The organism is Pseudoalteromonas sp. APC 3355 (genome assembly GCF_030407615.1).
GTDB lineage: Bacteria > Pseudomonadota > Gammaproteobacteria > Enterobacterales > Alteromonadaceae > Pseudoalteromonas > Pseudoalteromonas distincta.
Genome location: NZ_JASDDB010000017.1, coordinates 1 through 102,947, shown reverse-complemented (window position 1 = coordinate 102,947; position 102,947 = coordinate 1). Strand labels below are relative to the sequence as shown.

Annotated in this window: 76 protein-coding genes and 1 pseudogene; 19 read left to right on the top strand and 58 right to left on the bottom strand. The window is 37.9% G+C overall.

Annotation, left to right across the window (positions count from 1 at the left end; all coding sequences use genetic code 11):
• Positions 1-103 precede the first annotated feature (103 nt).
• Positions 104-772: a DUF2987 domain-containing protein gene (locus QMA08_RS18210; protein WP_290175175.1), complete on the bottom strand. Its 669-nt coding sequence runs from the start codon at positions 770-772 to the stop codon at positions 104-106.
• Positions 765-1,571 carry a glucosaminidase domain-containing protein gene (locus QMA08_RS18205; protein WP_039488203.1) on the bottom strand — a complete coding sequence of 269 codons (807 nt, stop codon included), beginning with the start codon at positions 1,569-1,571 and terminating at the stop codon, positions 765-767. The genes QMA08_RS18210 and QMA08_RS18205 overlap by 8 nt, the downstream gene beginning before the upstream one ends.
• Positions 1,572-1,819: 248 nt before the next feature.
• Between QMA08_RS18205 and QMA08_RS18200 the strand changes: the two genes are divergently transcribed.
• On the top strand, positions 1,820-3,112 hold the full coding sequence (locus QMA08_RS18200) for an anti-phage deoxyguanosine triphosphatase (protein ID WP_290175174.1): 1,293 nt from the start codon (positions 1,820-1,822) through the stop codon (positions 3,110-3,112).
• Between the two features lie 87 nt (positions 3,113-3,199).
• Here the strand turns inward: QMA08_RS18200 and QMA08_RS18195 are convergent, their stop codons facing one another.
• The gene (locus QMA08_RS18195) at positions 3,200-5,356 is read right to left on the bottom strand and encodes a prolyl oligopeptidase family serine peptidase (protein WP_290175173.1); all 2,157 of its coding nucleotides are present in this window, start codon (positions 5,354-5,356) and stop codon (positions 3,200-3,202) included.
• A 164-nt stretch (positions 5,357-5,520) separates the two neighbouring features.
• On the opposite strand from QMA08_RS18195, the gene QMA08_RS18190 reads away from it, so the two are divergent.
• Complete coding sequence (locus tag QMA08_RS18190) at positions 5,521-5,835, top strand: DUF962 domain-containing protein (RefSeq protein WP_039488198.1); 315 nt, start codon at positions 5,521-5,523, stop codon at positions 5,833-5,835.
• 669 nt (positions 5,836-6,504) lie between these two features.
• Complete coding sequence (locus tag QMA08_RS18185) at positions 6,505-9,075, top strand: TonB-dependent receptor (RefSeq protein WP_290175172.1); 2,571 nt, start codon at positions 6,505-6,507, stop codon at positions 9,073-9,075.
• An 81-nt stretch (positions 9,076-9,156) separates the two neighbouring features.
• On the opposite strand, the gene QMA08_RS18180 is transcribed toward QMA08_RS18185, so the two are convergent.
• The 3 genes from QMA08_RS18180 to QMA08_RS18170 all read right to left on the bottom strand — a co-directional run bounded on the left by QMA08_RS18180 (position 9,157) and on the right by QMA08_RS18170 (position 12,443).
• Positions 9,157-10,158, bottom strand: coding sequence for a branched-chain amino acid aminotransferase (locus QMA08_RS18180; RefSeq protein WP_257983256.1), 1,002 nt, complete (start codon positions 10,156-10,158; stop codon positions 9,157-9,159).
• Positions 10,159-10,350: 192 nt separating this feature from the next.
• Positions 10,351-11,403, bottom strand: a complete 1,053-nt coding sequence (locus QMA08_RS18175; RefSeq protein ID WP_290175171.1) for an acyl-CoA desaturase — start codon at positions 11,401-11,403, stop codon at positions 10,351-10,353.
• Positions 11,400-12,443 (bottom strand): iron-sulfur cluster-binding domain-containing protein, encoded by a 1,044-nt coding sequence (locus QMA08_RS18170; RefSeq protein ID WP_007375467.1) that lies wholly within the window; start codon positions 12,441-12,443, stop codon positions 11,400-11,402. The genes QMA08_RS18175 and QMA08_RS18170 overlap by 4 nt, the downstream gene beginning before the upstream one ends.
• A gap of 266 nt (positions 12,444-12,709) precedes the next feature.
• Here QMA08_RS18170 and QMA08_RS18165 point away from each other — a divergent pair, with 266 nt between their 5' ends.
• From QMA08_RS18165 to QMA08_RS18150, 4 genes are all read left to right on the top strand, one after another.
• The gene (locus QMA08_RS18165; RefSeq protein ID WP_290175170.1) at positions 12,710-13,885 is read left to right on the top strand and encodes a PQQ-dependent sugar dehydrogenase; all 1,176 of its coding nucleotides are present in this window, start codon (positions 12,710-12,712) and stop codon (positions 13,883-13,885) included.
• A gap of 114 nt (positions 13,886-13,999) precedes the next feature.
• The gene (locus QMA08_RS18160) at positions 14,000-14,179 is read left to right on the top strand and encodes a DUF6435 family protein (protein ID WP_007375469.1); all 180 of its coding nucleotides are present in this window, start codon (positions 14,000-14,002) and stop codon (positions 14,177-14,179) included.
• Between the two features lie 604 nt (positions 14,180-14,783).
• Positions 14,784-15,332 (top strand): hypothetical protein, encoded by a 549-nt coding sequence (locus QMA08_RS18155; RefSeq protein WP_290175169.1) that lies wholly within the window; start codon positions 14,784-14,786, stop codon positions 15,330-15,332.
• Positions 15,333-15,582: 250 nt separating this feature from the next.
• Complete coding sequence (locus tag QMA08_RS18150) at positions 15,583-15,945, top strand: hypothetical protein (protein WP_024590892.1); 363 nt, start codon at positions 15,583-15,585, stop codon at positions 15,943-15,945.
• A 39-nt stretch (positions 15,946-15,984) separates the two neighbouring features.
• Here QMA08_RS18150 and QMA08_RS18145 read toward each other — a convergent pair whose 3' ends face one another.
• From QMA08_RS18145 to QMA08_RS18115, 7 genes are all read right to left on the bottom strand, one after another.
• Positions 15,985-16,437: a GNAT family N-acetyltransferase gene (locus tag QMA08_RS18145; protein ID WP_290175168.1), complete on the bottom strand. Its 453-nt coding sequence runs from the start codon at positions 16,435-16,437 to the stop codon at positions 15,985-15,987.
• 52 nt (positions 16,438-16,489) lie between these two features.
• On the bottom strand, positions 16,490-17,083 hold the full coding sequence (locus QMA08_RS18140) for a DUF2238 domain-containing protein (RefSeq protein ID WP_007375475.1): 594 nt from the start codon (positions 17,081-17,083) through the stop codon (positions 16,490-16,492).
• 61 nt (positions 17,084-17,144) lie between these two features.
• Positions 17,145-17,936 (bottom strand): SDR family oxidoreductase, encoded by a 792-nt coding sequence (locus tag QMA08_RS18135; RefSeq protein ID WP_290175167.1) that lies wholly within the window; start codon positions 17,934-17,936, stop codon positions 17,145-17,147.
• A 60-nt stretch (positions 17,937-17,996) separates the two neighbouring features.
• A complete protein-coding gene (locus tag QMA08_RS18130) occupies positions 17,997-18,500 on the bottom strand; it encodes an Mpo1-like protein (RefSeq protein WP_010553511.1) in 504 nt (167 codons plus the stop codon).
• An 84-nt stretch (positions 18,501-18,584) separates the two neighbouring features.
• Entirely contained in the window at positions 18,585-18,992 is a 408-nt protein-coding gene (locus tag QMA08_RS18125; protein ID WP_290175166.1) for a hypothetical protein, read from the bottom strand.
• A gap of 71 nt (positions 18,993-19,063) precedes the next feature.
• Complete coding sequence (locus QMA08_RS18120) at positions 19,064-19,738, bottom strand: Crp/Fnr family transcriptional regulator (RefSeq protein ID WP_002961843.1); 675 nt, start codon at positions 19,736-19,738, stop codon at positions 19,064-19,066.
• Positions 19,739-19,741: 3 nt separating this feature from the next.
• On the bottom strand, positions 19,742-20,401 hold the full coding sequence (locus QMA08_RS18115) for a hypothetical protein (protein WP_238719431.1): 660 nt from the start codon (positions 20,399-20,401) through the stop codon (positions 19,742-19,744).
• Between the two features lie 688 nt (positions 20,402-21,089).
• On the opposite strand from QMA08_RS18115, the gene QMA08_RS18110 reads away from it, so the two are divergent.
• From QMA08_RS18110 to QMA08_RS18100, 3 genes are all read left to right on the top strand, one after another.
• Positions 21,090-24,056, top strand: a complete 2,967-nt coding sequence (locus tag QMA08_RS18110) for a TonB-dependent receptor (protein WP_290175165.1) — start codon at positions 21,090-21,092, stop codon at positions 24,054-24,056.
• A 102-nt stretch (positions 24,057-24,158) separates the two neighbouring features.
• The gene (locus tag QMA08_RS18105) at positions 24,159-25,709 is read left to right on the top strand and encodes a tryptophan halogenase family protein (RefSeq protein ID WP_290175164.1); all 1,551 of its coding nucleotides are present in this window, start codon (positions 24,159-24,161) and stop codon (positions 25,707-25,709) included.
• Positions 25,702-27,189 (top strand): tryptophan halogenase family protein, encoded by a 1,488-nt coding sequence (locus QMA08_RS18100; protein ID WP_290175163.1) that lies wholly within the window; start codon positions 25,702-25,704, stop codon positions 27,187-27,189. Before QMA08_RS18105 ends, QMA08_RS18100 begins: the two co-directional genes overlap by 8 nt.
• 327 nt (positions 27,190-27,516) lie before the next feature.
• Here the strand turns inward: QMA08_RS18100 and QMA08_RS18095 are convergent, their stop codons facing one another.
• Entirely contained in the window at positions 27,517-30,093 is a 2,577-nt protein-coding gene (locus QMA08_RS18095) for a glycoside hydrolase family 3 N-terminal domain-containing protein (RefSeq protein WP_290175162.1), read from the bottom strand.
• Positions 30,094-30,331: 238 nt separating this feature from the next.
• Between QMA08_RS18095 and QMA08_RS18090 the strand changes: the two genes are divergently transcribed.
• From QMA08_RS18090 to QMA08_RS18080, 3 genes are all read left to right on the top strand, one after another.
• The gene (locus QMA08_RS18090) at positions 30,332-31,660 is read left to right on the top strand and encodes a GH1 family beta-glucosidase (protein WP_290175161.1); all 1,329 of its coding nucleotides are present in this window, start codon (positions 30,332-30,334) and stop codon (positions 31,658-31,660) included.
• Positions 31,661-31,692: 32 nt separating this feature from the next.
• Entirely contained in the window at positions 31,693-33,219 is a 1,527-nt protein-coding gene (locus QMA08_RS18085) for an MFS transporter (RefSeq protein WP_290175160.1), read from the top strand.
• 76 nt (positions 33,220-33,295) lie between these two features.
• Entirely contained in the window at positions 33,296-34,297 is a 1,002-nt protein-coding gene (locus QMA08_RS18080) for a LacI family DNA-binding transcriptional regulator (RefSeq protein ID WP_007583313.1), read from the top strand.
• 19 nt (positions 34,298-34,316) lie between these two features.
• On the opposite strand, the pseudogene QMA08_RS18075 reads toward QMA08_RS18080, so the two are convergent.
• Positions 34,317-34,451 (bottom strand): annotated as a pseudogene (locus tag QMA08_RS18075) (LysR family transcriptional regulator); the annotation flags it as partial.
• Between the two features lie 243 nt (positions 34,452-34,694).
• Here QMA08_RS18075 and QMA08_RS18070 point away from each other — a divergent pair.
• Positions 34,695-35,864, top strand: a complete 1,170-nt coding sequence (locus QMA08_RS18070) for an MFS transporter (protein WP_290175159.1) — start codon at positions 34,695-34,697, stop codon at positions 35,862-35,864.
• Between the two features lie 74 nt (positions 35,865-35,938).
• On the opposite strand, the gene QMA08_RS18065 is transcribed toward QMA08_RS18070, so the two are convergent.
• The 8 genes from QMA08_RS18065 to QMA08_RS18030 all read right to left on the bottom strand — a co-directional run bounded on the left by QMA08_RS18065 (position 35,939) and on the right by QMA08_RS18030 (position 45,921).
• A complete protein-coding gene (locus QMA08_RS18065; protein WP_290175158.1) occupies positions 35,939-36,454 on the bottom strand; it encodes a M23 family metallopeptidase in 516 nt (171 codons plus the stop codon).
• Positions 36,455-36,543: 89 nt separating this feature from the next.
• Positions 36,544-36,810 carry a YrhK family protein gene (locus QMA08_RS18060; RefSeq protein ID WP_002961829.1) on the bottom strand — a complete coding sequence of 89 codons (267 nt, stop codon included), beginning with the start codon at positions 36,808-36,810 and terminating at the stop codon, positions 36,544-36,546.
• A 152-nt stretch (positions 36,811-36,962) separates the two neighbouring features.
• Positions 36,963-38,303 (bottom strand): SPFH domain-containing protein, encoded by a 1,341-nt coding sequence (locus QMA08_RS18055; RefSeq protein ID WP_002961828.1) that lies wholly within the window; start codon positions 38,301-38,303, stop codon positions 36,963-36,965.
• Positions 38,296-38,634 carry a hypothetical protein gene (locus QMA08_RS18050; RefSeq protein WP_024595217.1) on the bottom strand — a complete coding sequence of 113 codons (339 nt, stop codon included), beginning with the start codon at positions 38,632-38,634 and terminating at the stop codon, positions 38,296-38,298. The genes QMA08_RS18055 and QMA08_RS18050 overlap by 8 nt, the downstream gene beginning before the upstream one ends.
• A gap of 235 nt (positions 38,635-38,869) precedes the next feature.
• Positions 38,870-40,360, bottom strand: a complete 1,491-nt coding sequence (locus QMA08_RS18045) for a hypothetical protein (RefSeq protein WP_290175157.1) — start codon at positions 40,358-40,360, stop codon at positions 38,870-38,872.
• A gap of 581 nt (positions 40,361-40,941) precedes the next feature.
• Positions 40,942-44,034, bottom strand: coding sequence for a PilC/PilY family type IV pilus protein (locus QMA08_RS18040; RefSeq protein ID WP_290175156.1), 3,093 nt, complete (start codon positions 44,032-44,034; stop codon positions 40,942-40,944).
• 555 nt (positions 44,035-44,589) lie between these two features.
• A complete protein-coding gene (locus QMA08_RS18035) occupies positions 44,590-45,000 on the bottom strand; it encodes a hypothetical protein (RefSeq protein ID WP_004336087.1) in 411 nt (136 codons plus the stop codon).
• A 513-nt stretch (positions 45,001-45,513) separates the two neighbouring features.
• A complete protein-coding gene (locus QMA08_RS18030; RefSeq protein WP_024609350.1) occupies positions 45,514-45,921 on the bottom strand; it encodes a hypothetical protein in 408 nt (135 codons plus the stop codon).
• Positions 45,922-46,298: 377 nt separating this feature from the next.
• Here QMA08_RS18030 and QMA08_RS18025 point away from each other — a divergent pair, with 377 nt between their 5' ends.
• Entirely contained in the window at positions 46,299-46,847 is a 549-nt protein-coding gene (locus QMA08_RS18025) for a hypothetical protein (RefSeq protein ID WP_182724636.1), read from the top strand.
• Between the two features lie 75 nt (positions 46,848-46,922).
• On the opposite strand, the gene QMA08_RS18020 is transcribed toward QMA08_RS18025, so the two are convergent.
• From QMA08_RS18020 to QMA08_RS17910, 23 genes are all read right to left on the bottom strand, one after another.
• A complete protein-coding gene (locus QMA08_RS18020) occupies positions 46,923-48,173 on the bottom strand; it encodes a sodium:proton antiporter (protein WP_182724637.1) in 1,251 nt (416 codons plus the stop codon).
• Between the two features lie 281 nt (positions 48,174-48,454).
• Positions 48,455-48,862 carry a hypothetical protein gene (locus QMA08_RS18015; protein WP_290175155.1) on the bottom strand — a complete coding sequence of 136 codons (408 nt, stop codon included), beginning with the start codon at positions 48,860-48,862 and terminating at the stop codon, positions 48,455-48,457.
• A gap of 139 nt (positions 48,863-49,001) precedes the next feature.
• Positions 49,002-49,739 carry a hypothetical protein gene (locus tag QMA08_RS18010; protein WP_165734933.1) on the bottom strand — a complete coding sequence of 246 codons (738 nt, stop codon included), beginning with the start codon at positions 49,737-49,739 and terminating at the stop codon, positions 49,002-49,004.
• Positions 49,740-50,188: 449 nt separating this feature from the next.
• Positions 50,189-51,280, bottom strand: coding sequence for a cell division protein FtsZ (locus QMA08_RS18005; RefSeq protein ID WP_290175154.1), 1,092 nt, complete (start codon positions 51,278-51,280; stop codon positions 50,189-50,191).
• Positions 51,281-51,354: 74 nt separating this feature from the next.
• Positions 51,355-52,266, bottom strand: coding sequence for a WYL domain-containing protein (locus QMA08_RS18000; RefSeq protein WP_290175153.1), 912 nt, complete (start codon positions 52,264-52,266; stop codon positions 51,355-51,357).
• Between the two features lie 214 nt (positions 52,267-52,480).
• Positions 52,481-54,295, bottom strand: coding sequence for an EH signature domain-containing protein (locus QMA08_RS17995; RefSeq protein ID WP_290175152.1), 1,815 nt, complete (start codon positions 54,293-54,295; stop codon positions 52,481-52,483).
• A complete protein-coding gene (locus tag QMA08_RS17990) occupies positions 54,285-54,947 on the bottom strand; it encodes an OmpA family protein (protein WP_290175151.1) in 663 nt (220 codons plus the stop codon). Before QMA08_RS17990 ends, QMA08_RS17995 begins: the two co-directional genes overlap by 11 nt.
• A 1-nt stretch (position 54,948) precedes the next feature.
• Positions 54,949-57,225 carry a hypothetical protein gene (locus tag QMA08_RS17985; protein WP_290175150.1) on the bottom strand — a complete coding sequence of 759 codons (2,277 nt, stop codon included), beginning with the start codon at positions 57,223-57,225 and terminating at the stop codon, positions 54,949-54,951.
• Between the two features lie 3 nt (positions 57,226-57,228).
• Complete coding sequence (locus QMA08_RS17980) at positions 57,229-57,567, bottom strand: hypothetical protein (protein ID WP_290175149.1); 339 nt, start codon at positions 57,565-57,567, stop codon at positions 57,229-57,231.
• A 150-nt stretch (positions 57,568-57,717) separates the two neighbouring features.
• Positions 57,718-63,993 carry a DEAD/DEAH box helicase gene (locus QMA08_RS17975; RefSeq protein WP_290175148.1) on the bottom strand — a complete coding sequence of 2,092 codons (6,276 nt, stop codon included), beginning with the start codon at positions 63,991-63,993 and terminating at the stop codon, positions 57,718-57,720.
• Complete coding sequence (locus QMA08_RS17970) at positions 63,986-67,492, bottom strand: STY4851/ECs_5259 family protein (protein ID WP_290175147.1); 3,507 nt, start codon at positions 67,490-67,492, stop codon at positions 63,986-63,988. The genes QMA08_RS17975 and QMA08_RS17970 overlap by 8 nt, the downstream gene beginning before the upstream one ends.
• A 369-nt stretch (positions 67,493-67,861) precedes the next feature.
• Positions 67,862-69,124 carry a DUF2130 domain-containing protein gene (locus QMA08_RS17965; RefSeq protein WP_290175146.1) on the bottom strand — a complete coding sequence of 421 codons (1,263 nt, stop codon included), beginning with the start codon at positions 69,122-69,124 and terminating at the stop codon, positions 67,862-67,864.
• 156 nt (positions 69,125-69,280) lie between these two features.
• On the bottom strand, positions 69,281-70,687 hold the full coding sequence (locus tag QMA08_RS17960) for a zincin-like metallopeptidase domain-containing protein (RefSeq protein WP_290175145.1): 1,407 nt from the start codon (positions 70,685-70,687) through the stop codon (positions 69,281-69,283).
• 129 nt (positions 70,688-70,816) lie between these two features.
• Positions 70,817-72,133: an McrC family protein gene (locus QMA08_RS17955; RefSeq protein ID WP_290175144.1), complete on the bottom strand. Its 1,317-nt coding sequence runs from the start codon at positions 72,131-72,133 to the stop codon at positions 70,817-70,819.
• A complete protein-coding gene (locus QMA08_RS17950; RefSeq protein ID WP_290175143.1) occupies positions 72,133-74,340 on the bottom strand; it encodes an AAA family ATPase in 2,208 nt (735 codons plus the stop codon). The genes QMA08_RS17955 and QMA08_RS17950 overlap by 1 nt, the downstream gene beginning before the upstream one ends.
• Positions 74,341-74,470: 130 nt before the next feature.
• Entirely contained in the window at positions 74,471-74,737 is a 267-nt protein-coding gene (locus QMA08_RS17945; protein ID WP_290175142.1) for a hypothetical protein, read from the bottom strand.
• A gap of 153 nt (positions 74,738-74,890) precedes the next feature.
• Positions 74,891-75,022, bottom strand: a complete 132-nt coding sequence (locus QMA08_RS17940; RefSeq protein ID WP_290175141.1) for a hypothetical protein — start codon at positions 75,020-75,022, stop codon at positions 74,891-74,893.
• Positions 75,023-75,089: 67 nt separating this feature from the next.
• Positions 75,090-75,977 carry a hypothetical protein gene (locus QMA08_RS17935; protein ID WP_290175140.1) on the bottom strand — a complete coding sequence of 296 codons (888 nt, stop codon included), beginning with the start codon at positions 75,975-75,977 and terminating at the stop codon, positions 75,090-75,092.
• Positions 75,978-76,712 carry a DUF3944 domain-containing protein gene (locus tag QMA08_RS17930; protein ID WP_290175139.1) on the bottom strand — a complete coding sequence of 245 codons (735 nt, stop codon included), beginning with the start codon at positions 76,710-76,712 and terminating at the stop codon, positions 75,978-75,980.
• A 187-nt stretch (positions 76,713-76,899) separates the two neighbouring features.
• A complete protein-coding gene (locus QMA08_RS17925) occupies positions 76,900-78,249 on the bottom strand; it encodes a restriction endonuclease subunit S (protein WP_290175138.1) in 1,350 nt (449 codons plus the stop codon).
• The gene (locus tag QMA08_RS17920; RefSeq protein ID WP_290175137.1) at positions 78,249-79,868 is read right to left on the bottom strand and encodes an N-6 DNA methylase; all 1,620 of its coding nucleotides are present in this window, start codon (positions 79,866-79,868) and stop codon (positions 78,249-78,251) included. The genes QMA08_RS17925 and QMA08_RS17920 overlap by 1 nt, the downstream gene beginning before the upstream one ends.
• Positions 79,869-79,957: 89 nt before the next feature.
• The gene (gene hsdR / locus QMA08_RS17915) at positions 79,958-83,494 is read right to left on the bottom strand and encodes a type I restriction-modification system endonuclease (RefSeq protein ID WP_290175136.1); all 3,537 of its coding nucleotides are present in this window, start codon (positions 83,492-83,494) and stop codon (positions 79,958-79,960) included.
• Positions 83,495-83,556: 62 nt separating this feature from the next.
• Positions 83,557-85,077, bottom strand: a complete 1,521-nt coding sequence (locus tag QMA08_RS17910; protein ID WP_290175135.1) for a sigma-54 dependent transcriptional regulator — start codon at positions 85,075-85,077, stop codon at positions 83,557-83,559.
• 346 nt (positions 85,078-85,423) lie between these two features.
• Between QMA08_RS17910 and QMA08_RS17905 the strand changes: the two genes are divergently transcribed.
• Positions 85,424-86,215, top strand: a complete 792-nt coding sequence (locus tag QMA08_RS17905) for a hypothetical protein (protein WP_290175134.1) — start codon at positions 85,424-85,426, stop codon at positions 86,213-86,215.
• Between the two features lie 1,240 nt (positions 86,216-87,455).
• Here the strand turns inward: QMA08_RS17905 and QMA08_RS17900 are convergent.
• Positions 87,456-87,665, bottom strand: a complete 210-nt coding sequence (locus QMA08_RS17900; protein ID WP_290175133.1) for a hypothetical protein — start codon at positions 87,663-87,665, stop codon at positions 87,456-87,458.
• Between the two features lie 807 nt (positions 87,666-88,472).
• Here QMA08_RS17900 and QMA08_RS17895 point away from each other — a divergent pair.
• A complete protein-coding gene (locus tag QMA08_RS17895) occupies positions 88,473-89,354 on the top strand; it encodes a hypothetical protein (protein ID WP_290175132.1) in 882 nt (293 codons plus the stop codon).
• A 291-nt stretch (positions 89,355-89,645) separates the two neighbouring features.
• Here the strand turns inward: QMA08_RS17895 and QMA08_RS17890 are convergent, their stop codons facing one another.
• The 10 genes from QMA08_RS17890 to QMA08_RS17845 all read right to left on the bottom strand — a co-directional run bounded on the left by QMA08_RS17890 (position 89,646) and on the right by QMA08_RS17845 (position 98,841).
• Entirely contained in the window at positions 89,646-90,113 is a 468-nt protein-coding gene (locus tag QMA08_RS17890) for a hypothetical protein (protein ID WP_290175131.1), read from the bottom strand.
• Positions 90,114-90,312: 199 nt separating this feature from the next.
• Positions 90,313-90,705, bottom strand: coding sequence for a hypothetical protein (locus tag QMA08_RS17885; RefSeq protein WP_290175129.1), 393 nt, complete (start codon positions 90,703-90,705; stop codon positions 90,313-90,315).
• 352 nt (positions 90,706-91,057) lie between these two features.
• Positions 91,058-92,320 carry a hypothetical protein gene (locus QMA08_RS17880; protein WP_290175128.1) on the bottom strand — a complete coding sequence of 421 codons (1,263 nt, stop codon included), beginning with the start codon at positions 92,318-92,320 and terminating at the stop codon, positions 91,058-91,060.
• Positions 92,295-93,137, bottom strand: coding sequence for a M20/M25/M40 family metallo-hydrolase (locus QMA08_RS17875; RefSeq protein ID WP_290175127.1), 843 nt, complete (start codon positions 93,135-93,137; stop codon positions 92,295-92,297). The genes QMA08_RS17880 and QMA08_RS17875 overlap by 26 nt, the downstream gene beginning before the upstream one ends.
• Positions 93,134-94,384, bottom strand: coding sequence for a nucleotide sugar dehydrogenase (locus QMA08_RS17870; RefSeq protein WP_290175126.1), 1,251 nt, complete (start codon positions 94,382-94,384; stop codon positions 93,134-93,136). Before QMA08_RS17870 ends, QMA08_RS17875 begins: the two co-directional genes overlap by 4 nt.
• Complete coding sequence (locus QMA08_RS17865) at positions 94,381-95,865, bottom strand: asparagine synthase-related protein (protein ID WP_290175125.1); 1,485 nt, start codon at positions 95,863-95,865, stop codon at positions 94,381-94,383. Before QMA08_RS17865 ends, QMA08_RS17870 begins: the two co-directional genes overlap by 4 nt.
• Positions 95,865-96,545 carry an arylamine N-acetyltransferase gene (locus QMA08_RS17860; RefSeq protein ID WP_290175124.1) on the bottom strand — a complete coding sequence of 227 codons (681 nt, stop codon included), beginning with the start codon at positions 96,543-96,545 and terminating at the stop codon, positions 95,865-95,867. The genes QMA08_RS17865 and QMA08_RS17860 overlap by 1 nt, the downstream gene beginning before the upstream one ends.
• Positions 96,538-97,311, bottom strand: coding sequence for a polysaccharide deacetylase family protein (locus QMA08_RS17855; protein ID WP_290175123.1), 774 nt, complete (start codon positions 97,309-97,311; stop codon positions 96,538-96,540). Before QMA08_RS17855 ends, QMA08_RS17860 begins: the two co-directional genes overlap by 8 nt.
• A gap of 16 nt (positions 97,312-97,327) precedes the next feature.
• The gene (locus tag QMA08_RS17850) at positions 97,328-98,296 is read right to left on the bottom strand and encodes a hypothetical protein (protein ID WP_290175122.1); all 969 of its coding nucleotides are present in this window, start codon (positions 98,294-98,296) and stop codon (positions 97,328-97,330) included.
• A complete protein-coding gene (locus tag QMA08_RS17845) occupies positions 98,293-98,841 on the bottom strand; it encodes a TIGR00725 family protein (protein WP_138585429.1) in 549 nt (182 codons plus the stop codon). Before QMA08_RS17845 ends, QMA08_RS17850 begins: the two co-directional genes overlap by 4 nt.
• A gap of 512 nt (positions 98,842-99,353) precedes the next feature.
• Here QMA08_RS17845 and QMA08_RS17840 point away from each other — a divergent pair.
• A complete protein-coding gene (locus QMA08_RS17840) occupies positions 99,354-99,566 on the top strand; it encodes a hypothetical protein (protein ID WP_290175121.1) in 213 nt (70 codons plus the stop codon).
• 93 nt (positions 99,567-99,659) lie between these two features.
• On the opposite strand, the gene QMA08_RS17835 is transcribed toward QMA08_RS17840, so the two are convergent.
• Entirely contained in the window at positions 99,660-100,961 is a 1,302-nt protein-coding gene (locus QMA08_RS17835; RefSeq protein WP_290175120.1) for an integrase family protein, read from the bottom strand.
• 156 nt (positions 100,962-101,117) lie between these two features.
• Here QMA08_RS17835 and sbcB point away from each other — a divergent pair, with 156 nt between their 5' ends.
• Positions 101,118-102,557 (top strand): exodeoxyribonuclease I, encoded by a 1,440-nt coding sequence (sbcB, locus tag QMA08_RS17830; protein ID WP_290175119.1) that lies wholly within the window; start codon positions 101,118-101,120, stop codon positions 102,555-102,557.
• The last annotated feature ends 390 nt before the right edge of the window (positions 102,558-102,947 follow it).

The following is a 102,947-nucleotide window of genomic DNA, read 5'->3' as shown; positions in this document are numbered from 1 at the left end:
GTTAGTTTCCTAACTACGGATTTTGCATGATCGTTTGGATCGGTCAACCGGTCATTTTCTTAACTGATCGGCATTAGGCTAAATGCCGCTTTTTATATGTGGGCTACTTAACAATCCAAGGCGTTACTTTAATAACCTGCGATATATCGCCAAGTGACGCGGTATCATCTTCCCAGTTATCTTCAACCGCAAAATAACACACAGACTTTTCGCACGTTATGCTCTTATCATCAAATTGCATTGGGCTTTTAAATGTAACCGCTACGCCCTTTTGCTCTGGTAATAAAAACCACATTAATTTACTTACAAAAAAGCCCGATAAATCAGTTAACAGCTCATCAAGTTCTTCGTTAATGGTATATAACGACTGCTTTGAAAACGTTAAATCTTCAAGTTCGTTTGCTTCTATTTGAAGTTTTAATTGGCAATCATGATCTGGATTTTGTGGCTGCACCACAATAACAGCTTTATCTGTATCAAGTTGCTTATCGAACGGTAATAGTAGCTGTGCTTTATCGGTAAAGTTAAGTGGGTACTCGTTTCTTTCAGTTAAAATAGTGCCGCTTTTAATGGCACACGCTTCGTTAGTTGCTATATCACTTATATAAAAATTAACTCGCGCATATTGAAAGTCACCTTTGTTAACAACTTTTAATCGGTCATAAAAACCGTCATACGACATAACAAATTCTCTTGCATTAACATTAAATGCACTCATGCCCAGCAGCACTAACGCAATGGCGTTGGTGCAATTAAAAATGTATTTATTCATCAAAGTAGGCTCTATTTTGGCTAATCATCGTGTTTAGCTCTTCTATATACGCTTCACCGCGCTCAGAGTAAGACATTAAACCATGTGTAAGTTCAGTCGCTAAAATTGGTTTTTGCTCAAGACGTAAGTTTTCACGTATTGCGCGCAAATCTTTATAAGCAGGATGCGTATTTATGTTTTTAAAGTAAGAGTTTATAGCAGCTCTAACCGATTTAAACGCAGCAACTTCGTGTGCAGCTCCAGTATTACGGCGTTTTGGTACCATGCCACAACCTTTTGTGTAACACCACTGACCAAAAAAGTTAAGGCCAATACGTGCAAAACGCGATGTGCCCCACGCAGATTCATTTGCAGCTTGCATAAGCGCTAATTCTTTAGGAATTATATCAACACGGCGTAGTGCTTGCGTAAGTATTAGCGTATCAATGGTGGTTGGTAAGCCGTACGACTTTAATATTGCTGCAATATCTTTGCTTTGCTTTTTTTCTAAAGGTAATTCGTTTTGTAGCATCATGCGTGCTATTTCAAGCTTAGCGCGTTGCTGTAATATTTTTTTGTTTTCGGCTTCAACGTGCGGACGAATAAAGCTAAAAAATGCATGTTTTTTTTCTTTAACATCACTAAATTCTGAAAACTTTGGCAGTTTTACATTATGTAATGGTTTTTCTTTTTTCTTCACTTTTTTTGGTTGTTCTGACGTTTGTTCATCTAGTTCAACATCGTCACTTTGTATAAACGGGTAAGCAAGCGCCCATACAAAAAACACGGTTAGTAAAAGCTTAAAAATCGTTTTTAACATGTATTCTCTCTTTGAAACAACAACTATGCATGGTTAATACACAAGCATACGAAGGCGCATTATACCTAAGCCACTTTATAAACGCGAATAACTGGGGTTTGATGACCTTTTACGGTTGAATTTTCAGCAATGTATTTGGGTTTTAGATAAAACAGAGCCTATGTAGTGCATTTGTTCATTCGCAATTTATAAGTCCATGGGTATACTGAGCAAAGTTTAATAATATTAACTATGTGTGAGTAAGCAGTATGGATAAACAATGGCAAAGCCGAATAATAGAGCAATATAAACATCGTCCTAACGATAATCGCTCGCCGTGGCAGGTCGATCGTTCGCGTATTATTCATGCAGCTGCATTTAGGCGTTTGCAAGCTAAAACCCAAATTATGGGCATTGGCCTAAACGACTTTTACCGCACTCGCCTTACCCACTCTTTAGAAGTATCGCAAATTGGTACTGGCATATTGCGCCATTTAAAAGCGCAACATAGCGACTTTACGCACTTTCCATCAACCGGACTGCTCGAAACATTGTGTTTGGCGCACGATATTGGCCATCCGCCTTTTGGTCATGGTGGTGAAATAGCGCTAAATTACATGATGCGCGATCACGGTGGTTTTGAAGGTAACGCACAAACACTGCGCATAGTTGCAAAACTTGAGCCCTACAGTAATGGGCACGGTATGAACCTAACTCGTCGTACTTTATTAGGTTTTATAAAATACCCCGCGTTTATTAATACGCTTTGGCATACCATTCCCGATGCCACAACCGGTCGTGCATTTATAAAAGCGGATGATTGGCGCCCTGCCAAAGGGTTATACAACGACGATGCAGCCATATTCAATTGGATAGTAGAACCACTGAGTCAAAACGATAAAACATTGCTAGGTAACCATGCCGCTATTGATAAGTACCGCGCTAAAACAACGTATAAATCGCTCGATAGCGCCATAATGGAGCATGCCGACGATATAGCATACGCCGTACACGACTTAGAAGATGCCATTGCAACCCACGTACTCACATTAGACGATTGGCAAACCCATGCTCTGCCCCATTTAAAAGCACTAAACTTTGACTGGCTAAACGCCATGCTTGAATCGCTGACCCAGCGCTTGTTTTCAAAAAATGATTATGAGCGAAAAGATGCCATAGGTGAGCTGGTTAATACCTTTATTATTCATATACATTTGGATATTCAAAACGATGACTTTGAATGCCCTATTTTAAAGTACACCGCTAAATTAGATGCCCAATACGACAGTGTATTGCAAATACTTAAGCATTTTGTGTTTCAACGTTTAATACGCGACCCCGAAATGCAACAAATAGAGTTCAAAGGTCAAAACTTACTCATAGAGTTATTTACCGCGTTTGCTAGCGATCCGCTGCGCTTATTGCCCGAAACAACACAAGCACAATACATAGAAGCACAAAAGCAAAACCAAGGGATGCGTATAATTTGCGATTATTTGAGCGGAATGACCGACGAATACGCTTATAAAACGTATCAACGATTGTTTTCACCTATGCAATAGCTAACTGCTAACTACTAACAAACACTAAAAGGCCGAGTAAATTTAATTTACTCGGCCTTTTTAGTTTTTATATTTAGTTGGAACGTTTTATAAAGATTTTACGCCCATGTTATATAACGTAAAACCAAATATATCAGCGTACTGCTCAATTGTTTTACTCGTTGGTGTACCTGCACCATGCCCCGCATTTGTTTCTATGCGAATAAGCGTTGGATTATTACCCGTTTGCTTTGCTTGAAGCTCAGCGGCAAACTTAAACGAATGCGAAGGGACAACGCGGTCATCATGATCGCCAGTTGTGATCATAGTCGCTGGATACTCAACACCTGCTTTTACATTATGAAGTGGTGAATAACCTTTAATGTATTCAAACATTTCTTTGCTTTGCTCACTGGTACCGTAGTCGTATGCCCAACCAGCGCCCGCAGTAAATGTATGGTAGCGCAGCATATCAAGTACACCTACAGCAGGTAGTGCCACCTGAAATAAGTCAGGGCGCTGCGTCATCACTGCACCAACTAACAAGCCACCGTTAGAACCACCACGAAGTGCTAAGCGCTTTTTAGATGTGTACTTTTTATCTTTTAAGTACTCAGCTGCGGCAATAAAATCGTCAAACACATTTTGCTTTTGCAATTTAGTGCCTGCATTGTGCCAGTCTTTACCGTACTCACCACCACCGCGAATATTAGCGACGGCGTATACACCACCTTGCTCAAGCCATACTGCATTAACGGGGCTGAAGCTTGGCGTTAAACTAATATTAAAACCACCGTAACCGTATAAAATTGTAGGGTTTGAACCATCAAGCTTAATGCCTGTTTTATAGGTAATTACCATCGGTATTTTAGTACCGTCTTTAGATGTGTAAAACACCTGCTCAGACGTGTAATCATCACTATTAAAATCAATAGCCGACTTACGATAAACACCCGATTCACCCGTAGCTACATCAAACGTATAAGTAGTACCTGGTGTTTTGTAGTTAGTGAACGAATAATAAAGCGTTGTTTGATCTTTTTTACCGCCAAAACCGCGTGCTGTACCCACGCCTGGTAATGTAATTTCGCGAATTAGCTCGCCTTTTTTGTTGTACTGTTTTACCTGCGAAATCGCATCAACCATATAGTTGGCAAAAAAGGTATCGCCACCTTTTGTAAGATTTAGTACGTTTTTGGTTTCAGGAATTAAATCAACCCAATTTTCTGGGCTTGGGTTGCTTGCATCAACCGTCACTACTTTTTTGTTTGGTGCATTAAGGTTAGTAACTAAAAACAGTTTGCTGCCTTCGTTATCAATAACTGATGTATCTGAATCAGTATTTCCTACAACCGTTACAAACTCACTGTTTTGCTTTGTTAAATCTTTTATAAACAGTTTATTGCCTGAGGTAGACGTACTTGCCGAAATAAGTAGGTAGCGGCCGTCATGGGTTACATCAGCGCCAACATAGCGATGTTTTTGCGCATCAGTTTCACCAAATACAACTTGGTCAGCAGATTGAGCTGTGCTTAACTTATGGTAATACACTTTATGTTGATCTGTTTTAGCCGAAAGCTCACTACCTTTAGGTTTTTCATAGCTTGAATAATAAAAACCTTCGTTGCCTAACCAATCAATGCCACTAAATTTAACATCAACAAGTGCTTCTTCAACTTGCTCTTTAGTTTTTGTATCAATAACTATAATTTTACGCCAATCGCTACCACCTTCAGATATTTGATACGCGAGCAATGATCCATCTTTTGAAAACGATAAACCCGACATAGACGTCGTACCATCTTCACTAAACTTGTTTGGATCTAAAAATACTTCAACGTCGCCGCCATCTTTACTGCGATATAAAACATATTGATTTTGCAGACCATCGTTTTTATAAAAATAGGTGTAATCGCCTTCAGTAAAAGGAGCGCCTACTTTTTCGTAATTCATTAGTTTTTCAAGGCGCTGTTTTAACTTATCGCGATAAGGAATTTGTTCTAAATAAGAAAACGTTAAATTGTTTTGCGTTTTAACCCAATCGGCAGTTTCTCTGCTCATATCATCTTCAAGCCAACGATATGGGTCACTAACGGTTTCTTCAAAGTAAGTGTCAACCACATCGCCTTTTTTTGTTTCTGGGTATATAACTGCGTTAACTTGCTTCATAGGTGCTTTTACTTCTTCTTGAGTTACCGTATTAGTTGGCTCTGAACAGCCGCTAAGCGCTACAATTACAGCACACGCTAGAGTATGTTTAAACATCCTGAGTTCCATTCTTATTTATTAATAGTGCGCCTAAGTTATTAACTTTTAGCCCTTTTGTCTATTTAGATGCGTTAAGCGCCATTTATCGCTGTAAACAAATGTAAACTTACGCTTTAATAGCACGACCCTCATTAAAATAAAAAACAATAAAAGAGCACACTATGCAAAGTACAAACCCCACGTTTAAAAGCTTTAAAGCTTTCTATCCTTATTATTTAAAAGAGCACAGCAACGTGACTTGCCGCCGCTTACATTTTATAGGAAGCACCCTCGTTCTTGCTGTAATCGCAATAGCATTATTAAAACAACACTACAGTTTATTGTGGCTATTACCTGTTATTGGATATGGGTTTGCGTGGGTCGGACATTTCTTTTTTGAAAAAAACCGCCCTGCTACTTTTAAACACCCTTTTTACAGTTTGTGGGGAGATTGGGTAATGTTTAAAGATATGCTTGTTGGAAAAATTAAATTTTAACACTATTTTTAGCATTCTTTTTTATACCAATTACTTATAAAAACAAAATTGCTTCATGCTTTAAAGTATAGGTTCTAATAAGTAGTACATAATTTATAACACACCCATTAAATGTTAATTCAGTTAACATTTAATGGGTGTGTTTTTGTTTTATATTTTCAAAAATATTTATAGCTCAACAGTTGTTTATTGCCAGCCCAATAAAAACGGCTTCCTACAAATAATTAGTTAAATCTACCAACCTCATCTTACCAGTTAATTAAACGTTAAATTTAATTTTTAAATATAATTCATTATCCATCAATTACTTAGCAATCACCTTCGCTATATAACTAAAACAATGGTCATTATAAAAAACAACCAAATGTAATTATAAAAAACCTTAAATTAATTGAATGTTATTCAATTGACTGACTTTGTTAATTAAGTATATGTTCAAGGTAACAAAAAAGTTTATACCAATCCGCTTAATTAAGTGATCTATTTTGAGGATGGAAAAACGTGTTGATAGCTAGGCAAAAAATTCGCTATTTAGTTGCTCTAAATGAGAATTTTTTAACGCAGGTAACGGCACGTTTAGCCCCTAAAAATGATTAAGTATTATTGCGGGTTGGTATTAATCTTTTTGTTCAAAACTAAAATAATTCAATGGGTATGGGGAAATACAGCATGAATAGAAAACCGTTATTTAAATTACAGCAGTCGGTACCACAAATATTACTCGCCATGAGTGCATCAGCTGCGCTACTTGGTTCGCTCTGCGTAAATGCTGCAGAGCAAGACACCAAAGCAGAAGAAAACATCGAACAAATAAGCGTAATTGGCTCTCGCCGATTAGGCCGTACAGTAGAAGACAGCGCAGTACCCATCGATATAATTGGCGCAGATGCACTTAAAAATTCAGGCTTTACTGAAACGAATGCCCTACTTAGCAATTTATTACCCAGCTTTAACTTCCCGCAAGCATCACTTACTGATGGTAGTGACCATGTACGCCCTGCTCAACTTCGTGGCTTAGCCCCCGATCACACTTTAGTGCTTGTTAATGGTAAGCGCCGCCATAGCAACGCATTACTTAACTTAAATGGCTCAACGGGTCGTGGTTCATCATCTGTTGATTTAAATGCGATACCTGCAAATGCTATCGACCGCATTGAAGTATTACGTGATGGCGCAGCAGCCCAATATGGCTCTGATGCTATAGCCGGTGTTATTAATATTGTGCTTAAAAGTGCCAGCAGCGGTGGTTCAGTTGCGGCTATATATGGTGCTAACGTAACCGAAATGGACGGTGTACCACAGCTTGAGTCTGTATCTGAAGGCAGTGATGGTAATTTAGCCTTTACCGAAGGGGGCGATCGTTCTTTAACCGACGGCCAAACACTAACGCTGCAAGGTAATATGGGTTTTGAACTTGGCGATAATGGCTTTTTAAACATTTCAACAGAATACCGCGACCGCCATTCAACAAACCGCTCTGACTACGATAACCGTGAAAACTACGCACGATTAGATGATGGCTCTCTCGACCCACGTGAACTTACCGTAAATCGATATAACCATAACTTTGGTAATGGCGATGTAGAAGACTTTTCAGTGTTTTATAACGCGGGGTATCAATTAACAAACGAAGTAGATTTATATTCGTTTGGCTCTTACAGCAAACGCGAAGGCGAAGGCGGTGGTTTTTATCGCCGTGCAAGCGATAGCCGTAATATAGAAGAAGTTTACCCTGATGGCTTTTTACCTGTTATCACCTCAGACATAGATGACTTTTCACTGGCACTTGGCGCTAAAGGTTTTGTAAGTGAATGGAATTACGATGTATCGGCTGTATATGGTCAAGATGCATTTGAGTTTGGTGTTATAAATAGCTTAAATACCTCATACGGCCCTACTAGCCAAACAAGCTTTGATGCAGGAACACTTACCTACGATCAACTTACTTTAAACGTTGATTTTAGCCGCGAAGTAGACGTCAGCTTTTTAGAAAGCTCGGTAAGTGTAGCTGTAGGTGCTGAGTATCGCCGCGAAGGATACCAAATAGATGCAGGCGAAGAAGCTTCATATGCACAAGGCACATTTGGCCCAGGAGGCGCAGTAACCGACCCTGTTGATGGCCCATTTGGCGCAGCGGGCGCACAAGTATTCCCAGGGTTTACACCCGAGTCTGAGGGCGATAATAGCCGCCATAACGTGAGCTTGTATATAGACCTTGAAACCTACCTAACCGACGATTGGAATTTAGCGGTTGCCGCCCGTTATGAAGATTACTCAGACTTTGGCGATACACTTAACGGTAAAGTTGCGACTCGTTATTCATTAACTGAAGACTTAGCGCTGCGCGCCTCTGTATCAACTGGTTTTAGAGCACCTTCTTTGCAGCAACAATACTTTACCTCAGTAGCCACTGTATTTGTTGATGGCGAACCAACCGAAACAGGTACGTTCGCACCAAGCAGCGATGTAGCAAAAGCACTGGGCTCACCGGGTCTTGATGCTGAAGAAGCAACAAACTACGGCGTAGGTTTTACATGGTCTACCGACTTTAATTTCAGCTTATCGGTTGATTACTACCAAATATTAATTGATGACCGCATTGTGTTATCAAACAACTTATCGGGCGATGCTATTGCCGATTTACTTCAAGGCACAGGTGCTAACCAAGGTCGTTTCTTCTTAAATGCAATTGACAGTAAAACCCGTGGTGTGGATGTGGTTGCCTCTTATAATGTAGCAACTGATGGTTATGGCGATTTAGCCTTTAACCTAGGTTACAACTACGGTAAAAATGAAGTAACAAATATTATCGACCCACCAGCAGAGCTGCAAGGTGCAGGGTTTGATCAAGACAACTTGTTCTCAGGCACTGAACTGCGTCGTTTTGAAGTAAGCACACCGCGTAATAAGTACAACTTAAGCGCAACGTGGACTAACGACGACATACGTACAACGCTTAGAACAACACGTTACGGTGAAACTCAAGACCCTTCAGATATCCCAGAACGTAACGAAGTGCTTAAGCCTAAATGGATAACCGACTTAGATGTCGCCTACTCGCTTAGTGAAAACTTATCGCTGAGCTTAGGGGCTAATAACATTTTTGATGTTTACCCAGATGCAACCCGTGAAAATGTTGACGATGTAACCACCTTCTCTCGTTTATTTGCTTACTCTAGCTTCTCGCCGTATGGATTTAACGGACGCTACGTGTACGGCAAAATAGAAATGAAGTTCTAATAAGCGCAGCTTAAAGTAACCAAACACACAAAAGCCACCGATTAGGTGGCTTTTTAATGCAAGTTGATATTAAATCTATAATTAGATTTTAGTTAACCAGCCGTGTTTGTCTTCACTTTTACCCCATTGAATATCGTTCAATGCTTGGCGAAGGCGCGCAGTAGTTGGGCCTGGCTCGCCAGTACCTACTTTGTATTCTTTATCGTTATGAATAAACGTACCCACAGCCGTTAGTACAGCTGCAGTGCCCGAAAGCGCCGCTTCAGTACCTGGTTTAGCAGCACGCTCTAATAACTCAGTAACGCTAAAGTTACGCTCGCTTACCGTCATACCTAAATCTTTGGCTATGGTTAAAATACTATTACGCGTTACACCATGTAAAAACGTGCTATCGAGCGCTTTAGTAATAATTTCGTTGCCATCAATAAGTATAAAGTTAGCAGCACCGGTTTCTTGTACGTCGCCACCTGGGCAAAATAAAATTTGATCTGCTTGATACTTAGTTCGTGCAGCACTAATAGGTGCTAGAGCACTGGCGTAGTTACCACCACTTTTTACCATTCCCATGTGCGGGGCGCAGCGCATGCCATCTTCTTCAAGCAGTACACGCAGTGCAGTTGCACCACCGGCAAAGTAATCTCCTACTGGCGATAGTAACGTGTACAAAAGCGAGCTCATTGATGGCGCTGCCGCTTTACCAATTGCAGCTTCAGTACCAATGTGCGTTGGACGAATATACATAGAGCCCGGCGGTAATGGCGTTTCATCTGCGTATTCGCGCATAATATCGATAATCATCGTTTTTAGCATATCGCTGTCAAAACTCGGTAAGCTTAATAGCGCTGAGCTTTGTTGCATGCGTGCAATATTTGCATCCATTCTAAAAAGGTAAACAGAACCATCTTCATGGCGAAAGGCTTTTAAGCCTTCAAAACATGTACTTGAATAATGAAGAACGTGCGCACCAGCATGAAGTTCAAGTTTATCGGAAGGGACAATTGAGCTTTCGCTCCATTTATTATCAGAAAAACGAGCTTGAATCATCTGCGGCATAAACACGGTACCAAATGCGGCCATTTTAATCTCTCTTGTGTGGTCTATTTTCCTCCATTGTATGACAATCACACGCTATTTAACCATAGCTAAAGCAAGGCTTTTTTAATTAACTATGAGAAATTTTTGCAAGTGCTGTTTACTAATCAACCGCATTGGGTGCTATAAACAAAAAAATCGGCTAATGCAGTTGCACTAGCCGATTTTTTAGAAGTAAATAATTTACTTGAACGAATATCTAATAATACGTTTTAGCACCGAGGTATACTGTTTAAAAAAGCTACCTGTATGGTAATCAATACCGTGTTTTTTCAAAACTGCTTGTACTTGAGGTGCAACTTCTTGATAGCGCGAAGACGGCATATCAGGAAATAAGTGATGCTCTATTTGGCAGCTCAAATGCCCCGTTAAAACATGAAACCAATGCGACCCTTTAATATTAGACGAGCCCAGTACTTGGCGATAATACCACTGCCCTTGCGTTTCGTTTACGCAGTCTTCTTGTTTAAATGTTTGCGTTTCTTCAGTAAAGTGACCACAAAATATTATGGTCGACGTCCATAAATTACGGATTAAGTTTGCCACTAAATTACCCGCCAATACCCATAAAAATAAAGGCCCTGCAAGTAACGGAAATATCGCATAATCTTTAATTAACTGGCGAGCGCCTTTACTAAAAAAGCGATGCTTTAATGTAGAGTGTGAAACAAGCCCTTCGCGGTTTTCTTTCTTTTTACCAATAAAAACACGCTCTGCAGCCAATTCGTGATACGACACGCCCCACTGAAATAACACACTTAAATTAATATACGTAAAAAACTGCCATACATTTTTAAAACGCCACTTAAAATCATCGCTTAAACGCAACAAGCCATAACCAAAGTCTCTGTCTTTGCCAATAATATTAGTATAAGTATGGTGCTCAAAGTTATGAACGCGGTGCCAACTTTGCCCGTCGCACGCTATGTCCCACTCATAATGTTGTGAGTTAAGTTGCTTGTCGTTCATCCAATCGTATTGACCATGCATTACATTGTGGCCAATTTCCATATTGTCTAAAATTTTAGCAAGCGCTAATAGCAACACACCTGCAACCCACAATAGTGGCTGAATAAAACCAAGCATTAGCAAAATTCGCCCGCTCCATTCACACACTCGCTGTTTGCGCACAACAGAGCGAATATAGTCAGCATCTTGTTGGCCAACTTTGCCAAGGGTGTCCATTTTAATGGCATCTAGCTCGCTTGCGAACATGTCATAGTTAATGTTTTTCATAATTGTAACTCCAAATCACTAACAGGTTGGCTTACGCAAAGTTGTATTAATTGCTCGCCGTTGTCACTCAATTCACCTGTTTTTAAATTACGTACCACGCCTGACTTTTTAATACATTGGCATTGATGGCAAATACCAATACCGCAACCGCGTTTAACGGGGAGCTTTTTTTCTTCAAACTGAGTCAGTAAAACATCGTTGCCCGATACAACATGGGCACTGGCGTTAATTTTTACATTAAATTGGCTGTCGTCGTTTAAGGTAGGCAGCGCCAAACCAAAGGCCTCTTGGTAGTAATTTAGCTTATGCGTTTTAGCAAAATCGCTCACCGTTTGCATAAATGCTGCAGGGCCACAGCAGTAAATGTCTGGGTTTTCCCACGGCTTAATATTGCTGGTTATATCGCTTGATTGCTCACGCGTTAATAATAAAAACGAAAAATGCTCAAATTGCGCTGCCAACTCACTTAGCTCATCAACACATTGATGCTCAGTGGCTTTTGCGTAATACACTAACGACACTTTTTGCGTAGTTTGGCTTAAGTAATCATCAAGCATAGCCAGCATAGGTGTTATACCCGAGCCGCCTGCAATAAAAGTGGCTGGCGTGTGTGTGTTTTTAAAAACAAAGTCGCCGCTTGGCGCAGAAATATTGCACCACAACCCCGCTTTTAATGCACTGCTGAGTAAGCCTGTAAAGCGCCCTTGCGCATTTGTTTTGATTAGTAAGCGCACCAAACCTGTATTTTTAAATTGCTGAGCGCTTGAGGCCACGGTAAAAACGCGTGTTAGTAATCGCCCATTAATTTCAACCGTTAAACTTATATGCTGCCCTGACGTATGTGCCTGCCATTGTTTGCTTGGCTTAAGTTGCACACTTAAAAAACCGCCATCAAGCACAGCGGTACTAACTACTTGCGCTCTAAACTGCCCTGCACGCCACGCAGGTTTAAACACCTGCATTATTGGCTCTATGTAGCCTGCAAAACTTTGATGGTGTAAAAACCATTTTGAAAATTGGTTTAATACTTGAGTCATCATGGTTAAATCTCTATCAAATCTTAATTACTTTGAACTTACACGTGTACGCCCAAACTTCAGCGCACAAGTGTACGCTCAAATTTTAAGTTTTCAACCCCAATAGAGTAATTATTCAATTTTTATTAGCGCAATTTGCTAAAACAATTTCCTGTGATGAGGTAATTTTAAAACATATAAGTGTGCATTTTTCATTCAACTCAACACTTAACAAATTTATTTATGCCATGATAAGGTTATGTAAGATTGGATTAATTTTGGAAGCCATAATGATAAATTTAAGGTCACATAACACTCACCCTAAACTAATAAGTGCAGGCTTAGCCGTTGCTATATTTGCTACTAACGCACCCGCGCATGCAAAAAGCGATTACGTAAAAAACTATAAGCAGCTAGATACTTTATCGCTTAGCGTTAACGCAATAACAGCGGCAGAAGGTGTGGTTATACCTTGGGCTATTGAGCCTTTAGCTAATGGTGATTTACTAATATCTGAGCGCAGTGGAACGTTATTTTTATTACCTAAAAATACCACTAAATTAACTAAGGTTTCAGGGCTTCCCGACATTGATGCTAATGGCCAAGGTGGATTGCTTGATTTATCACTACACACCGATAGTAAGCAAAACCAATGGCTGTACTTTAGTTACTCAAGTAGTAAGGGCAAAGGAAGCGGAAGTAACACCGCCTTAATGCGCGCCAAGCTAAATAGCGATCATACGCAGCTGTCTAATCAGCAATTGCTATACAAAGGCGAGCATAATAGTACCAAAGGCCAGCACTACGGCAGCCGCATTGTGTTTGATGATAAAGGTTATGTTTATTTTTCAATTGGCGATCGCGGCTCGCGCGACATAAACCCGCAAGATCTCACTCGCGATGGCGGTAAAATTTATCGCTTACACGATGATGGCCGTATCCCAAGCGACAATCCGTTTGTTAAACAAAAAGATGCAAAACATGCAGCATGGTCTTATGGGCACCGTAATCCACAGGGCATGTGGTTTGATAATCAAAATAATATTTTATGGTCCCACGAACACGGGCCACGCGGCGGCGATGAGCTTAATATAATAAAAAAAGGCGCTAACTACGGATGGCCTTTAGTAAGCTATGGCGTTAACTACAGCGGTACCAAGTTTACCGACCTTAAAGAAAAAGACGGCATGCAATCGCCCGTATTACATTGGACTCCTTCAATTGCGCCATCCGATATGTTGTATGTAACGAGTGATAAATACCCAAAACTTAAAGGTAAGCTATTACTAGCATCAATGAAATTTGCATTTATTAGTGCACTGGAACTATCAAAAGGTAAGGTTGTTAAGCAATATAAAATACTCGATGGAATTGGCAGAGTACGCAGCCTAGCCCAAGGCAGCGATGGTTTTATTTATTTAGGTATTGATGGTCAAGGTATTAAACGCCTAGAGCCAGAAACGTAAACACTAGAACTAGCACACAGTACGCAAAGTAAACATTTTCACCAAACAAAGAACTATTAAGCCCATTAATGCGTACACTAATTACATATAATTTAATAAATTAAGAGAATACTAATGTTTTCATTTTTAAAGCCTGATCCCGTAAAAAAACTGCGTAAAGAATACGACGTAAAACTAGAGCAAGGCATGCAGGCACAAAGAAAAGGCGACATTAAAAGCTTCGCCATGTTAAGTGCAGAAGCCGAAAAAATCTGGAGTGAAATAGAAACTCTAGAGGCTAAAAAAGCCAAATAATACCAATCGTGTTAAGTTATTAGACATTTATAGCGACGGATAAATAAAGTGATAACAAGACATAAATTTCGTCATGCAGTTGTTCTACATGAGAAATTTATAACGCCGTTAACGCTTTATTTAGCACGCTAGAAAGGCTAAATATTTAAGTCGATTGGTATCAGTATACTTAAACGTGTCTGCCCTGTTTTAAAAGTAGGTAGACACGTTTAGTAAATAATTCATGACCTCGCTTTACAGCTTCCACCAACCCTAAACCACCTTTTATAATACGCCTACACAAACAAGTGTACTTAAGGCGGTTACTTGCATTATCGCCACCGTTTTTTAGTGAATATTAAATGACGCGGATTTAAAATCGGGTTTGTTTTTCATTTTAAATATTCAATTGCTGCATTTACATACAGCGCTGGCGTTTTTCCTCCTAAGTCAAAAAATGAGGACGTTTTCCTCTTTTCTGCATATTATTAAAAGAACAGCCCGACTCAAAGTTTAATACTCGCAATGTGTTACAGGATTTGTTATTAATATTAAAAATAATTAAGAGGACATACTTTGCTCATAAAAAGAGGGAAGTGTCCTCGATAAAGCTGTTAGAAAGCCTATGAAGAATTTGAGTTACCTTTTAACTTTGTTGTTTTTATTTGGTTGTGGAAAGAAAGAGCCTGACATTGTTTGGGATTGGGGGTATTTACCTTCATCAGAAATATCTAACTCTAAACGGAAACAATGTGCTCACGAGTATTACCAGTCTTTTCCAATTTCGACAGATAGTGGAGAAAGCCTTAGGATTGGACATAGTTCTATTTCCGGCCGTTCTCATAAATACTATATTGGTTCTGGTTGTATGGTTGCTACTGTAAGCACAAGAGTCTATTTAGATGCTGACAAACAAGCTAATAATTTTTACTCGGTTTCTGTCTTAATGCCAACTTTAGATGATAGGTGCAGGAGTAACTCTTATATACCAGCATGTAAGGAAAGCTTAGTTAGTCACACTGTCTTATTTTCTAGAGATATTTCAGCTAGTGAGATTGGTGACTATTTTAAAAGTAAGACTATGAATCAAATCGTAAGTTACGACGAACACAGTCGTGTTGTATCTTTTCAACTCAGAAATAAAAGCCTTGAGTATGGGATGCAGGCTTTCTAACAAAACAAATTAAAAGTGCGGACAAAAAACAGTTGGCTTTGTTCGTTCCTCACAAATTTTAGCTAACTATTTTTTGCCGTTTATTTGCGGCGTTGAGGCTGTAGAATTACTCTTTTTTAAGAAAAGCAGCCTCTTTTATGGGTTCCAAGTGCATTACCTAATGCTTTAAAACGCTTAGAGTTAATTACAGGAACTCGTTTTTTATTCAATTTGGCTGTTGGAGTTATTCTACAGTTTCATTAGGTATTACATGAAGTTTGGAATCACGCTACTAGTTTTAATTTTTTCATCACAATCGTATGCGTGTTTTAATGGTGTTGGTTATGAGCAAAATTGGAATGACTCAATTAACTTACTTTCTATTTCTCTAATCATTGGTATTCTTGCAACGTTAACTAGGTATTTGCAAAAAGTTAAGCGGTTATATCTTCCCATAACAATACTGGTGATTGCATGTATTCCTTCTGGATTAGAAATGTTGCGTTATGGTAATGGAGATTGTGGATCTAGTTTAATGCAAGTTGCTATCTTGCCAGTTTATACAATGTCACTTGTTCTGCTATATGAGACCGTTAAGTTAGTAAAAATGAGGTTTGGCGTAAGTAATACCTAACAAGAACACTAGACGGAATTTGTTCTTCGCCCTCGTTTATTAGCTCTTACGATTGTTTTGATTATACATATCCTCAGGATTAATTTGCATTAGTAGTGCAGGGTTATCTATTGGTTTAAACCCGTATTGCGCATAAAGGCCATGCGCATCAGAAGTTGCTAATAAAAAGCGCCTGAGCCCTTGTAGCTCAGGGTGCTCTACTATCGTTTTAATAAGTAACTTACTCAGCCCATTACCTTGCAAGTGCGGGGTAATAAATACATCGGCTAAATAGGCAAAGGTTGCTTTATCGGTCACTACCCTAGCAAAGCCAACTTGTTCGTTATGAGCGCTGTAAACACCAAAGCACATTGAGTCATCAATAGCCGATTGCATCACGCTTTTAGGAATGCCTTTGGCCCAATAGCTATTAGCAATAAAGTTATAAATAACGTTAAAGTTAAGTTTGCTTTTGTCTGTGCTTATTGAGTAGTTACTAATGTTTGCTGTCATACGTTAGTAGTCTTTTTTATCAATGTTTTTATAAGCGTTTCTATAATTTTTTCTATAAATAATCTTTAACGTTTTTTAGCTGTTTGTCGTGTACTCTTGAAAGTACTAATAGCGAGCAAATAGCCCCAAATAACGCCAGTCCCATATCTGATTGGGTATCCCACACGTAACCTTGCGTGCCTAAAAATGCTTCTGCGTTTTCGCCGCTTAACACTGCAACCCACCACTCTATTAATTCGTAAAAGGCGCTAAATGCTAAACATACCGAAATAACAAAGGTGATTAACCAGCCTCGACCATTTACTACTTTTTTGCGCAGTAAAATTTCGCGTGCTAGTAGTGCAGGTACAAACCCTTGAAAAAAGTGCCCTACTTTGTCGTAGTTATTACGCTCGCTACCAAATAGGTTATCGAAAAAAGGGACTTCGGCGTAGGTGTAATGCCCGCCAATCATCAGCACAATGCAATGCGCTAAAATAAATGTATATAAAATAGGGGTAAGTTTAAAGTGGCTATAGGTACTTGCTAGCAGCACTAAACCAATAATTGCGGGGATAACTTCAAGCAGCCATGTAAATTGATCTTTTGGGTTAATACCAGACCAAATTAATACAATAAAAAACAGGCTCAGCCATAAATACTTCATTTAGAATCCTTTTCTAAATTGATCAAATTTACGGCATTTTACGCCTTTGAAATAAACGACGCTACCTATAGTTTGTTTTTGCGGTAATGCGATTAAACAAAGTAGGGAAAAAGCGCTTAATTGTAGGCGCCCAACCACTTAAACCTTTGCCAATAATCACTTCGTCTTTTTTATTACTAATGGCACGAATCATTTTTGAAGCCGCTACGCTTACATCCATCCCATTTTCTATCGACTCTTCTGGTTTATTTTGCGCTATGCCTTGCTCGTTTAGTGAGTTATGCGCAATTGCTGTTTTAATAGAGCCTGGGCAAATTGTTAAACAATGAATATTATGTTGTGCTACTTCTGCACGTAGGCAATCCATAAAACCAACAACCGCATATTTAGAACCCGAATAACCTGTTCTAAATTTTGAACCAACTTTACCCGCCACACTACTAATAGACACAATTGAGCCACTGCGCTTTGCCACCATAGTAGGTAATACAGCTTTAGTAAGTGCAATTAAGCCAAAGTAATTAACCTCCATTAATTGGCGATACACGTTAAAGTCGTTTTCTAAAAATAAGCTACGCTGCGATACGCCGCCGTTATTAATTAAAATATCTATTGCAGGAAGCTCGCTCATTTTTGCTGTTATTGTACTCAGTACATGCTCTGGCTGTGCTAAGTCCAGTGGCACAACTAAGTGCCCTTCGCCTTTAAGCGTTGCTTTTAAATCGTTTAGTTTATCTACATTGCGCGCCGATAAAATAACGCGCGCGCCAAGCTCGGCAAATTGTATAGCAAACTCTTTACCAATACCTGATGATGCGCCGGTGATCCACACGGTTTTATTATTATATTGCATGCGTTATTTGCCCTTTTATTGTTATTTATTAGGTTTTATAAAGGTACTTAGTAAAGTATTTTACGCCTTTGTAGGACCTGCTATTGCGTTTACTTCATCTTCTAATGTTTTGTAAAAACCCATTAAAAATAGTAGTTCAACAGTTACGTACAAAGGGCCAATAATTAAACCAATTAGGTCATCTACAAACGCTGGTTTTTTACCTTCGTAATAGTGCCCAATAAACTGTAATACCCAGCCAAATACAAACACACCTACGCCAATACTCAACCACGGCCAAAACGCCATTGCCGCAATAGGCTGAGCACCAACAAGGAGTAAAGTGAATATCACGGCCATAATAAAGCCAAGCGAAAAGCTCAGCATAAAATAATAAACAACCGACGCTAATACAAAAAGTTGTGCACCATCAATTACTACACTACCAAGGGGTATTTGAATGCGCGCTAGTAAACACAACGCCGCAAATACAATGAGCGGAATACCAATAAAGTGCGTTAGTACATTACGCTTAGAACGATGATACAAACCATATTTACCAAGTTGCTGTTGAAGTGTTTTCATTGTTTTGCCTTTATTTTTATCTATAAAACTTACTTTAACAAAAGTAAGTACAGCAACAATGTCAGGTATCCGACACTTTGTAAATTAAACAAATGCAGAAATTATTTTACCCGGCTCATGCTCACCTTGCATATCCGTTCGCTCGCGCCCTTTTTGATACTCTTGCTCAAGCATTTTTTGAAGTTCCTCTATTTTATCAGCAATTGTGCTAGGGTCTGCGCCCTGACCTTGTAGCTCTTTAGTGAGCTCTTCTATTGTCGCTTTTAGCTCGTCTATCTTGTTTTTGTTTACGCCTAAGCGCTGATAAACCAGTGCTTCTTGGGCACTTTCTAAAAACGTTGGTTCTTTAGGGGCTGAACTAATGCCTTTAGCATCACTTGTTTTTTCATTAGGGAGGGTATTAGTTGCCGCAACATCGCTTGGACCTGCCGCTTTATTTACTGTAGGAGAGTTATAATTACTATATTGATTTTTAAAGGTTATTGTAGTCATTAGCTCAAATCCATTGTTGCGTTACATTATCTGTAGCAATTTTGGTTCCAACTAAATAAAGCGGTCTCTATTTAAGCTTGTGTTGCACGCGCCTGTAACTTTTGTTTATCTAAAACAGTTATGCGTTGATACCCTAAACTAATAGCTTGTAAGCTAACAAGCTGTTGCAGTATTTGATTGATAGTTTGGCGCGTTAGGTAGGTCATATCAGCAAGTTGCTGCTGAGATAAAACAAGCGGTGTTAAATGCTCTGTATGCTCGCTGAGCATTAAAAGTCGATTGCATACTTTTTGCTCAGCACTAAGTAATGCGTGATCTTCCATTGAGGTAAACATTAGGCGTAACTTTTGTGCCAACAATAAACCAAACTCTTGCCAATATTGTGGCTGCTTGTTTAATAGCTGTTCAAGCTCGCGTTGAGGCACGTAAAAAAGCACAACATCAGTTTGTGCATATACATCATGAGTGCGCAGGCCACCATCAAACAAGGTAACTTCGCCAAACCACAGTGATGAATCAATAAAGCTCAATACGGCTTCTTTGCCTTCGTTACTTACGCCACTAATACGCACCACGCCGCTAAGCACTGCATAAATTCCATCGTGCTTATCACCTCGCAAAAATAATGATTGCTGAGCTTTTAGCGAGAGCGTTTTGCCCTGCGTTAATAAAAAGCTTTTTAAATAAGCGCTACGGTTTTTAAACCAATGCCCTTGCTCTATAACGTTTTGCTGCTGTGGAGTCATTATTTACTGCATTTGCTTATTAAATGGCTGTTTTTCGCTAACCAATTTTTTAGGGAAATTTAAATCGGTTGCTATAACAAAATCATCGTAAGGATCATTACCCGAAAACAACTCAGTTATAAGCGTGTCATTTTTATAAACATTAACGGTTACACCACTGCCCATACCGCCTGAGTTAATAATATAATAATGATATTCGCCGTTACTAAAAAATAAAATACTCTCGCCAATACGCCCTACTTGCCTGTAGTAACTACCAAATGGTGCATCTGGTGTTGCTTCTTTTTCAAGCCCTATGTCATTAACTCTACCAAATCGATAACTAAGCGATGAGTCATCTTTTGCAACGCAAATAGAAAGCACTTTATCGGTAGGCTCTAACTTGTAGGCTGTATTTTCATCTGGGTTACGCACAACTTTATGCATTTTTGCGTTAATGTAGGCTGCTTCATTACTTTTACAATGTGTTGCTAGCATACCGACCACTAAAGCGGGTTCGTGTGTTTGAGCTGCTGAAGGCGTGTTTACTTTGAGATTAGAGGGTGAGTTACTTACATTATTATTTAGCTGAGGACTACCTTGAATTGCCATACTTTGATCGTCACAACCAAACAGAGCAAACAAGAAGAAAGAATAAAAGCTCGCTAAAAATTTAATGCGCATAATAAAATCCATCTATGAGAGAGCCTTTAAAATAGCGATAAAACTAGCGACTCGCAACACCTTATGCGCAATACTTTATAAGTTTATTTTTAAACCATCTTCTGCAAAAACTACGTTACTTTTTAGTGATTTAATTAACGATTTTTTAAACAACTACTGGTTTTTAATGACCGATTCATAAACTGAGATAGAACCGCCGCTTGATGCGTTTTCATCAATTGCGTTGTACATAATCACTACATCGGCATTTTCGCTAAGTTAGCAAATGTACCTATTTTTTGTTGAGTGACCAACGGCCGATTTATTAATTTTAGCTAGTATTAAAAGCTGATTTAAACACCTTATAAAAGTGTGTAAATAACTAAATTAATCAATAATTGGTTTTCTTATAATAAAATGTTGTTACCGCACTATTTCAAACGGTTTTTTATAACCAATTGTAATTTATAATTTAAATAAAATTAAATCCAAAAAACATACATTTTAAAAACAATTTAGTCTCATTTTATTAAAACAACAGTTGACCCTATTCAAAATATAAACTAGCATTTCTGGAAGCGCTTCCACAAATTCTAGTTAATCAGATCTTTCTGGAAGCGCTTCCACACATTTGACAATGTTTATAACTACACAATAACAGCCCCATACAAGCTGTTAATAATAATGATAAAAGCGCGAGGGAAACCGAATGTCCAACCATATTGTAAGAAAAACAAAGATAGCGACCAGCCTATCTCTGATTTTAGGCGCATCAATCTCTTTGCCTGTATATGCACAAGAAGCAAATACAGATGTTGAAGTAATCCAAGTTACTGGTTTTAAAAGCAGTATTAAAGAGTCGACTCGTTTAAAACGCGACGCCGCCGGTGTTGTAGATGCTATATCAGCTGAAGATATTGGTAAATTCCCAGATACCAACTTAGCCGAGTCGCTACAGCGTATTACGGGTGTGTCGATTGATCGCTCAAATGGTGAAGGCTCTAAAGTAACGGTTCGTGGTTTTGGCCCCGACTACAATATGGTAACCCTAAACGGGCGTACAATGCCGGCGGCATCTTTGCCTGCAGGCGGTGGTACACCCAGCTCTCGTGCTTTTGACTTTGCAAACTTAGCGTCTGATAGCGTTAAATCGGTTGAAGTATATAAAACTGGTAAAGCAAGCATTGCATCAGGTGGTATTGGCGCAACAATTAATATTAATACCGCTCGCCCACTCGACAACCCAGGCTTTGTTTCAAGCATTGGCGTAAAAGCATTACACGACTCAACAAACCGCGTTGGTGATGACATAACACCTGAGCTTTCGGGTTTAATTAGCTGGACCGACAGTGAAGCTAAATTTGGTGCCTCGTTAACTGCAAGCATGCAACAGCGCGATAGCTCATCAACAGGTGCGTTTGTAAATCAATGGAATACATCTGCTTTTGACGGCACAATCCCACAAGCTGCAGACGATATTGTTTTAACTAATGCACCCGCCGTTGGCCAGCTTTATTCAATGCCATCAGATTTGCGCTACACCATTGCCGACAGAGAACGTACTCGTACAAACGCGCAATTAACGCTGCAATACAGCCCAATTGATGATTTAACAGCCACGCTTGATTACACGTATTCTAAACAAGATTTATTCGAAGCCCGTGCTGAGCAATCAATATGGATGGATAACTACAAAAGCGCGCTAACATTTGACGACAACACGGTAAAAACCCCTATTTATTACCGAGAAGAACGTCGCGATCAGCAAACGCGCGATTTAGGTTTAGCGTTTCAAGAGTTAAACCAAGTTAATCAAAACGATTCTATTGGTTTAAACGTTGAATACTATTTTAATTCAGAATTGAGCTTTATGTTTGATGCGCACAATTCAAAAGCCACTAGCAAACCAGATGCACCTTACGGCAGCTGGGTAAACGCAGGCTTAGGCGCAAACGTAGTTAACGCACAAGAAGTTGATTTTAGCCGCGAACTTCCATCAATGAGTATCGATTTTGATGATTGCCGCCGAGACAACCTAAATTGTAATAACACATTAGATGCCTCTGATGTGGGTACGTCTATTTTAGATTCTAACTTTGCTCGCCAAGAGTCTGAAATAACAGAATTTAGAATCCATGGTAAATACGAAATTGAAAACAGCGCAATTGACTTTGGTATAGAGTCTCGCTCTATGGAAAGCCATTCACTGCAATCACTTACACGTAATACAATGGGTAACTGGGGTATAGAAAACCCAGGCGAACTACCTGATGGCTACTTAAACCCAACAAACTTTTTAGCTGAGTTTGACGACTACGATACATCAGGCTCGTTCAACCAAGGTTACACCGGGAGCGCATCGCAAATTGGTTACTGGGCAGGTGAAGAATACGGCTTTAACTTTGCAGCCGATGGCGCATTTGCAACAAACCGCACCATTGAAGAAGACATAACCGCAGCGTTTGTGCAATTTACTTACAACGGTTACATTGGCGATATGCCATACAACATTGTTATTGGCGCGCGCCAAGAGTCTACCGACATTACCTCAACGGCTAATATCGACTTACCTAACGCAGTAGCATGGGAAGGTAATAACGACTTTAATGTTCGTTTTGGCTCGGCTAAAGAAGATTTCACGCTTAAATCTAGCTACGATCACTTTTTACCAAGCTTTGACTTTGATATAGAAGTAATCGAAAACGTAAAAGCGCGCTTTTCTTACAGCACAACAATTGCTCGCCCAACTTACGATAACTTAAGTTCAGCAGCGACTGTTGGTGTACCAGGTGCCCCTACTCTTTTAGCGGGTTCTTCACCGGCTACAGCGTCAACGGGTAATCCTGGTTTAGTGCCGCTAGAATCTGATAATATTGATGTATCGGCTGAGTGGTACTTTGCAGAAACAAGTTATGTGTCGGTAGGTTATTACACTAAAGACATTGAAAACTTTATTGGTTTAACACCAATGACGCAAAACTACTACGGATTACGCGATGCAACAGCGGGTCCTCGCGCACAAGCTGCCATTGCTGAGCTAGAATCTCGCGGACTTGCTCTAACCGATTCAAACTTATTTCAAATGGTTGCCGCAACAGAAAATGGCGTTGATTTTGACTCTATGACCTACGAAGAGTTTGAAGCCGCTTACGATGTAATTGCTAACAGCGATGACCCATTACTAGAATTTACAGCGCAAGTACCTACCAATAATAAAAATGCCACCATTGATGGTTTTGAAATTGCCTTTCAGCACTTTTTTGGTGAAAGCGGTTTTGGTGTGCAAGCAAACTACACCACAGTTAATGGCGACATAGACTTTGATGTAAACGCTGACCCTACTACAACACAATTTGCACTAGTGGGTTTAAGCGATACAGCTAACTTTATTGCAATGTACGAAAACGATGATTTTCAAGCACGTATTGCTTACAACTGGCGTGATAAGTTTTTAAATAGCGCAGCTCGATACGTAAACGAGCCAGGCTTTACTGAAGAATATTATCAAATCGACTTTAATGTTGCGTACAACTACAGCGAACAACTATCGTTTTTTGTTGAAGGCCTTAACATTACTGAACAAAACAGCCGCGAACATGGCCGTACGTCAGCACAATTGTGGAACCTACAACAGCTAGGTGCACGTTACAATATTGGTATGCGTTACAACTTCTAAAGGTAATACAAAGTAAAGCCGTTAGTTTTTACTAGCGGCTTTTTTGTATTTAAAACAGTATTAATGCTAGTTTAATTGTTATCAACTTTAGGGTGTTAACTCATGACCAAACCAATAACAAAAATAGTCGTTTTAGGTGGTGGTACTGCCGGCTGGCTAAGCGCAGGCTTATTAGCCGCCGAACACCCGCACCTTAATGTAACGTTAGTGGAGTCGGCAAACGTGCCTATATTGGGTGTGGGCGAAGGCACATGGCCGTCAATGCGCAACACCCTACAGCGCATTGGCATTAAAGAAATTGATTTTATAACCCAGTGCGACGCGTCATTTAAACAAGGTTCTAAATTTATAAATTGGCGCAACCTCAGCGAGGGAGAAAACTATTACCACCCTTTTATGAATCCACACGGCTACGAGCACACTAATTTACACGCCAGCTGGCAACGTATTGCACCTGATCAAAAATTTGCCGACGTTGTTAATATGCAAAGCTTTGTATGCCAAGCAGCACTTGCACCAAAGCAATTACAAACACCCGAATATGCAGCGGTCACCAACTATGGCTATCATTTAGATGCGGGTAAATTTGCTGAGTTTTTAAAAAATCACTGTGTTAAAAATCTAAACGTTACACATATTATTGACGATGTAACCGAGGTTATTAACGACGAACATGGCTATATTGCTTCATTAAAAACAAATAATAATGGCGATATAACAGGTGATTTATTTATAGATTGCTCAGGCTCTCGTGCTCGTTTAATTGGTGAGCATTTTAATAGTGAGTTTATAGCGCAAGATCATATTTTATTTAATAACAGCGCTGTTGCGGCGCAAATACCTAATGCACACATCGATCAGCCAATTGCCTCTGCTACGCTATCTACAGCGCAGAGCTACGGCTGGATTTGGGATATAGCCCTACCAACGCGCCGTGGTACAGGTTATGTATTTAGTAGTAAATATCAAAGTGATGAAAGCGCAACAAATACACTAAAAAGCTACATAGCCAAAAGTACTAGCGAGCAACAAGCTGAGCAACTTACCTACCGTGTATTAAAATTCAGCCCTGGTTACAGGCAAAAATTTTGGATTAAAAACTGTGTTGCCGTGGGTATGTCAGCTGGCTTTTTAGAGCCGCTTGAAGCGTCAGCTCTTGCTATGGTTGAGCTTTCAATTAGCATGATAAGCGAGCAACTACCGCAAAACCGCACCCACATGAGCCAGCTTAAAACGCGTTTTAATGACCGTTTTAGTACTCGTTGGCAGCGCGTTATTGAGTTTTTAAAACTTCATTATGTGCTAAGCGAGCGCGACGACACTCCTTATTGGCAAGATATTAGTAATTTAAATACCGCGCCCGAGCGCCTGCAAAACTTACTTAAACTTTGGCAATTTCAGCCCCCTAGCCGCTTTGATTTTATTGAAAACGAAGAAGTGTTTTCATCAAGCAGTTACCAATACGTTTTATATGGCATGGGCTTTAATACACAAACAGTATCTGCTCAAAATACATTTAACGACCCACGTGCTGGGGATTACTATTATCAGCAAAATCGCGAAAAAATAGCGCAGTGTTTAAATGGACTGCCAAGTAATCGCGCGCTTTTAAATCATCTTTTATTAAATAATGGGCAGCCACATAATGACTAAAACAAACGCTGTTAAAAACGTAGTAATTGCTGGAGGCGGCACTGCAGGTTGGATGGCCGCAGCGGCACTTGCTAAACTAATTGGTAACAATATAAACATAACCCTTGTTGAATCTGACGATATTGGCACTGTAGGTGTTGGTGAGGCAACAATTCCGCCTATTCGTACATTTCATAAATTGCTGGGTATAAACGAGCAAGCATTTATGAAAGCCACTCAAGCCAGTTTTAAATTAGGTATTAGCTTTGAAAACTGGGGCGATGAAAACACGCATTATATTCACTCATTTGGCGCAACGGGCAAAGAATGTTGGGCGGGTGAATTTCATCACTTTTGGCTACAAGGCAAAGCTTTAGGAATAAACAACCCATTTGGCGATTACTGCTACGAGCTGCAAGCGGCTAAAGCCGGTAAGTTTGCGTTTAATCAGCAAAACCCTATTAACTATGCCTACCATATGGATGCCACGCGTTACGCGCAGTTTTTACGTGAATTTTCAGAGCCATTAGGTGTAAAACGCATTGAAGGTAAAATACAAAAAGTAGTAAAAAACACTAAAACGGGCCATATAGAATCATTGATTTTAAATAATGGCGAGCACATTAACGGCGACTTTTTTATTGATTGCACCGGCTTTAGAGGCTTATTAATAGAGCAAGCATTGCATACTGGCTACGAAGACTGGTCGCATTTACTACCGTGTAATAGCGCCATTGCGGTGCAAACAAAATCAACCAGCGAGACCGTATTGCCACTTACCCGATCTATTGCCCACAAAAGCGGCTGGCAATGGCGTATACCGCTGCAAAACCGTGTAGGCAACGGATTAGTTTATTGCAGCCAATATATGGATGACGAACAAGCCAAAGCGCTATTATTAAGTAACATTGAGGGCGAGCCGCTTACAGAGCCACGTATTATTAAATTTAAAACAGGGCGCCGCTTAAAAGGCTGGAACAAAAACTGCTTAGCGCTTGGCCTTGCTAGCGGTTTTGTAGAGCCACTTGAGTCCACCAGCATTCACTTAATTATGTCGGGTATTATCCGCTTTATGCGTTTATTTCCGTTTAATGGCATTACCAATCACGCCATTGACGAATACAACAAACAACTTAAAAGCGAAATTGAAAATATTCGCGACTTTATTGTGCTGCACTACAAAGTAACTAATCGCGATGACAGTGAGTTTTGGCAACATTGTAGCGCCATGGAAGTGCCAAAAACACTTCAGCATAAAATTGATTTGTTTAAACAAACCGGCCGTGTATTTTTAGATGATGGCGACATTTTTAGAGTCGATTCGTGGGTACAAGTTATGCTTGGCCAAGGTATCGAGCCTAATCAACATCACTTAATAGCCAGCATGATGAGCGATGAAGAACTCACCCGTTTTTTACACGGTATTAAACAACAAATAGAGCAACGCGTCAGCCAATTACCACCCCACCATGAGTTTTTAAAGCAGTATTGCCCAGCATAAAAAAAGCCCTTATTAGGGCGTGTTGTTCTTTGGTGGTTGAATTTGCAGCAGTATGTTTGGTTTTTAGGCAAGGCAGAGCCTATGTAGTGTGGTTATTCCCCATAAATAGGCGATAACGTAGCATAAATGCCAAACATGCGCTGCCCGTAGGGTTCTGCCTAGGGGCAATTTACTCTTTGTTGCTCGGTTTTTACTTAGCCCACTAGGTTACAAACCTCGCGCCGCGATTAAATTGCCCCTAGATTGAACAAATTTCAATCCACAAAGATCAACACGCCCTTAGGGCTTTGAGACAACACACAATAAACTTAACTTATAAGCACTCTACTACTCACACTTTATTTTTGCTGTTTCAGCGCCTTGTGGTTCAAAACTAATATCTGCAACTGAAACGTTAAGCTCTCCTGCTGTTTTAATAATAAAAGGGCTGGTTACTCTGGCAAAATCAACGCCCTTTTTAGTAAAGCACGTTAAATCTATACTCATGGTTTGCCATGTATTTAAATCAGCATTTTCAAGATCACGGGTAATATCAAGCTCGCCACCACAGCCTTGTTCGCATTTCATTGCAAGGTATGTCTGTGAGCTAGGTATTTGGTTTACTTTATAGCTAAATCTAAGGGCTGAATTTGCTTCAATGTAGGCCACTTTGTCTTCGGTAAAGTTACTATTAATTTCGATATAGCTGGCTGCAGTGCCATCAAAATTAAATTGCATCGCATCTTCTTGAATCGCTTTGTCTTCAGTGCGATAAGTAATGCCGCCGAGCTTTACACTGTTACTTGCTACTTGGTGCTGCTCGCTGTTTGAATTTAAAAACAAACGCCACGGTGTTTTAAAACTGCCATTAAATATAGATAACGGCGCAAGGTTACTAATATCAACACCTGAGTCTTCATTTAGATTATTGCCAAGCGTACTTTCATCTTTATACGTTAAGCCAAAGCCATAGGGTAATAATGGCGAGTAATCAGCATCGCCCTTATTTACTGCGGTTTGTAGTGGCGATTTAGGCCACGAGAACGACAATTTACCTTTAAAGTCATACTGCACCTTCCCATTTTTATCCGCTAATAAAACATCAGCAATACCCTGCCCTTCAGTGCCAGGAAGCCATGCTGCTACAAATGCATCTGACGCGTTTAGCTCGCTGTTAACCCACATTGGTCTGCCCGATATAAACACCGATACCACCGCAATACCTTGCTGCTTTAATGCTTTTAATATTTTAAGAGAACGTTTATTGTTACGTTCAAACTCAAGGTTGTCTTTATCACCATGCCCCTCTGCGTATGGTTCTTCACCAAATACAACAATGGCTACATCGGGTTTGGTATTAAATTCACCCGTTGGGCTTAAAATAGCGTTACCGCCAGCAGCCTCAATTTGCGTTTTTAGCCCCGCATAAATAGACGTTGCCCCAGGAAAATCTGCATTTTGATTATTAGTTCCCTGCCACGTAATACTCCAACCACCCGATTGCTTGCCTATGTTATCGGCCGCATCGCCCGCTATAAGTATGTTGCTTGATGGGTTAAGCGGTAATAAATGGTTGTTGTTTTTAAGCAGTACTAGCGACTCTTGTACCGCTTGGCGGGCAATATCGCGATGTGCTGGCGCACCTATTAGTTTTAATTTACCTGAATATTTTCGATTTGCGGGGCTCGGTTTATCAAATAAACCCGCACGTAATTTAACGCGTAAAATACGTGCTACGGCGTCATCTATTCGCGCCATTGTTATTGTGCCCGCTTTTACTTGTTTAATTGTATTTTCATAAAGTGGCTTCCAAGCACCCGTTGGCACCATAAAAATATCAAGCCCCGCATTAACAGCCTGTGGGCAACTTTCATTTGTACAGCCTGCAACTTGTCCGTGTCCGTTCCAATCTCCTACAACAAAGCCATCAAAACCCATTTTTGTTTTTAATACATCGGTAAGTAAGTATTTGTTGCCGTGATTTTTTTTACCATTCCAGCTATTAAACGATGCCATAACCGACTGACTACCTGCGGTTAAGCCACCTATATAACCTTGCGCATGAATGTTATATAACACCTCTTCGCTATCAATGTTATCGCCTTGATCGTCACCATCTAATGTGCCGCCATCGCCTAAAAAGTGCTTAACGGTACTAATTACGCGTTTATCACTTAAAAAGTCTTCATCGGCTCTGCCTTGCAATCCGTTTACAATTGCGGCTGAATACTCACGTACAATTGCAGGGTCTTCTGAGTAGCCTTCGTACGTTCTGCCCCATCGGTCGTCGCGCACAACCGCAACAGTTGGTGCAAACACCCAATCTATGCCTGTTGCCATTACTTCTATTGCCGTAGCTGCTGCAATTTGCTCAATTAATGCAGGATTATTTGCTGCACCTAAACCAATATTGTGCGGAAATAACGTCGCCCCAATCACATTATTATGGCCATGTACGGCATCGGTGCCCCACATGGTCGGAATTTTACTGCCATCAATTGAGTCATCAACCGAGGCTTGGTACATGCTCTCAGCAAGTGTTATCCAATCTGCAGGCGTTGCATGCTTATTAGCATTCGGGAACGAGCCACCGCCATTTAAATACGAACCAAAACCGTATTTGCGCATATCTTCAACACTAATATCGCGAATTTCAGGTTGGATCATCTGCGCTACTTTTTGCTCAAGCGTCATTGTTTTTAAATACTGTGCAATTGTATTTTCAATTTCAGGGGTTTTAACTACCTTACTTTTAAGGGTTGGCCAAAGTGATAAATCACCTTGCTCATGCTCAGTCTTTTTGACTACGGCGCTTTGGCTATTATTTGCGTTAATCTCTTGTTTATTACACCCACTTAAAACGCACAATCCTCCTATTAAAATGGGAAGCATGTGTAACCTGTTAGTGTTTAAGCTTTTTTTCATTTTTATAGCCCTGTGTTGTGTCAGTGTGATTTTGTGAGCGCCTATTTGTTATTTAAATTTAACTATTGACCTGTTTAACAATAGCCACTAACCTAAATATGGAAGCGCTTCCTTAAAGTTATTAAATACCATACTTAGTGATTAATCAAATTAAATATGGAAGCGCTTCCAATAATGAATTTAATATACGCTCTATACAAAGCAAACTTTACCAAAAAGAAGCAGAGGTTTTCTCTTAATGAAACAATTATCTTTACCTAGTGGCTCACCACTTTTAGCCAAAAATTTTACTTATGGTGTAGCTACGGCCTCATTTCAAATTGAAGGCGGCGCAGCTGATCGCTTGCCATGTATTTGGGATACCTTTTGCAGTAAAGAAGGCAAAATAGTCGATAATTCAAATGGCGACGTAGCCTGCGAGCACTACACTCGCTGGAAAGACGATATAAACTTAATTGAATCATTAGGTGTAGACGCTTACAGACTTTCGATTTCGTGGCCGCGCATAATGACTAAAAGTGGTCACTTAAACCCGACAGGCGTTAAGTTTTACACCGATATTTTAGATGAATTAAAACGCCGTAACATTAAAGCTTTTGTAACGCTATACCACTGGGATTTACCACAACATATTGAAGATGAAGGCGGTTGGCTAAACCGTAACACCGCTTACGAATTTGCACATTACACAGATTTAATTACCAAAGCATTTGGGGAACGTGTGCACTCTTACGCTACCTTAAACGAGCCGTTTTGCAGCTCTTACTTAGGTTACGAAATTGGCGTACATGCGCCTGGCATTGTAGGCCGCGAATTTGGTCGTAAAGCCGCGCACCACTTATTATTAGGTCACGGTTTAGCTATGCAAGTACTTGCTAAAAATAGCCCAAATACGCTAAACGGTATTGTACTTAACTTTACGCCTTGTTACTCCGTTACCCAAAGTGAAGAAGATTTAAAAGCCACTGCATTTGCTGATGACTATATAAACCAATGGTACATGCAGCCTGTAATGCAAGGTAAATACCCTGATATTATTAAGCAATTACCTAAAGCCCATCGCCCTGATATTTTAGATGGCGACATGGAAATAATTGCTCAACCGCTGGATTATTTAGGGGTTAACTTTTATACCCGCATGCATTATCAAGCAAGCGAAACCGACTTTTACCATGAGCTGCCACATAAAGCGCCAATGACCGATATTGGCTGGGAAATTTACCCTAAAGCGCTTACAGAATTACTTGTATCGTTAAACGAAAAATACACCCTACCGCCTATTTATATTACCGAAAACGGCGCAGCCATGGCTGACGAATTTAAAGACGGTGAAATCAAAGACAACGACCGTATTGAATATTACCACGAGCATTTAAATGCCCTACATAACGCAACTGAGCAAGGCGTAAAAGTACATGGTTACTTTGCGTGGAGCCTAATGGATAACTTTGAATGGGCAGAGGGATATTTAAAGCGCTTTGGAATAGTACACATAGACTACAACACACAAAAACGAACTGTTAAAGCCAGCGGTAAAGCGTACAGTAACCTAATAACTAGCCGATAATTTATCGGCTTATAACAATAAGAACACACACTGTGAACAAACTCCCTTTATACGAAAAAGTCGGTTACGCCATGGGCGATGCCGGCGCTAACTTAGTATGGCGCGGCGCGCTTGCTTATTTAGCGGTGTTTTACACCGATACATTTGGCATATCGGCAGCCGCCGCTGCCATGTTGTTTTTGGTGGTAAGGCTATCTGATGGCGTAACCGATATTATTATGGGTATGATTGCCGACAGAACGCAGTCGCGCTTTGGTAAATTTCGCCCGTGGATACTTTATTCGGCACCGTTTTTGGGCTTGTTTATGGTGTTGTGTTTTACTACACCCGACTTTAGCACCACCAATAAACTTATTTATGCTTACGTAACTTACATAGGTTTAACGCTTGCTTACACCGTAAGTAACGTGCCCTACTCGGCACTTATGGGCGTAATGACACCAGACGATACAGAGCGCACAAAGCTCTCTGGTTTTAGGTTTGCAGGTGCGTTTACTGGTGGCTTATTGGTTATGGGTTTTTTACCTGAGCTAGTGGCATTTTTTGGTGGCGGCGACAACGCCAAAGGCTATCAGCTTACTATGTACTTATTTGCCAGCTTACTTATTATTTTAATGATTATAACGTTTGCGACCACTAAAGAGCGTGTAACACCGCACACCTCAAATGAAGGGAATTTAAAATCAGAGTTGTTTGATTTAACCAAAAGCCTGCCATTTATAATCCTACCTTTGCTTGCTACTACCTTGTTTTTTTATTACCGCGATTTATACAGCGGCGTATTTTTTGCCCTTGTTATGGCCGCAATGACATTCGTTATTAAAAAATTGCTCAATAAAGATAAGCAAAGCTTAACGGGCTCACAGCGCGATATGGTTGATCTTCTGACCAACAAACCTTGGTTGGTGTTACTCGGCATTGGTTTTTTAACCATGATGTTTAATGGCATAAAATACGGTGTAATTGCGTACTACTTTAAGTACCACGTAGCTAATGAACTTATGGCTGGGCAATACTTTATTGCTTTGTTGGTTGTATCTATATTTGGCGCACTTGCCACAGGTAAACTGGCCGAAATTATGGGTAAACGAAACCTATTTATTGCATCATTAATGCTAAGCGGCATACTCACTACTGCATTTTACTGGGTACCTAGTGATAACCTGGTTGCTGTATTTACCTTTGGTTGCGCTGCTGAATTTTTTGCCGCGATGATGCCAACATTATTTTTTAGTATGCTTGGTGATTCAGCCGATTATTCAGAGTGGAAAAACAAACGCCGCGCTACAGGCCTTATTTATTCTGCGGGTACATTTGTACAAAAAACCGGTGGTGGATTTGCCGGTGCATTAGTATTGGTGGTACTTGCAGGCTACGGCTATAACGGTATGGATGAGCTAACAATTACACAAGCCTTACCTGGTATGCAGCTACTTATGAGCTGGATACCTGCCGCATTTGCTTTTTTAGGCGCCGCATTGATGCTTATTTATCCGCTTACCTCAGCGATGACGCAAAAAATAACAGAAGACTTAGCAATTAGACGCAGTAATGTGTAAATTAACTTTTAATGACCCTTCGCACTTTATATTTTTTATAAAGTGCGAGTAAAAATACATATAAGCTAGGACATCAATGGCGACAATTTATCAAGTATCAGAAATGGCAGGTGTGTCTTTATCAACTGTTTCAAGGGTACTTAACGACAACGACTACGTAAGCAAAAAAACTAAAAAAAAGGTATTAGAAGCAATGAAAGAGCTAGGCTATCAGCCAAGTTCTATTGCTCGCTCTTTGGCGTCAAGCACTACAAACAGCGTCGGTATTTTAGTTTCTGAGTTGGATGGTCCGTTTTTTGGTCAAATGATGTCAGCCATTGAAGAGCACCTTCGTATTGCGGGTAAACACGTTATTATTACCCCTGGGCACAGTGACGAGAAAAAAGAAAAAAGCGGCTTTGAATTTTTAATAGGCCGTAATTGCGACGCTATTATTGCCCACGTAGAAGCGGTATCAAACGAGTACCTAATTGAGTTAAGTAAAGGCAAAACCCCTATTTACTTAATGAGCCGCTACGTTAAAGAAATTGAAGAAAACTGCATTAGCCTCGATAACGTAATGGGCGGCTACTTAGCCACTAAAGCCATGATCAACAAAGGTCATAAAAACATTGCTTACATAGCAGGCCCGCAGTTTAAAGAAGACGCGTCAAATCGTTTAAAAGGTCACAAACAAGCCCTAGCAGAGTACAACCTAACCTTTGACGAAAACTTATTTTACATAGGCGACTTTAAAGAAACTGGCGGCAGCGACGGCTTAAGGCATTTTATTCAAAATAAAGCGCAAATAACCGCCCTTGTATGTGCCAATGACGAAATGGCATCGGGTGCTATGAAATACGCCCGCGAACACGGTTTTAACCTACCAAAAGATTTAGCCATTATTGGGTTCGATAACGTAATTTTTACCAATTACCTCTACCCAACACTGACTACTATAGATAACCCAGTTCCCGAAATGGGCCGAGCTGCGGCTAACTTAGTACTTAAAGACATTTATAAAAAAAGCGGCATAACAGTAAAGCACGTGTTTCAGCCAAAGCTTATTTTAAGAGACTCAACACCGGATATTAATTAACTTTGAACCGAATTTAAATCTAGTTTAAATCTAAATTATGTAACTCGTTACGCACCCACTGCGTATCCAAATATTGCTCTACGTGCTGCTGCGAAAACTTTAAAAAGTGACGTGCAGCATGCGAGATGCGCCTATCTGCTTGCATTACAAAAAACTCTATTCAGACATAAATGCTCACAAATATAAAACAATATCTACATGAAAAAACTACAATAAAAAGCATAATAGATCCGATAATTTACCAAAGTGATCGTTTTAAAGTTTATTTATATTGTTTAATAAAAAATCACTTTACTTATTTTTAATTTGGCTCTAAATTCGCGCAAATTTTATTATTAAAGTAACCTCTAAAACTCTAAAACAGTGGTTATTTACCTTGATGAGTCGATAAACACACATGGCCGAATCAGCCGCCACAAGCACCTCTAACAACCCTTTAGCACCCGTTATCGGGCTGTCATTTTTTGCTATTGCATCAGGCTTTTTAATGAGCCTTATTCCGCTGTCGTTACCTGCATTTAAACTTGATGAAAACCTAGCGCCTTGGCTTGCGAGCATTTTTTACTTTGGCTTACTTATTGGCGCCACCACAATAGAGCGCATTGTGGTAAAAATGGGTCATCGCTTGGCCTTTATATTATTTTTAAGCTTATTAATAGTAAGTGTGCTTGCACAACTTGCACTACCAAATACCGTTAACTGGTTAATTGCACGATTTGTAGCAGGTGTTGCTGTTGCCGGTGTGTTTGTCGTTGTTGAGTCTTGGTTATTAATGACCAACACAGCAAAGTCGCGTGCTAAACGTTTGGGTTTATACATGACCTCACTTTATGGGGGCAGCGCGGTTGGTCAACTTGCTATAGGGCCGCTTGGCACCGAAGGTTCAACGCCTTATTTATTTGTAGCCTCGTTATTATTTTTAGCTATTTTGGCGCCTTTATTAATAACTAAAGGTCAGCCCGAAAAACAGCACCTTGAAAAACTACCACTAAAAGAAATAAAAACATTAAGCCACCCAGCTATGCTCGGATGCTTAGCATCGGGCTTATTACTGGGCCCTATTTACGGCTTAATGCCGGTGTATATTTCAGCACAAGCTGATCAAGCTCAGTACACAGGGACACTTATGGCGGTTATTATTTTAGGCGGCATGGTCGTGCAGCCGCTTGTGAGTTACTTATCTACTCGGCTTGAAAAAAGCTTATTGATGGGTATGTTTTGTTTAGTAGGCGCAGCCGGTGCTGTGGGTATACTACAAGCAAACACTTTAGCAGGATTAATAGTAAGCTACTTAATACTAGGCGCATGCAGCTTTGCACTTTACCCGATTGCTATAACACTTGCGTGCGACTCATTACCAATGGCAAAAATAGTATCTGCAACTGAGGTAATGCTTTTGAGTTACAGTATTGGTTCGGTATTTGGCCCTATGCTTGCTGCAAATTTATCTGATGCACCCAATGGTATTGTGTTTTATTTAGCAGGCTGTTTAATCACTACCTGTATTTATATGTTTATTAAAAGCATTAAAAATATTCGCGCGGGTAAAACCCCAGTTGCAGGCTAATTTTTAACTTAAATACACGCTTGCTTATTAACGGATTTTAGCTGTTAAACACCTTGTTTTAACAGCTAAAACTATTATTTAGCAGTGAGTTTTTTATGTGGGCTCAAAAAAAACATCTTTTTCCACCCTTGGTTTTGCGTTGTAAAAAGCCACGGCATAGGCACTAACGATAAAATAGAATAATGCACATGAGGCTGTTTTCCTGCGGCATTTCCGGTATCGCCCAGTAAGCCAATTTGACTGTTTATGCTTACTACATCACCTGTACTTACCGAGTAGTCATTTAAATGTGCAAAATAATGCACGCGCCATTTAGGCCCAAGCACCGCAACCACTTTACCACCTCGGCTTAACTCACCTGCAAATATAACAACACCATTTGTTGAGGCAACTACAGGAGTGTTCTTTATGCCAAAAATATCAATTCCTTTGTGCACACCCGACCTACCCCAAGGCTCGTACCAAAACGTGTTATGGTTCCAATCTTTACTTGTGGCACCTTGTACCGGAATCATTATTTTTTCGGGAATTAGTAAGCCTATAATTAGTAAAGTAGCTATTCCAATTGAAATCCACTTAAGTACTTTCACTTTTCTATCCTTGATATTTAAATAACTTATACTGGTAAATTATTAGCCATAATAACTGAACTCATCATGAGTCGTATTTATGGTTTTATTTATGAAGTTTTATTTGAATGAAATACCCGACTAACATGTACTAAGCTGATCAATTTCAAAACAGGTTTTATAAGTAATTGAGCACTGCCCGCTATAAACAACCATGTGCCACTTTCTATTAGTGAGTCATTTAAAAAGAAAAAACTGCCAATTAAAAACCACACAGCAATCAAAAAATCGTTAAACGCTCCCAGCGCTTCATATCGCCGCTGAATGGTAATATGCTCTTGTCCTAAATCTAAAATAAACTGATTACTGGGGTCCATAAGTACTGCTCACTCTTTTATTTAATAATTTAAAAAGCTTGTTTTCACAAGCTAAGCCGCACCATACAATAACAAAATTTACGCAATAAAAAACGCTGGCCAATGCGAATCAGCCAACGTTTTTATTGTTTGTGCAATACTTAACTAATCGTTTATTTTTTCTCTTTTTCTAAACGCTTTTTAAGACTCAATGCTGCATCAGCGGCTAATAAACGCATAAATTCAGAGCCATTACTTTGCTCGCCTTGGCCTGCGCCTATTACAATTTCAGGCACTAAACGGCTATTACCTAAGCTTGTAAATAAAGCGGTTTGAATTTTAACTTCTGCTTTTAGTGTTTCATCAAATACATACTTTGGATCAAGTGCAGCAGACTTAGCTCTTAAACGAGCCTCAGCTAAAACGTCCATACCTAATGCTTCTAAACGTTGTTGCTTTAGAATCTCTTCTTGCTCTTTCGCAAGCTCCGCTTTTACAGCCACTCGTTGCTGCGCAGAAATAATGGCATTTGCCTTAATTCGTTCAGCATCAATTTGCTCTTTTATTTTTAGCTTTTCAGATTCAGCACGTTGCTTAGCAATTGCTTGCTCACCTAAAGCCACTTCAGTACGCGCTTGTTGCTCTGCTTTTTTAAGGTTTTGACGCGCTAGCGCTTCATCAGCAGCAGCCTGCTTTTGGGCTTCAAGGCGAGCATTTACTTTGCTTTCGTAGTCAATATCAATAATGCTGGCATCAACTACTGTAATACCGTAAGCGCCTAAAATGGGTGCGTTACGCAGTGTATTACCCTCATCATCCATTTTAATATTAATAGTGACACGTTGCTGTTTACTTAAATTACCTAAGTCGTCAGATTTATCGCGCTCACCTGTACTAATAATTTGCTCAGTAACAAAAATACCGTTGGTTAATTGATCTGCAAAATCTTGGCTTAATTGACCATTACCACCAGAGTAATGTTGCTCTACCGACATCATTCGCGCCGACGCTTTTACATTTTCGGTGGTTGCACGCATTAATAAATTAGATATTAATGTTTCTTGTGAACCAAACTCTTCGTGTATTTTAAGTAAACCACGTAGAGCACCCGACTCTGCTGCTGGTACATTGCCTGGTAATCTAAAACGAGAGACACCTCGTGCGCCACCTGTTGTGGTATCTAAAAATCGAATTGGTATTAGCGGTACAATTGCGCTTGCTGTTGCACCGGCATCGCCCGTAAAGTTAATCGAAATTACTTTTTTATAAGCAGATGTACTACCAAACGCTTTTAAGTAAGGGCCGGCTTGATTTATTACGGTTAAGTTACCTGTAAAAGCCGATTGATGTACTAAACGCTCATCTGCTTCATTCCACGAAACAACTTGCGATGTAAGGGTTGCTATCACTACCAATACAACAACAATTGATGACACTATAATTACATTACGACGACCAAATCGACTCATAAATGAGTCACTTTTTACTGCTGGGACTGCTTTTTCGCTATCCATTTTTATTACTCTCCATGTTTAATTTCTTTTTAACAAAGTAAATAATTTCCTGTTCACTCAAATGTGCGCAAAAGCTACCAGAGCGATGTAACTCAACAAATGTTGCAAGGATTTCTTCTTTACCTTTAGCTGTTTTATCTTGGTTTTCTTGTGTTTGATTTTTTTCTGTTAGTTGAGTGATTAGTTCATCAACTATCGTGTCTTTATCAAACAGTACGTTGTATTCCTTGGATTTTCTTACCCGACTTTTATGTACGTTGCTGTAAATTACATAAAGTGCAACGCATAAAATAATAACAAGTAAACTTAACCCTATAATATAAAAAATCATAAGCTCTACTTAAATTAGTTTAAATACTTAACGAGCAATAACAATTGTAAGCATCACTTAATAAATGTTAACCCGGTAATTTTACAGTAAACCCGAGTAAAAAACAGATTAAAAATAAAGTTCATCAGGTATACAGTTATAACCGCACATAAAAGTAAGCTTTTTCAAACAAAAAAATGCCAGTCAGTTATTAACTGACTGGCACTAAGTCAATATTAATTAAGGTGTTTTTACATTATTCGCATGGCCCCCAATCAACACCGTTTTCACCGCATTCATACAGCGTTGTTCCATCTTCTCGGCGAGTCTCTCTAAACCATTGCCCTTCAATTGTTTTTATAATACGTACGTTGTCTGTGGTTTTGTATTTACGCCAAAAGCTAGCATCAATAGATGTTTCGTCATCAAACTTATAAGGCATAGCAGCGAGTACGGTAACTAAATCTTGAGTTTCTAAGTCAGTAGCTTTGTCTTTAACATTTACCCAATCAGATAATGTTTGAAAGTCGGCATTTTCTTCTCTAAAGGCAAAGTCAGTTTGGTAAAACGATCCTGATTCAGTATAGCTAATGCTAAAACCTCGCTCGAACGGTGTATCTAAATTAGCACTAACGCATTCATCTGCTGTTGGGAAGTTAACCGATGGGCTAGTATTAGTAACGCCATAAAGCACATTGCTTTGCTCAAAACTAACGTTCTCAATGCTAGAGCATCGGTAAGTACGATCGGTGTTAATGTAAACATCGTCTCTAACTGTTAATTTTCCATTTAATGATTCTTCGCCCCAAGGCGTATCTATTGAATCCAATCGAGACAAAATAACGTCAATTTTGTCGAGTTCGTCTGTATTTTGAAGCTTTACTTGCTCATAAATAAGTTCAGCGCCTGCAAAAATAACTTTGTCGCGGTACCATGCATTTTCAAACCCATACTCTGCATCTTTTGCTGTGTCTTGATAAATCACTGCTCTTACTTCTTCTGCATCAGGATACTGAGCATCTAGCTCTTGCTTGAATTTATAGGCCGCTTTTAGTCCCTTAACAATTGCTTGTGCTCTGTCGTAAGCGTCGCTGTCGTTAGTAGCGATAAAATCTGAGTAAATTTGCTCTGTCGACAAATTATAATGCGCAACCAAGTTTTGCATAACATTTGTTATTTCGCTTTGAAGGTTTGCAAGTAACTCAGTATTTTCTTTAAGTGCATCACAACTTAAATTATTGTTACCACTTTTTTGTAATTGAAGGCTCAACTGCTCCCAAATAACGGTTGTTAAAGGTGATATATTTCGAATATCTTCATCAGTCAAAGCCTCAATTGAGGGTGGAAATGACATTTGATACGCTTGTGTTACCTCGCCTAAGTCCTCGTCAATTGCGCCAACCGGTACATCAACGTACATAGTTGAATACGGCACACACAGCGCCTGCTCTTCTGTAAAATTAAAACTATAATTACCCGATTCTTCAGAGACTACAGAAGGTTCTGATTGCTCGTCAAAAGTACCATCGCCATCAATATCCAGCCATACTATTGCACCAGATACATAACCATCAATAACCTTTCCTGTAAGAGAGATAGTGTTAACTTCTACGGGATCTACTTTTATAGGGTCAGGCTTAGCTACAACTGGCTCTACAACGACTACTTTATTATCATCGCCACCACATCCAACAAGGCCTAGCGTAAACGCTAATGAAATAGCTAACTGACTTTTTTTAAAAAACATACAAAGACTTCCTTTTTTGCACTTTAATTATTATTAAAAATCATATTGTTATAAGTTACTTTAATACAAAATAAGTAATGCCAATCTGCTTATATATGGGATCTAGTTAACGTTAAGAAAATTATGCTAGAACGAGGCAAAAATTTTTGTATCTAGTTGTTCTAAATAAAATTTTAACGACGTTATAGTGCAATTTAATTTGTTAAATTACTCAAAGATTTATGCAGGTTGGTATAAATTTAAACAACAGAAATTTATTGAATTTTTATGGGGGGATGGCAACAAGTTAACATGCCCTGTACCTATATAGTGACACAGCATGTTAAATTTAGCTCTTACATTTGTTAATTAAATATAACTAACACCAGTTATTATTGACTAATATGGACTGCAAGTGCCTAGAGTAAAGGGCTCAAGTGATGACCGAGTTTTGTAAACGAATGTATATTACACATAGGTTGGTTTAGAGCCCTTCGAAAACTCTAAACCAATTATATAAGCAAACCATCAGCATTTTTGATTCGCTCTTAAAATTAAAAAGCCACCTAATTAAGGTGGCTTATGTTTATTGCATTGTGTTTCTAAAGTGCCTGAGTATCGTTTTCTTCGCGTTTATAAATATAGGTTTGTTGGGTTTTAAAGCCAAAACCAATTGGTTCAGCGCCATTTACTAGCTTAATTTTTCCACCTTCAACATTTAAATTTGGTCCAAGTATTTCAATAGCTTTTATCGGCTTATCAGAACCTTTAACCCCAGGGCCTATTAAATAAAACTGACTAACTTGCGTTACATCCGTTGCATCATCCCAATCGCACTTACCATCCGCATCATTATCTGCACACGACGGGCCTTCCCCAAAAAATAGTTTCGGTGTATCTGGTACATCATTACTTGTTGCAAATTTCACATCGTCATAAACCTTCGTTCCATAATGCAAATGAAAGGCATAAAGCGAACCACCGCCACCCGTTAACGAACATTGGTTTTGTGTTGATGATGAAGATGCAGGCGTAAAGGAAGTAAAGTAAGCAACCCCACCAACGACCGTTGCTGCAGCAAGGGACTTTTCGCCTGTCCCTAATTCGTATCGCCACCCTTTAAATTCGGCTAACTTAACTTCAAGGTTAACAAATTTATCAACTTCATCAAGTGCATTACCAAATGGGTCTTCATTCATTTTCATTAAATCATCTGGCATTATTGGGGCTGGAAATTCAGTAAATATTTTTGTTAGGGTGTTTTCATCACGGATCATATACAACTGATCTTGCTCATTAGTAGCAAGTGGGTTTGAACGATTTCCGCTACCTATAACTATTGCGTCGTACGGGGTATCTAAACGGGTGGTGATCATTTCACCACCATAATTGGTTTTAGTAACTTTACTAAACAGCGTTCTAGCAACTAATGGTTTGTAAAAAAAACGTCTGTCTTGCGACGCTAATGTACTGCCAAGCTCTGCAAGTTTAAAATGGGTAATATCACCTTCATCTTCACTAGGAATATCTACTCGCCAAATATTACCGCCAGTATCTGTTGCATAAATTCGGTCGATATACCCGTCGTAATCTGAGTCAAGCGTAGTTACATCCGCTGCAATACTGTGCTCTCCGGTAAAACCATGTTCATCTGGAGTCAGCGCCCATACCTTTTCGCCAGTTTTAGCATTAACAATGTAGATACCTAGTCCGGTTTCATCTGTTGTTCTAATCGCATTATCTTTGTTTGTATCGTAGCCTGCGCCAAATATTAGCAATGGATCCTCACCAAAGGCTTTAATGTATGCAATTTGAGGCTTAGACCATGTTTGCGCTAAATATTTAAATTCTTCTGAGCCACCAACAATAGGCTTATTCCATAATTTTTTAGGTTCGTTAGGATCACTTATATCAAGCGCGTAGTAATTTTTACCGCCTCTGCGCATACCTGCAAATGCCCACACTTCATCACCATCACTTGCTCTAATAACACCATCGTTTAACCCTTCGCTATTTGAGCCTTTATTATTAAAGAACACACTTATAGGCCCATCCATGCCATACACTTTTGTATTTGCAAGATTACTACGCAAAGCAGGAATGTTTTTTAATAAGGCTGCAGGTGTAAAAGCCCACTTTTCTTCAACAGTATCGCCTTTGTCTTCAAACATATGTAAAAAGCCGGCATTAGTACCAACTAGTATGTGAATACTTCCATCGCCGTAATCTATAGATACCGGCTTTGAATGCAAAGGGTCGCCAAAAATATTGATTCGCTGATCTACTGATGAGTTATCACCATCTTCATTGTCAACATCAACCCCTCGTGCCCAGCTAATATCACTCTCCTGTAAAGTTAGCCCGATATTAGGAATCAAATCAGGGGCAAGATCGGTAACTGTACCTGTCGCTAAATTTAAAATGGTTTGTACTTTATCAAAAGTAAAATCAATAATACTGCCCGTTTTATCTATGTAGATTTTACGGCTATCAGGGTCTAAAGTTGATAAAAGTAAATTTACGCCACCCTGGGCTACTAAATTCCCATCTGCAGGCTTATTAGTTGGCAGCCAAAATGTTCGCGCTTTCTCATCAATTAACCCATTTTCATCAAGGGCTATTTGATCAGTTGAATCGACTATATTTGCGCCTGACACTTTTAGCTTTTTTAAATTCCCGCTCCAACGTGCGCCTGTTTCTGGGTAAAACATCGCAAAGTAAATTGACTCTCGGCTACGTGTTTGGTCAACATTATTACTTGCTACCGTAGGTGATGAAAAACTATCGTTAACTTCGCGTATTTTCGATATTGTATTATTAAGCGCTTCAGAAAGTTCAGTTGATGTGTCTGCATGTAAGTACTCGCCGCCGCCCAATAAAGCGGTTTTTTCTAATAACTTTTTACCATTTGTACTCATGCCACTACCAAAACCGATAGTAAAAACGCGTCCGGTATCAGCAACCTCTGGCGTAGTATCGTACAAGTCAACTTCAACATCTCTTGTACCATGTATTATCTGAGCTAAAGCGGCTAGATAACTATTACTTGTTTTAGAAGGATTTGAGCCAAAAGTAGATTTGTATAATGATTTGATATCATCGTTTCGGTTAGTATCACTTTGAGGATCACCGTCAGTCATCAAAATTAAATTGATTGAATTATCACAACGTACATCGGCACCAACTGCTTGGGTAAATGGTGATATGTATCGAGAGTTATTGTCGTAATATAGCGAACCAGTTTCAGCAGAAAAATCCCGCTCATTTGAGTTTTGTCCGTAGTACACTTTCTGACCTGTTAGATACAAGTAGGCTTCCCATAGGGTTTCTGTAACTGGGGTACTACCAGCCGCTGGTAAACTGTGAATTTGGCTTAAAATTGTAGAATGGGGAGATCCAAGACCTGCCATAATATAGCCGCCATTATCATTTTTAAAACGCATCAAACCAAAATCGATAGAGCTATTATCAGTAACCAACTGACTCATTGCACTGATGCCGGCATCTACTTTTCTAATACCGTTGGGTAAAAAGTTTTTCATACTTCCAGATGTATCAAAAACAATGATTACACGTGGTTTTTCGTCGGTTTCAACATTATGGTTTACGTATAGCTCTATATCTTCGGCAAATACAGAAAGGCTAATACCCACCCCGAATAACAAGGCAGCTATTTTTTTTAGTTTAAATTGCATTTTTAAATCCCTTTATTTGCGCTTTTTATTTTTATTGCGCAAGTTAATAACTACTCTATTCCCTGTTTAATTTTTAGTAAGATTGAGGTGGGACTAAAAATAAAACAAAAGTCATATCTAGCTATTCATCACAAAACAGTGATTAACATTCACATCTCGTTAATACTATAAAATATATATCATTTCGATTTTTAAATAAAAACAGACTAAAGTCAAAGACATTAGGTTTTATTATCAATTAAAAACAACAGCTTAAATAAAACAATCCCGTTTTACTGCACAGTTAAATCGTGCTAAAAAACTATATTTTTACCTATGTTTCTATATTTATAGATCTATGTTTTAGGTAACAAGTACTTACCAATATAAATTAGTAACGTAAGACTCTAAAAATCACCTTTAAAAACACTATTATTCAGTAAAACTGTTTTATTAAAAGAAGTGTGTTTATAGGTAACTACGGTTATTCAAACATACAAAAAAGCCCATATTAGGTGCTACCTAATATGGGCTTTTATACTCTCGCTAAATTATAAGCGCTTTATGCAAGCATTCTTATAAAGATAACTCTTTTTTAGCGCGAGTTAAGTTATGTGTTACAAGTGAGTTTTTAGAAATTTGAACTGCTTCATATAAATCAGAAATACCAGCAGTGTCTTTTTGAGCCTTAATACGTGCTACACCACGGTTACTTAATGCAAACGATGTAAGTTCACGTACTTTTAAACGCGGACCATGGCTTTGCTTAAGCAATGCAATTGCTTGTGTACAAATAGCTTCTGCTTCTTCGTAGTTTCTTGCTTCAACATTTAAAGCACAGCTATTAAATGACTTTTCAAATGCGGGTGCTGCAGTTACAGAGTCTTCAATAACCATTAATTTATAATCACCTTGATTAGCCATTGCAGCAGCTGAGCAAGTTAATAATGAGCCAAGAGCGATGGTTTTTAAAAGTGTAAATTTCATGATTATATTCCTAATTAATTAAGTCGTACTTGTTGCCGACAACTAAACTTTAGAGTGTTAGCTCAATTACCACAAACGATAAAAACAAACCTAATAAGTGAATAAATCTAACCTATAGACTTTAGTCTAACACTTGTAAAAATACTTAGTAATTACAATTAGTTAAAAACCATGAAAATCACTAAACAATAAATAGCAAAATACATTTTTTTATTTTTTAATAATACCAATTCGCTTAATTAAGTGATCTATTTTGAGGATGGAAAAACGTGTTGATAGCTAGGCAAAAAATTCGCTATTTGGTTGTTCTAAATGAGAATTTTTTAACGCAGGTAGCGACACGTTTAGCCCCGCAAAATGATTATGTATTATTGCGAATTGGTATAACACAATACAAAGTTAATAAGCACGAAAAAGCCGATGTTGGGGTTTAACCCAACATCGGCTTTTTTACTCTCGCTATTTTATATTATGCTTTAGTAAGCACTTTATAAAACACGTTATAAAGGTTTTTTATAACGATAATTCTTCTTTAGCGCGAGATAAGTTGTGCGATACCATTGAGCTGTTAGACAATTTTGATGCCTCGTATAAATCAGCAAGTGCAGCTGTATCGTTATGCGCTTTTAAACGTGCAACACCACGGTTGCTTAATGCGAATGACGTAAGTTGGCGTACTTTAAATTTAGGGCCATCTGCGTCTTTTAAAAGTGCGATTGCTTTAGTACAAATTGCTTCCGCCTCAGCGTAATTTTTTGACTTAACATTTAGTGCGCAGCTATTAAATGATTGCTCAAGTGGCTGTGGCGCTGTTGCAGTTTCAATAACCATTAATTTGTAATCACTTTGATCAGCCATTGCAGCAGCTGAACATGTTAATAGTGAGCTAAGAGCGATAGTTTTGATAAGTGTAAATTTCATGATTAATTTCCTGTAAGTTAAGTCGTACTTGTTGCCGACAACTGAACTTTAGAGAATTAACACAACCCCGACAAACGATTAAAACAAACCTAATAAGTGAAGAAAATTAACCTATAGACCTTAGTCTAATACGTTAAACTTTTTCTATATATTTAAACAACTTACGCACCATCAATCGTGCCTAAAATCGCTACTTTACGTTTTAAAATGTATATAATTATTTATGCTTTTTTTTAGTTGGTTTTATTTTAAACACCTTACTTTGGCATAGCTGAGTAACTATCAAACAAATTTATACATTTAATTACATGCAATACTAAGTCATGTATTTATAATTACAGCTCTGGTAACTTTTCATCATTAATGGGTTAACTTTTTTGAAACACATACTTCCTCTTTTTGTTTTATTAAGCACGCTTTTATTATTTAGCCAAAATGCTAACGCAAGGCTTTTGCTCGGTAATGACATGCCTAACACCGGTATGTTTATAAAATCAGAATTTAATGGCGATAGCAGCATTACATCTGCAGGTGTAGAAATGATGGTTAAGCAAAATTACAGTAACTTTGGTGTTGTTTTTACAAGCGCAATTGGCGCGGCAGTAATCGATAATAAACAAGGCGAGCAAGAAGAATTTATAACGTGGGACAATGGCATGAAGCTTGGTTATTTTAATGACTTTTTTATATACGCCGAGCTTGGCTTAGATCTGTTCGAACTCGCCTTTAAAAACGATAGAGGCGATAACACCTACCAAATAGAAAAATCGAACAACGACATAGATGGCTACGCAGGTATAGGTGCGGGTTATCACTTTAAGCCATTTAAAATAGAAGTATTTACCCGTGCGCGCCAAATAGATGGCGACTACTGGGAAGCACAAGAACATATTTACAGCGGTGTGCAGCTCAGCTTTACGTTTTAATTGCCCTTTTTTTTATAAGAAAAATAAAAAGCGTGTGAAATACAGCTATTTCACACGCTTTTTAAAAAATTATATTTAACGGATAGTTTTGGCTACTTTACCAATACTCAAACCCTGAATTAAAATAGAAAACACCACAACCGCATAAGTGAGAGCCAATAAAATATCGCGCTCGTTCCCATCAGGTAGTTGCAATACCAGTGCAACCGAAATACCACCACGCAAGCCACCCCAGGTTAAAACTTTCCACGCACCAGTTGGCAACTCTAATTGCTTATTAAATGTAGTGGTTGTTATACCCACAACAATTAAACGTGCCATTAACGCTATTAAAATTGTTAAGCCACCAGCAATAAACAAATTACTCGAAAATGCAATCATGACGACTTCAAGCCCTATGAGTACAAATAAAATGGCATTTAAAATTTCGTCAATCAGCTCCCAAAATAAATCAACGTAATGGCGTGTTTTGTCGCTCATAGCCATACTGCGACCATGATTACCCACCATTAACCCCATCATTACCATTGCAAGTGGGCCCGACAAATGCCAATGGCTAGCCAATGCATAACCACCAATAACGCCTGCTAAAGTAAGTAGTACTTCTTCTTGGTAACTATCAATACTTTTAAGTAAGTAATATAAAATACCACCTAGTACCAAACCAAAAACAATACCGCCACCGGCTTCAACCGCCAGCGTGTGTGCCACATAATAGGTTGTAGGAATATCACCACTTGATAAAACACCCAATAAAAGCACAAAAATAACCACGCCTATACCATCGTTAAACAACGATTCACCCGCAATCACGGTTTCAATACTTTTAGGCGCACCCGCAGATTGTAAAATTCCCATTACCGCAATCGGATCGGTTGGCGAAATTAATGCGCCAAACAGTAAACACCAAATAAACGCTAAATCAAAACCGAGCAAAGGAAGCACTAAATAAAGCGCACCAGCAATAATAACCGTAGATAGCAACGTACCAACACAGGCCAAAATACCTATTGGCAATTTATAGCGCCTTAAATCGCTAACATTTACATGTAGCGCCCCAGCAAAAAGTAGCATAGAGAGCATGCCATCGAGCAAAACTTCAGTAAAATCTAACTGATCTAGCAAGCTCACTTCGTAATCTATAAGATCATCAAACCCTAAAAAGCCCAAAAATATAGCGCCGATAGATAAAAGCATCGAAATAACCATAACGCCAATGGTTGTTGGCAAGCCAATAAAGCGATGGTTTACATAGGTGAGTAACGCGGTAATTGATAAAAATATCGCACTTATTTCAAGTACGCTTAGGCTGGTTCCTGGTGCCATGGTTTAAATCTCAATATTTATTTAATGATACCTTGCTCAAAACAAGCAAAGCAGAAGGGTTATTATTTTTTATACGGTTATCTCGCATTATATTCGCGTAGCCTAAACAAGCATACCCAAAATATTAATTATAAATACACACCCTACTCTATTAACGTATTTAAAGTATTAACTCACGCGTTAAATAAAACAAAAAAGCCCATGTTAGGAATTAACCTAACATGGGCTTTTTTACTCTCGCTATTTTATAACATGCTTTTGGTAAGCACTTTATAAAGTGTTTATAAAGAAAGCTCTTCTTTAGCGCGAGTTAAGTTGTGCGATACCATTGTACTTGTAGACATTTGGTTTGCTTCGTATAAATCAGCAAGGCCAGCAGTGTCGTTATTCGCTTTTAAACGTGCAACACCACGGTTGCTTAATGCAAACGATGTAAGTTGGCGTACTTTAAATTTAGGGCCATCTGCGTCTTTTAAAAGCGCAATTGCTTTAGTACAAATTGCTTCGGCTTGAGCATAATTTTTTGACTTAACATTCAGTGCACAGCTATTAAATGATTGCTCAAGTGGCTGTGGCGCTGTTGCAGTTTCAATAACCATTAATTTGTAATCACTTTGCTCAGCCATTGCAGCAGCTGAACATGTAAGTAGTGAGCTAAGAGCGATAGTTTTGATAAGAGTAAGTTTCATGGTCGTAGTCCTGTTGGTTAAGCCGTGCTTGTTGCCGACAACTGAACTTTAGAGAATTAACACAAAACCTACAAACGATTAAAACAAACCTAATAAGTGAAGAAAATTAACTTATAGACTTTAGTCTAATGCCCGCTTATTAATTAACTTGGAATGGATCTAAGTCAAGATTACATTTGTTCTTTAAATTACTACTCCAAAGTTTTTGTTCAAGTATGCTTTTTTCTGTCAGCAATGATTTTACGTTGTTATTCAGGGATGGCTTTGCTATGTCGGATTTATAAGAAAATTCAGGTTTCGATGCTAATCGTTTTTTCACCGTCATCACATTATTTATATTTACGGCTAAAAATTTATCGTCTGTATGCTCCCATAGAAGCATAAATTTATCTGTAGATGATAATATTGACACGCACTTTAAGTCAGTTGACCACTTATTTTTTATATCATATCTAGCGAAGTTCTTTCTTTGCTCATGCAAGTCAATAACTTTAATGATCGGTAACATATAAATGATAAAAAGCATCATAGAGATAGCTATACCAAAATAATTAATTTTCTTATTGTGAAACATTAAAAATGCAAAGTAGCATTGTATAAGCAAAAAAAATGTAGCAATTAAAACAGTAGTAATATCTCCATTTGCACTTAACCTATAAATCTCCGTTATATCGGAGAATTCAAATATATTAATACCAAAGCCTCTATAAAATATAACCGTATATGAATAGCATATAAGCGTAAAAATTAATCCTCCGATACTAGTTACTAGCAAGTAATGATTTTTGATGATTTTCTTCAAGTTTAAAAAATCTCTATTCAACTGCTCTGAGATGAAGGAACTCACCTCTTTTAATTTCCTAAATATTAGATCCATTTTAAACCTCTATGTCCTTAAATAATATCAAAGTAATTTAATTACGAAGAATAAAGCAATATATATTTAATAAAATTCATTCTGGTTGTTAAATTAGTCTTGTAATAAATACTAATGCCGTTAAACACAATATTTCTCTTTCTTTTAAATCCTCACCCAAACCTATAAACTCCCTCGCCCATATGCCATAATCTAAATAATTCATAATTTTAGTAACTTGGCGCGTATTTAGGCGCTTTAAAGTTAACTACTCAGGGTTTTCAGCATGGCATATCAAGAGCAAAATCAAGCAACAATCTATTGGCACGATTATGAGACCCCCAATAAAAATAAGCACTTCAAGGGTCACAATTGATTTCTGCACACATTTCTGTACGCAGAATTATTTTTAACAATTTTAGAGCTACTTAGAGCTGTAAACTTTATAAAATAAGAGTTATAAGAAAATTTTATAACTCTTTTTGTGGGGCTGGCGATTTAGTCCTGATGTATGCAGGGATGTCAAAAATATCAGATGGCTTTGGCCTAGCCTTGTTAGCTTTTTCCTCAGGCTTTTTGTCTTTACTAAGGTCATCAGTAACCATTTTAGTACTGGCTCCCGTAGCAATTACCAGTAACTCATAGTTAGTCGCTAAGCTTTCTATTCTTGAAACACCACAAATAACTAACGCATTAGGGCTTACCTGCTGGCGCACTGTATCGGTAATGAGGTTATAACTACCTAGTGAAATTTCATCTTTGCAATTTACTTGTATGATTACACCGGTACTTGATGACATATCAACTTGATTAACCAATGGATTATTAAGTGCCCCATCAAGTGCTGTAGTAAGCTCGCTTTCTTCATCGCATTTACCAACACCTAGTACAGCATCACCCTGGCAATCCATAATTTTAGCAAAATCGTTTAAATCAACGTTTATTAGGCCTTGAAAGCACAGCATATCGATGAGTGATTTTATCAGTGAGTGGAGTATTTGGTTACTATGTTTAAACGCATCAAATAACCCTATATCGTTGCCTAGCACTTCAATAAGTTGATCGTTTGGGAGTGTAATAACCGCGTTAGCATGTTCTTTTAGATCATTTAGGCCGGTTTTCGCTATATTACTTCTGAACTGCCCTTCACTACTAAATGGCAATGTAGCAACAAATATTATGGGCTTACCTAGCTCACTAGCAAGCTCTGCTATGTAAGGGCTAGCGCCAGTCCCAGTACCACCACCCAACCCTGTTGCACACAGAATTATATCGCAGCCATTAATAAGCGTTAAAAGCTGCTCTTTACTTTCTTCCGCTGCTTGCAGTCCAACTTTGGGATCGGCCCCTGCACCATACCCATGAGTGAGCTCTGCACCTATCAGTACTGCTTCATCACTCTGTGTATGTTCAAGTACCACTTTGTCGGTATTAACGCTATACAAGTGCGCCTGCTCAGACTCGCGCTGTTCAAAAATACTGTTAAGCGTATTACAGCCACACCCACCAATGCCAAATACACCGATTGATAAACCATCATTTTGTTGAATTAATTGAAACATAATCACTCCTTAACTTTTAAAGGAGCATAACAAATAGGTGCGTCAATTTTTGACGCACCTAAACTTTAAATTAATCAAAGGTAGTTTGCAGTAGCCGCTTTAAGCTTATGAACAATTCTTTGCCGCAGCTTTTCAGGTTTAATAACCTCAAGCCAATGAGCACATTTAAATAGCTCATCGGTTAGTTGTTCTGTATCAATAGTTTGGTAGGTAAGTAATACATTTTTTTCATCAATATGTTGCTTTTCAATCAGCTCGCCAAGTTCAATAAAGCCTTGATTAACCGTTGAATGAATAGGTACTTTTACAACTAACTCGATCGTTTCTTGCTTCATACCTTTATTGATCGCACTGCGCAGCGACTTTAACTGCTCAGAGCTTGGCTCTCGTCGTGTTTTTTGCAAAATGTGTACATTGCGAATGCGGTAAACCGGCATTTGATAACACTTGTCGTGAAGCTCACCCACCATAAACTGCGCCATTAACACACCGCCTTGCTCAACTAAGTTGTAGAAACTTAACTCCGCAAATTTTAGCCAATGCGCCTCATCGTAAAGCACTCTATAAAGCTCAGCGCTCACAGCTCGATTGTGCTTAATTGCATGCTCAATTTGCGCAACCAGATGAGTATCAATATTCACTTTTAAGGAGGGCTTTGCCAGGGTTGCAAGCCAATCAGGCACATGCCCATTAAAACGTTTAAGCGCCTGCTCGGCTTTAATATAAACTGAGCGTTTAACATCACTAGGAACTGATTTCGGTAGTAACTGCTCCAGCAGCAAGTAATGTTCAGCCACTTCACTGCTCATTACTTTTGAGTTACCACCTCTCCACTGCGCATTGATAAACCAGCCATAGGGTTTACTGCGCATGTCTTTTTCAAGACCGAAGCACCCTTGCTCGTATAGTGATTGAAGGTCACGCTGCAACATACGGCTGGAAAGATCCAACCCACTCTTCGATAAAGCAATTTGTAGTTCACTCACTGAAGTACTTTTAGGACTTGAAGGTATAAAATCTAAAATTGAATTATGTCGGGCAGTCTTCATAGTTTACATTTCATGTAGCTTTGATAAAAAGTATAAAGCCTTGGATTAACTTTGATTATTTAAACAACAAGACTGTTTGCAGCAATATGAAACCAACTAAGAACAATTACAAGCTCCATAGTTGAAAGCTAAGCCTTTTGAAGTATATTTGTCACAGTTTCCTTTTTCGACTCGAGTTTATAGCTTTAACCAAGTTTTTACCTGGTACCACGCGCGCTTTATATTCCTTTTCCTTAGGCAATGCTAGACCATATTTAGTTGCTAAATTAATAGCTAACTCATAACCACAATCTGCAGACTTAATAACCCACCCCTCTCCATCACGCTTTAAAGTAGGAGAGTTTTTAGGGTTATTAATAATATTCATCCCTAAGAGATACATTGCTTCTGGATTTCCTTTATTAGCGGATTTATGTAAATAAGTTTCATATACGTGCTTATTTCCGTCCAATAAAGCATTTTTAGCTATAGCTAAATCACGATAGCTCTTTTTAACTAAAGGTGATACCCCTGAGTATTTTTCAGTTTTCTCCTCTTCATTCCAGAACCTTTCATTCCACTCAATTAAGCGACTTTGTCGCTTCATCAAGCTTTCTTCAGATGGTTTTGCCATACCGTATTGATGATCGTATTTACCAATACTCTTTGGTAATCCTAAGAAGTGAGTAATATTTGAATTAGGAGTTATATTTAGTTTGGTCCTGAGAAGCTTTTCAAATGCGTATTGCCATAAGTACTCATGATCATGTACAAATCCATAAGTCATGTTTCGAATATCTTTTAAAGATAAGTTTTTATTTTCTAATAACCTTGTAATATTTCGCTGAGAGCGCTCAAAAACTCTAATTTCACTCGCTTGTCCTCTCAAAATTTCTACAATAATGTGCTCACCAATTTCAAATATGCATGCTTCCGAATTTTCATTCGGCTCATCAGGTAGTATTATCAAATTTCGAGAATTAACAACCAACCCCACACTAATTACTTGATATGTATGCTTCGGCAGAAGTATTTTTATTTGATTAAATTTTTGACTGTAATTTTTCCAAAATACAGAGCGAGCTCTTAATTGATTGCTTTGGGTATCATCAATATTAAGAGCTGAGCTATTAATATCCTTGCTCAGTAACTTAACCAGTAATTCAAACAAGAAATAATTACTTATTTCATATTTTTCCTCTAACGCTTTTCGCGAAGCAGGTTCTAATTCATACCAGAGGCTTTGATCTTCACTTGGTAAGCAATTTTCTTTTAACCATGTATCTAATATATGAGAAAAATGAATGTCGCTTTGGACCAGCTCATTAGTTACAGATAACAGTTCAAATCGGGTCAGTGGCGAAAATGAAGAAATTAACCATTCAGAACTAATAGTATCGAGCGTTTTAGGTAAACTATGAATAAGATTATTAATTAAACCTTTTCTTGTTGCGTTCGGTTTTGCAAGTTTAAGTTTATTAATAAAACTCAACGTTTGACTATTATTAGCCAACGCAAGTTTATTGCACGAAATATAGTCTGCTTTATAAATATTTGTAAGCCACTCAACTCTCCGGTGATGCCTTTCATGTAGAAATGGCTTCACGATCGATAAAGTATCTAGTAATAATACAGGGTAAGATTTACGTTCTTTTTCAATAAACTGACTGGCTAAAAAGAAAGCCATATTTGCTACTGCATCATAGTTATTTATACACTTCCAAAGTAGTATGCTTATTTCTTGCTTTTCCAGTTCATCATCAATATAAATATCATTACAAAAAAGCATTAACCATTCGCTTAATGTAATAGCATCTGCCATATCATTTTTGATAACGTTTATTATTTGAGTATACGTTAAAGGTGGAAAGTTAGGCTCTATATTTGATACATCACTGTTTTCAAGGTTTGAACTAGTAGGTACATTTTTTAAGCTATTTTTATTAGGTATGATAGGTGCCCTAAATTTAATACCGCTACTCAACATTTTTTAGACCACCCTGTTCAAATGACCCTAATAACTCCTGACCTTTAAATTGGAACCTAAACATTACTTTTCTATCAGCAGCATTATCAGAGTTTTTATCTGCATCAAGCGGCCCTCTGCCAGCTAGTAATGTTTTGTCAAAAAACTCCTGTTTCTTATCAAAATCCATATTATAAATATAATATGAAACACTATTTGCCCTCTTTACACTCAACTCCATGTTGTAGCTAAAGCCACCTTCACGGCTTGAGTGGCCCTCCACAATAATGCGTGAAACTTCATCAGCTATATCTTCACTTTGAAAAATAACATTACTGTATATAGGAATAAATTTATCTAAAAACGTTTTGCCACTCCCCTTTAACGTAAAGTCGCCTTGCTCAAAAAGTACGGAGTCTAATATTGAAATATCACCGGTTACAGGGTCTGCTTCTACCTCGATGTTTGCTTCACTAAGTGCTTTATTAATCCCTTGAATAATTAGGATTCGTTTATTCTTGCTACTTTCTTGAGACTCTGATATTTGCACAAGTGCGCTTATTAATAATAGTGCAAATATCATCAACAAAGCAGACATTAAATCACCTATAGATAGCCATGCACCACTGTCATCAACTTCATCAACTTGTTGGGTACGCATAGTAGAAAGCATATTAAGCCTCACTCTCTACAACTGACTTTTCTAGTGCTTTAGCCTCAATTAAAAAGTCTGCAGCCTGAGCTAATCTGTTGTGTATTTTACTAGCAGCTTCATCAAACCCTTTAAAGTAAAGCTCTGTACTTTGGTTAGCTTGCTCATAATATTGATGCATAGCTTTTGGCAAACCTTCAGTTATTTCTTTAAACACAGCACTTGCTTCTGTGTATTGCTTTTTAAGCTCACCCACTTGAATACCCGTGTTTCTAGCTATATCTTCAAGCTGAGAGAATGTAGATGATTCGGTCAGTCCAATAGCCTTAACCAGCCTTTCAATCGTTACAACGCTACTTTGTAGATGTTGATATTGTGCAGTAAGTTCTTGTAGTAAATCGTGACGGGTTTGATACTCTTGCTCAAACACACCTTTAAACCTATCTACCACCTCTATTAAGTTGTTACGTTGCTTACCGAGTGTATCCTCTAACAAGTTATTTTGTTGATTAAAGAAATCATTTAAGTTTTCTTGATACTGAGATCTAAATGTCTCAAGTTCACTTTGAACTGTTCTAGACATATTGGTAACTTTTGTATCTATATCACCCAAACCGATTTCTAATTGCTCTCGAGCGTTATTCATTAGTAGGCTAGCACTTTCACCTGTTTGACTAATAACCTTTGTTTGTTCTTCAAACGAAGCATTTGTTTTATCTAATAATGCCCCTAATCTATTTTCAACTTCTAAATATAGTTTAGCTTCCTGCTCTGCTCTAGAATCTAATGTTGCTTCTAAATTTTCACCCATTTTTTCAAACGCATCTGCTGCTTTTTCAGTGCTACTATCAAATGCAGCCCTTTGCTCTTGCATACCAGTAACCGCAATTTGGAGAACTGAATCTATTTGCTGAGTAACTTCAGACACTGCTTTTGACTGAGCTGCAAAAGAATCACTTGTTTTATCTAATAAACTTTCTAATCTAAGCTCAAAATTTTGGTATAAGCTACTTTCCTTTTCAGCTCTTGTATCCAATGCATTTTCCAAGTCAACGCTCATTTTCTCAAAAGCCATAGCCGCTTTTTCACTGCTACTATTGAAAGCAGATCTTTGTTCCTCCATACCTTTAACCGCAACAGATAATATTGAATCAACTTGGGTCGTTATTTCTGTCATAGCAACTTGAGTTTCAGATTTAAATGATGACAAAACATCTTTTAGAGACAGTGCAAATTGTTGAAGCTTCTCCATTGTATTCTGATTAAAAGTATCAATTGTGGAAACAGTATTTGCTACTTCTGCTAAGGTTTTTTCAACATTTGTATTTAGTTGCTGATTAATTTCATTGCTCTGTTTAACAGTATTAGCCGTATCGCTAAGTTGCTCTGTAACTGGCTTAATAAGCTTCGTTTCCATTTCATTCATCAAAGACTCGACTAACTGCTTATGATTTAATTCATTGTCAGTTTTCAAAGTTTTCAATTCTGTAGTTAAATCGTTAAATACCGGAGCTATATTTTCGGTCAATGAGTTATTAACTGCAGAAGATATTTTTTCAGAAATGACATTTCCATTAAACGAGTCAGCTAATTGATTAAACTGCGCTAATTGCATGGACATATTTTCATTTAACTTATTAAAAGCACTACTTAAATCAACTTGTCCGCCAGTATTAGTATTGCTTGCAATCTCATGTAAAACATCTAAAGGAGTAACTTCTAAGCAACTTTTAGAAAGGAAGTGAGCTACATTTTTACGAGCTTTATTAGTACTTGAAATACGCCATTTAAGTATTACGATCATGAAAGCTGATGTAACAAGGCCAGCTAACGAAGTCGCAAAAGCAGTTTTCATACCTGTAAGTAAAACAGCAGCAGAATGGAGTAAGGCTGTAGAGTCATTGCCTACATTTCCTAAATCAAAGTCTGAAAGACCTAAGGTAATACCTAAAAAAGTACCTGCAACACCTATGCTTGTTAGGAGTGCTGGTATTGTTTTATTAGACGAGTCATATAAGTCACCTGCAATATGGTTTAGTGGTACATTTGTAACCAATAAATTATTGCGTTCTAACAATTTCCCATTGTCATGTACAAAGCAGTTCTTTAACCATGACTCATTATCAAAGCTTTTTGAGTTTACTAATCCTCTCAACTCTTCAAGCTTACTATTTTGGTTCTTAATGTAGTTATTACTTTTAAGTACTTCGGATACGGCTACATAAAGAAAAAGAAAAACTATGCATGCACTAAAAATAGCTGTTAGAGGGTCTTGAATAAAGAGCGACAAAAAGCTCATATTTTATACATCCTTATTAAAATATTTGTTTAACTCTTGGTTTGTAAATAATGATTCAGCCAATCTTTTAGGGATATGCTCTGCATCATTTTTAAGGCCAATACTTGTTTTAACTGGCTTACTAAGCCTGACACTATATAGGTCCTCATCGTGTGAATCAGAATCTGTTGCAAGAGCTAAATAGCTAACCTCGGGATAAAACCTGAGTAAGTTAGCTTGCCAAGATGATTTTTGCTCTCTTAGCGATATAGTAATCGGGCTATTTTTACCAAAATCATCTCGAGCCAGTTTCCATGCGTGATTAATAGAAATAATACGCTCAATAATTTGTTCGAACTTCATAACTCACCCCCCTTTTTTATCCAAAGGGGCTCCAATTTAAAATACCAGATAATAATTTTAAAATTGCTATTCAAATAATTATTAGCTCAATAAAATAGATATATTTAGCAATTTTATTATCATGATTGTTACTCAATAGATTTAAAAACTTTACTCATACTTAACTGCAATATACGAATCATGACTTGCAGCTTCTAAGTTAAATGACCACTGTGTGGAGGCTTCTACTTGCTCGAATTCATCTTTTGTAAAATCAAATGAATTATATCGATAAGGGTATCGACTGCTCCAATAGCCCATCCCTTGATCAAAAATTATTTTCACCTCGCTTTTATCTTTCAGTTTTAAAAGTAAAAAGCGGCCATGTGGTAACTCTTTTGGCTCAGTTAATTCAGGATATACATTTAATCCATATTTTTTACTTAGTTGGCTGTAATAATAAAGCTGATCATCATGGTTCTCCCAATTGTCTGCCACGCAGACTGGAGGGCGATTATGCAGAGCCTTTTTCGGATATGCCGAATAAAGTTCAAGATCAAACTCATTCATATTTTCTTTTATCGCAGCAACAAAGTTAATTATTAAAAAGGAACTGAGGGGGGACACTAAGTATTTGTCATAATAGGCAGCACTTGATATTCCGCATGAAATTTTCTGTAAGAATTGCTCATCACTCTCTGATATAAATTCAAATAAGTTTTCTCCGAAAGACTGAACATTACAATTCAAATTATTGCTAACATTGTCTATAACTACTGCTGAAGTTAAGTTAGATTTACTAGATATTTTGTCTAAATTTATTAGCTCAGAAATGACAATGCTATCAACTGTAGGTTTTGATTTTACAATAAGTGTATCTAGAGGCTCACCCCATGCTATACTAGGCAAACTTGCGCTTTTATCTAGTGTTCCCCAAGACTGAGAATTGTTACCTTTAATAACATCAAACAACATATATCCACTTTTATTAGGAAGTGCATTATAGTCACAAGTATGCCAGCTAATACCCGGAACAAGGTCCTCTTGAATACTCCATGCGATATCTGGCTGGAGGCTTTTGATATACTTGCTGTCTATATAGATAGAAACGTCTATATTAGATGTAGCAAGTTGATTAACCCAATTTCTGTACTTCCACTCAGACCAATTCCATTCTGTTATATCCTCTCCTAAATAGAGGCGAATACCCGTTACATCTGTATCAATGACTTTCGTCATTAACAAAGACATACTGTCCATCTCTGCAAGGGAATCATTACCGAAAATCCTTAATTCTTTAGGTAGCCTTAACTTTTCAACGAATTGTGAAGCTGCCAAAAAATTACTTGCATGAATCCTATCTAAGTTATCAACTTCATGCTGTGTATCATAGTCCAAAAGACAGGCATGACATGCACCTTCACATTCTCTATTAGTACATGTATCAAGATATGTTCTTGCCTCGGTTACAATGTCAGTAAAGTTATTTAATATCGATGTTGAAAAACCTGCGCCTTGTGAAGCAATATCGTACACAAATAAGCTTGTAACTTTTAAGCCTCCTTTTTGTGTTACATCACGAACTGCAACACCTAACTCATCAGTTGTAATACCAGCTTTCTGAGCCAACATTATCCTTATGGCGACCCCAAGGGTATACATTAATTTGGAATCAAAAATGGCGCTACCTGTAATCGGGTTATTTATTTGTATTTCGAAAATACTAGTTTGAACGTCGTGCCCCAGCAAAAAGGGATGTGTCACTTTGTTATCAATACCAAATTTACTTTGTTTTATGGCCCACGAGTTTTCTGAACCTTGGCAATAAATACTGTTATCGATACTAGTACCTTGCAGCCTTTTGTGCTGTTTGGTTAATTTAGAAACACCACCATTGTTATCCAAAGCTTCAGCTCTGCCACAACACAAACACAGTGCGTAACCTGCGCCACTTCCCTCATTAAAATGGAATAACTTTCCGTTATCATTGGTTCTATAGCGACCAAGTTCAGGGTTAGGTAATGGTTGCCACATAGCATCTTCTAAAGATATTTTAGGCTCTTTGAATGGTAGGTATTTAGGTTGTGTATAATCATTATGTAGTGGCGTACTATAATCAACGGTGAAACCCGATGGAACTATATATTCTTGCCACCTAATATTACTTGAACAACATTCCATATTAGTACAGTGTTCAGGCTTGATTACAGAAGTACTAGTAGTGTGGCATTCATTACATTCCCATGAAACTCTAAATAGTTGCTGTTCGCTAATCTCATTTTCACTAAACGGCATTTTCCAATTTAATTGTAAGCCTTGTGATTGGTAAACCACACTGTCTAATACAATTTCTGCACCTGGTGCATATTCCCTTAAGGCTACATCCAAACTTCTACTAGGGTAACCTCTGCGCTGAAATTTATTTTGCTTGCTATCAACAGGCTTTCTGTTTTCTTTACTATCCTTACTGTTTGTTATAAGAGCTACAACACCAGTTGGAAAACCATAACCTGGTAAAAAACCACTTCCAGATAGCTCTGCTAATAAATAATTTTCCTTTAAACGCTTTAGTTGCCCTGATAACTTTCTTAGCGCTGGTCCAGCGGCACCAGTAGTATCACAACGACTTAGTTGAAAGTTTAATGAATCGTATTCCTTCATCCACTTTTTGCAAGAACCGCTCATTTCGTCTTGTACCATTGAAACTAATAGTTTCCAGTCATAAAGTGAGAATACGGTTTCAAATTGCAGTTGGGTGATGCCAGCTTCTAAACGCGCATTAGTGAGTGCTTCAGTTGAACACCAATCTTGAAATTGTTGTACTACTGATTTACCGCCTGATTCTGGTTCGAGAAAAAATGTCCCAGCATGCATTTTTAAAATGCTCTCATCTCTTTGATAAATTGACATTAAAAAAGTCGAAAGTATTAGTGAGTTTATATGTCTCAACACTAGAGGTTTACTATTTAGTGAAACCAGAGGCACGTTAATTGGGGTCTCAAAAGGCCATTTGGGGTGTGAGAATACACGCTCACCATGAGGAGTAGATTTACAAAATGTTAATGCCATAGCTGTAGACTCTTGCCTTCGACCAGCACGACCCGCTCGTTGTAAGTAGTTAGCTGGACCTGGAGGAACATTATTCATGACAACCATTGAAAGAGAGCCTATATCAACGCCCATTTCCATTGTTGTTGAACAACTTAAAATCTGTAAATTCCCTGACTTAAATGCATTTTCTAATCCAGCTAAACGCTGACTTTCTTGTTGTGCTGAGTGCTCTGCCGCACGTATTAAATTAACGCCCTCAATAATGCGGTCATTTAAATCACTCCAGTAGCCTTGCTCCCTGCCTTCTTGAATAAACTCTTCTGATTTTAAATCCTCTATTTTTGTACAGTATTCAAATCGCTCATCTTCATTTGGTAAATAAGGGGATATCCCTTTCAAAGTGGTATCTAAAATACGAGTAGTATAAGGACACAACCAACCACTAGTCATCAACTGCGGTGCAGCTACCTTTTCAAAATTTAAACGATAGCCTCTATCGTTATTATCTTTAATTAAAATATGTTGCTCGAGTAACTTTTTCCAAGCGTCGCCTAGCACATCATTAAATAATAAACAGTTTTCTTTCGGATTTAACCCTGTTGCTTTTGCCAACATTCGAACAAGTCGATGCATACTTCCTGTAGGCTTTGCCGTTGGCCATTTACGTAGCGCTTTCTTTTCTATTTCATCTCTTGGTGCGTCGTCAGAACGAATTAAACTACGAGGCATAATTCGTGCCCCCATCCAGTTCAAATAGTACTTAGGGATATCAACAAAAGTATTCTCACGAACCCAAAAATCGATGCATATTTTTAAAAAGTCTTTCCAATCATCTACGTTATTTAACCCTATGCTTCGCCATGATTGAGGTTCTTCCTTAATAGCATCAATTGCAGGATAAGTTAATGCAACAAGGCCCATTGTTTCCAAACTGTTTTGTGTCTTTGGTCTACGGGCAAACTCTCGATACAAAAATAGACTTGCCAATTTTTTGGGATCTAAAAGCTGAGGTTCTTTATCAGCATATTCACCTATTTGTAATTGTTCTTTTTGCTCTTCACTTAGCCCTTTTATAGAACCCGAAAGTAACTGAATTTGATCCGTGCTTGAAAGTTGTTCAACTAAATCAAACCAAGAAATGGAAGCTGATGCTGAGATAAAGTTCCTATATGCTGGCACCTGAGCAGCAATAACCTCATCACTGAAGCCATTACTCTTTAATAAATCAACCGTTTGTTTAGCTACTGGTTCAAGTGAACTTTGAGACTTAATTGAAGACAAACGATGATAAACATAACTACGAACAAAATTACGCTCTGAATCAAGTTGCATCTTTGCAGAAAAACGAGCAGTACCTTGTCGGCTATCAGTAAAAGTTATCATTCGTTTACCACGGAGATCTTTTACATCGTCACTTTTCCCTGGCGCATGTTCTAACATAGTAGGTACAACAGTCCCCATTAAAAATGGCGCACCAAGTATTGCTCGTTTAAAGTTAGTACCGGTTTGTTTTTCAACTTTCTCACAGCAAGCACAGCGTAAACCATCATGGTCATCATTAGTAATAACACTGATTGCATGGCTTTCTTCTTCATAAGAGTGTGACAGTGCCATAGTTTTGAAGTTTAAGTATCTAATTCCTTTCTCTGATTTTAAAGGTGAAAAAATTTGAGCATGTTTGGTCAACTCTACTTCATCTTCTACCCATTCTTGCTCTGAATCATCTGGCTGCTGCTCTACTTCATCAGCATAATCGTCAAGTAACTCACCAATCCTTACACTTAATTGCCTCTTACCCCCAGATACAACTAACTCTTCAGCATTTAAAGAACTTGTTCCACATCCTGAACAATGAGCTAACTCAAATACTGGTGCACCACAATCACAATGCCGCTTCTCTTCGAGGTAAACTTTGCCAAATTCCCAGCCACTTTCTAACAAAGTACCTTCTTTTTTAGAGCAGTTAATATCAATACAACTCCAAATTCCTTTTTGTGCTCTATGAAAAAAGTGCGCTCTGACGGGCAAAAATGCTTGGGGATCACTAGATTGATTTGAATATGCTTTCGCCATTAAATCAATTAGTAGAAGTGACTTCTTCTTTTGATTAGTCGTTATCTTATTATTCAATGGCCAAAGAACCTTAGCTATATCAGCCAAACTCATAGGCATTTTAGTTAATTTTTCTCTTAAACTTTTAGCAACAGCTGATCTAGATAAATAAGCGAATAACTCATTACTTGATAATGTAGCTGCATAATCAATATCGATCTTCTCATTGGAATCATTCTCTTTTATCGATGGTATTAAGCGTTCGCCATTTACTACATGGACTTGTGATGTCTCAATACCTGCTAACTTCGCTAAATAAGCCTTCAGCTGTTTATTTGTTTTTTCTTGATTATTTTTATCACCTATTGTGGCTGAAGTTGCAACAAAGCGAACGTTTTTTGGACTGACTTTAAAGGCGTGCATCACACGAGTTAATAATAAAGAAATTTCTGCGGCTTGAGACCCTACATAAGTATGAGCTTCATCTAACACAATCCATTTGAGCTGACCTTCAGATTGCTGAATTATTGGTTGGTCTTCCTGCCTGACCAGCATGTATTCAAGCATTGTTGCGTTAGTTAATAGTATTGGTGGGGGCGTATCTCTAATAATTTTTCTATATCTTACCCTTTCAGGCGTGTCTGCTTGTTCTTTTCTTAATATATCTTGTTTGGGAGGGTTATTTTCAGTGTCGCCATTATAAAGGCTATATTTTATCTTACCTTCAAAGCCTCTCGTCCAGGCACTTAATCGCTCACGTTGAGAGTTAATCAATGCGTTTAATGGATATAGAAAAAGTGCTTGCACCCCTACTAAATCGCCTTTAGATGCTTCAGCTTGCTTTGCTAAATCATTTAACAATGGGACGAGAAAACATTCTGTTTTACCTGAGCCCGTGCCACTAGTCACAACAACTGACTTAACATCATCATCCATTAAATGCTTCCATGCGTCTAATTGGTGCCGGTAAGGGGCCCTAGCTTCTGGCCATGAATAATCTTCTTTAATGTCATTACAATATCGATGTGAAACACTATCATTATAGTCTTCTTCGTCAATTGGTTTTGGCAAAGGGGGAGTTGTTAAGTTATTAAATAAAGAGGTGGATAATTCTTTAGCCTGTACCAAGCTCAGCAGAGATGATTTAGAAGGATTCCAACCAAACATTGCCTCAAAGATAGGATCAGCTAAAAGACTATTCTCTTCACCAAATCTTGCAGATAACTCTTGGTGAATGTAGTTACGGAGCGATGGGTTACGTAACCTCATTCTGCTTAATATTGCTTGAGAACTTCGCTCACAAATGTCTTCATATAATTTTGTAAATGAAATATTTTTAGTCATGAGCATTGTCCTTGGAAATTAAAAAACTAGCTTGAAGAGCTAAACTGTAAGAGCTGTGAATCCACTCTCTATCTTCAGAAAGTAATCTTGATATAGCGACTTGTAAAAAGCGAGAAAATGGTTTGTAATTAACAGGAAAATCATCTACCGAGTCTAAATGTCCTGCAGCCCAATAAGCCGTAAGTACAGGTAATTCAAGCATAAAGAATTGGCTTTTATAAACATGATCGGAAAGGTTCGGCTTTATAAGTAAACAATGAAGCTTTTGAGGTAATACAGCCCTCATCAAGTTAGGTTTTAATTCGTGTCTAAACTCTTCATCTTTTCTAGCTGATTGAAGTCTGCAGATAAATTTACCACCTTGCCGCTCAAACAACTCTTTTTTTCTTTTATGGAATAAATCGAATTGGTTTAACTTCCAATCGTCATTATGGCTATTTATCCACTCACAAGTTTTACCTATTTTCTTGTATCTGAGAATATCTGCAATTGTCGCGAAACCCTCCCCCCTAGAAGATAGCCTTTCAAGAAAGTCTTCAACCTGCATCATCTTTAGTTGCATTGTCATTTCTTCATTTAAGCTTAAATTAGAGACTTCACGATCGATTCTAGCGATAAGGCTATCCATAGCAAAAAGCCAATGTTCTAAAGTTAAACATAACCAGCTAAAAGGAAGTTGGTTTTGTAGCTTCCAAACAGATTCAAACCACGCTTGATCTGATTTTCTAAACAAGAGTAATGCTAAGGATTGAGGGTAATCTAGCATATGTGTAAATATGTTAAATGTATTTGCTCGAACCAAATCCAAAGCATTTACAAATAGCTCTACCTCACTCCAAGCTTTGTAATTTGGATCTTTTACCATTAACTGTAATACATCATGAAACCATCGAACGTTATTACTTTTTACTGCACAAGTTAAGGTTCCATCAAAACTTACATTTTCACCAAAAATTGACACCACTGTTGGTTGAACTTTATGTTCAGGGTCTGCAAAAACAAGCCAGGGGCCCGTCTTTAAGTCATTTGGAACAACAAAAGCCTTTCTGTTCAGCTCGTCATAGTCAACATCCATGACAACTTCACTTTCTGTAAGTTTCCACATAGGCCGTAACTTTAATTTGACCAATTCTGGATGTTTATGAGCATCAATATTACTAATGAAGAACTTTTCTTTAACTCTTCTTTCATTATTAATAGGTATAGCTAAATGCCTGTCAGGGTAAACTTTGCCTAAATCAGAACGATAATCCAAAAATTTATTTTCTACTCTAAAACTAATGTAATCCCATGTATTGTCTGATTGAGCATATAAGATGTTGGCTAATTTAATTAAAACCTGACAATCGATTAGCATTTCAGAAGATATTTCTTCATTTCCAAAGCGTAAATGCTCGTTTAAAGAAACCTTGACTTCATCACGCTGCTCTCTTTTATTTTCTTTAATCAGAACAGCATTAATTTTAAATCCCCATATTGCTTTTTCGTTATCACAAACTACTTTTAATGAGCACCGATATAGATCATCAATACAAATTCGTTGATACTTTGTTATTGGCCGCCCTGTATGTGAAATTAAGCAGAGTCCATTTTGCCCCGTGGGGATTTCGAATGATAATGAGCCAGCATATGGCCAACGAAGATCAGCGCTGACAGAAGCTGAAATACTACTAGGTAATTGAATGTTTAGTCTTTGCCCAAAAATAGCCGGTTCAACACTCTTAAGCCAACGCTCCTGGGAGTGACATAAAGCAACGCCATCATTTTTAAAATTTATAACATTAACTTCGAGCCTTCCTGCGTCATTTAAATTATGGGTAAAGTTAGAGCTTTGAGGAATTACATTAAGATTTGACTGCCAAGCAACATCACCATCCTTAACCCATAAAATATTACCTCGACCAAATACATTATCAGCATGCCAAGCACATACTTTGTCACTTTCTTTACTTTTCCAGAAGATCTCCTCTACTGAAATCTCGCTCGTACTACCATCTATATTTGAAACAAGTGTTGGTAATCCTTTATACACTTTCTCATCAACAGCTAATGGCTCTAAGGCCCCCACTATCTGACAAGTAACAGTATTAGTGCTAACGCAATCGGTAATAACCTTAAATGAACCGTATATGGTGGATATTTTGGCAACTCCATATACCTCATAAACAGCCCGCGCCTCGCCAGGTATTTTAGCAATATACTCAACCGTCGATAACAAATTCGCAGGAAGGGGCTCTACTGAAGAAACTATGTATACTTTCTCGCAATGGCTTTTTACAGAGCCCTCACCGATGAACATCAAGCCTTTGGATGCTGGAGCAAAAACCCAAGGCATTACATCTGATAATGCTTCGCCGCGGAAATATATGTTTGAAGTTAGCTTTTTATCTTCACTCCATAATTCAAAACTAAGTTCATTCCGTGCCGTTCCCCCAAAGTAACTAATCGCCTTACGAGATACTTGCCAACGTTCTGCCCCATCTGCTTTTAAATTAAATGACGCAGATAGTTTTCTTCCAAGCGCAGAACTTATAGAATACATATCGAAAAAATTAGGGAGATTTACATTTCCTAATTGATCATTGAGATCATCAGGGTTAATTGTTGCGTTCAAATGTACGAGCGCTTCTAAGTACCACCCTTCATGACCTTCTCTTAAAAATCGCGTTATTCTTACAGGATGTTTTTCTCTTTTTACAATACTCGCTGCCCGTCTGAGCAATACTCGCATTAATTCAGTAGCTTCATTGTCATTTAAAAGAAACTTTAAACCTTTCTTCCATTTTGGATTTTTAGCTTCTAGTTCCAAAACGGGGTCTTTAACTGCATAGAGGTGATATTCATCTCGTAACAAAATAAGATCTTCGACTAATGTTGAAGCTAATTCTGCAAGAGAATCTTGTTGCAAGCTTTTAGGTAATTTTGGTAGAAATTCTTTTGCTAGTTCATATGATGATTTACTGAGATGAAAACGACTATACTCCTCAATTATGTAAATGAGGTACTGTCTTAAGTAAGTTTCGTTTTCTCCAGTTAAGATAGCTCGTGGAAAACCGCCTTGACAAAACAAAGTCGCAAAATACTCATCTCTTGTCGTATCAAAAATAATTTGCTGCCAAGATTCTAAACCTCTCTCCACAGTACCTCGTATTGAAGATTGATAATAAGGCTTATAATCTTTAATACCCAAGCTATCAAAGAGTGGTTGCCACTTATCTCTTCCCCCAGAATAATTTCTTTGTAACCATGTAGCTGAATATAGAACAAACAGTTTGTCAAATATAACTGAAGCGTTAAAAACGACGCTAGGTGACTTTCCTCCTAGCATATTCTTTAATTTGAATCTAAGAGAAATAAGCTCTTCGTCTGTTACTTTATACGCCCAAATAGGCTTACCTGATAATCTTCTACGCGGAGGGATACCAAGAAACTCACTCTCCCATTGTTTTAATGCACTAATACCAGTTAACTTTTTAGATGATACAATCGAAGTACTCATAAAAGATTGCCTATTTTTATGCTACAGAAGTGTTGAAATGCTTTTTCATGATATAGACTGACGTCAAAATTATTTTGCACAGGGGATTCCCTCATCAATTGATGCATTAGCTTTATATAAAGCTACGGATAGAAGGGTGATTGGCTCGTTTGATATTTTTATTATCCGAGCAGAGCTACAAATAGAGGGGTAACGCTGGGGTATTATCACTGCAATTCCTTTTACTGCTTCCCGACCTTGGGGGTTATACTCTCACGTTAATCTACCATTCATTTTACTCAAATCAAGTTGTTAAGTGATTATTTAGATAAATCACTTATATTAGCGACCAGTCAAGAGCAAAATTTGCCCTTAACTGGTTTTTGTTTATTACTCTAAAGTAGCTATTTCATCCAACATTGGCATACCACCATGCGAGAGGCCCTGCAGCTCACCACAAATCGACATCATTTGCGATGTAATACCTGTAATTTGCCCTTCACGCTTTTTCCAAATCCTTTGCATTGCGTTTCTTTCTTTATCAAGTTCAATTTTCATTTGCTCTTGATGATCTACAACCGCTTTTAAACGATGAACAAATTGCGTGCTACAAATATAATCATATATAGCCTCTACTTGTTCACTTTTGCCCGAACTCACCGTTTTTTGGCGCTGTGATTCTAATAGAACTATTCTAAGCGCCTCACTAAGCCCTTTTGCTAAAGCAGGTTTAACTAACCAAACTCCATCAACCATTAACATAGGTTCATTTGTATTTGCAGGAAATACGGTTGTTACTAGCACTCCAATATCACCAGCAGCATTTTGTAAATCTGTTTTAAGTTTGCTGACCCAGGCATTTGACCAATTTTCAGCTCGCTTTGTCTCCCACACTATTTTGCCGCATACAGTACCTGAACGCATGCAAACTGTTTGTATGACATCTGCGCCTTTAGCACCTTTTTTTACGGGTTCAATAAAATCAAGCGGATATAACTGTGCTAGTGTAGTCTCAAGCTCAAGCTCTAAAACTTCCCCCTGTAGCTGTTGTGAGCCTTGCTCTAGCTTGCGCTTAAGGTCGTTATTAGCTTTGGAAGCATCATCAATTTTTTTACGGTACTCAGCTTCTTTCAATTTGAACTCATTTGCAGCATCATCACGAAGTAACTGCTTTTGCTCTTCAACTTTACGTGCTAATTCAAGCTCAAAGTTTTTTTGTTTATCTTCAAGCTCTGTTTTGGCCTTTCTGAGTTTAAGTTCTTCATTTCTAAATTGATCTAATTGCTCATCTTTAGATTTTATTGATGCCTCAAGGCTTTGCTTTTCTAGCTTCACCTTTTCAAGCACGCGTTGCTCTGCTTTAACTTTTTCAGACTCAATCTTTATTTTGAGTGCTTCTTCGCTTTGCTTGCTGTCTTCTAGCTGTTCATTTAATTGAGCTAGTTGCTGCTGAAATACTTTTGCCGCTGATTTCTCTGCATCTTTAGTGGCTTGGGCTTTAAGGGTAGTTAATTGCTTATTTAGGAGTTGCTCATACTCATTTTCATGTTGCTCAATTAAATGCTTTGCTATCGCATCTTGTACATCAAAATCAGTATCACAATGAGGACAGGTTATTGAATCGTTTGCATTAAGAATTATTTTAGAAGTCATGGCTAAGCCTTGTAATAGTTAAACACATAGCTACTATTACAAGGTTGGTGCCAAATTATAACCAATTGTTAAATAACAAATTATTGTTATTGCCAAACTAACAGATAGAAATTAAATTACTTTTATGCAAATAAAATTACTTTAATTTTTATTTGATCAAATATCATCTCGCTTTGGTACGTAAATATAATTACTTGCTCGATTAGCGAGCATTGCAGCTTGTTCTAAGTAGCCAATGTAGTCACACCAGCCCAAGCCGTCTAGCCAATTTTCGATATAACTAATTGATTGCGTTCTTACTTTTTTTGTTATGCCAAACCTTGCACATAAAAATGCAGATCCAATTTCTGCCACTAATTCTTCAATCGCTTGTTGCTTTGGCGAAAGAGCCGTTTCGAGCCCTCTATTGCATCGACTTTTATGACCGGTCCAGTGAACCATTTCATGCAATAAGGTAGCGTAATAATCTTTTGTACTGTCTTTAGCTTTAAATGCTTCAATTGGAGGCATATTTATATAATCCTCAGCGCAATTATAAAATGCCTCATTGATAACTTGTCTAACATCAACACCTAGTTCTTTAATTCTTTGTTCAAGTATTGGTACCGACTTAACTTTAGTTTCTTTATAGCTCTTACCTTCAAACCCTAAGACTTCATCAGCATTATAAACTAACGACACTTTGCGACCAAAGCTAGCATTAGATTCCTCAATCTCTTCAAATTCATTTTTATTATTTACTTTAAAATAATGAAAGACAGCTGCCGGGCTTGCATCGTTCTTAATCTTATACCCTAAGCTTTTCCATTGCCTTTTAGTTGCCCATAAGTTGTTTTTATAATTACGTACCTGCGCAATTAACGATAAAATTAGCCAAGAGTATAGTGATGTATATGCTCGCTTGGTTTTAACATTGTAATGCTCGTATAACCTGTCAGAGCTCAACCACTCTTGCACGAAAAGTTTATTACTGCTGTAAATTTGACTCATTATATTATTAAAAACATCTTCGTCTTGTTGCCAGTTTGCGCTACTTACCTCAACTACTTGCCCTAATGTTTTTAATTGTTTAAATAATGGTTGATCAATAATGCTTAAAAGGGTCTTAGCTGATTCGATCTCTTGATTAAAAACATCTAGTGTATCTATTTCAGAACACCACCAAAAAAATTCTTTTAATAGCCCTTCTATTTGACCTCTTGTAACACTTTCCCACCTATCATTATTAGTGGCTTTAAATATACTTTTAAGTGTTGATGAGTTGTGCTTGCGAGTCAACCCGCTAAGTACTTCAAATGATGATAGCTCTAACCAATCTTCTAAATCAGTAAGAAATTTAGCTGCTGCTTTTAAGTTATTTACACTCGCATCAAGTATCTCGTCTTGCTCAAGCCAATCGATTGGACTTACAGTAGAGAAGGTAGAATTTAAAAATGAGTTAAAGCCCGTGTTTCCATGCAAACCACTACTTTTTTTGAGCAATTTACTAACAGTGCACCCTGTTGCCAGTGCATATTCGTATTGCAAAAATTCGTCTTTTCTAAATTGCGATAAGTTAACCATTAATTACTCCCTTATTAATTTAGATTTTATTCCTAGGTAAGTGAATAATATTCAGCTACTCACTTAACTAAAAAGCTTTTAACTTTCGATACAAAATAAATTTTATAAATGTTTATGGCTTAGCATTTTTTAAAATAAGCAGCTCAAATCTATTCTATTTTCACATTCAGCTTTTATATCAAATGGAACAACCCAGAGCTTTAATGCTCCACCTTCATAGTTAAAGCTCTGCGGGAATGCACTGCTAAACACGTTTGTTTTAGGGTAAATAAGGACTAAATCACCTTCTCCATTTAAGTAAGTATGACCATATCCAAGCATTTGATAAAAATCGGCTTGAGAAAGCCCAAACTTGTCTTTTCGTCTAGAGTTTTGCTCGTTTATTAATTTCCATTTTGTATCAAGCACAATGTCATTGCTTTTATCTGTTCCACCTTTGCGTGAAATATATAAATCCGGTTTAAGTAAAAAATAAGGTGTGTTGTCATAATCAACTAAAGAATTAGTGCTCACCTGAGCAGACACCTCCCCCAAACCTGTAATATGCTTTTTTAAATATTGAGCAACATAGCTTTCAAACACCGCCTCCATAGGAAACAACAATGAAAATGCATTGCTCTTGCCTTGCAACGTTAACGGAGAAAACCCGTCAATAATTAGCTTTGCCCACGCCAGTGGGGCTTCGTAATACTTCATTCCTCTATCTAGCTTAACGCTGGCAAAGTCATTTTTTACATTATTACTTAGTGGTATGTCTGCAAAAGCAAATAATAGCTCTTGCAGTAATTTTTGGTTATTAGCACTACGGCTATAACCTTTAACCTTTACAAGCGCAGTGTGTATTAATCGATTAACCGGCCGATCTTGTAAATACTCTTCGTACTCAACATAAAACTTATGTTTATTAATAAAGTTATGCTTAACTTGCTTACCTACCAAAAGCTTACCTTTTAAAAAGGCAACGTTATCTTCTTTTAGTACATAATCACTTTTAAGCCCGCGCTTTATTAAAGCATTTACAGAGGCTAAAAACTGGCTAATAAAAACCTCTAGTAAAGGTATTTTATTTTCAGCTAAATTAGCTTTATTAGTTTGTAAGTGCCTAAACTGTTTAAGTGATTTTAGCATCATGAGTAATGACGCGCGCGAGGCACTGTCATCACTATTTTTAGCTACTTTAGGTAATACTTCTATTTGGGTACCATCGGGAGTGAAAATCACACCAGCATAGTTTTTAACTTGTAATACCTCACAACTATCAACTTGCTTTAAGCGCATAAATCGACTTTCTGAGTCATCACATAAACATAACTTTCTTAAATAATTGTATGCGTCTCCAGAAATAGGTTTTATCTGGGGCGATGCTGGTACTTTGCCACTTCTATCATCACCATTAACCAAATACCCAAACTCAAAAACAGTAGTTTGCTTTTTTACTGCTAGCATTATGAATTACTCGTTTCAGACTCTATACCTGTAACGGTCTGCTCAGCCAAATTAGGTTCTTTACCTGAATTAGCCGATTTGTCTTGTTTTTTTAATACCGACGCATCATAAATGGCTTGATAAGCCAATGCCTGGTGCCATGCTCCACTTTCGTCATTAAAGTCAGTTAGTTTGTAGGTAGTCTTTTTATCGTCGTAGGTTTCTAAACCATGTTCTTCACCAAAAATATCATTGTATGAAGCAGTATGCTGTTGAATAAATACAAACTGGCTCTGCGCATCGGTCTTTTTGCGGTTATCTCCCAGAACTAAACGTATTCTGTTCCAATCTTCAAAAAAGTATTCTTCTAATAATGGGATAATTTTATTTTTAAATATACGCTGAAGCTCAATAAAAGCTTTAACGTCACTATTTTCCTCACCGCTATTCAATGCATCTAGTACAGGCATAAAGAACGCATGTCCCAAGGTATGCTCACGATCATAAAGTACTTCAATTCGTTTATTCATTGTTAAGAGCAGCTTAGATAGATTCAACTTAACACCGTCAATATCTATGCAATATGGCATACCGCTTTCATCATTTAAGGCACTGCAGTCAGGCATCATTTCTATAAAATCAAAACGACGTCGCAATGCAGTATCCATCATTGCCAACGACCTATCAGCCGTATTCATAGTGCCAATAATATAAAGGTTATCAGGGACTGAAAATGGATTTCCAGAATGAGGTAAAGTTACTTTTAATGTTTCTAGATTGTCTTTTCCGGCTCGCTTATTTGGCTCAATAAGCGTAATAAGTTCACCAAATATTTTTGAAATATTACCCCGATTAATCTCATCAATAACTAAAACATAATTATCTTTAGTCTCTGGAAGTGATTTCTGGCCAAGTGATATTTCATTTTTTTCCATAAGCTGAAAAAAGTCAGCTTCTGTAAACCTATCAAGCTCGTAAACTGTTTTTTGAACTAGGTTGGTATTATCATTTAAAGAATGAATATCAAGGTCAAGGTCCGTTTTCAACCATTCAACAGGTAAAGTATGGCGAAAGTCATTTCTATCTAATATCCCTTGATCTTTATATTCGTAATCCCCCTTAACAACACCAACAGCCTGAATAGTCTTTGCGCTACTTATACATAATAATAAGTCACCTTCATTAATCTCAGAGCAAAACTGAGTAATAGTATTTTTATTTTGGCTAGTTAGCCCTTCAAAGTAAGCATTTTCTTCAGGAGAGCGCTCATCTTGTGCCATGTCACCGGTATGCCCCCAACCAATTGCAGCCACTTTATTTTCAAAACAATAGTTTTTTATCGAACTAGGTTTTACACCATCAATAGATATCTTCCAAATTCTCGGATTAGCATTCAGTTCGAGATTTTTCTTAATATTTGTGTTAGCAGCATCATCACTGATTTTTTTAAATACACCTGGTAGAACTTTATATTCTATTTGCTTTTCTTCATTTGTAAGAGCACGCAACCCCTCTACAAACTCTTCGTAACCATAACTTTGGTGGAATGTTACAAAACGAATACGATCATCATCTACCAGAGATTTGTAGAGTTTTACAAGCTCTTCTCTTTGTGATTTTGCTGTACTCAATGCGGGGTTTCTTTTTAGCGCTTTATATTTTTCAGGCTCTGCAGCTTTTACTGCTGCTTCAATTGTATGGTAAGTCTTACCTGTTCCTGGAGGGCCATATAGGATTTGATTTAAAGGAGATGGAGGGCTATCAAACTCACTGCCGTCATTTATAATCAGCTTTTCATTAGTATCTTCCTCTGTGGTTTCTTCATCCCCAAAATAATCTATAGGGTTTCTCTGGTTCCCACCCATTTCACCATTTAATTGATCTTGTATATTTTCTAAAAATGGCGATAGCTGCTCTATTGAAGTCAGATCTATTCTTTTTTTTCCTTTAAAAAACCTACTATTAAGAGACACTCTTACAGTAAGGGAAAGAAAAGTTACTGTAATACGAGGTATACCTTGTTTTGAGCTTAAATCTTTTACACCAAACCTAAAATGACGTTTTTTTTCTTTAGTATTATGTGTCGTATAACAATCACACTGCGGAAAGTACTGGCGAATTAAACTATAAATCTCAACAAACAGTCTCTGTTGATTATTGGTTCGGGATTCTAAATACACCGTATTTTTTTCATCCATATAGGTATATAAAAACTCTTCAAATTCCATTTTCTATCCTTTAATATTTTTGTACTACACAATCATGCTAGCTTTGAAAGTTATAGCAATGCATCTAATACATCGCTATTTATATGGCTTTGCATTGCGTAAATGCATTTAGACAATTAATAATAGCGTTTCAAATTCTGAAATTTAGTTGACTATTAAGCTCATTTAAATATTCTAAAAAGCACTCTTCTATTTTTATTAATTTTGCTATATCAAACTCTTTAGTGTTGCCAGTGCCATATAGTGCGTCATCTTCGTCATCAGGTTCTATCCCTTGCACTACTTCACTGTGCAATTGGTCAAGCAAACCTCTATTGAGGTAAGGTTCTACATTGCAAAAAGCTTCAAAGGTATCAATTAAATCAGCATGAAACTCGTCAAACGTACCACGCTTCAAATTCTCTGGAAATTCAACTAAAGAGCCATAATAATCTTCTAATTCACAAGCTAACCTATCTAACTCATTTGCATCAAAAACAAAATCTTTAGACCCATTATCATAAGCGATATGTAACTCGTTATGATTTTCTAGCTCAGCTAATAAGCTTTGCTAACACGAAACCATAACAGCTTGATCGACTAATGCTTGTGAATAATCAATTCCTATCTTTTCATAACCCGCTTTAATTTCTTGCTCAATTTCTTTTTTATTTATATTTAATTCATTTTCAATGAACGACATATTTAGTACCTATAAAACTTTAATTTCATAAAAAATAATCTACTAAAAAGCTAACAAGCAACTTGTACTAGTTAGCCGAGGTACTGACCGGCGCGTACTCTAAGTTTTTCTTCACATTTCCGATTAATATCGCTTGGTTAATTTCAGAATCAAAAAGTTGTTTTAACAAGTCTTTTTGATTGTTTATTAATTGGACATGCTGAGGAGTTTGACCGCTAATGACTTCACGTGCTTTTGTATTACACCAAGTTTTATAATTAGATAAAATTAGGTTGTAATTTTTTGATGAAGTCTCAAGTATATGATCAGCCATTTTATATTTACCAAAGCGTTCATAAAGTTGGCTTTCTAAACAAATAGTCTTAGGTAGCAAGTCCATCATCATATTTACAAAATCAAACATTAACTTTGCATGTTGTGCACTTGCAGAGTCTACATATCCAACTAGGTTATCAATAAGCGATAAAAGTTCATTTCTTTTAACTGCAAGTTGAGCCATGTATTGCACTGCAATCTCATGTGACTCCTCTACAAGTGCCTTGTCTAATAACAACACTCTTGCCGACTCAATCAACCCAAAGTATTCAGATAGTTGACTCATAAAATATATAACATTTTGTGAGTGTACATCTTGGGAAACCAAATCAATCTGATCCTGCAACTTGTCAATTTTATTAGCTAGGTATTTTGTTTGTGCAACAATAGCACCTAATAAAAGCCCAGTAGATAGCCCCGTTGCAGCAAGTTGAATCGTTTGAGCAGCTTGCATTTGTTTTAAAATAGAACCAAGCCCTTCAGAAGACTCTATTGTTTTTTCTACTAAAGGAAGCCACTGCTCTACTCCTTTATTGCTTACAGCAACACCATCTCTTAGGCGAATAGTCCCTCTCTGCAAACCCTCAATTACTTCAGGCTTTACTTTAGACCAATCGATGATTAAAACTTTTTCATACATTTAAAAAACATCCTTATTTTCCAATTTTTGGCGCATTGCAGCTACTTGAATAACAGCAGGAAGAGTAACCCTAAAAGCAGGGCCTGTAATCGCAGGAACAGTTATTAAACCATTTATAGCCCAACCTATTGGGCCAGCAAAAATGCTAAGGGTTCGTACAAGTGTTGCATTAGCTGCTAACTGTAAACCTTTACCCATAATCATTCTGGCAATAGAGTTAGCAACAATTAACGCTACCTGATAACTAGCAAAGCCACCAAGCTTTATTGCCGAAATTATTGCCGTCATTGCTGCAGGGCCAGCTAACTTAGGGTCAACTTTTAGTGCTTTTGTTAACTCACTTTTTTGCTCTTCGCTCATATCGTCCCATGAAGTCTCTATTAATTTGGCAAACATTGCTTTTTCTATTTCAATAGTCGCTGCGTCAAAATTGGTTTTTACTTTAATACGCTTACATACATCCACTAAAATTTCACGATATGTAACTCCTGTTCGACGAACAAGGTTAACCAACGTATCACCACCATAATGCTGAAGCTCTGCAGCTATACTTTGCCACGCTTTTCGATAGTCACCTTTTGCATCTATAAATGCTTTATCTCCAGATAAAGATTCTGTATTTCGTTTTTTTCCGTCTTTATCAAACATCAAATGCTTAACAAATACTTCTAGCATTTCTGCATCTGCATACTGTAAAAATGCTAAATCTTTATCATCTCTATATTTATTTGACATCTGTATTCCCTGTTTTAATTTACGATTAATTATATTGATTTATTATGTGCTTATTTATAATAGACATTATATTAGTAATGCCTATTTAAATTAGCTGCTTTTGGTATTTATAGGTCGTTCTTTTGCCCAACAATGGTTGTTTATTGCCAACCATGTCGGCATAAATACCGACCAACAAAATAGCGTGTTATTTCTTACTGGCTTTTGCTGCTTTTTTGGCGGCTTTTTCTAGCTTTTCGGCTTCAAGTCGCGCGGCTTTTATGCGCGCTAGTAACTTGTCGGCGGGTTCGTCGTTTGGATCTTGTGGTACAAGTTCACCGCGAAAGGCCTTAGCTAATATCGATTGCGTTAAATCATCAACACGCTGTTTGGCATTCGCGAGGTTCTTTTCTAGGGTGTCGGCTAAAGCGAAATAGTGTTCGACGATGCGAACGATTTCGGTTTGTTCTTCTATTTGAGGAATATTAAATTGAAATCCTCTTAAACTTTTCAATGAAACTGTTTTTTGTGCTGTGCCAGTTGCTTTTTCTTCGGCTTGTCTTAAGGCAAAGTCAGAGTTTAACAAGTAGTACAGAAATTCAGAGCTAGTATAATCTTTGTTAGGTTTGATTATGGCGATGTGTCGTTGAAAACAAAATTTTTCATCGGTTTTAACCAGAACAGGAATACCAAAAGAGCCAGTAACTGTATAGAGAATATCATCTACTTTAGGCACTCGAATCTCTTTTAGAGAATCATAATATGATTCAGGAACCCATCTAGATACGTTATCAAAATTAACATTACCAGTACGGACATTTGAAATAACTAAAAAAGGAATTCCATTCTCAGCTTTTGGAGGTGCTTGATGATCACCATCGGATATACTTCTAGTAATATTTGAAAGAGTCACATTTTCCCATTGGCTTAGCTCTTTATTATCCCCACGCCATTGTTCGGTGAGTTTGCCGGAGACGGCGGCGGCGAGGACGGATTGGCGAAAGCGTTTGATGATATCCGGTAAGTTGTTTAGGCGTTGTTGTATGGTATCAACCTGCGCCAATAAGCTATCAAGCTTTTCAACAATGCGCTTTTGTTCTGGGAGTGGTGGTACTAGAAAATCAAATTTAGATAAGTCTTGTTTATTGAACCCGTTTTGTGCTGATCTAGAAAGTAAGTTTAAAGGCGCTTGAAACTTTTGAGAATTTAAAAAGTATTTTAAATAACTAGGATCTATCAAATCAGGCTTTACAACTTTGGCTAAAGCAACATTATACGCACCATTCATGCCCGAACATATCCTGCCAATAGAAGCGCCGTAACGCCCAATAAGAACATCACTTTCAGTGCATGTACGCAATTTTGTTGTTATTGGGACAAAAGTTGGGACAGGTCTTTTTCCAAAATCTCTAATTTGAAGTAATCTGATATATCCTTCTTTTGGTTCACTCAAAAACTCTTTTTTGGGGGGCTGCGTTCCACCTTGTACATCTAACAAATCGGTAAATTTTACAACTTCCCAACCAATAGGTGATTCAATAACTACTTGCTCAGCCATTATTCCGCACCCTCAATAACTTTCTTCTCTAACCCAAATTCTTCTGCTAATAGCGCCACTTGTCCTTCAGCTTGATCAATTGCGCCAAGATCTATCATCAGCTGGTTCATCTCTCGAAGCGCTTCGGTGAGTTCTGTCATCGCTTCTGTCGCGAGTACATCGGGCTCAGGCAAGTTTGCTGCATCGGTTACTGAGTTATCTTTAAGCCATGTTATATCTAAGCTGTCGTTTTTAGCTTTAATAAACTCACGTGAGAATTTGCGCCAGCGCGCGTTTTCTATTAGCTCTGAGCTGTCAGTGTTTCTAATATCTTCATCGTTTATAGGTGTGGTGCAACCTAAAATGTTGTAAACGCCTTCTTCTCGCTCTGCTTGGCCGTTAGCATCACTTCCGTAAACCGTCTCAAAATTTTCAAGGTATTTATGAGTAAATGGGCTGCGTTTACCAAAGGTTTGCATGTTGGTACGTAAGTCGTACACCCATGTGTTGGTTGTGCAGTCTTTATCTTGATGTGGGTTTTCCGGCGTGCCTTTTTGGAAAAACAACACGTTAGTTTTAACACCTGCGGCGTAAAATATGCCGGTAGGCAAGCGTAAAATTGTGTGCAGGTTACATTTGTGCATTAAGTCGGTACGTATTTCAGCCCCTCTGCCACCTTCAAATAATACGTTATCGGGTATTACCACTGCTGCACGACCACCTGGCTCAAGGCTATTGTATATATGCTGCATAAAACATAGTTGCTTGTTTGATGTTGGGTATACAAAGGTACGGGTAATATTAGTGCTGCTTGCCGATCCAAACGGTGGGTTTGTGAGTATTACATTGGCTTTTGGCAAGTTTTCGCCATCGTTACCTAAGCTGTTACCAAGGCGTATTGCACCGCCTAGTTCGTCATTGCCTTCAATGTCGTGTAATAAACAGTTCATTAATGCAAGGCGGCGGGTTTCGGGTACTAGCTCAAGCCCAACAAAGGCACGCTTCATTTGGAATTCTTGAGTGTCGTCGTCTAGGTCGTCTAAATCGTTGGTTTGGCTTTTTATATATTTGTCGGCCTCAATTAAAAAGCCTGCGGTACCCGCTGCGGGATCTTGAATAATTTCGCGCGGTTGTGGCTGTAGTAAACGTACCATAGTTTCTATTAGTGGCCTTGGCGTAAAGTATTGGCCCGCGCCCGATTTAGTTTCATTAGCATTTTTTTGTAATAAGCCTTCGTACATGTCGCCAAAGTCGTCACGGGTTTTAACTATGTTTTCACTGTCGCCGCTTTCGTACCAATCTAGGCTGTCCATTGTGGTTACAAGCTCTGTAAGCTGCCCTGCATTGGTAATAGTGGTATTTACGTTTTGAAATATGGCACGCACAATGGCGTGGTCATCGTTACCCAATTGTACCAGCATGTTGCGATAAAATTGTAATTGGTCTAGCCCTATTTTGCCTTTTAGGTCGTTCCAACGCATACCTTGTGGCAGTAGGTCGGTTTCGGTGCCTGTTTGCTCGGTCATTTTTAAAAACAGCAATGTAGCCAGCTCGTTTACGTAGTTTTGATACGACACACCGCCATCACGCAGGGTGTCACACATTTTCCAAAGTTTGGCTACTAAATCATTGTTGTTCATAGTGTCTCTTCATTTTTAGATTGGCATTAAGGCCAACGCTTTACAGTGTTTGGTATTGTAATATAAGGGTTAAGGTAAACCTGCATTAATTAAGCAGGTTGCTCCCACATATAGTTATTAAATTGTTCTAGCACTTGGTTAAGCTCGTTATTAAAAATAGCATCGAGCTTGCGCTTACCCCCTCGGCGGCGGTAATTGCCGGTTTTAAAGGTGTCGTCGTCAATGGCTACTTGCTCTTTTAAGCTATTGGCTAAGCGCTCTAACCATTGTAATTGCTCGTTGCTCCACGGTTTTTGCTGCTTTATTTTAGCCAGGGCGTTATTTACACGCTCATCAAACGGGAGTAATGCATCACCCAGTGCTGCGCGGCGAATATGCCCTATTAACCGTGCAGCAATATCTTGGTTGGTGGTTTTTTTCCATGCAACCCTAAGAGTTGACTCGTCAAACGATTGCGCATCAAACCACTCTTGCAGCTCTATTAATGCTTTACGGGTTAAGTCTTTCGGTTTGGTTATAACGGTTTGCAGCGCAGCTTGGCTGTTCTCGCTTTGCTCTACGAGTTTGTCGAACGCGTCTAAAAAGTCTTCGGCGTTGTCGTAATCGCCATAGCCTTCTTTAAATTCTATTAGCTCGTCTTCTATGTCGGTAAAAATAGGCTCGTGTCGTAGCTCGTTTATTTGCTTTTTAAGGTGCTCTAGGTTTTCGACCAGTTTTGGAAGTTGAGTAAAAATTTCAGCGCTTTGCTCTGGCCCTTTAGTTTTTAGGGTTTGTGCAAGGCTTGCAAAATCGCAACCGGCAGCACCTGCTAATACGGTATCTAAGCGTTTTATTGATTGGTCAATTTGAGCTGACTTATCTTGATTAAATACACCATGACCGACAATACGCTGTACTTTAGCCACTAATTGCTCGTGGCTGTGGTGTGCGAACGAGCGACCATCGGCTTCTAATGTTTTATAAGTTTGTGAGTCGGTTATTTCGTTTACTAAGGTATTTAACTCTACTTTTGGACGAACAACGACTGGGCGCATCGTATCTACCGATTCGAGCGAGTCGTATAAATCGACGGCATCGTAAATGGTAAAGTTAACTTTGCCAACTTCTGGGCACAAACGTGTGGCGCGCCCTTTCATTTGCTCGTACAAAATACGACTTTTTACTTTACGTAAAAACACTAAATTACAAATGCTCGGTACGTCTATCCCTGTAGTGAGTAGGTCTACCGTTACTACAATATTAGGTAATCGCTCTTTGTTGTAGCGGGTGATCATACTTTGTATTTTTTTGGGATCTTTATCGCTTTCGCCGGTTATTTTAATAATGGCGTCGTGCTCAAGGTTTGGGTAATGCTTTTTAAAAGCCTCACGCAGCTCAATGACCATGTTATCGGCATGGGTGTTGTTTACACAAAATATGAGTGTTTTTTGCTTACCTGTTGGGTCGAGCTTTGTAGCGAGTGACTCTGCAACTATTTTATTAAAGTTTGATGCAATAATATCGCGATTAAAACTGGCTACTTCAAAGTCGCGTTCGTCTTCAAGGGTGTCTTGAATTAGCTCCCCTTGAGAGGTTAAGCGTGTTACCTCTGAGCCTTTATCGATATAAATACCGTTTTGATTAAGCTTGGTAATAATTTTTATAGGGGGCGCTTGGTCTATTAAATAGCCGTCTATCACCGCTTTGCGGTAGCTGTAACGATACACAGGTAAACCAAAAATGTCGGTTGTGTGTAATGCAGGTGTTGCAGTAAGCCCTATTTTTACTGCATCAAAATGGTCAAGTATTCTGCGGTATGTTGATACGTAGTCGAGCTGGTTCCTAAATTCCATTTCACCATCGGTTTGTTCTTTATCAAGAATATAACCACGGTGTGCTTCGTCTACTATTATGCAATCGTAGCGCTCAACTGGCATAAATTCATCGCTTTGTAGCGTACGCTTAACTAACGATTGAATAGTTGATACATGTATTTTAGTTGCGTCTGACGGGAACTTATCGGTCAGGCCTTTTATATTAAATATGGTGTTAAAAGGCACATCGTTTATGCGTGTGTCATCAAACGAGTTTAATGCTTGCTCACCCAATGAGCGCCTATCGACCAAAAACAAAATACGATTAAATCGGCGTGATTGTATTAGTCTGTACATTAGCGCAATGGCGGTACGGGTTTTACCTGTACCGGTTGCCATAGCAAGTAGTATATTTTGCTGACCTTTTTTAATGGCTTGCTCGGTGGCTGTTATTGCTTCTTTTTGAAAATAACGAAGGCCTAGGCCTGTTGGTTCGTTAGCTTCAAGCCATTGCTGCGCAGCATCTATGTTGCCATCGAGCTTAGATTTTAGTTCGCCTGGTGTATGCCATGCCGGTAATGCTTTAGCTTGGTTACTCACTTTACGTACATCGCGATACCATATACCGCTTTTGCTTAATAACTGGCGGCGATATTCTCGCCCATTTGTTGAAAATACAAACGGTATTTTATAGCTGCGTGCGTTTGGCTCTTTGGATTCTTTCCAGGTAATTTGGTAGCTGTTTTGAGTTTGTAGTTGCTCTGCTACCTTTTGATGCTCTGGATCGTTTGCAGCTCGCGCTTGAATTTCGGCGCTTAAATGCTCAAGGTTAAAGTAAACACTGTAACGCTCAGCCTCTACTAATTTGCCGCATACGTCGGTATTTATTTTTTTAGCCTCAACAACCCCTACCGGTTGTAAACCCACAAACAATACATAGTCGGCAAAGCCTGTTTTACCTGTTTCGTCAGCATCGGTTGGCCACTCTGCTATAGCTAGGTTTTTACCTATTTGTGGGCGCGTACCGTTTGCATAATTTAGCACGGGCGTGTCGGCAGACCAGCCTGCATCACGCAATTGCTGATCAATAAGAAAGCGCGTTTCTTTTTCTGATAGGTCTAATCGGCGGGCGGCTGCACGCTGAGTGATCTCTTGTTTATATGCTTTGCGCTCTGCTTGTGTTTTTTGTGCAAGCTCTGCTTCTTTGGCTTGTAGCTGTGCTTCAAGCGCATTTACTCGGTCTTGTGTTTGTTGCTCGGTTTCTTGATGCTTGCCTTCTAAAATAGCAATATATCCACTTAATGCAGTAAGTTGGTTTTTGTTTTGGGCAAGTTCGCTATCTGTTTGCGCATTACTATTTAATGCTTGTTGTAGTGCTTTTTTTAGTTCTGTTACTTGGTGTTGGTATTCGTTTTCTTGTTGGCCGTCTGGTAGTACAAAAATAGGCGCTGCAAAATCAACGTCTTTATTAATTAGTCGGTAATACCAAATACTTAAACGAAACGCTAAACGCAATGCCATTTCGGCATCGTCTAAATCATTATGGTAGTCGTGAACGGCTTGATTACCTACTTTACGCAGCACATGGAAAATATTGATTATGGAGTCATCAACCCATGAGATTTTTGCAAGCTCTCTGATTAGGTCTACTTGCGTAGGGGGGAGTTCTAAATCAAGAAGTTTAGCAATGTGCTTGGCTGACGCTTCTCCAAACATACGCAGTTTTACTAATGTGGTATTAGGATCGTCAGGAAAATTCTTTTCTGCAGCAAACGCTATGCGATAAAGAATATCGTTCACACCTTTTAAGAATTCAAAGTTTGATTTTTTCACTGGCTACTTCTCCTTTTACTCAATATGTATTGGCAACTTGTGTACCAATACTATTGTCCTTTTTATTTTTCGTGTTTGATGTTTAGGCGCTTCATCCAATTACTAAGCGTTTGGTGATCTTTTAAATTAAGCATTTGAGCCGCATGGCTTTTAACATTTCCACTTGCCTTTAAAGCAGCTAAAACATAATCTTTTTTATAATTATCAACTAATTGCGTAATATCTATTTTATCGTCGTATGACAGTGTAATATCTGTAAAACTTTTATTTTTAGCACGGTTTATCATGGCACTTGCTAAGTCATTTTCAGTTATTGTTTGTGAGTCAGACCATAAAAAAGCACGGTTTAATGTACTCCACAGCTCTCTAATATTCCCTTGCCACGGCTGAGATAAAATAAACTTTATTCCCTTTTCGGAAATATTTTTACTTATGTAGTCGGGATGTTTGCTACCTGCTTTATTTATTTGCTCTACAAGTTGATTAACAATAACAGTGATGTCTTCAATGCGCTCTCGTAGCGCTGGCATTTGTATAATGCCCACTGCTAAGCGGTAAAATAAGTCTTCGCGGAACTTACCTTCTTCTACTAGCTTTGATAAATCTTTATGTGTGGCTGCAATAACTCGAACATCGACATTAGTGGTTTGGGTGTCACCTAAACGGTTGATTTCGCCTTGTTGTAATGCCCTTAAAAGCTTTACTTGAATTTCGGGGGTTAATTCACCTACTTCATCTAAAAATAAAGTACCGCCGTCGGCTTGTTCAAAAAGCCCAGGGTGATCTTTTTCAGCTCCGGTGAATGCCCCTTTTTTATGACCGAACAAGGTTGAGTCAACAAGGTTTTCTGCAAATGCCCCGCAGTTAATTACTTTTAATGGCTTATTTGCTCGCAAGCTTCCTTTATGAATGGCTGTGGCCATTAGCTCTTTACCGGTTCCGGTTTCACCAAGAATAAGTGCGGGTACTTCTGAGGCTGCAATTTTTTTAGCTTTATTGACTACATTTTGCATTTGCACTGATTTTGCAGTGAGTTTTGAAAAAGCTTGCTCAATTTTAGGCTCTGAGATTGCCGTATTCGCTATGTTTTTAGATGCTGACTTTACATACTCTTGGCCAAAATCAATGGGGATATCAACGTGTAGCAACTCATTTTGTGGGGTTGCTTGAAGAAAGTGAACGTTCGATTTACCTTTACCGATAAGCACAGATAAAGTGGTCATTGCTGGCGTGCCAGAGGTCAGGTTTATTGATAACGAATCTGCCTCTTCACTTAATTTATTGATCCAAAGCGCTGTTACCTGATGAATAGACTCATAATCAATTGGGCTGACTATATTGGCTTTGTATACCTGAATATCATGATATGGTTTTCCAATTGTAGCCATTCGCTTTTTTACAAAGCCTTCAAACTTTTCCCAATACTTATGCTGATGATTAGAGAGTATTACAATTTTATCAAAAGGAGTTTGAGAGTTAATAGCGATAGTTGATATTGAGGCATTTTTTTCACCATCGAGCATATTATCAATGTCTTTGGTGCCCAGCCAAGAAAGAAGTATATTCACAGTCCGCTTGCTCATATTGTTACTTTGTAAACTATATTACATTAAATAATATAATTTACCCATAAAAAATAGCTACTTAACCTTCTTTTTTATATGAAGATTAATACAAATGGATTGGTAAATTGCTTAAAAGCTTAGCTGACTTGTTTTATGCTAATACAGCCTTTTTATGCGTTTTAATAAAAGAGGTTGCGATCCTATTTAATTTATTTAATAATCTTTTCAGAGCTTTACTGATGAGCTCGTTTCGCCCACTTTAAGCGCAGTCCTGTCGGATAATCATACTCTCAAATAAAAATAGTTAAACATTTAACATGCGTAATGTTAGTGGGCGGACGTAAGCATATTTAAGGTTTACACTATGAATCAGTTAGAACAATACTTTCCTTCTGGCCTGTCTATTTCTCGCGCCAAAAAAGATGCAAAAAAACTAAAAAAAGCAAAGGCAATCCCTTTAAACCAAGCACTAGATGAAATTGCTCAAAGTGAAATGAATTTAACTTGGGAGCAAGCATTAAAGGCTTTGTCGTCCAACGATTATGGACAAAATGAGCCCCTGAACGAGGAAATGTTAACGTTGCCAGAAGCAGTATTAAGTGCAGAACAAACATCGTCTGAAACAATGTCCGAAGAAAGTTGTGAACATTCAGATGAACAAGATGAGTTATTAGATGAAGATGAAGATGAAGATGAATATGATGAAGAGAAGGGGGAAGTAAATTTCACCCATACAATATATAACTCACAGCTAATAGCATTTGAAGAGATGGTAGACAAGAATAGTGGACAGGCAGATACATTTATATATCCTGCAAACGAAGTTTTCATTCAGGGTAATGGAAATGGTACTAAGCTGTGGCCGTCACCATTGGCTGCAACCGAAAGCAATGCAGACCTCTTCTGCGATATGCTTAATAAGTTCAGCCTACGTATTTTTGAGTATGACCTAATAGATACAATCTATGAAGACGAAATTGGTGAAACTTCTTATGAAATGTGGTATGAATCAAACTGTCCAATCTATGAATCTAGTGACTGTGAGCGCGAAATTACCGCAGACCCAGACTACATACATGTTAAATCACAGCGTTCACTATATTTCGTAATAAGTATGGTTCGCTCCACCCTGATAAGCTGGGAATTAGAAATGTAGCTAGCGTAAATTTGCTGGCTTTACTTACTCTATATTTTAATAAAGTAAAGCCATATTAATCGTATTGCTGATATCTGGGAGCGAAATGCTCCCTTTATATAAAAACACTTAAAAAAACAAAAACACAGTGTAATTTTGCTTTTAATGTCAACAAAACGATTGGGCTAAATTTAAACCTTGCCATTAAAAACACCTATCTACTTCGAAAAAACCATTAAAAACCTACAAATATTGCCGTTCGTGTTATTTTTAAATTAAAAACAACTAGAGGCTTGCATTATAAAACAGGAGCATTTAAAGTTCGAAACATAAGAGGTTAGCAATGTTATTCCTCTGCAGTCTCCGTGGTAAATGGAGAATAATAAAAATATACAATTAGTTCATAAAAAATTAGTTAGCCTGTTGTGCTACTAAGTTGGGTTCCCCGCTTTGGCGGGGGTGAACGGCAAAACGCTGTAGCAAAAAAAATTTAGTTAGACAGTCGTGCTGCTAAATTGGTTTCCCCGCTTTGGCGGGGGTGAGCGACAAAACACTGTAGTAAAGAAAGTTTAGTTAGACAGTCGTGCTGCTAAATTGGTTTCCCCGCTTTGGCGGGGGTGAGCGACAAAACACTGTAGTAAAGAAAATTTAGCTAGACGGTCGTGCTGCTAAATTGGTTTCCCCGCTTTGGCGGGGGAGAGCGACAAAACACTGTAGTAAAGAAAATTTAGTTAGCAATTGTAACTACTAATTTTTACCCTTTGCGTAAGTAGAGGTATATGAAAACTAATTTGTATATTCCTTGTGGTTGGTAGGTATTTTTACATACCTATCGACTCATTGCCCCCCTCTCGCTAAGTTACCCTCTCCTATTCAGTCGTATTTAATAGTTTTAAAAACTCATTTTTATATAAACCTTTATCTTTTTTATATGGTGACAGTCTAATTAATGCTTTCAACAAAAAAGCGCCCTAATAAAATCAGGACGCTTTGCGTTTAGGACAAATGAACAAGGATTATACAAATTTAAATAACAAATATCTGAGCATGCTTTTCATGGCGCGTTTATTACTCTGGCAATATTTCTCATAGTTAATAATGCCGAGAATCATTTTAGTGCAAAAAAAACTCAGAGCTATAAACCACGCAAAATCTTGAGTTGATTGATATTGAAAAAGCAGTATAGCTGAGCCACTAAAAGCAATCGTCGAATAGGCAATTTCAATTCGATAACCACGGATAGCTTTTAAAAATTTGGGCATTAAAAATTATCATCAAACGAGTCAAAAGCATCAAAACAGTCATCATTGTTTGAATCCGCTATCGACTCTTCAATCTCATAAACAGTCATCACTCTTGAGCTCTGTCCCACCACATTACCGCCAACATCTAAAATGTTGGAACTCGCATTTGTGATAGGTAATCCTGTTGTTGGGTTAATAGCGATATCAGTAACGTCATTGTTTTTCATTTTTCAAACCTTATTAATCATTAATTTCTGCTATCAAATTTAATGATTTCGTGATAAAAAACAAACTTGTTTGACTGCGCAGCTCAGCAACAAACAGTTTGCATAAGTAGTTCCCCCCCTTACTTCACCTAATTTTTTATTAAGTAAAAATCCTTTCCTCTTTATCTAAAAAACTCACTAATAAGTTTAATTTGAAGGCGGTTTTGTCTGAAAGACGTTATAAAAAACGCATTTTTCGGCACGAAAAACTGCAAAAAAGCGCCTCAGAATGAGGCCAACAAGCGCGTAATGTGTTGTAGGCGAAGCCGTAAACACATGGAGAAAGCGCGAATGTACAGCTGGTCTGTACTAACCGCGATAATGTTTCGCATCAGCGAAATTCGATTAAAATTTGGCACAAATTTAGATCGAACCATCTATTTTCGTAGAAAATAAAAGCGAAGAAAAATGCGGATAATGGGGCACCCATCGCATTGTCTGTAGCGGCAGTATGGCGGTTAGTACAGGGCGGAGCACGGTACATTCGCGCGGGGTCTAAAACGCTAGCGCGATAGCGCGTCGAGTCAGCTCGTTGCGGAGCAACACCAGAGCTTACGGGCGTTTTAGACCCTATGGTTGAACAACGAAGTTGAGAGACCATCAGCTGAAAGCTGCTTTTGTTTCGATAATTATCGCGACAATGATTCCGTGCATGCTGTTAAAGCATCTCGGAATGAAAAACGGGGTTTAAGTCATCAAATAACGGTAATTTGTGTACTGTGATACTAGTTAATTTTAGCAATTAACTAACCTGAGAGCCTTTAGAAAATGACGCAAGAACCATCAATAAATTTGGAAACGAACAACACTCTTCATACTCATCACTACCCTCGCTATTTTGATATTGATATGCGATATCGTGCAGGCGCAAATAACCATCAAAAAGGAGTTAACAGAACCAAGCTCTCGGTGCTTATTGCAATTCGGTTTTCTATTGTTACACCAGGGATTATTCGCTGGCTCTACGGCATTAATCATCGGTTAGCATTAGAGCATCTGAACCGGCTAGAAAAGGACAGTTTGCTGCGTGTGGTAAAAACACACCGAAGCCCTGACGGTCGAGTCTATGTACCCACGTATACTGCTGCCAAATTTGCAGAAGAGTTAATGGGCATCGACGTATATTTTAGGAGCAATAAAAACACAGCGCTGCAGTTCAATAATAACCATGTTATGCATAATCTGATTAACGCATTTGTCATGCTGCGCGGTATACATAATTATCACAGTGATGAAACGTACGCCCCAATGTGGAAGGGATTTATTACCGAGCCAGAATTTCAACGAATTAACGGCCTATCCGCTACACGAACAGTGGATGGCGCTGTGCTACTTCCTAATGGCTCAATAGCCGCTATTGAGGTGGAACACTCTTTTAAAAACAAAACTGCACGACAGGTCATTCTACTAAAGTATTTGTCGTCACTAAAAAATGGCGATTACAGTAAGATTTTTTTATTTTCACAGTCACAGCAAATCTTCAATGATATAAAACGACTTCATACACAATTATTTGAGGAAATGCCGCAACGTTTTGATAAGAAGACACGAGCACAACTTCTCAGTGAAAGCGATGCTGAATTGCTTCATTCGTCTATTATTTTCCGTACTAAATTATGTGAAGAAATTAATGAAATGTTTTATCAATAAGCGATAGATAAGCAAAGGGGGAATGGATAGTAATCCATTCCCCCTTTGCTTTTGGCCTATTTAAAGCCTTGCCAACATTATTATTAAAAACACGCTTTTGTGAAGTAATAACAAGGCGCTATATTTGCATCACGCCTTCCCCTAGAGGTGTAATCTCTATTAATGAGATTGAGCTGCTTAAACTAGGTTTCAGCTTAAGCAGTGAGCCTGCAAATAATGACTCATGGCATATTTTAGGGGTAATGATTAGGCAGTTATTTTATTATCAAAATAACTTATATTTGTCCTTTATTATTTATTTAGAAGACTGTTTATTGAATCTTGGATATTACGATCAATACGATCTTGTTCAAACTCTCCAACAAATTCATTTTCAATATCATTTTTATAGTCGTCTTCAAATTCATCCTCGAACTTGCTATCAAAAACTGAATCAAAGCGCTCTTCTGGCGCATCACTAAAAGCTTGCTCTGGCTCTTCATAAAACTCGTCATCATAATCAGGATATGCTGGTACGGGTTGGTGTACATCGTTTATTAAACAAATCATTAGTTTATATATCAGAACTTTTACGCCACGATAATTAAGGTGTTTTTTATTAAAGACTTGAGGCTCTACAATTGCCCAAAAGCCTTTAAAGTTAGGGTTATCTGCACTCAGCATGAGTTTGTTTATTTTATGATCGTTATCCCGAACAACCGTTTTTACATCTTCTAACAGGGTGATAATGTCTAGAGTAGAGGTATATCTGCAAGTCATAGAATTTCCTTATCGTAAATTAATTTTGATAATTATTATCCGTTAATAATTACTTACTCCTCTTATTATGAGGCTATTGATAAATAGGCACTCCCTGGGAGAAATAGTGGCCTTTTTATTGGATTTAAATTATTTATTTAAAACACAATTGGATCAGAATCTTTAAAAGTAAAAAGCGAGCCTAAAGGCTCGCCAGAGTTTATGAGCTTTCTATTAACCGTAACCAACTGTCTTCTGCAGCTGCAAAATATACATTGGGTTTTAGCATAAATAGTTGCTCAAATTCTGCAGAAAATAAATTGCAGAAGTTTGTTATGTCTTCAATATGTATGAGTAAAAAGGCATACATTTCAATACCCTCCAAATACCGCTCTGAGAACTCAGGATTAGCAGCTAATAACTGTTGAGAAATACTAATACCCAGCACACTCCCCACGCTATCTCGGTGTAAATAAATGTAGTTTGTGAAGCCCAACTCTTTCGTTTGCTTATCAATTACATCAGCTAACAGCAAAATGGTTGAAGCATCTTCCCACGGTGATTTACTAGCGCGTACATATTGGCGTATAAACGGTGACTTTTGATCTCTCATTATTTTTCCTAGTTATTTGTCCTAAAGCTAACTAGGTATAAGTCAGGAGAAAAATTGAAAGTTAATTGATAAACGACTTAAATTTGCAAAACACCTCAAAAACATTAAGGTTAGAGTACTACTTCAAACATTGAGAATTTAAGATGAGTGATTTTATATGGTTATTACCGGCAGCTGTGTTGACGATAATTCTAATTAAGCTTGTTAAACACGCTAAGAAAGTAGATTAAGTAAAAACAAAGCTTAACTTTTTGATATAACCGCCGTAAGTTAAAGTGACCAATAAGTCACTTTAAGACCTTAAATGCGGCTTAATGATTCCTAAAAGGCATTTATTCTGATGAACGAAATACTAACAAGCTAGCTCAGTACTTTCATCAGACTTTAAATAGTTAATTCTATTATAAATAAATGTGCTGAAAGACTGATTAACAACTCCTAAGTCAATGGATGTAAGCGCTAAGTAAGTTTTCTCATTTTCTGCAATCATGGATTTAACCAAGCTACTTACATCCAATTCAATATAATTATTATTTTTTAACCATAAATCTAGTAACTCCATCATTTTTGATGATTCCATTAGTAAAAATTTTGTATGTTCAATTCGTTGAGATACGTTTGTCGCAAATTTTTTCGCGCAAAAATTAGCTCCTTCTTTAGATTCAACAAGTGCATACCCAAGGATATCGCCTATTAACTTTTTACTATCATGAGTATCAAATGCTTCATCTCTAAGGTGTTTTAACATAGGCGGAGTATTAAATAGTTTAAAGTTATAATTCGCAGCATCCGTTGCCATAATCATATCACTGCGGCGACTATATAAATTCAAATAGCGCATTGCATCATTTTTACAAAGTAATACATCAACATTTAGTATAAGTGTTGCACCACCCCGCTCTCTTCCTTTTGCTGGCGTTATTGTAATTGGTGTTGGTGTGGTTCGGGTTGTAGATTTACCCTTTACTAATCGATTAATGAAATCATGCCAATTGATAGTTGCTATATCCACATCATATTTATGAAATTTCTTATGGGTAAAAGTATAAAAGTCATGATGAGTATTAATATTACTTTCGATTTTTTCAGATATATCTACCTTTGTAACATACTCTTTTATTTTCATAGCTTTAGAGTCATTATATTGGACTGCAATAGCTATCAAAACATCGAGTAAGGGGCTTGTTCGAGTATATTCCTTTGGGATAGGTGAATCACCTGATAGCGCACTAAAAGCCATATCACAGCCCGCTTTTTTCAATTTTTCAAGCACAGTAATAAATTCATTTTCAGGTAGTGTCCAAGATAAATCATCATCAAGTATAAATCCGATTCCCCCAAATTCGTTCATTTTACGACGAAGGTGTGCTTGGCAGATATTTCGACTATCCACAATAGGTGGGTAGTACGTAACTATATCTATTATTTCAACTGGACGACAAAACTGATAAATTTTTCTTGGTTCTGTTATACCAAATAATAAGATGGACGCTTTAATCTCAAAACTTGGTAACGCTTGATGCATGCTTTTCAACAAACTGTTTGCCACATCTATATCAGCACTGGCCAATACCACGTTAATGATGTTGTTAGACTGCATGGCTATACGACGCATAATTTGCTAAAAAATTTTCAAATTGTTTTTGGTGCTTTAAAAGATTACTCTCATCTAATGATTCATTATCTTGATGGATATTATGCAAGCGATCATTAGGACCAAACCCAATATAAACAGAGTCTTTGGGCAAATTGGCTAGAAGAGGACAAGCTTTGATGCCATTTAGCTTATTTAGATGACGATATTCGATATTCGGATTATCCAAGCTGTGATTTAGTAAATCATGCCACGAAGATAACTGTAAATCAGTCAGAGATGGCGACCATAGAAATGCAATTTGAGATCCTGTATCTAAATTATTAAATCCTGTTTCCTCAATGTAAGTATTTGCACCAAATGAGCTTATCTCATGCTTAAAAATATCATAGGCAACTCTATTCCCATGCATAATTTCTTCCTCACCTTGAATTAACCACATAATTTCAGGGATTGCTTTTTTCGATAATATTAATGATTTCATAGCAAGCATCCGAGCTAACAGAGGCCCCTTGTTATCGGCTATTCCTCGTCCATAAATACGACCATTGATACGTTTTAATAAGAATGGGTTTTCACTGAGCCAATTATTCTCACTTTTCACAGGAGCAACATCATAATGACCATAAATGACTATTTTTTTATCACATAGCCGTCCTGAATAGTGCGCTATTATTGAAGGTTGAGCTGTATGTGTAGTATTTGAAATCCGAATATTGAAGCCTAAACCTTCAAGGAAGCTAGTAACAAAATCAATAGCATTTTTATTACCTAGGGAATCCCCAACAATTGAGGCCATAGAGATGAATTTATTATATTCTGTTAATTCTATAGTCATTTCAGTAAATCTGCATATTGTGAGTCTAAAGAGAAGAAGATGGTGTTTTCATGTATCATAGAGGTTCCCTTGAGTAGTAAGTCGCGAACAATTTCATCATGAGGTACTAGCAACAATATCGCATCAAAAGGGCCTGTAGGCATTTGTTCTTCAACAATGTAGTTTTGGGTATCTTCCCACTTAACAACTGGGTCGTAAATAAGTGGCTTTGCTCCAAAATCTATCAATTCTCTTATAACTTCAAAATGTTTAGAGTTTCTAACGTCAGGACAGTTGGGTTTAAAACTCACACCCAAGATTAAGATTCTTGTGGAAGGTAGTGAAAGGCCAGCCCGAATTAACTTTTTCAAAAATGTATTTGCTACGTAACTAACCATATCCCCGTTAACTTGCCGTGCTGTATTTGTTATACGAGGTGCAACTCCATTCATAACCTGAGAATGAATTAAGTAATACGGATCAACAGCAACGCAGTGTCCACCAACTAACCCAGGTTTAAAATCTAGAAAATTCCACTTACTACTGGCGCATTCTAATACCTTGTTAAAATCTAATTTCAACTTGTCCGATAATTGATACATTTCGTTTATAAATGCAATATTAACATCACGCTGGGTGTTTTCTATTAACTTAGATAACTCAGCTGTTCTTATTGACTCAGCTTTTAATACTCCAGCAGGAACTATAAGTTCATATAATTGAGATAATATTTCTAAAGTAGATGTATTTGTGGCAGAAACAACCTTTACTATATGTTGTAAGCGATGAAGCTCATCTCCTGGATTAATCCGCTCAGGACTGTACCCTAGCTGAAAGTCAATATTTGCAAGCAATCCACTTGTTTTTTCAATTTCAGAAGCAAACACTCCCTCTGTAACACCAGGATATACTGTAGATTCTAGGACAACAATATCGTTAGTTGAAATCACAGAACCAACCATCTTTGCAGCATTCAATACCGCACTTAACTCCGGTTGGTATGCCTTATCAACTGGAGTAGGTGTAGTGACAATATATATATTCGCTCTTCGAATACACTCTAGATCATTAGACAAAGTTAAATGCTCAGCACTTTCAACTAACTTAATATCGCTTTCATTGGTGCGATCATTACTTTCATGTAATTCAGAGATTCTAGTTTCGTTTATGTCAAAACCTACTGTTTGGATATGCTGACCAAATGCTATTGCAAGCGGATACCCGACATACCCTAGCCCAACGACTGCAACCACTTGATTATCGATCATATATCCCTCTGCTTGTATTTAAGCTCACGTCGTTCAATCATCGTGTCAAAAGTTGGGTAATGGGAGAAGTAATGATGATTAGCTATAGAAGTGTTATCCATAATTTGTTCAAAAATGGATCTTAATGCTGTTCTTTCTGTCGTAGATATTTTCTTTAATTCATCTATAACCATTTTTTGCAAACCTGAGGTAATATCGAAAGGCTCTTTAGGAGCATGAATTATTGAGTTGGGTAATACATGTTTAAATGTATCTCTTAGTATTGTTTTTCCCACGTTCAAAGAAATGTCGCAAAGATCTTGAACGTCATGTGCTAATGCAAACTGAGTGACGCGATTATCTAAAAATGGGCAACGAGCCTCTATACTATGGCTAGCAGTAATAAGATCTAAGCGTCTCAATTCCGTGTAATGGAGGTTTTCAATCAAACAAGCTCTCATTTTCTCAGGGTCATTACGACCATTGTACATTCCTTGATAACCACAGAAATACTCATCTGCACCTTCACCTGATAACAAAACGCGGATACCGTCTGCTTGTACAACCTTACTGAGTAATAGTGTTGCTAGTCCATTTGATATAATTGAAGGGTTATAGCTTTTTGTAATTTCGCATGTTTTTTTAATTAATCCTAAGAGCTCACTTTGTGTCGGTGGCTTAATTAAAACGACACGACTAAGACAAACCTTTAGATGTTCTAATAACGTCAAAACTGAATCGGGATAACTGTCAGCCACGACGTAATATCTTGCACTTTTGCTTAATCTTGTCTCTAAAATATAAGCAATAATCGAACTATCTAGCCCACCACTTAAAGCTACAGCGAATGGGATATCCTTAGGAATTCGAAGTGCTATAGCACTTTCGATAATATCAACAAAGCTTCGTTTATTGGTCACAGTGTATTGATGGAGGTATTCTTTGCATACTACCCCAGTTTTTATATCAAACTTTGATACTCCAGGGGAGATTACATCTAACGTATTAGTGTATGCATCTATATAACCAGTATCAACGCCCGTTCCTATATGCCATCCCATACTACTATTCCAAACGAGCAAAGGCTTTTTACCAACATGATCTGTAAAAACTCTCAAATCTCCCGTTGATTTATCGAAAAGAACACCTGAGTACATTCCATTTGCCAACGTCATGGCCTGAGTTAAACCGTAACGCTCTATATACTCAAAAAAAATACCTACATCATTAAACTTATTTAATTCGAGACCAAGTATCTCAGCCAATTCTTGATAATTATATATCTCACCATTCAGTACTAAAATTTTCGACATACTTTGTATTGGTTGAACAACTTGGGGAGAAGTTATAAATAAATGCGAAAATTCAAAATGTATGGGTATTCCATTAAAATGAATGGTTTCTAAGCTAGAATGGTCTTCGCCCCGAGATAGAATATCCTTTCCTACTTTCTTATTTAAATTAGATTGTCCTTCAGTGACACTTACAACAAACCCGCACATCAACTAATACTCTCTAGATATAATTTTAAGTCCGAAATCAATTCGGGAAAGCTACTCTGGACAAAACGCAAAAGCTCTATCGGTGTTAGGCTGTATTTTTGAGTATTTTTTCCTGCTTCGTATACTGCTAAACAGAAACCTGTAATTCGATAAAACTTTTCATTCATTAACCAGCAAAACCGAAGTTCTTGGCTGTAAGGCAGTTGTTGGAGATACCTGTTAGGGTATTTGGATAATATAATCTCTTCATTTTGAGCGACTAATGCAATACGGTTCATATCACGCCATTGTCGACCATCGTGTCGTTTGACAAGAAGCTTGTTTGGCTCTTTGACAATTCGAAAGCGTATTCCTGCTGAAGTATACTCTCGATAGATATCGCAAGCATGAGCCTGATATATAGTTGGCCAGCCCGTGCCAGAATCTAAAAAGCTAACCTTGTCTGAAGATTCAACTCGGATCAAACGATGTGAGTTTAAACCTGTCATGCAAACCTCAGCCTCATGTAATGTTCCGCTAAGCCCCATTTTAGTTATGTGAGCGCGCAAGCTTAGTGCGTGATCAAAACAAGTCCCCCCATTAACAACCTTCTTCCCCAATAACTGCCCTAAATTGTGAAATGGAAAAGTCTCTAATTGATTTTTGAGCAATGCGCAAAGCTTAGCATTAAGGTCACCCACAATAATCTTCCGTAATATGTATTCTCCTTAAAACTGATGGGTAAAATGTCTCACAGTCGACACCTAAATGAATTAAGCCAAATAGCTGGCTTTGCTCAATTACTTTCTTATTATGTTTACCATGAGGGAAGCAAATAGACATCGATTCTCTACATCCCAATCCTCTGATCCAATTATAATTTTCAGTTAACTCTTTATTTAGCTCACTTGGAGAAAGTTGGGTAAATGCTCTGTGGCTACACCCGTGAATACCCAGTTCAATTCCTTGGCTATTGTACAGTTTTAGATGATGCTCCTGCATAAATAAATGAGTAGAATCCGCATCCACATCTATGCCAAACAAACGTTGTCGGAGATACCTATATCTCGAGGCTGTTATACCTCGTAATATTCTTTTTAATCGCCCACCGAGCAATGATAGACTAAGGTCTTTAGGTACATTCGGTGTCGACATCAAGTGAAGAGCCATATCATCTATCGGAGAAAAACCATCTAAAACAAAATCCTTCACGGGATAAACTGTAGCGATCATTCCACGATTAATTAATTCATCAAATGCACCAATATTATCTCTATATCCATCATCGAAAGTAATAAATACATCATTATGTGTATATCCTTTCGCCAGAGCAGAAATTGGTTTAGTTTTCCAACCTTTTTTCTCTATAGTATCAAGCAGTTCGATGAACTTCTTCCAGCTAATGCCTGTTTGTCGCTGATAGTAATAGTTCTTTTCATCGTAATTTTTAAGGACACGATGAAGCATGTAAATCCTTGGTTGCTTATCCATCAAAATAATCACTGACTAATGAAAATATACGGGAACCGTTTGTATGACTAAAATCATAGAAGTGTTCAATATTTAATGAAGTTAAATTGATCTGATAAACTCCCGTTCGAGTGTTCTTTACTGGACTATTAAGCCAGTTTGTCCGATTAGTTTCCTTGTGAATAGCAGTGACCCCTATAAATAAAGCGTCATTAACAACTAATAAACCTCGACACCACCCTTTGAACTTGGCTACCCGAAATAGATCAAAAAACAATTCAAAATTAAAAGGTAGCGATAGATTAGAACGAAACACTTTCCCTGAGACAGTGGTTATCCAAATATACTTCTTGTCAATAAAGCCATCATGGGGTTGTTCAGGTAATTTATTACTGAGTGGCTCTAGAGTTTTAGCGTCAATTAAGCATTTTTTTTTAAAACTTGTTACGATAACTTTGTTTTCAAGTTCTTTACCCACTTTGATCACATGATTGATATGCAGAGCATCAGGCACCTTACGTAGGTGAAAATCAATATTTATCGCTTCATGATCGTAATAATCACCTTGAGCTTTATATTCCCCTTTAATCCTTGATGCTATTTCTTCTGTTGGAAGAAATTCTAATCGGCTAACAGACTGTAATTGATTGTCTAAAACATCGATACAATCACGCCCTGTATTAGCTATATGAATTAAGTGACCATCAAAGCTAACATGATGTAAATCATTATATTGTTTGTCTGTATTTATTTTTTTTAACTCGCATAATTTACGGTCAATAATAAATACACGATTAAAATCACACCCCACAAGCAAGTCATTACTAATCCATGTAACACTGGTAAAACCTTTGCCTGCAACATCTCTCTCAGAGGAAGGTAGGGTGGCTAATAAACTCCTTTTCTTTGTCTCTGTATCTAATTGCCACAATTCACTTTTTGGACTTCCGAAAAAGTAACTTATTGGAATGAGTAATTTCATCGATTATGACCACTGTCTATAGAACCACTTTTTGACTCAAGCAAAGACAATTTTTGAAGCGTTATTCTTAATTCATCTAAACTACTAATATGATAAAGCTTTGAATTACAACGCTGGTCCAAATACTCATCGGTCAATTTGTCAGCCCAGCCTCCAGAGCCTTTCATTAAAAGTATTGGCTTGTTTATTTGGGATGCTAAAGCTATTTCACTTAAGGTCCCCGCACCACCACCCAAAACGACAATGGCAAATCCACTAGATACAACTAGCTGATTTCGACCAATATCTAACCCAGATGGTATAATAATATCAGTGTATTTATTTGCTGTACTCTCTTTAAGAGACGGCAGTATGCCGATTGTTTGACTTGGTTCAGCCCCTGATTTATGCCCTTTACAGCTGGCTTCCATTACGCCACCCAAACCACCACAAACCAGATGAAAGCCAAGATCATTAATAATTAAGCCTACGGCCTCAGCCATATCCTTTAATTGAGACGATTTTATCTTAGCATTACCGATGACAGATACCTGAGGAAATGACAACTTACTACTCCCTGTAAAAAAGAGAATTATACCTAATCCATTCTTTATCAATCAATAATCTAAATAGAAAAACTCATTTTTTAAATAACCTTGAACAGGCTTGATTGGGAGGGAGACTTTGGTATGCCTTTTTTACTAGATAGGAAGCCTAACCTTAAAAATATAGCCTCAGTTAGCAGCAAATCTAATTGCTCAATTATGCCCCCTGAATTTAACGTAAATTATGACAAAGCCCTAGCCATCTAAAACCGCACACAAAAAGTTAACCAAGGCTATTGGAAATTAATTTAAATATTTTTTCTGTAAACCGTAATAGTTCGTTTAAGCCGAAACTACCTAAGCTGATTCGAAATTAATTTAAATAATTTTATGCAAATCGCCATAGTTCGTATAAGTCGAAACTACTTAAGCCGATTCGAAATTAATTTAAGAAATTAGCAAAGAATCACAAAAGTTCGCCTGGGTAAAACCTACTTAGGGCGAGGAAAAATTACTTTATGTGAGGATAGAAAATGAACTTATCTGAATTATTCGGCCCTACTATGTCACTGAAGCAACTATGCCAAGTTTTAAATATGTCTAGAACTAGTTATTACAATTACACACAAAGCAATCAAGACAATTCACAGTTTAAGCATGGCTTCCCTAAGCCTTTACAGAATTACAGAAAGAGAATTTTTATTACCGCGCAAGTTGAAGAGTATATTTTGGGTCAGGCGGGTTAGCTATTGCCGGCAATTAAAATTAGTAAAGTTAACTTTAATTTAATAAGAGCTACTAACGTCTATTTTTGTAGCTCTTATTAATAACAGCATTATTTAGCTATTAATTTTTTCAATTTCTAGCTTTAACTTTGACCAAAGTAATTCATAAGCTTCTAATTGCTCATCTAAATAATCGGCTTTGTTGTAGTGCTTCATAGTCCCTTTGAGTTTATGGCCTAACATACGCTCTGTGATTACTAACCATTTTGAATCAATTTCACAGAGCGTAGTTTGTAGCATGCGCCTAAAGTCATGCGGAACAATTTTAGATATTTGGTGCTTCATAAATAGTTTAGAAGACATCCTTGTGCAAAAACGGTTTAAAGCATGAGTAGTAATTTCTTTGTTGCTGTTGTCACCATCACCTTTAAAAACATACCCCGTTTTTCCATAAATAAGTGCTATTTCTTCTAACAGTTCTTTGACTTTGCTTGGGATTGGATGCCTTTCAGGCCTTTGAGAGCTCACATCGCCTTCAAGAGCTCCCCTGCGAGTTGCTTGCTTTTGTCCCTTAGGCACAGGGATAGTCCAAATCATATTTACTAAATCTAAGTCTTCCCATTTCATATTACGTACTGTGCTATTTCTAGCGCCAAGCAAAATTATAAGTTTCAGACAGATTTTTGTTTGTGGTAAAGCTTTAGATTTATCAATTTCTAACCACATCATGGCTGCTTCGTATAAACTGGGAGTCCGCTCCCCAACATTAGGGGCTTTACCTACATCTTTTACTTTAAATAGTAGTAGGTTTGAATTTGATACTAACTCCCATTTAACACCCCAAGTAATAACAGATTTTAATAGTTTAAAGACTACGCCTGCCATGTTGGCGCTTTTTTCAGACTTTACCCATTCAAAAAAATCCATCCAATTTTGACTAGTAATCTCATCGAACGGCATATTAAGGTTTTTCTTTACCCACTTCTCCTTTAGCGGCTTTTTTATAGGCTCATTTAAAATCCACTTTCTTACTGTTGTGGCATGAGTTGCTTGCGTGTTTTCTTTGTGTTCAATAGCAGAAACTTTTTCTAACCACATTAAGCACAAATCTTCGAGAGTCATAATTTTTTTGCTTTTAGCCTGACGACTCTTGCCCATTACAGATTTAGGGTTTTTGCCTTCTTGAATACACTGCCTTAACTCAGGAACCAAAGCTCTTGCTTGGGACAAGGAAATTGCAGGGTAATTTCCGAGCGAAAGTCTATCGGCCTTTCCGTTGTGTCTGAACCTATATTGCCAAGCGATTTTACCCTTCTGAGAGACTCTTATACTAAGCGAGTCTCGATCTGCAAGCTCAAAAGGCTTATCATGTGACTTATTAAGAAACTTTTTTAATTTACTGTCTGTTAGACTCATTTTTTTGTACACACCAATTTTTTTATCTGCACACACCAGTGTACACAATTTCAATTAATAGAAAAGCTATAAAATAAAGCTTTAATGAATGAGAATTCCAAAAAACTAAAAATTATTCAGTAAATTCAAAAGATTGAAATACAAGGCTTTACAACTATGAACTTGAATGAACAACCATCGCTTTACTGGCACGACTACGAGACTTGGGGGGCGAGCCCTCAAAAGGATAAGCCGAGCCAATTTGCGGGTATTCGTACCGATCTTGATTTAAATATAATTGGCGAGCCGCTTATTGAATATTGTAAGCCGCAAGCGGATTACTTGCCTCACCCTGAGGCATGTTTAATTACGGGTATTACGCCACAAGTGGCGATGAAAAAAGGCTTGGTTGAGGCTGAGTTTATAGCAAAAATTCATGCCGAATTTAGCGTGCCAAACACCTGTGTTGCTGGTTATAACAGTATTCGGTTTGATGACGAAGTAAGCCGTTATAGCTTTTACCGTAACTTTTACGACCCATACGAGCGTGAATACAAAAATAACAATAGCCGCTGGGATATTATTGATTTAGTACGCGCTTGTTACGCACTGCGCCCTGAAGGCATTGAATGGCCGTTAAAAGAAGACGGCAGCCCAAGCTTTAAGCTAGAACATTTAACGGTAGCCAATGGTATTGAACACGCCGCAGCGCACGATGCGCTAAGCGACGTAACCGCCACTATTGCATTGGCTAAGCTAATAAAAGAAAAACAGCCAAAGCTGTATAACTTCTTTTTTGGTTTGCGTAATAAAAAAGCCCTTGCTGAATTAGTTGATGTATTTAACATGACGCCGCTGGTGCATACCTCGTCGCGCATACCTGCAACACAAGGCTGTACAAGCTGGGTTGCACCAATGAGCTTTCATCCGGTAAATAAAAACGCGGTTATTTGTTTTGATTTAACCCAAAACCCGCAAGTACTCATTGATTTAAACGTAGAAGAGTTACGCAAACGCTTATACACCAAACGTGTAGATTTAGCCGAGGACGATTTACCTGTTGGCTTAAAACTAGTGCATTTAAACAAGTGCCCTATTTTAGCCCCAGCTAAAACATTATTGCCTGAAAACGCCGCGCGTTTGGGGATTGACCGCGAGCAGTGCTTAGCTAACTTAGCTACTTTAAAAGCCAATACCGACCTTCGCGATAAAGTAACGGAAGTGTTTAACGAGCAAGGCGATTACAGCGCAACTACTAACGTTGACTACTTACTTTACGATGGGTTTACAAGCCATGCTGATAAAGCTAAATTTGCGATTATTCGTGATGCAAAACCAGATGAGTTAGCTGGGTTGAAGTTAGACTTTGAAGATAAAAAGTTTAATACGTTGTTGTTTAGATACCGCGCCCGTAACTGGCCTGAAACGCTAAACCAGCAAGAGCTTGACCAATGGCGCCAGTATTGCCAAAACAAGTTAATGCACGGAGAAGATCAACCGTCGATTAATGCGCAAGATTTTATGATCACCCTTGAAAACCTAGCGCATGAACATGACGACAGCGAAAAAAATCTTACTATTTTAAAGGCGCTATATAACTACGCTCAAAGCATGTAATTTTGTTTGTATAACGCATTAAAAACGCGACGCTTTAGCAATAAAGCGTCGCGTTTTTGTTTATTAATATCTGTACCACTTAAAACAAAGCAAAATCTATTTCACAAAGAGAAGCGAATAAGGAGTAAATGAGAAAACATAAAGACCAACAATCTTTTTTATCTATCACTGCCTCTAAAAGCGCAGCGCCTCATAACCTCATTGTGAATAAATCTTACGGGCTTTGCCCGTCACGCAAGCAAGCTTCGCGTCTTGTATCTCTCATTGATAAATGATTAGCTATCATTTATCACATCGAAGTCAGTGAGCTTGCCTTCGCGCCTTGTATCTCTCATTGATAAATGATTAGCTATCATTTATCACATCGAAGTCAGTGAGCTTGCCTTCGCG

Coding starts and splice junctions, on each gene's coding strand:
- sbcB (WP_290175119.1), top strand. CDS start 101,118: ATGAACTTGAATGAACAACCATCGCTTTACTGGCACGACTACGAGACT.
- QMA08_RS18095 (WP_290175162.1), bottom strand. CDS start 30,093: ATGAAAAAAAGCTTAAACACTAACAGGTTACACATGCTTCCCATTTTA.
- QMA08_RS18110 (WP_290175165.1), top strand. CDS start 21,090: ATGTCCAACCATATTGTAAGAAAAACAAAGATAGCGACCAGCCTATCT.
- QMA08_RS18045 (WP_290175157.1), bottom strand. CDS start 40,360: ATGTTTTTTAAAAAAAGTCAGTTAGCTATTTCATTAGCGTTTACGCTA.
- QMA08_RS17865 (WP_290175125.1), bottom strand. CDS start 95,865: ATGTGCGGGTTTGTTGTAAGTGTCACTGAAGGACAATCTAATTTAAAT.
- QMA08_RS18115 (WP_238719431.1), bottom strand. CDS start 20,401: ATGCGCATTAAATTTTTAGCGAGCTTTTATTCTTTCTTCTTGTTTGCT.
- QMA08_RS17985 (WP_290175150.1), bottom strand. CDS start 57,225: ATGAGCTTTTTGTCGCTCTTTATTCAAGACCCTCTAACAGCTATTTTT.
- QMA08_RS18140 (WP_007375475.1), bottom strand. CDS start 17,083: ATGAAGTATTTATGGCTGAGCCTGTTTTTTATTGTATTAATTTGGTCT.
- QMA08_RS17900 (WP_290175133.1), bottom strand. CDS start 87,665: ATGAAAAACAATGACGTTACTGATATCGCTATTAACCCAACAACAGGA.
- QMA08_RS17870 (WP_290175126.1), bottom strand. CDS start 94,384: ATGATCGATAATCAAGTGGTTGCAGTCGTTGGGCTAGGGTATGTCGGG.
- QMA08_RS18200 (WP_290175174.1), top strand. CDS start 1,820: ATGGATAAACAATGGCAAAGCCGAATAATAGAGCAATATAAACATCGT.
- QMA08_RS17980 (WP_290175149.1), bottom strand. CDS start 57,567: ATGAAGTTCGAACAAATTATTGAGCGTATTATTTCTATTAATCACGCA.
- QMA08_RS17960 (WP_290175145.1), bottom strand. CDS start 70,687: ATGGTTAACTTATCGCAATTTAGAAAAGACGAATTTTTGCAATACGAA.
- QMA08_RS17955 (WP_290175144.1), bottom strand. CDS start 72,133: ATGCTAGCAGTAAAAAAGCAAACTACTGTTTTTGAGTTTGGGTATTTG.
- QMA08_RS18015 (WP_290175155.1), bottom strand. CDS start 48,862: ATGAAACTTACTCTTATCAAAACTATCGCTCTTAGCTCACTACTTACA.
- QMA08_RS17920 (WP_290175137.1), bottom strand. CDS start 79,868: ATGAACAACAATGATTTAGTAGCCAAACTTTGGAAAATGTGTGACACC.
- QMA08_RS18205 (WP_039488203.1), bottom strand. CDS start 1,571: ATGTTAAAAACGATTTTTAAGCTTTTACTAACCGTGTTTTTTGTATGG.
- QMA08_RS18130 (WP_010553511.1), bottom strand. CDS start 18,500: ATGAAAACACTTCAACAGCAACTTGGTAAATATGGTTTGTATCATCGT.
- QMA08_RS17935 (WP_290175140.1), bottom strand. CDS start 75,977: ATGTATGAAAAAGTTTTAATCATCGATTGGTCTAAAGTAAAGCCTGAA.
- QMA08_RS17950 (WP_290175143.1), bottom strand. CDS start 74,340: ATGGAATTTGAAGAGTTTTTATATACCTATATGGATGAAAAAAATACG.
- QMA08_RS18135 (WP_290175167.1), bottom strand. CDS start 17,936: ATGCAATATAATAATAAAACCGTGTGGATCACCGGCGCATCATCAGGT.
- QMA08_RS18155 (WP_290175169.1), top strand. CDS start 14,784: ATGAAGAATTTGAGTTACCTTTTAACTTTGTTGTTTTTATTTGGTTGT.
- QMA08_RS18080 (WP_007583313.1), top strand. CDS start 33,296: ATGGCGACAATTTATCAAGTATCAGAAATGGCAGGTGTGTCTTTATCA.
- QMA08_RS17875 (WP_290175127.1), bottom strand. CDS start 93,137: ATGACTATAGAATTAACAGAATATAATAAATTCATCTCTATGGCCTCA.
- QMA08_RS17890 (WP_290175131.1), bottom strand. CDS start 90,113: ATGACTTGCAGATATACCTCTACTCTAGACATTATCACCCTGTTAGAA.
- QMA08_RS18035 (WP_004336087.1), bottom strand. CDS start 45,000: ATGAAATTTACACTTTTAAAAACCATCGCTCTTGGCTCATTATTAACT.
- QMA08_RS18010 (WP_165734933.1), bottom strand. CDS start 49,739: ATGGATCTAATATTTAGGAAATTAAAAGAGGTGAGTTCCTTCATCTCA.
- QMA08_RS18190 (WP_039488198.1), top strand. CDS start 5,521: ATGCAAAGTACAAACCCCACGTTTAAAAGCTTTAAAGCTTTCTATCCT.
- QMA08_RS18120 (WP_002961843.1), bottom strand. CDS start 19,738: ATGACTCCACAGCAGCAAAACGTTATAGAGCAAGGGCATTGGTTTAAA.
- QMA08_RS17885 (WP_290175129.1), bottom strand. CDS start 90,705: ATGAGAGATCAAAAGTCACCGTTTATACGCCAATATGTACGCGCTAGT.
- QMA08_RS18040 (WP_290175156.1), bottom strand. CDS start 44,034: ATGCAATTTAAACTAAAAAAAATAGCTGCCTTGTTATTCGGGGTGGGT.
- QMA08_RS18210 (WP_290175175.1), bottom strand. CDS start 772: ATGAATAAATACATTTTTAATTGCACCAACGCCATTGCGTTAGTGCTG.
- QMA08_RS17995 (WP_290175152.1), bottom strand. CDS start 54,295: ATGTTGAGTAGCGGTATTAAATTTAGGGCACCTATCATACCTAATAAA.
- QMA08_RS18070 (WP_290175159.1), top strand. CDS start 34,695: ATGGCCGAATCAGCCGCCACAAGCACCTCTAACAACCCTTTAGCACCC.
- QMA08_RS17925 (WP_290175138.1), bottom strand. CDS start 78,249: ATGGCTGAGCAAGTAGTTATTGAATCACCTATTGGTTGGGAAGTTGTA.
- QMA08_RS18105 (WP_290175164.1), top strand. CDS start 24,159: ATGACCAAACCAATAACAAAAATAGTCGTTTTAGGTGGTGGTACTGCC.
- QMA08_RS17910 (WP_290175135.1), bottom strand. CDS start 85,077: ATGAGCAAGCGGACTGTGAATATACTTCTTTCTTGGCTGGGCACCAAA.
- QMA08_RS18100 (WP_290175163.1), top strand. CDS start 25,702: ATGACTAAAACAAACGCTGTTAAAAACGTAGTAATTGCTGGAGGCGGC.
- QMA08_RS17965 (WP_290175146.1), bottom strand. CDS start 69,124: ATGACTTCTAAAATAATTCTTAATGCAAACGATTCAATAACCTGTCCT.
- QMA08_RS18090 (WP_290175161.1), top strand. CDS start 30,332: ATGAAACAATTATCTTTACCTAGTGGCTCACCACTTTTAGCCAAAAAT.
- QMA08_RS18185 (WP_290175172.1), top strand. CDS start 6,505: ATGAATAGAAAACCGTTATTTAAATTACAGCAGTCGGTACCACAAATA.
- QMA08_RS18195 (WP_290175173.1), bottom strand. CDS start 5,356: ATGTTTAAACATACTCTAGCGTGTGCTGTAATTGTAGCGCTTAGCGGC.
- QMA08_RS18160 (WP_007375469.1), top strand. CDS start 14,000: ATGTTTTCATTTTTAAAGCCTGATCCCGTAAAAAAACTGCGTAAAGAA.
- QMA08_RS18050 (WP_024595217.1), bottom strand. CDS start 38,634: ATGATTTTTTATATTATAGGGTTAAGTTTACTTGTTATTATTTTATGC.
- QMA08_RS17840 (WP_290175121.1), top strand. CDS start 99,354: ATGAACTTATCTGAATTATTCGGCCCTACTATGTCACTGAAGCAACTA.
- QMA08_RS17895 (WP_290175132.1), top strand. CDS start 88,473: ATGACGCAAGAACCATCAATAAATTTGGAAACGAACAACACTCTTCAT.
- QMA08_RS17880 (WP_290175128.1), bottom strand. CDS start 92,320: ATGCGTCGTATAGCCATGCAGTCTAACAACATCATTAACGTGGTATTG.
- QMA08_RS18145 (WP_290175168.1), bottom strand. CDS start 16,437: ATGACAGCAAACATTAGTAACTACTCAATAAGCACAGACAAAAGCAAA.
- QMA08_RS18150 (WP_024590892.1), top strand. CDS start 15,583: ATGAAGTTTGGAATCACGCTACTAGTTTTAATTTTTTCATCACAATCG.
- QMA08_RS18030 (WP_024609350.1), bottom strand. CDS start 45,921: ATGAAATTTACACTTATCAAAACTATCGCTCTTAGCTCACTATTAACA.
- QMA08_RS17975 (WP_290175148.1), bottom strand. CDS start 63,993: ATGACTAAAAATATTTCATTTACAAAATTATATGAAGACATTTGTGAG.
- QMA08_RS17970 (WP_290175147.1), bottom strand. CDS start 67,492: ATGAGTACTTCGATTGTATCATCTAAAAAGTTAACTGGTATTAGTGCA.
- QMA08_RS17905 (WP_290175134.1), top strand. CDS start 85,424: ATGAATCAGTTAGAACAATACTTTCCTTCTGGCCTGTCTATTTCTCGC.
- QMA08_RS17930 (WP_290175139.1), bottom strand. CDS start 76,712: ATGTCAAATAAATATAGAGATGATAAAGATTTAGCATTTTTACAGTAT.
- QMA08_RS17990 (WP_290175151.1), bottom strand. CDS start 54,947: ATGCTTTCTACTATGCGTACCCAACAAGTTGATGAAGTTGATGACAGT.
- QMA08_RS17850 (WP_290175122.1), bottom strand. CDS start 98,296: ATGAAATTACTCATTCCAATAAGTTACTTTTTCGGAAGTCCAAAAAGT.
- QMA08_RS17855 (WP_290175123.1), bottom strand. CDS start 97,311: ATGCTTCATCGTGTCCTTAAAAATTACGATGAAAAGAACTATTACTAT.
- QMA08_RS18055 (WP_002961828.1), bottom strand. CDS start 38,303: ATGGATAGCGAAAAAGCAGTCCCAGCAGTAAAAAGTGACTCATTTATG.
- QMA08_RS18060 (WP_002961829.1), bottom strand. CDS start 36,810: ATGGACCCCAGTAATCAGTTTATTTTAGATTTAGGACAAGAGCATATT.
- QMA08_RS18125 (WP_290175166.1), bottom strand. CDS start 18,992: ATGACTACAATAACCTTTAAAAATCAATATAGTAATTATAACTCTCCT.
- QMA08_RS18165 (WP_290175170.1), top strand. CDS start 12,710: ATGATAAATTTAAGGTCACATAACACTCACCCTAAACTAATAAGTGCA.
- QMA08_RS17835 (WP_290175120.1), bottom strand. CDS start 100,961: ATGAGTCTAACAGACAGTAAATTAAAAAAGTTTCTTAATAAGTCACAT.
- QMA08_RS18020 (WP_182724637.1), bottom strand. CDS start 48,173: ATGGCACCAGGAACCAGCCTAAGCGTACTTGAAATAAGTGCGATATTT.
- QMA08_RS18175 (WP_290175171.1), bottom strand. CDS start 11,403: ATGAAAAACATTAACTATGACATGTTCGCAAGCGAGCTAGATGCCATT.
- QMA08_RS17940 (WP_290175141.1), bottom strand. CDS start 75,022: ATGTCGTTCATTGAAAATGAATTAAATATAAATAAAAAAGAAATTGAG.
- QMA08_RS18170 (WP_007375467.1), bottom strand. CDS start 12,443: ATGATGACTCAAGTATTAAACCAATTTTCAAAATGGTTTTTACACCAT.
- QMA08_RS18005 (WP_290175154.1), bottom strand. CDS start 51,280: ATGTTTCAATTAATTCAACAAAATGATGGTTTATCAATCGGTGTATTT.